General features: G+C 59.0%; 86 protein-coding genes, 1 tRNA gene and 1 other RNA gene (1 of these 88 only partly in view). 44 read left to right on the top strand and 44 right to left on the bottom strand.

The window, feature by feature from the left end; translation table 11 throughout:
* Positions 1-5: 5 nt before the first annotated feature.
* The 3 genes from LAP85_04080 to LAP85_04070 form a co-directional block, all read right to left on the bottom strand.
* Complete coding sequence (locus LAP85_04080) at positions 6-974, bottom strand: hypothetical protein (GenBank protein ID MBZ5495557.1); 969 nt, start codon at positions 972-974, stop codon at positions 6-8.
* 65 nt (positions 975-1,039) lie between these two features.
* Positions 1,040-1,273: a hypothetical protein gene (locus LAP85_04075; GenBank protein ID MBZ5495556.1), complete on the bottom strand. Its 234-nt coding sequence runs from the start codon at positions 1,271-1,273 to the stop codon at positions 1,040-1,042.
* A gap of 349 nt (positions 1,274-1,622) precedes the next feature.
* Positions 1,623-1,760 carry a hypothetical protein gene (locus tag LAP85_04070; protein ID MBZ5495555.1) on the bottom strand — a complete coding sequence of 46 codons (138 nt, stop codon included), beginning with the start codon at positions 1,758-1,760 and terminating at the stop codon, positions 1,623-1,625.
* Between the two features lie 107 nt (positions 1,761-1,867).
* On the opposite strand from LAP85_04070, the gene LAP85_04065 reads away from it, so the two are divergent.
* Positions 1,868-2,593 carry a serine protease gene (locus tag LAP85_04065; protein ID MBZ5495554.1) on the top strand — a complete coding sequence of 242 codons (726 nt, stop codon included), beginning with the start codon at positions 1,868-1,870 and terminating at the stop codon, positions 2,591-2,593.
* 185 nt (positions 2,594-2,778) lie between these two features.
* Here the strand turns inward: LAP85_04065 and LAP85_04060 are convergent, their stop codons facing one another.
* Entirely contained in the window at positions 2,779-5,688 is a 2,910-nt protein-coding gene (locus LAP85_04060) for a hypothetical protein (protein ID MBZ5495553.1), read from the bottom strand.
* 1,519 nt (positions 5,689-7,207) lie between these two features.
* Here LAP85_04060 and LAP85_04055 point away from each other — a divergent pair.
* Positions 7,208-8,647, top strand: coding sequence for an aldehyde dehydrogenase family protein (locus LAP85_04055; GenBank protein MBZ5495552.1), 1,440 nt, complete (start codon positions 7,208-7,210; stop codon positions 8,645-8,647).
* A gap of 223 nt (positions 8,648-8,870) precedes the next feature.
* Positions 8,871-9,839 (top strand): NAD-dependent epimerase/dehydratase family protein, encoded by a 969-nt coding sequence (locus tag LAP85_04050; GenBank protein MBZ5495551.1) that lies wholly within the window; start codon positions 8,871-8,873, stop codon positions 9,837-9,839.
* Positions 9,840-10,061: 222 nt separating this feature from the next.
* Here the strand turns inward: LAP85_04050 and LAP85_04045 are convergent, their stop codons facing one another.
* Both LAP85_04045 and LAP85_04040 read right to left on the bottom strand, forming a co-directional pair.
* The gene (locus LAP85_04045) at positions 10,062-10,976 is read right to left on the bottom strand and encodes an aldo/keto reductase (GenBank protein ID MBZ5495550.1); all 915 of its coding nucleotides are present in this window, start codon (positions 10,974-10,976) and stop codon (positions 10,062-10,064) included.
* 121 nt (positions 10,977-11,097) lie between these two features.
* The gene (locus LAP85_04040; GenBank protein MBZ5495549.1) at positions 11,098-11,301 is read right to left on the bottom strand and encodes a cold shock domain-containing protein; all 204 of its coding nucleotides are present in this window, start codon (positions 11,299-11,301) and stop codon (positions 11,098-11,100) included.
* 432 nt (positions 11,302-11,733) lie between these two features.
* Between LAP85_04040 and LAP85_04035 the strand changes: the two genes are divergently transcribed.
* A complete protein-coding gene (locus LAP85_04035) occupies positions 11,734-12,135 on the top strand; it encodes a response regulator transcription factor (GenBank protein MBZ5495548.1) in 402 nt (133 codons plus the stop codon).
* Between the two features lie 125 nt (positions 12,136-12,260).
* Complete coding sequence (locus LAP85_04030) at positions 12,261-12,452, top strand: hypothetical protein (GenBank protein ID MBZ5495547.1); 192 nt, start codon at positions 12,261-12,263, stop codon at positions 12,450-12,452.
* Between the two features lie 59 nt (positions 12,453-12,511).
* Here LAP85_04030 and LAP85_04025 read toward each other — a convergent pair whose 3' ends face one another.
* Entirely contained in the window at positions 12,512-13,204 is a 693-nt protein-coding gene (locus LAP85_04025; protein ID MBZ5495546.1) for a sensor domain-containing protein, read from the bottom strand.
* A 431-nt stretch (positions 13,205-13,635) separates the two neighbouring features.
* Between LAP85_04025 and truA the strand changes: the two genes are divergently transcribed.
* The 4 genes from truA to LAP85_04005 all read left to right on the top strand — a co-directional run bounded on the left by truA (position 13,636) and on the right by LAP85_04005 (position 19,278).
* Positions 13,636-14,418, top strand: a complete 783-nt coding sequence (gene truA, locus LAP85_04020) for a tRNA pseudouridine(38-40) synthase TruA (GenBank protein MBZ5495545.1) — start codon at positions 13,636-13,638, stop codon at positions 14,416-14,418.
* A gap of 184 nt (positions 14,419-14,602) precedes the next feature.
* Positions 14,603-16,582, top strand: coding sequence for an oligopeptide transporter, OPT family (locus LAP85_04015; protein MBZ5495544.1), 1,980 nt, complete (start codon positions 14,603-14,605; stop codon positions 16,580-16,582).
* A 137-nt stretch (positions 16,583-16,719) separates the two neighbouring features.
* The gene (locus tag LAP85_04010; protein MBZ5495543.1) at positions 16,720-18,177 is read left to right on the top strand and encodes an aminoacyl-histidine dipeptidase; all 1,458 of its coding nucleotides are present in this window, start codon (positions 16,720-16,722) and stop codon (positions 18,175-18,177) included.
* 177 nt (positions 18,178-18,354) lie between these two features.
* Complete coding sequence (locus LAP85_04005; protein MBZ5495542.1) at positions 18,355-19,278, top strand: hypothetical protein; 924 nt, start codon at positions 18,355-18,357, stop codon at positions 19,276-19,278.
* Here the strand turns inward: LAP85_04005 and LAP85_04000 are convergent.
* Both LAP85_04000 and LAP85_03995 read right to left on the bottom strand, forming a co-directional pair.
* Complete coding sequence (locus LAP85_04000; protein ID MBZ5495541.1) at positions 19,275-19,517, bottom strand: hypothetical protein; 243 nt, start codon at positions 19,515-19,517, stop codon at positions 19,275-19,277. The genes LAP85_04005 and LAP85_04000 overlap by 4 nt on opposite strands.
* A gap of 15 nt (positions 19,518-19,532) precedes the next feature.
* Positions 19,533-20,990, bottom strand: a complete 1,458-nt coding sequence (locus LAP85_03995; protein MBZ5495540.1) for a TonB family protein — start codon at positions 20,988-20,990, stop codon at positions 19,533-19,535.
* A 573-nt stretch (positions 20,991-21,563) separates the two neighbouring features.
* Between LAP85_03995 and LAP85_03990 the strand changes: the two genes are divergently transcribed.
* The gene (locus tag LAP85_03990) at positions 21,564-22,871 is read left to right on the top strand and encodes an Nramp family divalent metal transporter (protein ID MBZ5495539.1); all 1,308 of its coding nucleotides are present in this window, start codon (positions 21,564-21,566) and stop codon (positions 22,869-22,871) included.
* A 3-nt stretch (positions 22,872-22,874) separates the two neighbouring features.
* Positions 22,875-23,795, top strand: a complete 921-nt coding sequence (locus tag LAP85_03985; protein ID MBZ5495538.1) for a universal stress protein — start codon at positions 22,875-22,877, stop codon at positions 23,793-23,795.
* A gap of 65 nt (positions 23,796-23,860) precedes the next feature.
* On the opposite strand, the gene LAP85_03980 is transcribed toward LAP85_03985, so the two are convergent.
* Positions 23,861-24,046, bottom strand: coding sequence for a hypothetical protein (locus LAP85_03980; GenBank protein ID MBZ5495537.1), 186 nt, complete (start codon positions 24,044-24,046; stop codon positions 23,861-23,863).
* Positions 24,047-25,484: 1,438 nt separating this feature from the next.
* On the opposite strand from LAP85_03980, the gene LAP85_03975 reads away from it, so the two are divergent.
* Positions 25,485-28,868, top strand: coding sequence for a TonB-dependent receptor (locus LAP85_03975; protein MBZ5495536.1), 3,384 nt, complete (start codon positions 25,485-25,487; stop codon positions 28,866-28,868).
* A 235-nt stretch (positions 28,869-29,103) separates the two neighbouring features.
* Here LAP85_03975 and LAP85_03970 read toward each other — a convergent pair whose 3' ends face one another.
* The 8 genes from LAP85_03970 to LAP85_03935 form a co-directional block, all read right to left on the bottom strand.
* Positions 29,104-29,808, bottom strand: a complete 705-nt coding sequence (locus LAP85_03970; protein ID MBZ5495535.1) for an ABC transporter ATP-binding protein — start codon at positions 29,806-29,808, stop codon at positions 29,104-29,106.
* 125 nt (positions 29,809-29,933) lie between these two features.
* Positions 29,934-31,193, bottom strand: coding sequence for an HlyD family efflux transporter periplasmic adaptor subunit (locus tag LAP85_03965; protein MBZ5495534.1), 1,260 nt, complete (start codon positions 31,191-31,193; stop codon positions 29,934-29,936).
* 248 nt (positions 31,194-31,441) lie between these two features.
* Positions 31,442-31,526, bottom strand: a tRNA-Leu gene (locus tag LAP85_03960).
* 65 nt (positions 31,527-31,591) lie between these two features.
* Positions 31,592-32,050, bottom strand: coding sequence for a preprotein translocase subunit SecG (gene secG / locus LAP85_03955; protein MBZ5495533.1), 459 nt, complete (start codon positions 32,048-32,050; stop codon positions 31,592-31,594).
* Between the two features lie 37 nt (positions 32,051-32,087).
* Complete coding sequence (gene tpiA, locus LAP85_03950; protein ID MBZ5495532.1) at positions 32,088-32,837, bottom strand: triose-phosphate isomerase; 750 nt, start codon at positions 32,835-32,837, stop codon at positions 32,088-32,090.
* 64 nt (positions 32,838-32,901) lie between these two features.
* On the bottom strand, positions 32,902-34,092 hold the full coding sequence (locus LAP85_03945) for a phosphoglycerate kinase (protein MBZ5495531.1): 1,191 nt from the start codon (positions 34,090-34,092) through the stop codon (positions 32,902-32,904).
* A gap of 70 nt (positions 34,093-34,162) precedes the next feature.
* Positions 34,163-35,164, bottom strand: a complete 1,002-nt coding sequence (gene gap, locus LAP85_03940; protein ID MBZ5495530.1) for a type I glyceraldehyde-3-phosphate dehydrogenase — start codon at positions 35,162-35,164, stop codon at positions 34,163-34,165.
* Between the two features lie 128 nt (positions 35,165-35,292).
* Positions 35,293-36,288 carry a GHMP kinase gene (locus LAP85_03935; GenBank protein MBZ5495529.1) on the bottom strand — a complete coding sequence of 332 codons (996 nt, stop codon included), beginning with the start codon at positions 36,286-36,288 and terminating at the stop codon, positions 35,293-35,295.
* 560 nt (positions 36,289-36,848) lie between these two features.
* Here LAP85_03935 and lptD point away from each other — a divergent pair.
* From lptD to LAP85_03905, 6 genes are all read left to right on the top strand, one after another.
* Positions 36,849-39,083 (top strand): LPS assembly protein LptD, encoded by a 2,235-nt coding sequence (lptD, locus tag LAP85_03930; GenBank protein ID MBZ5495528.1) that lies wholly within the window; start codon positions 36,849-36,851, stop codon positions 39,081-39,083.
* A gap of 142 nt (positions 39,084-39,225) precedes the next feature.
* The gene (folK, locus tag LAP85_03925) at positions 39,226-39,729 is read left to right on the top strand and encodes a 2-amino-4-hydroxy-6-hydroxymethyldihydropteridine diphosphokinase (GenBank protein MBZ5495527.1); all 504 of its coding nucleotides are present in this window, start codon (positions 39,226-39,228) and stop codon (positions 39,727-39,729) included.
* Positions 39,730-39,903: 174 nt separating this feature from the next.
* A complete protein-coding gene (panC, locus tag LAP85_03920) occupies positions 39,904-40,758 on the top strand; it encodes a pantoate--beta-alanine ligase (protein ID MBZ5495526.1) in 855 nt (284 codons plus the stop codon).
* 214 nt (positions 40,759-40,972) lie between these two features.
* Positions 40,973-42,463, top strand: a complete 1,491-nt coding sequence (gene dacB / locus LAP85_03915; GenBank protein ID MBZ5495525.1) for a D-alanyl-D-alanine carboxypeptidase/D-alanyl-D-alanine-endopeptidase — start codon at positions 40,973-40,975, stop codon at positions 42,461-42,463.
* Positions 42,463-42,708: a molybdopterin converting factor subunit 1 gene (moaD, locus tag LAP85_03910; protein ID MBZ5495524.1), complete on the top strand. Its 246-nt coding sequence runs from the start codon at positions 42,463-42,465 to the stop codon at positions 42,706-42,708. The genes dacB and moaD overlap by 1 nt, the downstream gene beginning before the upstream one ends.
* Before the next feature lies 1 nt (position 42,709).
* Positions 42,710-43,120, top strand: coding sequence for a molybdenum cofactor biosynthesis protein MoaE (locus LAP85_03905; GenBank protein MBZ5495523.1), 411 nt, complete (start codon positions 42,710-42,712; stop codon positions 43,118-43,120).
* Between the two features lie 105 nt (positions 43,121-43,225).
* On the opposite strand, the gene recR is transcribed toward LAP85_03905, so the two are convergent.
* The 3 genes from recR to ffs all read right to left on the bottom strand — a co-directional run bounded on the left by recR (position 43,226) and on the right by ffs (position 45,669).
* On the bottom strand, positions 43,226-43,825 hold the full coding sequence (gene recR, locus LAP85_03900; protein MBZ5495522.1) for a recombination mediator RecR: 600 nt from the start codon (positions 43,823-43,825) through the stop codon (positions 43,226-43,228).
* Complete coding sequence (dnaX, locus tag LAP85_03895) at positions 43,822-45,558, bottom strand: DNA polymerase III subunit gamma/tau (GenBank protein ID MBZ5495521.1); 1,737 nt, start codon at positions 45,556-45,558, stop codon at positions 43,822-43,824. Before dnaX ends, recR begins: the two co-directional genes overlap by 4 nt.
* A 13-nt stretch (positions 45,559-45,571) precedes the next feature.
* Positions 45,572-45,669: signal recognition particle sRNA small type (gene ffs, locus LAP85_03890), an RNA gene on the bottom strand.
* A 575-nt stretch (positions 45,670-46,244) separates the two neighbouring features.
* On the opposite strand from ffs, the gene LAP85_03885 reads away from it, so the two are divergent.
* Positions 46,245-47,555, top strand: a complete 1,311-nt coding sequence (locus tag LAP85_03885) for an efflux RND transporter periplasmic adaptor subunit (GenBank protein MBZ5495520.1) — start codon at positions 46,245-46,247, stop codon at positions 47,553-47,555.
* Complete coding sequence (locus LAP85_03880; GenBank protein ID MBZ5495519.1) at positions 47,552-50,680, top strand: efflux RND transporter permease subunit; 3,129 nt, start codon at positions 47,552-47,554, stop codon at positions 50,678-50,680. Before LAP85_03885 ends, LAP85_03880 begins: the two co-directional genes overlap by 4 nt.
* A gap of 61 nt (positions 50,681-50,741) precedes the next feature.
* On the opposite strand, the gene LAP85_03875 is transcribed toward LAP85_03880, so the two are convergent.
* The gene (locus LAP85_03875) at positions 50,742-51,617 is read right to left on the bottom strand and encodes a hypothetical protein (GenBank protein ID MBZ5495518.1); all 876 of its coding nucleotides are present in this window, start codon (positions 51,615-51,617) and stop codon (positions 50,742-50,744) included.
* A gap of 156 nt (positions 51,618-51,773) precedes the next feature.
* Between LAP85_03875 and LAP85_03870 the strand changes: the two genes are divergently transcribed.
* A complete protein-coding gene (locus tag LAP85_03870; GenBank protein ID MBZ5495517.1) occupies positions 51,774-52,871 on the top strand; it encodes a D-alanine--D-alanine ligase in 1,098 nt (365 codons plus the stop codon).
* A 442-nt stretch (positions 52,872-53,313) separates the two neighbouring features.
* On the opposite strand, the gene LAP85_03865 is transcribed toward LAP85_03870, so the two are convergent.
* Both LAP85_03865 and LAP85_03860 read right to left on the bottom strand, forming a co-directional pair.
* Positions 53,314-54,810, bottom strand: a complete 1,497-nt coding sequence (locus LAP85_03865; protein MBZ5495516.1) for an NFACT family protein — start codon at positions 54,808-54,810, stop codon at positions 53,314-53,316.
* A 30-nt stretch (positions 54,811-54,840) separates the two neighbouring features.
* Positions 54,841-55,869 carry a zinc-binding dehydrogenase gene (locus LAP85_03860; protein ID MBZ5495515.1) on the bottom strand — a complete coding sequence of 343 codons (1,029 nt, stop codon included), beginning with the start codon at positions 55,867-55,869 and terminating at the stop codon, positions 54,841-54,843.
* 212 nt (positions 55,870-56,081) lie between these two features.
* Between LAP85_03860 and LAP85_03855 the strand changes: the two genes are divergently transcribed.
* On the top strand, positions 56,082-57,224 hold the full coding sequence (locus tag LAP85_03855) for an alpha/beta hydrolase (protein ID MBZ5495514.1): 1,143 nt from the start codon (positions 56,082-56,084) through the stop codon (positions 57,222-57,224).
* Between the two features lie 246 nt (positions 57,225-57,470).
* On the opposite strand, the gene LAP85_03850 is transcribed toward LAP85_03855, so the two are convergent.
* Entirely contained in the window at positions 57,471-59,105 is a 1,635-nt protein-coding gene (locus LAP85_03850; GenBank protein MBZ5495513.1) for an alpha-D-glucose phosphate-specific phosphoglucomutase, read from the bottom strand.
* Between the two features lie 11 nt (positions 59,106-59,116).
* Complete coding sequence (locus LAP85_03845) at positions 59,117-59,638, bottom strand: methylated-DNA--[protein]-cysteine S-methyltransferase (protein MBZ5495512.1); 522 nt, start codon at positions 59,636-59,638, stop codon at positions 59,117-59,119.
* Positions 59,639-59,814: 176 nt separating this feature from the next.
* Here LAP85_03845 and LAP85_03840 point away from each other — a divergent pair, with 176 nt between their 5' ends.
* The gene (locus LAP85_03840) at positions 59,815-62,721 is read left to right on the top strand and encodes a serine hydrolase (protein MBZ5495511.1); all 2,907 of its coding nucleotides are present in this window, start codon (positions 59,815-59,817) and stop codon (positions 62,719-62,721) included.
* Between the two features lie 77 nt (positions 62,722-62,798).
* On the opposite strand, the gene LAP85_03835 is transcribed toward LAP85_03840, so the two are convergent.
* The 4 genes from LAP85_03835 to LAP85_03820 all read right to left on the bottom strand — a co-directional run bounded on the left by LAP85_03835 (position 62,799) and on the right by LAP85_03820 (position 65,893).
* A complete protein-coding gene (locus LAP85_03835) occupies positions 62,799-63,362 on the bottom strand; it encodes a DUF3501 family protein (protein MBZ5495510.1) in 564 nt (187 codons plus the stop codon).
* A gap of 143 nt (positions 63,363-63,505) precedes the next feature.
* Positions 63,506-64,870, bottom strand: coding sequence for a hypothetical protein (locus LAP85_03830; protein MBZ5495509.1), 1,365 nt, complete (start codon positions 64,868-64,870; stop codon positions 63,506-63,508).
* Between the two features lie 86 nt (positions 64,871-64,956).
* Positions 64,957-65,376, bottom strand: coding sequence for a rubrerythrin family protein (locus LAP85_03825; GenBank protein ID MBZ5495508.1), 420 nt, complete (start codon positions 65,374-65,376; stop codon positions 64,957-64,959).
* 58 nt (positions 65,377-65,434) lie between these two features.
* Positions 65,435-65,893, bottom strand: a complete 459-nt coding sequence (locus tag LAP85_03820; GenBank protein MBZ5495507.1) for a transcriptional repressor — start codon at positions 65,891-65,893, stop codon at positions 65,435-65,437.
* Positions 65,894-66,099: 206 nt separating this feature from the next.
* On the opposite strand from LAP85_03820, the gene LAP85_03815 reads away from it, so the two are divergent.
* From LAP85_03815 to lon, 6 genes are all read left to right on the top strand, one after another.
* On the top strand, positions 66,100-66,927 hold the full coding sequence (locus LAP85_03815; GenBank protein ID MBZ5495506.1) for an N-acyl homoserine lactonase family protein: 828 nt from the start codon (positions 66,100-66,102) through the stop codon (positions 66,925-66,927).
* Positions 66,928-67,094: 167 nt separating this feature from the next.
* Positions 67,095-67,724, top strand: a complete 630-nt coding sequence (locus tag LAP85_03810; GenBank protein ID MBZ5495505.1) for an HAD family phosphatase — start codon at positions 67,095-67,097, stop codon at positions 67,722-67,724.
* Positions 67,725-68,062: 338 nt separating this feature from the next.
* A complete protein-coding gene (locus LAP85_03805; protein MBZ5495504.1) occupies positions 68,063-68,398 on the top strand; it encodes a cytochrome c in 336 nt (111 codons plus the stop codon).
* Between the two features lie 170 nt (positions 68,399-68,568).
* Positions 68,569-70,038, top strand: a complete 1,470-nt coding sequence (locus LAP85_03800; protein MBZ5495503.1) for a NapC/NirT family cytochrome c — start codon at positions 68,569-68,571, stop codon at positions 70,036-70,038.
* A 281-nt stretch (positions 70,039-70,319) separates the two neighbouring features.
* A complete protein-coding gene (locus LAP85_03795; GenBank protein ID MBZ5495502.1) occupies positions 70,320-70,667 on the top strand; it encodes an Hsp20/alpha crystallin family protein in 348 nt (115 codons plus the stop codon).
* Entirely contained in the window at positions 70,664-73,027 is a 2,364-nt protein-coding gene (gene lon, locus LAP85_03790; protein MBZ5495501.1) for an endopeptidase La, read from the top strand. Before LAP85_03795 ends, lon begins: the two co-directional genes overlap by 4 nt.
* Before the next feature lie 111 nt (positions 73,028-73,138).
* Here lon and LAP85_03785 read toward each other — a convergent pair whose 3' ends face one another.
* Positions 73,139-73,261: a lipocalin family protein gene (locus LAP85_03785; GenBank protein MBZ5495500.1), complete on the bottom strand. Its 123-nt coding sequence runs from the start codon at positions 73,259-73,261 to the stop codon at positions 73,139-73,141.
* Positions 73,262-73,304: 43 nt separating this feature from the next.
* Positions 73,305-73,925 carry a UpxY family transcription antiterminator gene (locus LAP85_03780; GenBank protein ID MBZ5495499.1) on the bottom strand — a complete coding sequence of 207 codons (621 nt, stop codon included), beginning with the start codon at positions 73,923-73,925 and terminating at the stop codon, positions 73,305-73,307.
* Positions 73,926-74,202: 277 nt separating this feature from the next.
* On the opposite strand from LAP85_03780, the gene LAP85_03775 reads away from it, so the two are divergent.
* The 4 genes from LAP85_03775 (at position 74,203) to LAP85_03760 (ending at position 77,279) form a co-directional block, all read left to right on the top strand.
* Positions 74,203-75,213 (top strand): threonylcarbamoyl-AMP synthase, encoded by a 1,011-nt coding sequence (locus LAP85_03775; GenBank protein MBZ5495498.1) that lies wholly within the window; start codon positions 74,203-74,205, stop codon positions 75,211-75,213.
* Between the two features lie 210 nt (positions 75,214-75,423).
* Positions 75,424-75,924: a dual specificity protein phosphatase family protein gene (locus tag LAP85_03770; protein ID MBZ5495497.1), complete on the top strand. Its 501-nt coding sequence runs from the start codon at positions 75,424-75,426 to the stop codon at positions 75,922-75,924.
* Positions 75,925-76,034: 110 nt separating this feature from the next.
* Positions 76,035-77,027, top strand: coding sequence for a TerC family protein (locus LAP85_03765; protein MBZ5495496.1), 993 nt, complete (start codon positions 76,035-76,037; stop codon positions 77,025-77,027).
* Between the two features lie 27 nt (positions 77,028-77,054).
* The gene (locus LAP85_03760; GenBank protein MBZ5495495.1) at positions 77,055-77,279 is read left to right on the top strand and encodes a zinc ribbon domain-containing protein; all 225 of its coding nucleotides are present in this window, start codon (positions 77,055-77,057) and stop codon (positions 77,277-77,279) included.
* A 32-nt stretch (positions 77,280-77,311) separates the two neighbouring features.
* Here LAP85_03760 and LAP85_03755 read toward each other — a convergent pair whose 3' ends face one another.
* Complete coding sequence (locus LAP85_03755; protein MBZ5495494.1) at positions 77,312-78,703, bottom strand: aspartate ammonia-lyase; 1,392 nt, start codon at positions 78,701-78,703, stop codon at positions 77,312-77,314.
* Positions 78,704-78,850: 147 nt separating this feature from the next.
* On the opposite strand from LAP85_03755, the gene LAP85_03750 reads away from it, so the two are divergent.
* Together LAP85_03750 and LAP85_03745 are read left to right on the top strand one after the other, a co-directional pair.
* The gene (locus tag LAP85_03750) at positions 78,851-79,711 is read left to right on the top strand and encodes an alpha/beta hydrolase (GenBank protein ID MBZ5495493.1); all 861 of its coding nucleotides are present in this window, start codon (positions 78,851-78,853) and stop codon (positions 79,709-79,711) included.
* A 281-nt stretch (positions 79,712-79,992) separates the two neighbouring features.
* Complete coding sequence (locus LAP85_03745) at positions 79,993-81,534, top strand: amino acid permease (GenBank protein ID MBZ5495492.1); 1,542 nt, start codon at positions 79,993-79,995, stop codon at positions 81,532-81,534.
* A gap of 79 nt (positions 81,535-81,613) precedes the next feature.
* Here the strand turns inward: LAP85_03745 and LAP85_03740 are convergent, their stop codons facing one another.
* The 3 genes from LAP85_03740 to LAP85_03730 form a co-directional block, all read right to left on the bottom strand.
* Positions 81,614-82,201 carry a gliding-motility protein MglA gene (locus LAP85_03740; GenBank protein ID MBZ5495491.1) on the bottom strand — a complete coding sequence of 196 codons (588 nt, stop codon included), beginning with the start codon at positions 82,199-82,201 and terminating at the stop codon, positions 81,614-81,616.
* Between the two features lie 24 nt (positions 82,202-82,225).
* Complete coding sequence (locus LAP85_03735; protein MBZ5495490.1) at positions 82,226-82,744, bottom strand: roadblock/LC7 domain-containing protein; 519 nt, start codon at positions 82,742-82,744, stop codon at positions 82,226-82,228.
* 141 nt (positions 82,745-82,885) lie between these two features.
* Positions 82,886-83,239: a hypothetical protein gene (locus tag LAP85_03730; GenBank protein MBZ5495489.1), complete on the bottom strand. Its 354-nt coding sequence runs from the start codon at positions 83,237-83,239 to the stop codon at positions 82,886-82,888.
* 49 nt (positions 83,240-83,288) lie between these two features.
* Between LAP85_03730 and LAP85_03725 the strand changes: the two genes are divergently transcribed.
* Genes LAP85_03725 through LAP85_03710 form a run of 4 tightly spaced genes read left to right on the top strand, consistent with a single transcriptional unit; the run spans position 83,289 to position 86,695 of the window.
* On the top strand, positions 83,289-83,777 hold the full coding sequence (locus LAP85_03725) for a tetratricopeptide repeat protein (GenBank protein ID MBZ5495488.1): 489 nt from the start codon (positions 83,289-83,291) through the stop codon (positions 83,775-83,777).
* Position 83,778: 1 nt separating this feature from the next.
* On the top strand, positions 83,779-84,828 hold the full coding sequence (locus tag LAP85_03720) for a YvcK family protein (protein MBZ5495487.1): 1,050 nt from the start codon (positions 83,779-83,781) through the stop codon (positions 84,826-84,828).
* A complete protein-coding gene (glmU, locus tag LAP85_03715; protein ID MBZ5495486.1) occupies positions 84,825-86,213 on the top strand; it encodes a bifunctional UDP-N-acetylglucosamine diphosphorylase/glucosamine-1-phosphate N-acetyltransferase GlmU in 1,389 nt (462 codons plus the stop codon). The genes LAP85_03720 and glmU overlap by 4 nt, the downstream gene beginning before the upstream one ends.
* Positions 86,210-86,695, top strand: a complete 486-nt coding sequence (locus LAP85_03710) for a hypothetical protein (GenBank protein MBZ5495485.1) — start codon at positions 86,210-86,212, stop codon at positions 86,693-86,695. Before glmU ends, LAP85_03710 begins: the two co-directional genes overlap by 4 nt.
* Positions 86,696-86,808: 113 nt before the next feature.
* Here LAP85_03710 and LAP85_03705 read toward each other — a convergent pair whose 3' ends face one another.
* From LAP85_03705 to lepB, 4 genes are all read right to left on the bottom strand, one after another.
* Positions 86,809-87,324, bottom strand: coding sequence for a hypothetical protein (locus tag LAP85_03705; protein MBZ5495484.1), 516 nt, complete (start codon positions 87,322-87,324; stop codon positions 86,809-86,811).
* Between the two features lie 167 nt (positions 87,325-87,491).
* Entirely contained in the window at positions 87,492-90,698 is a 3,207-nt protein-coding gene (gene carB, locus LAP85_03700) for a carbamoyl-phosphate synthase large subunit (protein MBZ5495483.1), read from the bottom strand.
* A 3-nt stretch (positions 90,699-90,701) separates the two neighbouring features.
* Positions 90,702-91,799, bottom strand: coding sequence for a glutamine-hydrolyzing carbamoyl-phosphate synthase small subunit (carA, locus tag LAP85_03695; GenBank protein MBZ5495482.1), 1,098 nt, complete (start codon positions 91,797-91,799; stop codon positions 90,702-90,704).
* Between the two features lie 61 nt (positions 91,800-91,860).
* Positions 91,861-92,451, bottom strand: coding sequence for a signal peptidase I (gene lepB, locus LAP85_03690; GenBank protein ID MBZ5495481.1), 591 nt, complete (start codon positions 92,449-92,451; stop codon positions 91,861-91,863).
* A 408-nt stretch (positions 92,452-92,859) separates the two neighbouring features.
* Here lepB and LAP85_03685 point away from each other — a divergent pair, with 408 nt between their 5' ends.
* The 5 genes from LAP85_03685 to LAP85_03665 all read left to right on the top strand — a co-directional run bounded on the left by LAP85_03685 (position 92,860) and on the right by LAP85_03665 (position 98,741).
* Positions 92,860-94,206: a radical SAM protein gene (locus LAP85_03685; GenBank protein MBZ5495480.1), complete on the top strand. Its 1,347-nt coding sequence runs from the start codon at positions 92,860-92,862 to the stop codon at positions 94,204-94,206.
* A 21-nt stretch (positions 94,207-94,227) separates the two neighbouring features.
* Complete coding sequence (locus LAP85_03680; GenBank protein ID MBZ5495479.1) at positions 94,228-95,136, top strand: hypothetical protein; 909 nt, start codon at positions 94,228-94,230, stop codon at positions 95,134-95,136.
* Positions 95,137-95,476: 340 nt separating this feature from the next.
* Positions 95,477-96,700, top strand: a complete 1,224-nt coding sequence (locus tag LAP85_03675) for a P-loop NTPase (protein MBZ5495478.1) — start codon at positions 95,477-95,479, stop codon at positions 96,698-96,700.
* 5 nt (positions 96,701-96,705) lie between these two features.
* The gene (locus LAP85_03670; protein MBZ5495477.1) at positions 96,706-97,812 is read left to right on the top strand and encodes a response regulator; all 1,107 of its coding nucleotides are present in this window, start codon (positions 96,706-96,708) and stop codon (positions 97,810-97,812) included.
* Positions 97,800-98,741 carry a GNAT family N-acetyltransferase gene (locus tag LAP85_03665; protein ID MBZ5495476.1) on the top strand — a complete coding sequence of 314 codons (942 nt, stop codon included), beginning with the start codon at positions 97,800-97,802 and terminating at the stop codon, positions 98,739-98,741. The genes LAP85_03670 and LAP85_03665 overlap by 13 nt, the downstream gene beginning before the upstream one ends.
* Before the next feature lie 100 nt (positions 98,742-98,841).
* On the opposite strand, the gene LAP85_03660 is transcribed toward LAP85_03665, so the two are convergent.
* From LAP85_03660 to LAP85_03645, 4 genes are all read right to left on the bottom strand, one after another.
* A complete protein-coding gene (locus LAP85_03660; GenBank protein ID MBZ5495475.1) occupies positions 98,842-99,675 on the bottom strand; it encodes an OmpA family protein in 834 nt (277 codons plus the stop codon).
* Positions 99,676-99,689: 14 nt separating this feature from the next.
* Positions 99,690-100,487, bottom strand: a complete 798-nt coding sequence (locus tag LAP85_03655) for a flagellar motor protein (protein MBZ5495474.1) — start codon at positions 100,485-100,487, stop codon at positions 99,690-99,692.
* Between the two features lie 25 nt (positions 100,488-100,512).
* Positions 100,513-100,734, bottom strand: coding sequence for a flagellar FlbD family protein (locus LAP85_03650; GenBank protein MBZ5495473.1), 222 nt, complete (start codon positions 100,732-100,734; stop codon positions 100,513-100,515).
* Between the two features lie 433 nt (positions 100,735-101,167).
* Positions 101,168-101,585, bottom strand: partial view of a spore coat protein gene (locus LAP85_03645; protein MBZ5495472.1) — the 3' portion only. Its footprint extends 275 nt past the window's final position; only the last 418 of its 693 coding nucleotides appear in the window; its start codon lies off the right edge, out of view; its stop codon occupies positions 101,168-101,170.

The raw sequence follows: 101,585 nt of genomic DNA, 5'->3' as shown, positions 1-101,585 counted from the left end.
GCCAATCACGCAGGCTCGGCGGCAGCAGCAGGAGCTGCTCCGGACAGTAGGAACGATATGTTTTTGCCATGGAACATAAGGTAAATTTCTCGAGCCCGCCGATCAATAGAAATCAGACAATTCTCGGACGGACTCCTAGTGTAATCTAAACTCGCATTGACAAATGCACCCGTTCCAGTGACTTTGACATCAGGCCACGCTCCAGTAATGGGAAGTCCACATGCAATCGTGATGCGACCTGCCCGACTTTTATCTGAACGCTGCGCAAACTGAAGAGAGCCGATTCTCTCAGTTAGACCAGTGCTGACAATCACCTGTACAGGTTCGACGCTGATCCCGAAACTACCGGGTGGAATGCCTACTGTGGTTCCCAGCAAGTTGGCATGTTCAAGCACGATTGACACGTCACTAAGGGAGGGTTCATATCCCAAATCTGGTAGTGACAGCCAAGTCATGAGGTTACTGAAAAGCTTTCCTTGCGCTTGCGTCAGAAAGCCACGGTTCAAGAGTTCTCGGACGACATCTTCATCATCCTCAAGTGATGACACTGGAGGCTGTGCGAGTGGTCCGAGCCCTGTCAGGGCTTTCTCGGCGAATCCTCTCAGTCCGTTGGTCAGTTCACTCTTGATTCTGAAAAAGGCAAGCTGAGGCTTACTCTTTGCCAGATTGAGAATCTCGTCTGGATGTGAGAGAAAGATTCCCACATGGGAAACATCCGGGCGGGGTAGCATACGAACAGTCACGGCTTCCTTCTCGATGACCTGCTCAACTTCTTGTGCCTTTCTCCTTAATCCAATCTCAGCTTTACCGAGCTTGATGTACTCAATCTGGTCCAGAAGGGGGGCCACCACTACTATGACGAGGAGCGCAATGGAAATGGTATCCATTGGCATTAGGCCAGGACGGTGAGCGTGAACGAGAAACAGGCCGAGTGCCACGATAAGCACTACCCATTTATAGACTCTGAGGAACATGTGGCTGTTCCTTTCTGATCCAGACCGGGGTCCGAATTTCCTTTGTCACCTCGGGAACGCCTATTTTAACAGACCCGTCGTCCCCGCTCAGGAGCAACCGAATCGAGCGCCTGCCGCATTAGGTCCGCAATGGAGTCCAGGCAGCTCACCTCCTGGAGCAGTGCATTCCTGAGCTTGCCCACTGGCTGTGAAAGGGTTACGTCAACCAGGCTGGCAATCGTCTCTTCGAGGTTGTGATGCTGGTTCCGAATCGCCAGTAGGGCGGCGGAGATTTGTGGGTCGTTGATTCTGTTTTCCATCCTTCCTCCATTCGCCACGGGCTGGGCTGTTTCATCAGAACCGGCGGATTGCACAACGATGAGGCGGATGCTCTTGCCGCGATCCCCCACGAAGGTGTCGCTTGACCCAGGGGCGGCAAGCAAGAAATGGAGGCTCCCAGGCAAATGCGGTGACCGCATGGGCTCCTTTCATTCGCATGGGGACCTCCAAGAGAATCTGCGAGGCGGGGGAGCGCCCGTGGGCGGCCTCTCAGAGGTTTTGAGCTGCGGTGGAAGGGTAGCCCAAATGGGTGGGCAGATGCAAGTCTAAAGTTGGCAAGGGGATCGAGGAGGTTGCACGTCCTGGGCGATCCTCCGAGTCATTCCCAGTTCATAGGCACCCATCCCCTGCCCGTGTTGATGCAAGAGGTGTGCGGAGAGGCATGGGTTGTCCCGGAAGAGGGGACCAGTGCCGGGGCAGACACCGGACCCGCATCATCTTGCCCGAACCGGGAGGGCCGATGAGCATAATGTTATGGTCGGTTAAAAAAAAGAACCTTTTGTACTTTTATTCTAATGAGCTAAAATGATATATTTGCAAATGATAAATCCAATAACAGTAGTAGGGAGTTCGCCATGAACTGGGATGCAATTGTAAATAAAGTGACCCCTTATATCGTCAGAATCGAAACGCCTCAAGGACATGGTACTGGGTTTCTATGTTTCTATAATAGGGATAAGTCCTTCTATGGAATTGCCACAGCCAGGCATGTTGTTTCTTATGCCGACGAATGGCAGCAACCGATCAAAATTCTAGCTTATCCTTCTTTTGCTCAGGTATTCCTTAAGGAGTCACCACAATATATCATTTTCTCGGACTATAACACCGACTCGGCCGTTATACTCCTTTCAGTGGCAACTCAACTTAAGCTTCCCGAAACCATAATACCGTTGCTTCCAACCGATGTGCCACTTACGATTGGTACGGAGGTTGGCTGGCTTGGATTCCCAAGTGTTGCTCCATATGATTTGTGTTTTTTTTCCGGGATGATTAGCGCCTGGCAGGAGGGGAAACATACATATTTGATTGATGGTGTGGCTATCGAAGGTGTCAGCGGCGGGCCGGTTATTTATGCCACTGAAACTGAAGGCGTACAGATAATTGGTATTGTGTCAGCTTACGTCAGCAACACGGCGCTTCCTGGCCTTGCAATTGCTAGAGATGTATCACATTTTCATGATACGATCAGCAAGATACAATCTATGGACGACGCTAGAGAACAAAAACAAAAACAAGAGCAAGAAAAAAAATCCCAAATGTCCGCAAGTCCTTCCACGGAACCTCCGCGCGATCCAGACTAACGTAAAGACTCCGATCAGGGCAGGACTGCGAGGGCTCAGTCCTGCACTTGGGCTCCATGTAGCAGCACCGGTCCGTGCAACCATGTAGTTTCACGACAAAGGGTTTTATTTCAGAAAATTATTGTTGCAGATTCGCCGATGGGTTCAGCGGACGCCTGCAATTCTTCCCAGTAGCCTGGAGGGGGTCAGAACAATGTTGATTGCCCATCATCTTCGTCATCTTCGGCGAGAATAGGCAACACGCCCTGTTCTGCATCTCGGGGCACGATACTTTTTGCATTCAATCCGGGTTCGCGGTCCAGTAGTTCACGGATAGGCGAAAGCTCGGGAATCGTGAGCGTTTCGCTGATTGCAAGGTCTATCTGGCAGCGCACAGGATCTAAACTTAATTGCGAAAGCGGCTCTAAACCTTGGTGTGAAAGTGCATCGTAAGAAGCTGCCAAGGATGCGAGCTGCGTCATGGATAGCGACTTTACATCAAGAACCGGCATAGATGCCCAAGCTGGCTTTTTCATTTGCATCCATGCACTACGTGTTACAACGCGGCGGCCAAAATACAAAAGAATTGCGGGCGAACTATTGAGCCACAACAAGAGGGCCTTCTCTTGATCCAGCGTCAGCGAGTCCGATTTCAAAGCCCACCACGTGTTACCAAGAACCTCTGTGCCGAATCCAACTGCAAGAACTCGGTGTGTTACGGGCCATAGACGTTCCACAAGAAGGACCCTGCCAGCCTTAGACCACACTTCGGTTGCACTCTTAAGCTTCCTTCCTGTTGCGGGCTTAGTCCGTGCAAGTAGGTTAGCCGTTGGCGTCTGGGCAATGGACGTAACTTTTTCCGAGGAATGACCCCAAAAGGCAGGATAGGCCGACCAGTCCTCGGTGGAGACGGTAAAAGCATCATGAATATCGCGCCGGTCATAACCGAGGCCACCCAAACTGTCCAGCCGACACACCGGAATTCTGGAGGGTTCCACGCCCGGTAGACGAACGTTTCCAGACTGGAGGCTCCAGCATGCTCGTATGAGTTCAGTCTGTGCAAAGAGAGCACCTGTCCAATTCTGCTCGCCCGTAGCGGCGGATACTGTGGTGATTTCACCCAGCTTGCCGCTAGACCCACTGATTGTGGTTAATCCACAACCTTCTATTGTCACAGGGTCACCTGCCCGAACGATTCGGTTTGCGAGGTCCATTGCTTCATGAATTGAACGTGGATTTCGCCATAGGTTGATGTACGTGGTGCGTCCAGGTTCTTCCTTTTTCTCGCGCTTTCGGGCGATGAAGAGGATTTCAGAAAGGTCGGTGTTTTCTGAAAAATTTGTGCGTTCCGGGTCATGGCTTGAAATGACCGTTTCCAGATGATAGCTCGTGGCGATCAACTGTCGTGTGCTGGCCCAAGCCTCCCCGGAAACCAGGGCTGCCGGGAGCACAAACGCTAGGCGGCCTCCTATCTTGAGCCAGCGGTCAGCTAAGGCCACAAACACACTCCCTAAGCCTGCTGTGGCACTGGCTCCGATTAGTTTTACCCGTCGCTTCAATTCGGCCTGAAGTTCTCCTCGTTCATCAGGTAACGAGCCAAACAACAGGTTCCCCCCTACACTGCGAACGAAAGGCGGATTCATCACACAGAGGTCCAATTCTGGCAGTTCCGCCATGGATGCCTTAGAGGATGATGCACCAGCACGAACAGATCCCAAATGTGAGTAATCAAGAGCCATTTGCGTCGGAATTTTGTTGTTGCTGAGAAAATCCAAACTGCCGAGTTTAGCTCTTCCGCGATCCATGCCGAGCGGCATAACAAATAGCCCCATCCCTACGAAAGCCACTTCGGGGGCCAGCATAGCTAAGGTTGATGCAGTTAGGTGCACGGCAGAAGGAAGAACGTCGTAGCCATGAAGCACGTGCTCCATTAGAACCCGATGCAGCGCGGACATATCCTTGACATCAAGAGGAAGACCCCGTTCGGCACGCTGACGGATGTAAACGTCGGTTATAGCCTGGGCTGTTGCCATCAACAGCGTTCCTGTGCCGCATGTGAGATCAGCCACCTTAAAGCGGGCTAGCTCGGTTGGAGAGCTAAAATCCTGTTTCCATTTTGCGGCCATAGTCAGCTTTAGGAGGAGCGTGCCTGCCGCGACTGACGTGTAATAGGTGCCGAGGTATTTTGCATAATGCAAAAGCCAATGATAGATACGGCCCATGAGGTCGTGGCGAAGGGCAGCCTGCTGAGCACAGATGCTGATTGCCTCAGCCAGCAGAGAACGGGTTGCCAATGCAGAGTTAGCATTGACTGGAAGCTCGTCCAAAACGCGTTCTCCGAGTTGGAATATAGGAACGTAATTGATTTTCTTCCAAATCCATTTCCAATGTTTCGCCGCAGCTCCAACGATGTCTTTCTCATTTTCAAGTTTGCGAAGGCCAGGGACACGGCTATCTGTTCCTGCAAGCTGTTCTTGAAAAATAAAGGCATTGGCGAGGACTAGTGCAGACACCTTAGCCGCCGTTTCTCGACGTTCCTCCGCCTTCTGACGGGTCTCCCCCTTCGGCGGTATAAGCCCAAGGATTTGGGATAAGCGATCACACGATCCCTGCTGGTCCCTCCATAGTTTTGCAACTACGTCCAGGTGTGCCGAAAGCGATTTAGCTGTCTGCTCTACAATATCATCTTTGGTAAGACCTTCCTGGGCATGTCGAAGGGCGTCCATCAGAGATGCAGGAGTGCCTTCAAACCAGTCCTCTGTTTCGCGTGTTTCGGCAACGATACGATACTTAAGCTGGGAGGCGCTCAGCGCATCAAGAACCTTGGTAGTTGTTGTACTACGGAGAGCAACGGGGTAAACCGTTGCCGCAGCTATATGGGCGATGCCGCTCTGGACACGTCTGCGAGCATCGTCTAGAACAGTTTGCTCAGCATTCGGATGGTCGGCGAATTTTCCCTCTATTACAACACGGAGACCCCGAAGCTGAAACAGGACATCGGGGCGATGACGGCCATGAACGTGAATGGTCTCCGCGTCAGCAGTGACACCAAGGCGAGAGATAAGAATGGCGAGCTGCGTGTTTACCACTTCCTCGCGGTTTCGTTGTTTGGGCATTTGTGCGCTTCCAGGCAATCGCTTTTTTGAAAGACTAAAAGACTGATTGTATGGCGCAATCGGTCAATCTGCAAAAGGCTTTATTTACCTTGATGCCTGACAACCCACACTGCAGCTAATGCCGTGTCCAATTTTTTTTGTTGCGCGGATACAGAGCGAGGTATGCCCCATCGTCGCAGAAGGGACCCGTATCCGGGGGGTAGGGGGTCATCCGGGCGCATGGGCGCAGGATTTGGCAATAGAGCCTTGACGGAAATGGCAATGCAGACTCGACGCCAGCCAGGGAACCAACGCTCCAGCATGGAGCGCGGGAGGAGAGCGAGGGAGCCAGCAGATCCACGCGCCTTCAGTGCAGGGAACGGGAGCGCAGAGAGTGCATAGCTGCCGCGCGACGGTACGTCGCGTGGGAGGCTTCCGCAGAGAATGCAGCCCGTCGTGTGGCCCGCGCTCCCTACGGGGCGCAGGAGCCCACGTTCATGTGTCCCCCTTGCCTAGATTACCTGCGACGCATTGTGCCCTTACTGTGGGGGGCTCAGAAGCCCCAAGACACGGCAGCAGACCCTATCCTGCCTGTTACCAGCACGGGATCGCAGCGGAGAAGCAGGACCACACCGCTCCTCTCGCATTGAAAACCCCCTCGCATCCAATGCAGGATTCGGTGTAGCCCCGCGAGCATTACGAACGGAGCTGTAGTTCATTTCACTTTCTTTTTTTCGGCGCTGTGGAGCCCGAGGACGCGGAGCACTGTAGCAGAATTTGTAGAGAGTACGCTGTAGTTTTGAGGAGTATGGGCTTACATCGCCCCTCACAGAAACCCTGATTTTACGCGGTCAGACTCACGTATCCCACTCGGTGCAAAGTGCCGTGGAATTATTAAGAGTCAGTTGCTCTGCCAGTTGAGCTAACGGCCCACCCTGTCGACTGAATGCGGTGTCACACCGGGCTCAGATGCTCAAAGATGTCCCGCTGCAACGCGCACTAGCGTAACACGACCTCGCGCCAATTCAAAGACCGATTAGAGATCGAAAACCTGCTTCAAAATAGAGACAACAAGTGGAAAGCGCCAGGATCGGTATCGCTATCGCCATCGCCATCGGAACTCTTAGCTGGCAAAAGCCGATAGCATTACCGATTGCGATCCCGATACCGATCCCGACAATTCGCCAACCAGACATGCATGCGTTTTCATGCTCGTGGGTGCGCCCCGGCCCATGAGCGGCTGCTTCGAAAATGAACCTGGCCGGGTGCGGTCGGGCCGCCCGCGCCTGCGACGTGGGTCGCGGGCGCCGACGCGACCCTCTTCTTGCCTCCCAACATCGCCCCGATTTCCATGCGCCGTAGGGTGCACCCCTGGCGCATGAGAGGCTGTTCTGAAAGCGGCGTCGTGCCGCCGCACTCCGAAGCCGATTCGCGGCATGTGCAGCGGATTGCGGAAGCCGGCCGGATAGCGGTATGTTTTGATGACTTGTGTGAGGTTTCACAGCCGCTGCTACGCGCGGTATCGGGAAGGAGCCGTTTCATGAACACACCCACACAGCTTTTGATCGGAGGCAAGTTTCAGGACGCGGCCTCGGGTAAGTCTTTCCCCACCTTCAATCCGGCCACCGAGGAACTGCTGGCAGATGTGGCCGAAGCGGCCGCACCTGACATCGACGCCGCCGTCGGCGCCGCGCGCGCCGCTTTCAACCGGAAGTCCTGGCGCACCATGCCGGCGCGTGACCGCGCCCGGCTGCTCTGGAAGGTCGGCGACCTCATCATGAAAAACGCCGACGAACTCGCGCGACTCGAAACCTTGAACAACGGCAAGCCGATCTTCGAATCGCGCAACGTCGACATCCCGGCAGCCGCGGAGACCTTTTACTACTACGCCGGCTGGTGCACGAAAATCGAGGGGGAGACCATCCCCGTACCCGGGAACTTCTTCAACTACACGCTGCGTGAACCGTACGGCGTGTGCGGCATCATCACCCCGTGGAACTTTCCGCTTCTCATGGTTGCATGGAAGCTGGCCCCGGCGCTCGCCTGCGGCAACACGGCCGTGGTAAAAGTGGCGGAGGAAACCCCGCTCACCGGCCTCCGGCTCGGGCAACTGTGCCAGGAGGCGGGCCTGCCCGACGGCGTGGTCAACATCGTCCCCGGCTTCGGCGAAAGCGCGGGGCGGGCACTGGTGGCCCATCCGGACGTCGACAAGATTTCCTTTACCGGCAGCACGGCAGTCGGCAAGGAGATCATGCGCAGCGCCGCCGACACCCTGAAGAGAGTCTCGCTCGAGCTCGGCGGCAAATCGCCGAACATCGTCTTCGCGGATGCGGATCTCGATGCCGCGGCCAAAGGAGCGATCAACGGCATTTTCTATGGGAAGGGCGAAGTCTGCACGGCCGGCTCTCGCCTGTTCATTGAAGAGGCAGCCCATGACAAGCTGATGGAAAGGCTGCTCGAACGCGCCCGAAAGCTGGAGCCCGGAGATCCGCTTCTTCCCACGACACGCCTGGGCGCACTGGTCTCCAGAGCGCAGATGGATCGCGTTCTCGGCTATGTGGAAACCGGCAGGCTGGAGGGTGCCACGCAGGTCCTGCCCGGAGGGCGTGCCGGCGACCGCGGGTTCTTCGTCAAGCCGACCATATTCGACGGCGTCGCGCAGGGAATGCGCATCGCCCAGGAAGAGATTTTCGGGCCGGTGCTGGCGACTCTGACGTTCAGCGACGCGGACGAGCTGATCGAGAAGGCAAATGCCACGATCTATGGGCTGGCCGCGGCGGTGTGGACTCGGGATATAGGAAAAGCCCACCGTATCGTCCGCGAAATTCACGCCGGAACCATCTGGATAAACAGCTACAACATGCTCTCCGAACAGTCACCTTTCGGGGGCTACAAGCAGTCGGGCTTCGGCCGGGAGCTGGGCAAGCAGGGCATAGACCTCTACACCCAGGTGAAGTCAGTCTGGGTCAGCCTCGATTGAAGCCAGGTGCAGAAAAGCCGGGCTCCTGGCGATCCGAGTCCGCTGCGGTCGGGAAGGCTGTTTGGCTTGACAGGGGTGTGTGCCGCACTATACTACTGCCTTGCCGCTGCGCGGCCATGCAGGGCCGGCGCAACACGGTAAGATCGCCTTCATAACATAAGCGTACGCTCGAGCCGACGGCCGCTCCGGGGATCGAGGAGGAGAATCATCCGTGAAGAAGGAAATCAAGAGGATCATGGTCACCGGGGCCCTGGGTCAGATCGGGTCGGAACTCACGTCTGCCTTGCGCGGCAGTTTCGGCGCGGACAATGTCGTTGCAACCGACTGCCGGCCGCAGCCGCCCGAGAGGCTCAAGGACATTGGCCTGTTTCACAGCGCAGATGTCACGGACATCGACGCTCTCGAGCGGATCATCCGGCAATACGATATCGATACCGTGTTCCACCTGGCGGCTATCCTCTCGGCCACGGGGGAGCGGAATCCTCAGCTCTGCTGGCAGGTCAACATGAACGGCACGCTCAACATCCTCGAGCTCGGCCTGCGCCACCGCATGGCGCGCATTATCATACCCAGTTCGATCGCGGTCTGGGGCAAGGGTGTCCCGCTCGAGAACACGCCCCAGGAGACGGTGCTGAAGCCGTCCACGATGTACGGCGTCACCAAAGTGTGCGGCGAACTGCTCGGCGATTACTACGTGCAGCACTTCGGGCTCGACGTGCGCGGCCTGCGATATCCGGGGATCATCTCGCACGAAACCCCGCCGGGCGGCGGCACCACCGACTATGCCGTGGCGATCTTCTATGACGCGGTGGCAAAGGGCCGGTACACGTGCTTCGTCAGGGAAGACACGGTCCTCCCCATGATGTACATGCCCGATGCAATTCAGGCGACCATTCGGCTGGCAGAGGCCGATTTCTCGAGACTGCGCCACCATTCCGATTTCAATCTCGCGGCCATGAGTTTCAGCGCCGGGGAACTGGCCGGCTGCATCCGGAAACACCTCCCTCACTTCGAGATCTCCTATGAACCCGACTACCACCAGGCAATTGCCGACTCCTGGCCACGCTCGATCGACGACTCCGCTGCTCGTAAGGAGTGGGGCTGGAAGCCCGAGTGGGACCTGGAGTCCATGACACGGGATATGCTCGCGCACCTGCAGGCGCGCATGGCAAAGCCGGGGACAATCAAGTAGATACTGCCTCTTAGCCGGATCTAGCCTGAATTATCTATGAAGCAGAGCCGCACGCCCGTGAAAAGCAACAAGACTGGACGCGGATGAACGCCGACCAAGACCGAACGGTCGGCGGCGGTCAGCGCTTTTCCGCGTCCAAAACTGCATGTCGGTCTCATATTCATAAATCATCCAGTCCAGAACATTACCGCCGCAACCCGCTCATGACTCATCACTCAATTCTCAGTACCTCTTCTTTGCCGTCATGATTGGTTTCAGGCCGCGCGCGCCGTCGAGCAATCGGCTGCGTTCCGCCGCAGTGAGTGGTGAATATCCTGCAGCCAGTTCGAGAGTCATGCGATACAGGCGCTCGTCTCCCGGTGGCAGAACTGCGCATACATCTTCGGAGAGAGAAAAACGAAGCGCCAGCAGAGCCAGGCCCGGGTCCTCGATCGGACGATACCAGCAATTCGGGAAGGTCCTGATTTCCCCCGTGCGCCAGGCGGTTTGGGCCAGAACCTTCAGGGCCACGCGCGCAACGCCGCGCGCTTGCGCCTTTTCCATCACCTGAGGCCCGAAATTGCCCCGGGCGTAGCAGATGTAGTTTACGGGAAAAAGGACCGCGTCGAGACTGAGGCGGTCAAGCATGGTGAGGGCCACCGGAACCGAGTGCGAAGAAAAACCGAGAAAGCGTACCAGCCCTTGCTCGCGAGCGAGCAGAAAGGCTTCCGCGGCGCCGCCGGGCGCGCAGATGCTTCCGGCATCTTCCGCCCTGTTGACGGCGTGGAACTGGTAAAGATCGATATGGTCGGTTCTCAGTCGCCGGAGCGATTGTTCCAGCTCCCGGCGGGCGCAGGTCGCAGAGCGCTCGGAAGTCTTGCAGGAGAGAAATATGCGGTTTCGGTAGGGCTCCAGTGCACGGCCGAGCATCTCCTCGGCTTCGCCGTCGCCATACGAAGGAGCGACATCAAATAAGTCAACACCGCACCCCACAGAGTCTGCAACCAGGCGATCTGCGCGCTCCTGGCTCATGCCCACGAGCGTCAGTCCGCCCAAACCCACAATCGACAAGCTCACGCCGGGCCGGAAATCTCTCCTCGAAATAGGGCCGGACCTTGAACACTTGTTTCCTACACGATCTTCAAGATACGGCCCCATTTCGTCTGGACAAGATCCTAGCCGGAGAACCTTTGCCGGCGGTTTCGATCATTTCTGGATATTTGGACTCGGCAGGGAGCAGTGTTGCGGCGGGGGAAACCTCGCCCCTGAACGTGTCCCTTTAGAGCTTCACCACGTCCTGGGCCTGGAGGCCTTTGGGGCCTTTCGCAACCGTGAATTCGACCGTGTCACCTTCACTAAGCGACTTAAAACCTGTAGCTTGTATTGCGGAATGGTGGACGAAGACGTCATCGCCAGATGCGCGTTTGATAAACCCATAGCCTTTTTCGTTGTTGAACCACTTCACTGTGCCTTGTTCTTTCATTTTTCCTCGTAAATTAATGCTATTCCTGCGCCGGCAGGGTGTTTTCGGATCTCCTACCATTCACAATTTGGCGCTTATTCGCGGGATCCTGACGTGAAAACGCCACGCCCTGTTCAAGAGTCTGCGGCTGGCGTCGGTAACGCGGGGCAAACACCTGATCGGGTTGGGTCGACTATACATAGATGATGGTGAAGATTCAATAATTTTCAATGAGCAGGTCGTCATGGTGCGCAAGCCTTGCCAGGAGAAATCTTGCCGAAGATGAAGGAATTTCGCGGGTCACCGGAAGCATGAGGGTTTTTTTATCTTGGTCGGGGTCTTTTCCTGATTGTGCCGGCGCCGAAGATTGGGTTATCAATGGTGAATGAGTGTATGTGGCTCTCTTGACCGAGAAGCCCGATCGGGGTAGTGAGTATGAAGGAAAATATTGGTATGCGGGCGGAACAAATACGGGTGCTCCTGGTTGACGACAGCGCCGGGTTTTTGGAGCTGTTGGCAGGCTATTTGTCCGCGCACAGGGAATTCAGCGTCGTGGGAAGTGCCACATCAGGCGAGGGCGCCGTGGATCAGGTAGTCAGGCTGCACCCGGACCTGGTTCTGATGGATCTGACAATGCCAGGCATGAATGGTCTGCAGGCAACAAGCTGGATCAAAAAGCAGCCGCATGCCCCGCGCATCATCATCGTCACCTTTCATGACCAGCCCGGCTACCGGGCGATGTCCTCAGCGGCGGGGGCCGATGGCTACATTACCAAGGACAATCTCACCAAGCCGTTGATTCACATGATCCACACGCTGTTTGACTCTTCAGGAAGGCCACAAGCCACGGCATGATCATCCCGGGTTGCCGGTGTGCGCCAGCCAATCGCTTGACCGCGTAGCCGCCATTCAAAAAACCTCAGCGCAGAGTTCGCCTTGATCGCGGGGACCGCAGAGCATTTGGGAGTATAATCCCGGGATTGATGAAGATAACCGTCCTGGAGAACAAGGAGAACAGGCGACTGGCCCTGGCGTTGGCCTGCTATGCCATCCTCGCGCTGATTGGAGCCCTCGCTCTGGACGGGATCCTGCGGGCAGGAGTTCTCTGCTTCCTCGCCATTCTGGCCGTTAAAACCGTGGCCCACGCCCAAAAAGACAAAGGGATGCCTTAGAGGCTTTGGCCGTGCCTGAGCGCGCCTCCTCACCCGCCTGTCACCCCGGGCTTCAAATTTCAGGGAATCACAATGGGCCCGGTCCGCAGCTGGCTTCGGCGCGCGGGCGTACCCGATAGCATCACTGTCGCAAACGCTCGACAAACTGCTGCCAGGCCATTCATGACATGGACGGATACCAGCCCCAGTATCAGGCCGACGGCCAGGCAGACCAGCGCCTCTTCGGCCCTGGTAACGCGCCAGTGGAAAAAATTGTAGGGCACATGCCGGTAAAGGAAAGGAGCCAGAAGAAGGGTCACCGTCGAACAAGTCAGGAAAACAGTGATAACGAACGCAGCGATGCCCAGCGGAAACTTGACCAGGAGGTAGATCAGGGCCTTCCAGGTGTAGGAATCGGTCACATATTTCTTGAGGGCGTTCAACGGATGCTGCCAGGGCTCCGGGCCGGGATTTGGCGGAGGTATGTGTGCGCCGAGCACCCAGATGGTGAGTTGGCGCTCGCAGGCCGCGAGGCCGCGCAACGCCACCAGCATCACCAGCAGGATAAGAAGGCCAATGCCGATGATGGACAGGCCAAAGCCCAGAGACAATCCGACCAGGAGGAAAACAAAATAGAAGATCCCGAGCGGAAAGGACAGGAGGTGATACGCGATGTTCAGATACGACTGCTTACGGGCAAGCGCGCCGAAAAAACCGCCGTCATCGAAGCGCTCCAGAGGTCTACCGGCACCCATCGAACGATCTTCGTCCATAGAGATTCCCCCCATTCACCCGCGTGCAAGGAAATAACACAGCTTCCTGCACTCTGCAATACGAGAAAGGAAAGCCGAAAGTTCAAGTCCGTTCGAGCGCGCATCCCAACAGCAATTGCGAAATGCACGGCGGAGAATATCCGCAACCTACAGCCTCAACGCAGAGGGCGCAGAGACCGCAGAGGATTGTCGCTTCTGCATGACTTTTCTCCGCGACCTCTGCGACCTCCGCGTTGATCTTTTGCTTTTCTTGCCTAAATGGCAAGGATTTGTATTTAAGCAGCACAAAACACACGAAACACCCGAGAACATGCTCGTGGGCGTGGTGGTTTCCGGAGGAGGCAAGGCCCCTCTGCCGCTAGATTTTACTTTGATTTAGGGCTAATCCAGGCCGAAAATGCGTTGCTCGGCATCCAAAGCGGGGGAGGCCCATGCCAAGGTTCAGGCTTTACATCGAATACCAGGGCACGCGCTACAGCGGCTGGCAGATACAGAAAAATGCGCGCAGCGTTCAAGGCGAAATCCAGGCGGCGGTGGCCAGGATTACCGGCAGTGCGGGATTTGAGTTTTGCGGTGCCGGGCGGACCGACGCCGGGGTGCATGCCTTGCGTCAGGCAGCTCACCTCGATGTGAACACTTCGCTTACCCCTGAGATCCTCCGGCTCCGGCTCAACGATGAACTCCCCTCCGACATTCACATCCTGGCGCTCGAGCGCGCGCATCCCCGCTTCCATGCGCGCCACCATGCCGTCGGGCGCAGCTATCTCTATCAGATTTCCCGCAGGCGGACTGCCTTCGGCAAGAAACTGATCTGGTGGGTCAAGGAAGATCTGGACGTGGATGGTATGCGCCGTGCGGCGGCGCTCTTTGTCGGCATGAAAAACTGCCAATCCTTCGCCGCGGACGATCCGGAGGAAAAATCGCTCAAGGTGTTGATCGACCGGGTGCAGCTGCGGGAAGCCGGCGACCTGATCCTGATCCGGGTCGAGGGTTCCCACTTTCTCTGGAAGATGGTGCGCCGCATCGTGGGTGTGCTGGTGGAAGCCGGGAAGGGGAAGCTCTCCATCGAGGCGGTCGCGCGTTTTCTCGCCGTCAAGTCGGACGAGCCCGCCCGATTGGCCGCGCCCGCGTCCGGGCTGTTTCTGGAGCGCGTCTATTACGCGGGGGACGCCAGGCTGGAGAGCCTGCAACCAGTGATGCACATTGATTCCTGAGGGGCGGCTCCTTGTTCGCTAGCGCTTTCATTCGCGCAATTCGTGTGCTAAGTTAGGCCGTTCCATAAGGAACTGGGCGTAGAATTCATCCTTTCGGGAGGACTCGCGCATGAGCACGCAGACCAGATTGTCCCAGCCTGGAGCGAAGCCGGAATACCGGCCCTACGTTCCGGCCAGCATGGAGATGAGGGAATTCAGCCTCAGGGCCATCATCCTCGGCCTTATCATGACCGGCATCCTGGGTGCTGCCAACGCGTACCTGGGGCTGAAAGCAGGCATGACGATCGCTGCGACCTACCCGGCAGCGGTCATCGGCATGTCGCTTTTGCGACTGATGAAGGGATCGCTGCTGGAAGAGAACATGGCACGCACCATCGGCTCAATCGGCGAGTCCGTCGCTGCCGGAGCCGCTTTCACCATACCGGGATTCGTGCTTGCAGGCCTTTGGCCCGGACTGGGCATGGACAAGTTCTGGCAATCGGTCGCGCTCATGATCATCGGCGGCCTGCTCGGCATACTTTTCGTCACCCTTCTCCGCCGCGTCATGGTGGAGGACCCGGAGCTTCCCTTCCCCGAGTCGGTTGCGGCTTCAGAAATCCATAAGGCAGGCCAGCAGGGTTCCAAGGCCGCGAAGATCCTGTTCGCCAACATGGGCTTTGGCGCCTTGATCAACGCGCTCGGGCAGTTCAACATTTTCGCGCCCGTAAGGACGTTCACCATCAACATCGGCGCGCTCGGCAAGAGCCTGCTGCTGCGCACCAGCCTCAACCCGAACGTCACCAGGGTCACAACCGGCGGGGTGAGCACGTTCAATTCGCCGGCCATCAGTCCCGCCTACATCGGGGTCGGCTACATCATCGGCCCGCGCCTGGCGGCGCTGAATTTTGCCGGCGGCCTGCTCGCCTGGGGTTTGCTGGTTCCCCTGCTGACCTACATGCTCGGTCCTTCTCTGCAGGCGTCTTTGCCCGCCGGCTCCGAGGTCGGGTGGGGCACGATTGCGGGTGCAGTCTACTTCTCCATCGTCCGCCCGATCGCCGTCGGCGGCATGCTCGTGGGCGCCTGCTTCACGCTTTTCCGCATGCGCAAGCAGCTCGGTGTGGGTATGGCGCGGGCGATAAGCGACCTGAAGAAATCGGCTGAAGTCCACAAATCGACGGAACGCCATGAGCGTGACCTGAACATGAAGGCCGTCTTCCTCGGTGTGGCCCTGGTGTTTGTCGCGATGATCGGCCTGTACTACTACTTCATCTCCGGCGCCGGCAACCTGACATCGACGAAGATCATCGGCGGCGCCGTCGGAGCCGCGGCGGTGATGGTGATCCTCGGCTTTTTCTTCGCAGCGGTTTCGGGCAACCTGGTCGGCATGATCGGCTCTTCCAATAACCCGGTCTCCGGCCTCACACTCTGCACGCTCGTTGTCGCGGCTCTGCTCATGGTAGCCCTCGGCGTTGCCGGGGCAGGAGGTGTAGCGGCCGTGCTCGGAGTTGCGGCGGTGGTCTGCGTCTCGTCGGCCGTCGCTGGAGAGATGCTGCAGGATCTGAAGGTGGGCCATATTCTGGGCGGCACGCCCGCCAAGATGCAGATCGGCGACATCTTCGGCGTCATCGTCTCGGCACCGATATTGTTCTACGTGCTGATGCTGCTCCATCGCGCCTATACTTTCGGGAGCCCACAATTGGCGGCGCCCCAGGCAGGACTTATGGCCATGCTTTCCAAGGGAATTGTCGGTGGCGACATGCCATGGCCGCTGGTAGTGGTTGGCATCCTGATGGGAATCGCTCTGATCATGGTCCAGGTCCGCAGTCCGATGCTGTTTTCAGTCGGCATGTATCTGCCCGTCGAGACGACGTTCGCGATCTTTGTGGGAGGCATCATCCGTTGGGCCACCGACCAGTTCCGCGACCGCCGGAATCTCAACGTTGCCCAGAAGGCGCGCGTGGAGAACGCCGGCATCCTCGTCGCATCCGGGCTCATCGCGGGCGAGGCGCTCTGCGGACTCGTGATTGCCGGCATCTACCGCGGCACCCCGGAACCTGTTTTTCAGTCGCCCCACTGGATCGGCATGATCATTGCGGCTGTCGCCCTGATCTACGTCATGATCAAGGTGCCGCTGGCCAACGCCGGCAGGCCGGAGGAACCGGCGCCGCCAACCGCGATCATGTAAAACGGAAGCGAAACCACCAGACACATAGAACTCCTTCGTGTGTTTTGTGGTTCCTTGGAGGTTTTTCATTGTTGCGCGCAACGATACAGTGAGGGTTGGGTGCTGTTGCGCGGTAAGATCGACTTGAGGAGGCAATAATGGCTAGAGCTACAGAGGGACTGAAGCCTGAACTGGTCTGGAAATATTTCGAGGAGGTTGCCCGCGTTCCCCGTTGCTCCGGCAATGAGGCGCAGATCAGCAAATACGTTGCCGCGACCGCGAAGCGGCTCGGACTTGCTGCCAAGGTAGATGAGGTGGGCAACGTGGTGGTACGGAAGCCCGCCTCTCCCGGCCGCGAGAGCGCCCGCAGCGTTGTCCTGCAGGGCCATCTCGACATGGTGGGCGAGAAGAACAAGGACAAAGTCCATAACTTTGAGAAAGATCCGATTGAACTCGTGCGGAAAGACAATTTGATCATGGCCAGCGGCACGACGCTCGGCGCCGACAATGGCATTGCCATAGCCGCCAACCTGGCCATCATGGAAGACAAGTCCCTGGAACACGGGCCGCTGGAGTTTCTCTTCACGGTAGATGAAGAGAGAGGGCTCACGGGAGCCAAGAACATCAGCAGCGACTTCCTGCAGAGCAAGATCCTGTTGAATCTGGATTCCGAGGAGGAAGGCGAGCTCTATGTCGGCTGCGCCGGAGGGCGAGACACGGTCGGCACCTGGAAGGTCGAGTTCGACTCTGCTCCGGCGCAGGCAACGGCAGCCCTGCTCAAAGTGACGGGGCTGCGCGGAGGCCATTCCGGGTTGGAGATCGACAAGGGCCGAGGCAACGCCCTCAAGATCATCAATCGCGTGTTGATCGGCCTTTCTGCTTACGGGGCCCGGCTTTCGAGCCTCGAGGGGGGCAACAAGCGGAATGCGATCCCGCGCGAGGCGGATGCAAGACTGTTCATCCCCAAGAAGGCGTGGGAACAGGCGGCCCATCTCGTGTCCCAGTGCAATGCCACCATCAAGGCCGAATATGCCACCGTGGAACCGGGCCTTGAGATCAGCCTCACCGGGCTGAAGGGCGCAAGCAAAGGCAAGGTCATCAGGAACGCCCTTCAGAAAAAACTCTGCAAGACCATCTCGGCACTGCCGCACGGAGTGATCAAGATGAGTCCGGACATCCCCGGCCTGGTTCAAACCTCGACCAATGTCGCCATAGTCTCCACCGGCAGGAAGGCCCTCGCCGTGGCCACGAGCCAGCGCAGCTCCGTGGCATCGGAGATCGATGAGATCTGCCAGATGGTCGCAAATGTGTTTGACCTTGGCGGAGCGGAGGTCGAGGCCTCGGACGGTTACCCAGGTTGGAAGCCCAATCTGGATTCTGAGATTTTGAAGATCGCCAAGGAAACCTACAGGTCCCTCTACGGCAAGGAGCCCGAGGTAAAGGCGGTCCATGCCGGATTGGAGTGCGGCATCATCGGCGAGAAATTCCCGGGTATGGATATGGTCTCGTTCGGGCCGACGCTGCAGGGCGTGCATTCCCCGGATGAGAAAATCTACATCGACACCGTGGAGAAATTCTGGAATTATCTGCTCGCGATCCTCAGGAACGTGAACTGATTGGAAGCACTGAGTTCCGGGCAGTGACTGCCTGGTCAACCGGCTCAACAATCAATGCCCGGAACTCAGTGCCGATTCCACAATTTCCTGTGGCGATCCGGAATACAATCCACTATCCTTGAGGCGCAGCTTTCCGGAAGTGACGGAAATCTAATAACCCCCCGGATTGATTGGCCCATGCAAGCCTCGCAGGAGGTCCGACAAAAACTGGTCATGGTGATCGGCAATCTCGTTTGCCGGTGCATTGAAGAGGCCCGCAAGATCCCCTATATCCTCGACCAGGAGCAGGTTGTCGATCTCCTGGTCGGAAATCCCGCATTTTTCGCAGAGTTGGTCCGCGATGAACAGCACGACCGGACGGAGTTTTCCAACGATCGCCTTACCGCGAAGCTGGACGCGGTAGCGGAACTGGGACAGTTCGAGGCGCTCGACGCTTTCGACCTGTCCTTCTCCAGCCCGATGGACTCCGATGCCGACCTCGAGCCGGTCATGGAGCAGATCAACAAGCTGACCCGGACTTTTGTGGTCTACTTCGGCAACATGGTCACTATTTTCGAGAAGGAGTTCCAGCTGTTCATGGAGAAATTTCGCCAGTCCCTGCAACAGGCAGGAATGGCCCTCCGGGCGACGGAGCTGGCGCCGGGCGATATGCAGGGACTGGAAAAGAGAGCGGTAGCATGCCTGCGCGCGGGCGAATTCCTGCAGGCATTTTCGTTCGACCGGTTGCTCAATTCCGAGGTGATAGCTAAGGAGCTTGTCAGTCTTCCGTGCTCGGGCTACTCGCTGAACCGGAAGCTGATAAAGACTGCCATGGAAGACGAGAGGCTGTGCGCAGGGGTGCTGACGTTCATTCTCCGGGCCTGTTACATAAGCCAGGGCAACTGGCAGGACCTGTTCGCCACGGTCATCGACCTTGTCGGTCGGGAACCGGAAGTGCACCGAAGAACATTGCTCTTGGAAAGGATCGAGCGGGATGGCGTTTTCTGTTGCAACTTGCTTTGCGAGTCTTTTACCAATCTTAAAAAATGGCCCCCTGCTGAGAGGACGGCGGCCATCGAAAGAAGCCTGGAAAGATGGAAGCCCAGACCTGCTGAAGCCTAAGCCTGTTTCACCAAATCCCTCAGGCTGAAATCTTTCATCTCGATCACGCTCTTGATGCCCATACGGGCGCAAGCGCCATCATAAATCTGTTTGACCGCTTTTTTGGCCTGCTGCAATTCCAGCAGTCGCTCCTTGACCCGGGCCAGCTCAGCATTGATTTCCCTATCGAGCTGATCCAGCTCATCCTTGGCCATCTGTCGTGCCATGTCATATTTTTGTTTTTGCTGGTCTGTCAACATCGTTGTTCCACCTTTCTACTTCGGCTCCTTAAAGACAATGGTAACTTGACTCGAGCTGGTTACATTCACACCGTCAAGGGTGGCCGGCTTGAATCGCCACCTTAAGACTGCATCCACGGCTTCAGGCCGCAGGACAGCAGGACCACTCGCCGCAGTAGCCTTGGTTACTTTCCCCTGAGCATCGATCAGCACGTCGACGACGACCGTGCCCGTAGTGCGCGTTTTCCTGGCTAAGTCAGGATATGTCGGCATTACCCGCGTGAGCACACTCGCGGGGGTCGCAGTTCGCGGCAACGATGCCGGCTGAAACGCCGGCCTGTTGGGAGGGGTCAAGCCATCGAGGCTGGGAGCGGCCTTGGAAATGAGCGGTGTCAAGGTCGCTGCCGGAGGCGCCAGTGTCTGCGCAGGCGGCGGTGATACCGTGTATTCAGCCGGGCGCTCCGGCGGAATAATGACGGGGCTCTCGGTGACGGGAGCAACAGCGGCGGTGGCGGGCTTTTCAGGGGCGACGACGGGCGTGGCTGCAGCCGGTGCTGGGCTCGCCTTGGCTGTCGGTGTCGCCGGCGCGGGATTCGCGTCTTTGCGGGGCGCGGCACTCGTGCCGTTATTCGCAGCGCTCGAAACTGCCGGGGTGTTGGAGCCGGTCGCGGGGCGGGGGGTACGAGCGGGTGTGGCTTTCGTTCCCGGATCCGGCGTTGCTGCGGGTGGCATGATCACTTCCACCTGAGCCGGGAGCGTTTGAGTCGCTGGGGCAGGAGCAGGAGGTGCGCTGGGCTGGGTCGATGCCGGGTGTCTAAAACCGACAAAATAAGTGATTCCAGTGCCAGCCAGCAGGCACAGGAATGCAGCACCTACAACGATCATCTGCACACTCCAGGCCGGCCTTCGCGAAGAGCGGAAAAAGAGGAGGTTTCGTCCCGTCGAGCCTTTCTTGGATTCCGCGACTGCACGATCGGAATTCAGTGGCACCTCGCCTGTTTCCGGAACAGACGGCGATGGCAGAGGATTTCGCACCGTCTCGGTCCAGACCGCCTGCTTCGGAATGGCTGCTTCCACCCGGGGCATTTCTGCGGCTGGTTGCCGGGGAACATGTACCTGCGGGTGGGCAGGTGCACCCGCTTTGTCCAATAACCCGCTCCCCTCGAGTTTTGGGCCAAATCTCGGATCCGCGTCCGGCCGGGCGCTACTGGACTCGAGTTGTGTACCCGCGTCGGAACCGCTGAACATGTCTGAGAAGAGCAGGTCCAGGTCCTGCGGGCCCACTCCTTTGCGGACTGCAGGTTCGTCCGACTCCGTCAGGGCCTGTTTTAAAAGGCTGCCCACCAGCTCTTCCACATCGTCCTGTTGGTCCTTCAGCCCGTCCGTGGACTCGGTCGAAGTGGCGATCTCCTGATCGAGGAACTCCAGAACCGTCTCCTCGTAGCTGTCGCTCTGCGTTTTGAGGTCCTCGGTTTTTCGCTCGTCGCTGCCCATACCCCTTACCTCCACTTCACCTCGGCGAGGTTGTCAAAAGTACCGCAGATCCGCACCTCTTCTTCTTGAGACCGCTGAGTCCGCCGCTCGTGTCTCGCGCCGCCGGCGCAGCCTTTCTGCAGACCAGATCGAAAACGCGCCGGTGAATGCAAAACCGACTGCCGGCTGCGGCGGCGAAGAACTCCAGCGTCACCAAGATTTGCTACTGCTATTTATTTATCGGCTGATAACTTAGAGACTTCACTATTGTTCGCGTCACCCGGGAACGATGAATCTGAAGGTCACAGTTCTTTGAGCCATCGAATCCTGGTATCTTTGTGATAAAGCGAGGCTTTGCCATCGCTGTAGAGGCGGAGTTGCAAGGGAGTGGCAGGGGCAGAATATGCTCAGGCCAGGCGAATCAATGTCTGTAGCCGAAATCACAAGTACAAGAGAGGGTCCGCCATCGGGTCCACCAAAGCTCGAAACAGTGGGCCACTCACAGACCCGGGCGGCGGGCAGCTCGGTCAGCCGGCAAAACGCCGCAGTGGAAGGCAGCGGGCTGTTGTGGCATTGCTTGCACGGCACTTTCATATGAAACCACCGGTGACCGAGACCTACGTAAAGGATGGCGACGTTTTCACCATTACGTCCGCCCGGCAGGTCCTGTCCGGGGTGAGCCGCAAACGGGGACCGGCTCGTCTCTGGCCCTTTCTCGGCCCCGCTTTCATCGCCAGCATCGCATACGTAGATCCGGGGAATTTCGCCACCAACATTGAAGGCGGCGCGAAGTTCGGATATACGCTTTTATGGGTGGTGGTGGCCAGCAACCTGATGGCCATCCTGGTTCAAACCCTTTCGGCCAAGCTCGGCATCGCCACCGGGTACAATCTGGGAGAGCTTTGCCGTCTTCACTTCCCTCGTCCCGTCGTTTGGGCGATGTGGATCATGATGGAACTGGTGGCGATGGCAACCGATCTCGCCGAGTTTCTCGGGGCGGCGTTGGGGTTCAGTCTCTTGTTCGGCATGCCGCTCTGGCTTGCAGGCATTCCGACGATCCTGGCCACACTCCTGGTGCTGGCGCTCCAGGCGCGCGGGTTCAGGCTCCTGGAGGCGGTGATCAGCGCCATGCTGGGCGTGATCGCCGGCTGCTATGTCCTGGAAACCTTCCTCTACAGACCCGACTGGCACGCGGTGGCCTTCCATGCCTTTGTGCCCCAATTCTCCGGGACGGAGAGCGTGCTGCTGGCGACCGGCATCCTGGGGGCGACCATCATGCCCCATGTGGTCTTTCTCCATTCCTCGCTCACCCAGGGCCGCATCCGGGTCCACGACCCGAGGCAGCGGCGGCGCCTTTTGGCGTTCGAGGTCGCCGACGTCACGATCGCGATGGGGGTTGCGGGATTCGTAAATGCCGCCATGCTGGTAATGGCGGCAGCGACATTCCATCGCTACGCTCTGGGCCAGGTTGCTTCGCTCGAAGATGCCTACCTCACGCTGCAACCCCTTCTGGGGCGCGCCGCCGGCTGGATCTTCGCAATCTCGCTTCTTGCTTCCGGGCTGGCATCCGCGACCGTCGGCACCATGGCGGGCCAAGTCATTATGCAGGGATTCATCGAGCGCCGCATCCCGATTTGGGTGCGTCGCCTGGTAACCATCCTGCCATCGATGATCGTGATCTCGCTCGGACTTGATCCGACCCGGACCCTGGTAATCAGCCAGGTGTTCCTGAGTTTCGGCCTGCCGTTCGCCCTTGTCCCGCTCATCCTCTTTTCGCAGCGGCGCGACCTCATGGGCGAACTGGTGAACCGCCGCCTGACTTCCGTGGCAGGCTGGGCGGTTGCGGGGCTGGTGGTGGCGCTGAATTTTCTGCTTCTATACTTAACCGCATTCCGGGGTTGACTTATGTTCAAGCATATCCTGGTTCCACTGGATGGATCCGAGCTCGCAGAGGCCGCTCTCCCCGCAGCCAGGTTTCTCGCCGGCGCGCTCGGAGCAAAAGTCACCTTAGTCCACGCAGTCGAAGAAAACCCGCCCCCTACAATCCATGGAGAGCGACATCTGCGAACCCGCACGGAGGCCGAAGTCTACTTGAAAGAGATCAGCTCTAGTGCCGGCCCGGCGGGATCGACGGTCGTTTGGCACGTGCATGCGGCCGCCACGGGCGATATCGTGAAGTCGATCGTGGAGCACCAGGGCGAGTTCGCCCCCGATCTGATCGTCATGTGCACGCACGGCCGCGGAGGCCTCAGGAGGATCATCATTGGCAGCATCGCCCAGCAGGTTGCAGCCGGCGGTCATACCCCCGTACTACTGATACGACCGGACGGGCATCGCCGGGATTCGTCCTTCACCGTCACGCGCCTCCTGGCACCCCTCGATGGCGAGCGGGCGCACGAGCAGGGACTCGATGTGGCGCTCGGACTGGCCCGGGCCACGGGCGCTCGGCTTCAGTTGCTGTCCGTCGTGCCGACGATGGGAACTCTGGCCGGCCGCGACGCCACCATGGGGCGATTCATGCCCGGCACCACGCAGGCAATTCTGGATATTGCGGAAACAGACCTCAAATCCTACCTCACCGGACAGGTATCCCGGCTCCAGAAGGCCGGGGTGCCGGCCTCTGCCGAACTCCGCCACGGCGATACGGCGCCGGCAATCGTGGAGGCTGCCGACTCTCTTGACGCCAGCATCATCGTGCTCGCCACCCACGGCAAAGCCGGAAACGAAGCCTTCTGGACCAACAGCGTGGCGGCAAGCGTCCAGGCGCAAACCAAACGCCCGCTCCTCCTTGTGCCGGTCAAGAGAGGCATGGGAGCAGGGGCTTGACATTCTTGGATTTTGGATTGCGGAATGCCGACCGCGATTAAATTCCGAAATCCGCAATCCAAAATCTAATTACGCCGATACCAGACGAGATTGTCGCCGTCCGCCGGACGGTCGGAGTAAACGGTGGTCAGATAGCCCACCGAATGGATTTTGGAGATCGGAAGCTCCAGCAGCGCGTTGTTGGAGAGCAGGAAGCCGCCCGGCCGCAGCATGAGCTCGACGTTCGCGAGGGCTAGACTCTGCTCGAACACATCTCGGTTCCAGAAGCTTTTGATCCCTCATCGCCTTGAGCGATTCCTCCACGGCGAAGTTGGGAGCCAGAGAGGTGTCCAGAGAAAGCCCCCGGTCTCGGAACAGTGTCGATCGCTCAGCAAATTCCGCACTCCCGTCGCCGAGCTTCCGCGCCGATTCCAGTACCGTTGCATAGCCGGCGGCCTCCTTGAGCACACGGACCAGGCTGCCCAGCAGGTATCCTTTCAACCGCCCGCTATCGGCGGCGTCACCCGGCTTGAAGCCCTTTTGCACCACGAGCGCTTGAAAAAACAAGAGGCGGTCGTTGTTGTCGGGGCGTGCCAGCGCGGGCGCCAAATCCTCCATGCGGCCCTGGACAAGTTTCTGCGTCCGCGCCGGAAAGGAAGTCAGCATTGGAGGGTGAAAAGATCCATCGCGATTTCCCGCCAATCGCTCGTTTGCGCTCCCGATAATCTCCGAATTCTGCCTCCCAGTGCTGACGCTTCCAATCAGCGACATTCAAATCTTTGAACGGATGTATCTAAATTCTTGCATCCAATCAAACACTTTCGGAGGGCGCCTTTCAGGGGGCAATTGTAGAACTCCTTTATTCCTCGCCAGATTTGGCTCCATTTCCCGTGCATGGATTAATGGATCACATTTTGCATTACAGCACAACGGTCTATCAATCAGGAGTATATCCATGAGGCACATGAATATATTAGTGTTCACCAATATTCGGCACGAATAGATACAGGATGGCAACAGAGTGAGCGGAATAAATAGATCGATATTTACAGACAAGCCTGCGCACGAGTCCATTTATATAGTCAATAGTGGTCACTCAAGCGCCAGATGGAGTACACCCATCAGGGATATCTTTAATCGAATAGGGATTTCCCCTAGCCAGATACCAGGGTTTATCCTAGTCAAACTGAGGCGCGCGGGCATGTCTGTTCAGGGTTTGTCCTTCTTGCACAGGGGGAGTGCTCTCGATATTGTGCACGCGAGTGATTGTTTCAAGGTGTACTGCGCCGGTATTGCCCTGATATCGGGCAGCTGCAAAAAGAGAATATTTGCGGCAAGATACTTGGAGGACTCTCTGCTCAGGCCTTCACGGCGCAAGGACAGGAATGTATTTGCGAACAAATGTATGACAGGCCGTCGGAAGACCTTTCTCATTCCTCGATATTTATGAATTCTGCGAGACGATCTTGGAGAACAGTTGCGGGAACAAAACTGTAACTGATGCCTCAAAGGCCATAACAATTTCGCCGGGAACCAGTTTGTGATTTCAGTTGATTGTCATGCATAACGAACCGTGTGTCATGCGGAGAGACCGGATTTTTGTATACCCGTTTTTGAATATCCAGATATAGAGGAGGAATTCAAATACGATTCAGCCCTCGGTCATATCTGGATTTATTCATCAACGTATCCTGGAAGGAGGAAAAGCACATGGATTTACCCAATAGAGAAGCTGCCGTAAACGTGCGGTCCTTTGTGGTCGCATTGTTTGTGGCGCTGCTGCTGGCCGGGAGTCTCATGGCACAGCAGGAAACCGGCCGGATTGTCGGAACCGTCAAGGACCAGAGCGGGGCGGTGGTTCCGGGTGCGGCCGTGACCATCAAAAACATCGCCACCAGTGCAGTGCGCACAACGGTCACCGCAGGTGACGGAACCTACGTCGCAACCAACCTGCTGCCGGGAACCTACTCGGTCACTGTGGCATTGACGGGATTTAACACCATTAGCAGACAGCTTACCTTGGCAGTCGGCAGTGTTGCCACCACTGATTTCACCCTGACGGTCGGCGCCACGCCGACGACCGTGGTGGTCAGCGAAGCAGCTGTGCAGGTAGACACCGAGACACAGACGCTGTCGAACGTGATCACCACGAAACAGATCCTTCAACTCCCCACTTTGACGCGCGACCCCTACGACCTCGTCGCCATCGCGGGCAATATCACTCCAATTGATCCGCGAGATGTCGCCAACGGCTCCTTCCGCGGGGTCGGATTTAACATCAATGGGCAGCGTGACGCGAGCACCAATATTCTGTTGGACGGCGCCGACAACAACGACACCTTTCTCGCAACGGTCGGACAGCGCGTGCCGCTCGACTCGGTACAGGAATTCAGCGTGGTATCGAGCGCGTTCACCGCGGAGTATGGACGCGCGAGCGGGGGCGTGGTAAACGTGGTCACTAAAACGGGGACGAACGAATTCCACGGCTCTGCCTACGAGTTCAACCGCGTCTCGAAGCTCTCTTCCAACGGCTTCGACAACAACGCCAAGGGCATTCCCAGACCCGTCTTTGACCGGAATCAGTTCGGATTTTCGGTCGGCGGACCCGTACTGAAGGATAAGCTGTTTTTCTTCAACAGCACGGAATGGATGCGGGTGCGCAGCGGGTCCACGTCAACCGCCCTGGTGCCGACGCCTGAGCTCCTTGCAGCCGCAGCGCCGCAAACGCAGCTGTTCTTCCAAACCTTGGGCGCCCTGAAAGTCCAGCCCAACGGAAGGATCTATACCAAGAACGACCTCCCCGGTCTCTGCGGTCCATCAGGTCCTTGTGCGGCTCTTGCCGGCACCACACCGGTTTGGGCCACCGTGAACTATCCGGTACCGACCGATGCCGGCGGCGGATTCCCGCAAAACCAATACCAGACAGTTTCGCGCGTCGACTACAACCTGAGCAGCAAAACTACGCTCTACGGCCGTTATGCGTTACAGAGTATCGACTTTTTCAACGGCTTCCAAAGCTTCAGTCCCTATCAGGGCTACGATACCGGTGAAACTGATTTCAATCAGAACGCGCTGTTCTCGGTCACGCACACCTTCACCCCGCAGTTGGTCTCGCAGTCCAAGGTAGTCTACAATCGGCTGACATCCTTGGATCCGTTGAGCACGGCCCCGGTCTCCCCTACCCTCTTCCTGGCGAGCGGGAGCGTGGCTTCCAAGATCAATGGCATCGATGTGGCCTTGCCGGGATACTTGCCCTTCACCCCCGGCAGCGGCATCCCCTTCGGAGGACCGCAAAACCTCGGCCAAGTGTATGAGGATGTGGGCTGGACCAAGGGCGTTCACACTTTCCGCTTCGGCGGACAGTACATTTATATCCGCGACAACCGGGCATTCGGCGCCTACCAGGAGCCGGTCGAGCAGCTGGGCACCAACTTGAGCCAAGGGATGGACAATCTCCTGACCGGCCAGCTGTTCAGATTCTCGGCGGCGATCGATCCGCAGGGGAAATTCCCCGGCCAGACCGTTTCGTTGCCCGTCGGCACTCCCGATTTCACCCGCAGCAACCGGTATCACGACTTCGCGCTTTATGCCCAGGACTCCTGGCGCGTCGTTCCCCGATTCACGGCGAACTTCGGCGTGCGTTGGGAGTACTTCGGCGTCCAGCATAACAAGGATCCTTTCAAGGATTCGAATTTCTACTTCGGTTCCGGGTCGAGCATCGATCAACAGGTCGCGAATGGGTCCGTGCAGTTGGCGCCCAACAGCCCGACCGGCGGACTGTGGAAGAAGGATCTGGATAACTTCGCCCCGCGCGTCGGCGCGGCTTGGGACGTGTTCGGCAACGGCAAGACCAGTCTTCGTGGCGGATATGGAATCAGCTACGAAAGGAACTTCGGCAATGTGACCTTCAACGTGATTCAGAATCCGCCGAACTATGCGGTGCTGCAGCTCAGCACTGTGGATGTCGGAGGGAGCCTCCCGGTCACCCTCAGCAATGCCGGCCCCCTCTCCGGGTCAACCGGATCGAAGGTCCTTCCGCTAGTATCGTTGCGGGCCGTCGATCCAAACATGGAGACTGCCTATGCTCACTTTTGGGATGTGTCATTGGAGCATGAGATCGTCCGCGGGACCGTTGTCAGCCTCGAGTACACCGGCTCGAAAGGACATGGACTCTACGCGGTCAATCCCCTGAACATGCAGGGATCGGGCGCGGTTTTCCTGGGCATGTCGGATCCTCTGGCCAGGGAAAATCCACAGTATGGGAACATCAACTTCCGCACCGACAATGGTTTTTCCAACTACGACGGGATGATTCTGGGGGTAAGAAGCGGCGACTTGTTCAAGCAGGGGCTCCAGATCAGCGGTTCCTGGACCTGGTCGCACTCGCTGGACAACCTCAGCTCGACTTTCAGCGAGCTCATCAACGACTTCAACCTTGGTTTGACCGATTCCAAGAATCCGGCCCTTGACTATGGCAATTCCGATTTCGACATCCGGCATCGGGTCAGCATCAGCGCCGTTTGGGACCTTCCGTACGGGAAGAGCCTGAAGGGCGTCTCGTCCCAGGTCCTTAGAGGATGGAGCTTCGCACCCATCTTCACCGCACATACCGGCGCGCCGTTCTCCATCTTTGACGGCTCCAACGTCAATAACATCTACAACCGGATGATTCTCGTGAACCCGATATCACTTACGGGCTCAAGCAATCCTGCGCCTGTCGCTGGAATTCCGAACAACTTCACGTTCCTTGACCTCAGCTCGGAAGCAGCCGGTGTGGGCAGCTATGCCAATCCCATCACCGGAAACTCGGATTTCGGCCCATACCCTGCCAACATGTCCGGACGCAACATATTCCGTCAACCGGGCGCCTGGGACTTCAACCTGGGAGCTTACAAGAACTTCAAGCTGCCCAAGGAGGGAACCAGCTTGCAGTTCCGCGCCGAAATGTACAATGTATTCAATCACTCCAATCTCTATGCGGATATCACGTCGGTGGATATATCCAGTAACAGTTATGTCCCCGCCCTCAAGGGGCTGACGGGCACCGCTGCCGAACGAAGAAACATCCAGTTCGCCCTGAAGTTCGTCTTCTGAGCTTCAAGGCGCCACTTCTTTCCAGGGCTCCGATTCTCATCGGAGCCCTTGTTATTTTGGATCAGCAGGTACCTGCAGGTACGGGCAAGGAAGACACGGCGCGACCTAGCCGCAGCCATAAAATCTCAATGCAGAGTTCGCCGGGATCGCAGAGAAATGAAGTGTTTTCAAAACACTCTTCTCTGCGTTCTAAGCCAGGTAGAGATGCAGGTTTGTGTTTTTCTGATGCCTTCTATCAGCTGGCCTCAGCGACGTCCTCTTCCACCACGCGGCCGTCGAAGAGATGGATGGTACGCTCCGCGTGCAGGGCATAGCGCGGGTCATGGGTCACCATGCAAATGGTTGCGCCCTCCTTGTGGAGGTTGCTCATCAGCTCCATGACCGCCTCGCCATTCTTGGAGTCGAGATTCCCTGTCGGCTCGTCGGCGAGCAGAATCAGGGGGCTGCCTACCAGAGCGCGGGCCACTGCGACGCGCTGCTGCTGGCCCCCGGACAACTGGCTCGGCAGGTGTTTGGCGCGGTGCGCCATTTCCACCTTCTCGAGCGCCTCGTTGACGCGGGTCTTGCGTTCCGAGGACTTCATGCCGCGATAGGTCAGCGGCAGTTCCACGTTCTCGAAGACCGTGAGATCGCCGATCAGGTTGAAGCTCTGGAAGACAAACCCGATCTGCCGGTTGCGTATGCGGGCGCGCTCGGAGGCGTTGAGCTTTTCCACCGGCTTGTCGTCGAGCTGATAGATCCCATCGGTGGGAGAATCCAGGAGGCCCAGGATCGAAAGCAGGGTCGATTTTCCACAGCCTGAAGGGCCGGAGATCGAGACGTACTCGCCTTTCTGGATATCCAGATGAATTCCGGCCAGAGCGTGAGTTTCGACTTCTTCGGTGAAAAAGATCTTTTTAACACCCTCGAGGTGAATGAGAGAATGATCCGCTTCAGTCATCGTTTCTCCTTCGCCAACAGCGGGCTTCCCGCCTTTCGCCGCCGGCACTTGCAGAGTGAAGTTGCCCGAAGCAGCGCCGGTCCGAACACTCGCCCCGAGGGGCCGGAAGACATGCTCCGGGAATTTCAATAGATAATTCGGATACGATCATAGGCATCCTGCGCAGACATGTCGGACAGAATCACCCGATCTCCTGGATTGAGACCTCCCAGGATCTCAACCGTGCTCACGGAAACCCGACCGATCTTGACCTGAACCCGAGAGGCTTCCTTGCCGTCGGGTGTCAGCTTGAAAAGCCCGATCGTGCTTCCCTCCTGGCCTTGCGTCGGACGTTCAACATATACTACGTCATTCAGGCGCTCAAGTTCGATTGTTCCATCGACACTGAGATCGGGAATGGCTCCTTTAGGGAGATCCCCGTCGAGGGCGACATCCACCGTTACGGTTCCGCTCAGCACCGTGGGATCCTTCCGGATGACACGCCCCGGGATCAAGGAGTTCCCGTGCATGTCGATGGAAGCAATCTGGCCGAGCTGGACGTCCTTGGCCTGCGTTTCCATGATCTTGAGTTCAGCCTTGAGCTTCCTGGGATTGGCAACTCGGGCCACATCCGTGCCGATCCCGATCTGCTTGCCTTCTTCCACCTTCATCTCCTGAAGCACACCGTCGACGCCGGCTCTCACTTTGAGCTGCATGAGTTCCCTGTTTTTCAGGTCATACACAGCGTGCAGTTTGTCGACCGCTCTCTGCCTGATGGCCAGTTGCGCAACGATCGACTCCTTGTTTTTTTCCTTGAGCTTCCTTTGAAGGTCGAGCTGCCTGGCCGTATTCGCTGCCGTCTCCCTTGCTTGACGTACGTCCAGATCCGTGGTTAGACCGTACAGGGCGAGATTATCCTGGGCTTCAGATCTCATCTTGGCTGTGCTGTAGTCCGACTCGAGCTGAGCAAGACGAGCGTCGGTGTTCAGCTCATCGACTTCCAGTTTCACCTTATAGTCGGTAAAGTCGCTCTCAGAGGACTTCCAGTCGCTTAGCGCGGTCAGCACTTCCTGCTCCAACTGAGGATTGCTCAGCTCGATCAAGACGGTATCCGGCTTCACAAAGGCTCCCGGCTGAACCAGCCTGCGCTCGACGCGGCCGCTGGCTTGCGCTGCAACCCAGCGTATTTCCTCGGGAACCAGAGTGCCCGGCCCCCTCACCTCACGCTTTATGTTGCCGCGTTTGACCGTGCTGACCCAGACGGTCGAGAACTCTACGCTGGGGGGAGCCGGCTTGAGTCTCCTCAAAGCCAGCGTAATCCCGGCGGCGAGGGCCAGGACGAGAATTGCATATAAAGTGCGAAGGATGCGGCGCTTGCGTGCCTGAGATTTCCGCGGAATGTCCATGAGTGCCTCCGCGTGCATTGCTGCAAATGCCGTGCCACTTAGAGCTACCGTCCTAAGATCCACCATTTACGAGGGATCCGGCTCCCGGAGCCGGGAGCCGGCGGCTGCGCGCTGGCCGAATATGGGACGGTACTGTCGCAAAATCGGACACTCGAAAAGTTCGGCAACAGGCACCTGATTCCAGAAAACTGGAGGGGGCCAAGGTGAGAAAAATCAGGGAGTTCGGTGCCTGTAACTGAGTTTTTCGTTGGTGCCGAAGGGGGGACTCGAACCCCCACGGGTTTCCCCACCACCCCCTCAAGATGGCGTGTCTGCCAGTTCCACCACTTCGGCATAGAAACTGAGCTGCAAAGAAGCGGCAACCGTCACCGCAGGGGTGAGACGCCGCCAAAGAGGAATTACTTTTTTACCGGTACCGGCGCCTGCTGGGAGGCTGGAGTCACCGGCTGCTCGGGAGTCTTCGCAGGAGCCTGTTTCTGCTTTGACTCGATCTCCTCCTGCCTCTTCTTGATCTCTTCCGGAGTCAGCACCTTTACGTCGCTCTTAGCGGCCGGGCGGGGAGGCGCTTTCGAAACCGGAGCTGCAGTCCCTTTGGTGGCATCCAGAATCGATTTGCTGGTGGCGCCACCACCCACGCCGGAGAGCATGATGCTGGTAAGCATGAAAACAACAGCGGCAACCGTTGTCGCTTTGGAGAGAAAGGATGCCGGCCCCCGGCTGCCAAAAGCGGTTTGCGTACCTCCGCCCCCAAAAGCTCCCGCCAAGTCGGCACCCTTGCCTGATTGCAGGAGCACGACGAGAATCAAAACAAAGCAAACCAGCACGTGCAGAGCAACAATTATGTAGTTGAGTAACATTAGGTGTAGTTACCTGCCTTCCGCCGGTAGGCAAATATCAATAGTGGACGATGCGCAAGAAACTCTTAGCCTCGAGGCACGCACCACCAACCAGCCCACCGTCAATATCCGGCTGGCGCATCAAGTCGGAGATGTTTTCAGGCTTGATGCTGCCGCCGTATAAAATGCGAACCTGTCGCGCCGTCTCGTCACCGAAGTTCTTAGCAAGCCAGGCACGGACGGCACGATGCACCTCCTGGGCAATTTCCGGTGAAGCTGTGCGCCCCGTTCCGATTGCCCAGACCGGTTCGTAGGCGAGAATAATACGCAAGAGGTCCTGGTGTGTCAAGCGATCGAGCCCACCCGCAAGTTGTTGATAGATAGCGTCGTGATAGCTTCCGGCTTCCCGTTGGGCCAGCGTCTCGCCGAAACAGAAGATTGGAACCAGAGAAGACTTCATCACGGCATGCAGGCGCCGGTTGACCGTCTGGTCGGTCTCGCTGAAATACTGCCGGCGTTCCGAGTGCCCGATGATCACCGCTTGGCAGCCCACATCTTCCAGCATAGGGATGCTGATTTCGCCCGTGTACGCCCCCGATGGCTCCCAGAACACGTCCTGGGCAGCCAGGATCAGTGAGGAGCCCCGCACCATCTCAGCCACAGTGGAAAGCGCCGTGTAGGGGGGAGCCAAAATAACCTGGCAGTGTGTCGCGGTCGCGGCCCCATCGCGGATAGCCCGGCTGAGCTCACGCGCTTCGGCGAGCGTCTTGTTCATCTTCCAGTTGCCCGCAATCACCGGAATTCTCATTGATGCCCCCGTTGCAGAGCGCCATGAAGGCGGCCCTCTTTCTGGCGTTCTGGCGGTCAGCCGGCTAACGTTTGCCGGTAAGAGCAGCCACTCCCGGCAGGACCTGGCCGGCTAGAAACTCGAGCGAGGCGCCTCCACCGGTAGAGATGTGAGTGACTCGATCTTCAACACCCGCCTTGGCGACAGCGGCCGCCGAATCGCCGCCGCCGATCACGGAAACCGCTTTGGATTCGGCCACGGCGCGGGCGATTGCCATGGTCCCCGCGGCAAAGGCATCCTTTTCAAACACCCCCATCGGCCCATTCCAGACAATCGTCTTGGCGGCATGGATGACAGCCACATACTGTTCCACCGTCTTCGGTCCGATGTCCAGGCCCATCTCGCCTTCGGGGATCCGGTCGGCAGGCACCTGATGAGCCGAAGCCTCGCCCTCGACGCCGATGGCGGCAATCGCATCCAACGGCAGCAATATTTTAGACGCGCCGCCTGCCGAGGCGCGTCTGAGCAGATCGCGCGCCAGATCCAGCTTGTCTTCCTCGAAGAGTGACTTGCCGATCTCCTTTCCCTGGCTCTTGAGGAAGGTGAACATCATGGCGCCGCCGATCAGCAGGCGATCTACCTTTCCCAGGAGATTCTCGATTACCTCTATCTTGTCGGAGATCTTGACGCCGCCCATGATGGCAATGAAGGGGCGTTGCGGATGCTCGAGCGCACCGCCCAGGTAGGTCAATTCCTTCTCCATCAGGAATCCGGCGGCCGCCTTTTCAACGAAATGAGTGATCCCTTCGGTCGAAGCGTGGGCGCGATGCGCAGTCCCGAAGGCATCGTTCACATAAAGCGGAGCCAGCAGTCCCAGCTTTTTCGAGAAGAGCGGATCGTTGGCTTCCTCTTCTTTGTGGAAACGAAGATTCTCGAGCAGGATCACATCGCCGGGATGAGCGCCGGCCACGGCATTCTCGACTGCGGGACCCACGCAATCCGGAACGAACTTCACCTCTCTGCCCAGCAAAACCGAGAGTCGCCTGGCCACCGGCGCGAGGCTATAGGCTGGGTCGGGTCCGCCTTTAGGCCGCCCCAGATGGGAAGCCAGGATCAAAATCGCGCCCTGATCAACCGCATAGCGGATCGAGGGAAGAGAGGCGCGGATGCGCAGGTCGTCGCCGACTTGCGCATCCCTGATGGGAACGTTGAAATCGACGCGCATGAAGACGCGCTTGCCCCTCATGTTCAGATCAGTGATCGCCAGCTTGTCCATGGTGCAATGCTCCCCCACGAAGTGATGAGTCATGAGTCACGGGTGATGAGTGATAGGACTCATCACTTTTTCAAAGGCGCGCTCCGACGTAACGGGTCAGATCGAACAGCCGCATTGAGTAGCCCCACTCGTTGTCATACCAGGAGAGGACCTTGATCAGGTTGCCGTTGACCTTGGTCTCCAGGCTATCGACAATCGAGGACAGCGGGTTGTGCATGTAGTCTGAAGAGACCAGCGGCTCTTCAGAGTAGCCGAGGATCCCTTTCAGGGCGCCTTCGGAGGCCGCTCTGAAGGCTAAATTCACATCCTCCTTCGTTGCCTTGGCACGCGCCAGGATGACCAGATCGACAAGCGAGACGTTCGGGGTCGGGACACGAATCGCGATTCCATCCAAACGGCCGGCGAGCTTGGGAAGAACGAGGCCAATCGCCTTAGCGGCGCCGGTCGAACTGGGCACGATGTTGAGCGCAGCTGCGCGGGCGCGCCGCAGGTCGCGGTGCTGCAGATCAAGCAAGTTTTGATCGTTCGTGTAGCTGTGCACCGTAGTCATGAAACCCGATTCGATGCCGAATTTTTCATCGAGGACCTTAGCCACCGGCGCCAGGCAGTTGGTGGTGCAGGAGGCGTTGGAGATGATGTGTTGTCTGGCCGGGTCGTAGCTGTCGATGTTGACTCCCATGCAGAAGGTGCCGTCGACGTTCTTGCCCGGAGCTGAAATGATGACTTTCTTCACCGTACCCTTCAGGTGGGCCTTGGCCTTGTCGGCATCCGTGAACAATCCCGTGGACTCGACGACGATCTGGGCTCCCAGATCGCTCCAGTTGAGCTTCCCGGGATCCTTTTCGCTGAACACCCTCATCGGTTTGCCGCCTACGACGATGTTGCCCTCTTTGACCTCGACCGTACCTTCAAACCGGCCCAGAACGGTGTCGTATTTGAGCAGGTGCGCAAGCACCTCGGGATTGGTGAGGTCGTTCACCCCCACATACTCGACCTCGGGATTTTTATACGAGCAACGGATCAGATTGCGGCCGATACGGCCAAAACCGTTGATGGCGACTTTGACAGACATGATGGCTCCTCCAAGGTAGTGAACTCGCATGGAAAATGCGAACGGACAATTTTAGCCTATCGGATCGAGAGCAACAATCCGCCATGAAACGGATGACTGCGATTCAGGCACTGCGCGCAAAATGCAGCTCAACAATTTCCCAGTGACACGCCCTGACGGGCGATCCGGTAATCGATAACCTGCACGCGGCGTTCTCTCAGCTTGTCTTGAATCTCCGCTCGCCGGCCCTCCGGCACACTCAACACTACGCAACCCCCGCCTCCCGCACCGCACACCTTTGCGGAGCGCGCACCGAAGGATGTCGCCAGGGCAACGATTTCATCGATTTCGGGGGTTGTGATGCCGGCACTCAACAGTCTGCGATTGGCCCATTCCGCGGCCAGCACCTCGTCGATTTCGTCGAAGGACCCGCGGCGCAACGCATCCACGGCCCGGTTGGCGGCGTCAACGATTCCTTCGAAAGCCCTATAGATCGTCGGGTCGCCGTCGATGTGGCGTTTCATGACGTCCCAGTTGTTGATGCCGGAATTCCGCAAACGTCCCGAGTAGACCAGGATCATGCGCTCGGACAGCCGCTCAAGATCCACATCGATCACCTCGCGCTGCACCCCGCTCGGTGAGAAGTGAATGGCCTGCAGTCCACCATAAGCGGCAGGGTAATAGTCCTGTTCGCCGGTGGGGACGTCGATCACCTGCGCTTCCACGTTTCGCGCAATCCGGATCAATTCCCCCTGGTTGAACTTCGCGCCTGTCAGGTGATTCAGCGCCGAACAGATCGCAATGTTGAGGGCCGACGAACCCGCCAGACCCGACCCCGGCGGTGCCGCGCAGTCGGTCACCATCTCCAGGCCGCAGGGGGGCTGGAAAAAATAGATCAGCCGCGCCAGAAGCTTGAGCGAGGGCGTCGTTCGCAAAGGTGCCGGCCCGTCGAATTCGGCCGATTCCTGAGTATCGAGCGAGCGCAGCAGGAATTTCCGGTCGCTGCGGGGTATGACTCTGCAGCGTGCCGGCACGTCCACGGCAAAGTTCACAGTCACGGCCCGCTCGTGGAAGAGATAGAGCGGCCAGATATCGACGGTTCCCCCCGCGAGATCAACCCGCGTCGGAGCAGAAGTTTCAATCATCGTCGGTGCCGGCTCTGGAGTGTTGTGTCCCATCTGAGTGCCCAGGGCAGACAGCATAGCACGGCCGTCTGTCTGCGCGCAGCTTCGATTGAGGGACCAGGCAAAATATCTACGCAGAGGGCGCCGGGCAAACAACAATGGAGTCACGAAATATCCGAAACAGTCGAAACCGGTCTTCGCGAGTTCCGTACTACTTACCCACAGACCCCTGCGATTTAGGCAGGAAAAGCAAAAGATCAACGCAGAGGTCGCAGAGGTCGCAGAGAAAAGTCATGCAGAAGCGAAAATCCTCTGCGGCCTCTGCGCCCTCCGCGTTGAGGCTTTAGGTTGCGGATATTCCGCGCCGCGTATTTTGTGGTTGCTGATCCGGCCACGGTCGCGCGAGCAGTGAATCAAAAAACAAATTGAAGGTCAGCCCTCTCGCCTGATAACTTAATGCTCTGAATGTGGTCGGGGCTCTGGATGGCGCACGCAGCCAGTGCCTCTGAGAGTCGGGTATGCTGCTTCCTCTCCGATGACCCTACCCTCAATGGGACTCTTGTTCGCCCGAAGGAATTTGCGTGTCGAACCACTGCCTGCTTCTACATATCGTTTCCCGGCTGGTCGCCGCCGCGATCGTGGCGTCCGGGCTCAGCTGGGCCCAGACCCAGCTCCCAGCCCAGGGGTTCGACCAGGTCAGCACTGCACTTCCCTACAAGGACGGCACCGTCGTGCTGACTTCCGGCAGGCAGGAAAGGATCAGCAAGACGACTTATCGCCTGAGCGAGAACGTCCGCATCACGTATCAGGAAATAGTGATCACCTGCGACAGCGCCGAGTTTGATGAGGTCACACGTAAAGGCACGACCTCGGGACTGACCCGTTTCACCCAGAACAAGCAGTGGCTCACCTGCTCGCGGGCCGAGTTTGATCTCACCCGGCAGACGGCCAAGTTCTATGACGCGATGGGCTATACGGACCAGGAATTCCTGATCCAGGGGCGGCTGGTTCTCAAGACCGGGCGTGATACCTACAAGGTGGAGCGAGGCTCTCTGACGGCCTGCCCGGAAAAGCGTCCCAAATGGGCGTTCAGCGTCGGGGACGCCAACATTCATCTCGATCAGACTGCGCACATCCGCCGCGTGCTTTTCGAGATCAAGGGCGTGCCGGTGCTCTATTTCCCCTACCTGGTTGTCCCCCTGGAAGCCAAGAAGCGGAGCAGCGGTTTCCTTCCTTTCCACACCGGGAACTCGACCACGAAGGGGAGACAATTCGACCTCGGTTGGTATCAGACCCTGGGTTCGAGCGCGGACATGACGCTGTACGGCGATTACTTTAGCCTGCGCGGATTTGGCCTGGGCGGCATTCTCCGCGCCCGGCCCAACGAGCAAACCCACCTCCACATAGATGCGTATGGGGTCAACGACAGGCAGGACCAAGGTGGAGCCCATCTGCTGGTGGATGCAGACACCCAATTCCAGAACGGCTTCCGGGCAGCGGCCAAGGTCAACATCACGACCAATTTCCGCTTCCGGCAGACTTTCTCGGAGGGTTTGCGGTCAGCTACGATTCCTGAGGAGCAGGCGCTCCTGTTCGCTACACGCAACCTCGACAGCTTTTCGACCAACTTCTCGTTCGAACGCAACGAGGTATTCTTCCCAGACCGATCCCTGGTAATCCGGAAATCGCCTTCAATGGAGTTTGTCTCGCTCGGAAGATCCCTGGGCAAGCTGCCCCTGATATTCTACCTGCGCGCTGCCGCGGAGGGGCTCTCGCGGGTCGACAGCGCCATCGAGACGCCGAGCATCGTTCAACGCCTTGATTTCCATCCGCGCCTGGCGCTGCGCCTCCCTTCCCTCGCCGGCTTCTCGCTTCTGCCGTCTGTCGGCATCCGGGAAACTTACTATAGTGCAAGGCTGTCCGACGGTGCCCAACCGGCGGTGATTACGTCCCCTCTGCGCCGGCAGTATACCGATTTCGAGGTTGAGCTGCGTACCCCCGGGCTGGAGAGGAGATTCCACTCAACGCGGTTCGGAGACTTCAGGCACCTCGTCGAACCTCTGATCACCTATCGGAGGATCCACGGCATCACCCATCTGGCGGAAACCATTCGCTTTGATGACCAGGATGCCATCGCCGATACCAACGAAGTGGAATACGGTATTGTGAACCGCATCATGCGCAGGAGGGAAACCAGACCAGGATACAGCGAAGACTACGAATTCCTGGCCTTCCAGTTGGCGCAGAAGTATTACTTCGATCCCACCTTCGGCGGAGCCTTTGTTCCCGACCAGCCCAACTTGTTCTACCCGTTGAATACGCTGAGCGGATTCTCATCGACGGGCATCCAACGTGCACTGTCTCCCGTGAACATAAGGCTGCGGCTAACCCCCAGGCCCAGCATCTCCTGGGATGTGCGCGCCGACTATGACACCAAGCTCAACCGGCTGCGCAATACCAGTCTCTGGGCGACCTGGCAGCATGCCAGGCTGTTGTTTGCGGGCACCTACGTCAAAACGAACGCGCTCGAGCCCAGCGCGGTCGCTGCCAACCACATACAGGGGCAAATCGGCTACGGTGACCCTCAGCGGTCGCTGGGATTCTCCGGCAGCTTTACGATGAGCTACAACATCCAAACCGGAACGCTTCTCAACAGCAACTCACGGCTGAACTATATGTGGAATTGTTGCGGGATCTCGTTGCAGTTTCAGCAGTTCGACCTTGGGTTGCGGACCGAGAGCCGGTTCAGTTTTTCCTTCAATCTGAAAGGCATCGGGAACTTCGGCAACATCAAGCGGCCGGAAAACCTCTTCTGATTTCGAGTTCTGGATCGGGCCATGTGGGTCAAGGTAGCCAGAAATGGCAGGGCGCGACGTCGCCGCAGGCAAATCAGCAACTACGAAACCCACGAAATCTGCGGTGTGTTTCGTGGTTCCCATCCTGGCTGAGGGGCGTTGAATGACTGAAGCCTGCACTGTCTATCTGTCTGCCGGTTCGAACCTCGGCGATAGAAAGGCCCATCTGAGAAGTGGTATCGACGGCCTGCGCAGCGTGGGGCTTGCCGCGCTCCGGGTATCGTCCGTTTTCGAAACCGAGCCTGTCGGTTTTCTGAATCAGCCGTGGTTCCTGAATATTGTCGTGGAGGCGGAAACACGCCTCACGCCGCGCCAGCTGCTCGCCTGCTGCCTGGAGGTCGAATCCCAGCACGGCCGGGTTCGTTCCTTCCCGGGAGCCCCGCGCACGCTCGACCTTGATATCCTTCTTTATGGTGACCTTGTCATCGATGAGCCGGGCCTTCAGATTCCCCACCCGAGAATGGCGCAACGGCGATTCGTCCTCGAACCGCTCGCTCAGATGGCTCCTGAGGTCCGGCATCCAACGCTGGGACAGTCAATCCACACTTTGTTGGCCTCATGCACCGACTCCTCGCGAGTGACGTTCCATTCCGAGCTCGCCGTTTGAATCCAGAGTTTTGGATGGGGGAATTGGGATTGAAACAAACGGAGCCTCAGACCAGGCATGAGCGAGAAATCAAAAATCAAAAATCCAAAATCCGAAATCGGAAAGATCCGAGAATCAGAGCCCTGTTCCGAAATGAGTTGAAAGAAGGGTGATTTCCATTATCATGTCGCTCCTATGGAGATCATCAACCGTGTCTCACGCATGTCCGCCATAAGTGCCAAGCTCATCTCGAGCGATGTTCAGATCGGGCTGGTTACCACCATGGGCGTCATCCACCCGGGGCACCTCAGCCTCATCGAAGCGGCGCGCGAGATGACGGATCTTGTGGTGGTTTCGATCTTCGTAAGCCGCCTCCAGTTCCTGAGCAACGAGGAATATCTGGAATACCCGCGGGACATCACCAAAGACGTGGATCTGCTCAGCCAGCAGAACGTGGATTATGTGTTTTCCCCGGCCGAGGAGGAGATGTTTCCGCGCGATTTTTCGACGTATGTCCAGGTGGAGAAATTCGGCGAGAAGCTGCCGGGGATACAGCAGCCAGCCTACTTCCGCGGCATGACCACCACCATCCTGAAGATGATCCACATCGTCCGGCCGTCGTTTCTTTTCTTGGGGCTCAAAGATGCCCTCCAGGGCGCAATTTTGCGCAAGATGGTCAAGGATCTTAACCTCGGCACCGAGGTGGTCATCACCCCGGTGGCACGCCACCCGTCCGGCCTGGCTTACGGGACAAGGAACTATTTCCTGACCGAGGCGGAGAAGGCCGCCGCACCCGTGATTTATCGAAGTCTCAGAGCGGCGGAGGAGGCGATTGCGCGCGGGGAGAGACAGGCGAAAAAGCTGATCAATGAGATCATGCGGGTGATAGGAAGCGAGCCGATGGCCAGGCTGGAATATGCCTTTGTCGCGGACCCGGTGAGCCTCGAGCCCATGAGTAAGCTGCAGGGCACGGTGCTGATCGGCGTGGGAGCGCGGATCGGAGCCACTTCGCTGAACGACTCCCTTCTGGCAGAAATCCCTGCAGTTTAAGCCGGTTTTAGCCGAAAATCCCCTTATGGTGACATTTTTGGCAACGACGTTGCGGCCCAAGCGTATGAATCATATCCGCCCCAAAAGGAGGGCGAACATCGTTCAACGATTGTGCTATGCTGAATTATGCTGAGGTATCCGGCTATCGGGATGCCGGAGATGCTGAATTCAGGCTGTAGGTAACTTGACCGATCTCCGGAGGCAAAAGAGCAGGATGAGTCGATTGGCTTTCCCTGGGCGTAAGGCACGTGCGGCTTTGCTTTTTGCTGCGGTTCTGGTTCCGGCTTTTTCCTTCCCTGCTTATGCGGGAACCACCCTCGAGACAATTCAGACTAAGATCGCACAGTTTCTGAAGCGTCCCGGCGTACGATCCGCCGCCTGGGGGATTGAGATCTTTGATCCGGCCACCAACAATGTGGTTCTTTCCGTCAATCCCGACAAGACCTTTCAACCCGCATCGGTTCTGAAGGTGGTAACTACCGCTGCAGCCCTGGAAAAACTTGGTCCCGATTTCCGTTTCCGGACCGGAGCCTACACCGACGGAACCGTTCTGCCCGATGGGACGCTTGCGGGCGACGTCATCCTCGTAGGCCGCGGCGATCCCAACCTGATGGATCCTGCCAGGGAACTCCTGGACAAACCGGCTCTGCAGGAACTGGCCGAGAAGTTACGAGATCTGGGAGTAAGAAAGATCCAGGGGAATGTGATCGGTGACGACAGTTACTTCGAGTTCACGACGCACGGCAAGGGATGGAGCGCGCACGATCTCAGGTCGGTATACGGCGCTCCCATCAATGCTCTCAGCATCAACAATAACGTCTTCTGGGTGCACGTCCGGCCGACAAAGGCCAACCAGTTGGTGCAGGTCAGCATCGACCCGCCGACATCCTACTTCCAGATTCGGAATCTCGGGGTGACGGGAAGTTCCCGCTCTCAGCGCACGATTTCCGCCCGCGTGATCCCGGGCACCACCCGCCTTGTGGTTTCCGGGGTGCTGCCGGCCGCGCACGGTTATAGCCAGGACATTCTTCTCGAGCGTCCCGCAGAAGCGGCCGCCACTCTGTTCAAGGAGGAGTTGCGCAAAAACGGCATCATCGTCAGCGGCTCCGTCCGCGTCAATCATCTCGGGGATCTGTCGCCGGAAGTGCGCCGCAACTGGAGTCTGCTTGCGGAACACCAATCGCCGCCGCTCATCCGGGCGCTGGAAATCATCAACAAGCGCAGCCTCAACCTGCACGCGGAGATGCTGCTCCGGGTGCTGGGCGCCGAATTCGACGGCGCGGGGACGGATGAGGCCGGCTTGAGGGTGGTGAAGAATTTCCTCGAGGGCGCGGGGATCCGCGACGACGACAAGATCAGTCTCAACGACGGCAGCGGGCTATCGCGCGACAATCTCGTGACTCCCAGGTTTCAGACGTCATTGCTGATGTTCCTCTCGACGAGACCCTATTTTGAACTGTTTCTCAACACGCTCGCCATCAGCGGTACCGACGGTACGCTCAAGAACCGCCTTGCCTCGACTCCTGGGGTTATTCACGCCAAGACGGGAACGCTCGGCGACGTGGCCGCGCTTTCAGGCTACATGACCACAAAGTCGGGGCGCAGTTTGATTTTCAGCATATTCGCCAACAACGTGCGCGCCTCTCTTTCGCGCGTCCGGAAGACCATTGATGAGATCTGCGCATTGTTCGTAAACCTCTACTGATGAGCATCCGGGTCCTCTTTTTCGCCACCCTTGCCGACGTAACGGGTCTACGCGAGGCAGAGGTGGACGCAACCGCCTGTACCGACGTCGCTTCGATCTACGCGCGGTTTGCGCGCGAATTCCCGCGGCTGGAAGCGCAGCGGCCTTCCGTCCTTTGCGCAGTGAATTCGGAATTCGCGCGGCCTGACTCGCCGGTGCATGATGGAGATGAGGTCGCCTTCTTCCCTCCCGTCAGCGGAGGTTGAGATGTTCCGTCTTGTCCGCGAACCGATCGACGCCGCTTCTCTGCGCAACGCGCTGCTGCGCCCGGAGGATGGCGCCGTGGTGGTTTTCGAAGGCGTGGTCCGCAACCATGCGCACGGCAAGAAGGTTCGCTACCTGGAGTACGACTCCTATGAGGCAATGGCTCTGAACAAGCTGGAGGAAATCGGGACGCGCGCCCGGAGGGAGTTCGACATCCGCGCTATCGCCATCTTCCACCGGCTGGGACGCATGAACCCGACCGAATGCTCCGTCGCCATCGTAGTCACCGCAGCGCATAGAGCCGCTGCCTTCGATGCCTGCCGCTTTGCCATTGACGCCATCAAGCAGACCGTGCCCATCTGGAAGAAGGAAGTTTACGAAGACGGCGAAGTTTGGATTGAGGGCTCCGACTAGGTCTCGGATCCTGGATTGTGGATTGAAGATCCTGGAACAAAAAACTCGAAGCTGGAGTCGCAGGATCGACTGGCACCCCCCACATCTTCTGCAGCCAGTCCGGATTCAGAGTTCGTGGCGGCCTTCGAGGGCTTTGCTCATGGTCACCTCATCGGCGAATTCGAGGTCGCTTCCCACGGGGAGCCCCAGCGCAATGCGGGTGACGCGAACCCCGATCGGCTTGAGCAGCCTGGCCAGGTAGATGGCTGTAGCTTCCCCTTCAACATTCGGGTTCGTGGCCAGGATGATCTCCCGCACATTCCCTTCCCGCAGCCTTTCGAGCAGGTTTTTCAGCTTGAGATCCTCCGGCCCGACGCCGTTCATCGGCGAGAGCACTCCGTGCAGAACATGGTATTGGCCGTGGTACTCACGGGTCTTCTCGATCGCGAGAATGTCGTTGGGCTCCTCGACGACACAGATGATCTCCTGCGTGCGGCTGGCGCTGGTGCAGTAGTTGCAGGGATCCTGGTCCGAAAAGTTGTTGCAGCGGGAGCAGTAGCGGATCTTCTCCTTCACATCGAGGATGGCGCGGCTGAGGCGCTCTGCGTCCTCGCGCGGGCGGCGCAGCAGACTGTAGGCCAGGCGCTGCGCCGTCTTGTGCCCGATGCCGGGCAGCTTGCGCAACTCATCGATCAGCCGGGCAATGGGCTCCGCGTAGTCGTTCATGGTTTTAACTTCTCGGCCTTGACGGGGCCCGGGAAGGTGTCAAGAAAGGCCTGCACGGCGGGCTCCCGTTTCGCCCTCTCCAGGAGGTCCTCCTCGGCCGGTTTCCCGGGACTGGAAAGGCTCGCCTCAGGTTTGGGCGCATCGGCCTGCACATCATCGAGGAGAACCTGAACCGTCCGGCCTACGGCGGTTGAAGCTGCCTGGGCGATCACCGGCAGATTGTCTTTCAGCTGCCGGCGCAGAAATTCGTTGGGCGGCTGCCCCAGGTCAAGGATGACCACATCCCCGCGGAGTTGCGCACCCGCGAGAGACTGCAGTATGGGTTCCAGCGATTCCTTTGGCACGGCCGTCGCGATCCGCTCGAGCAACCGGCGCGTCCCGGCGCCGCTCCCCGGGGCCGGGGGAGAAGGCGCAGCATTTCCCGGAGGTGGCGGAGGTGCTGGATCCGCAGGGCTTGCACCCCGGGCGGGAGGGGCGACAGCCCGGTTCCGATCTTGCTCGGGAGGCGGCGCTTCATTTCTGGGGCCTGCGGGGCGGTTTGAAGGGGCCGCCGGCAAGCCTGGGCGGGGACCTGATGTCCTCTGAGGTGCACCGCCCTCCACCAGCCGGGCGAAGTCGGCGATCAACTCTTCCAGAGAGCGCATTCTCGGAATCGAAGCCAGCTCGATGAGTCCCATCTCCAGTTGGAAGCGGGTCTGCGTAGCATGCCTCAGATCCGCTTCCACTTTGAGCAGGGCGTCAAACAGCCGCAGCAGGTCCTCCCGTGAAAAAAGCGCGGCCTGTCCGGTCAGTTCGGGCAGCATGCTTTCCGGAACTCCCAGAACAGCGGGATCAGAAACGCCCGCCTTCAACACCATCAGGTCGCGCAGTTGACCCAGGAGGCACCGGCAGAAGTTCTGCAGATCCTGGCCGGCGGCCGCAAGTTCGCCTATGATACTGAGGATCTTCTGCGCGTCGTTGGCGGAAATCGCCCGCACCGTGTTCCCCAGAATCGCAGGTTCGACGAGACCCAGCAGCATAGGGACGTCTTCATCACGCACGGTCTGCCCGCTGAAGGCGATCACCTGATCGAGAGCCGACATGGCATCGCGCATGCTGCCGCCGCTCGAAAATGTAATTTGTTCCAGGGCGGTGGTGCTGATCTGGATGTTCTCGGCGCGCGCAATCGTGCGCAGGCGTTCCAGTATCAACGGAAATTGGATCAGTTTGAAGCTGTACTGCTGGCACCGGGACAGGATGGTCGCCGGAATCTTATGGTATTCGGTAGTCGCCAGGATGAACGCCACGTGCGGCGGCGGCTCCTCGAGAGTCTTCAGCAGGGCATTGAAGGCCGCCGTGCTGAGCATGTGGACTTCGTCTATGATGTAGATCTTGTTCCGGTCGCGCGCCGGACGGTACTGGAGCTCCTCGATCAGGTCGCGAACATTGTCGACACCCGTGTTGGACGCGGCGTCGATTTCGAGGACATCCATGCAGTTGCCCGCCGTGATCTCGATGCAGGAGACGCACTTTCCGCAGGGCTCTCCGGTAGTTCCTTCATGACAATTCAGCGCCTTCGCCAGAATGCGCGCCGTGGTGGTCTTGCCGCTTCCGCGCGGACCGGAGAAGAGGAAGGCATGGGCGACACGGCCGCCCTGAAGCGCATTGAGCAGGGTACGCGACACGTGATCCTGCCCTACCAGTTCATGAAAGGTCTGCGGGCGCCACTTGCGGGCCAGGACTTGATATTGCATAGAGAAAAGGGCCGGGCCCCGGGGAACCTGCGGCACATATAACTGGCCTCTTAATGCTGCTTCCTTCCGGACCTGACATGGTTCGAGGGTTATATTGCACAGGGCCCGAGGCCCGCTAGTATTCCTATCGCGACATCATCTTACGGCATCGCCGGAGGCGAGACAAGACATAACTCCGAAATTCGATCTCCGACTTCCGACCTCCCGACCTTGGGGCTGCACCGGTGGGGCTCAACGATTCCGAGCACACGCGAAAGCGGGCGCTTAGGAGGCATGTTCTTCGGTTGCCAAGGGCTTATCCGGGATAGAAAAAGCATGATACTCCTGAGGGGCCGGCCCTGCCGGGACGTCGGCGTCTGCCCGCAGAAATCCCACCTATTTTATTGAAAGAAAGGCGGGATAAGAGTAGCGTGGCAGCCGGGTAAGAGAAAACTTGATCATGCAGGGCAACTTTTAGTAAATAGGTGCCTTGCTAAGTTGAGAGGTTATGCGCAAGGAGCCCCACTCCTGTCGCGGAACCGGGTTTGCCAGGCTGTGTTGAGCCGCATTTCCGGCCCAGAGGTGGGAAAGAGATATTCATTCATCTGTCCTGCATAACAAACCGCGCTTTTATGCGTACTATTTAATGTCGTCTTCTGCCCCGGCTTGCCGCCACACGCGTAGACGGCTTTCAATGGATTTTAGACATGACCGAACGACCAAGGACATTGGCGGGCCAGCGCCTGATCTGGTATGTGACGACGGTCCTGGTGCCGCTCGCGGTCGCGGCCACCGGCTGCAACCGGAGCGAGTCGCAGACGCCCCAGGCGCCTAAGGGTCCACCCCCCATTCGGGTAGAAGTCACTTCCATCCAGCGCATCTCCGTGCAGCGCCAGGTGGAACTTGCCGGCACCCTGATTTCGCCTGATCAGGCCAAGGTAAGCAGCGAAGTCGCCGGGAGAGTGCAGGAAATACTGGTGGAGATGGGGCAGGAAGTGCAGCCTGGACAGGTACTTGTCAAACTGGATCCACGGGAGCTCGATCTGGCGCTTCGTCAGGCCGAGGGCCTGTTGCGCCAGACCGAAGCGCAGTTGGGCATGGACGGCCTGCGCTTGAATGATCCGCCGCCGGACGAAGAGATATCAACAATTCGCACCGCCATCGCTAATCGCGACGACGCCCACGCCCAGGCAGCGCGTGCCGGCCAGCTGATCAAGAAAGGGCTGATCGCTAAGGCTGACTACGACACTGCTATGACGAGAGTCAAGGTCACCGAGGCCGCGTATCAAGCGGCCGTGGAGACCGTGGCGAGCCTGAAAGCCACCCTGCAGCAGCGACGCGCCGCATATGAGCTGGCGCAGAAGAAGTTGAGCGACGCGGTGATTCGAGCTCCGATCGGCGGGCTGATCAGCGAGCGGCTGGTGCAACCCGGCGAGTTCATTCCGCAGAATGTGCCGGTGGTTACCATAGTGCAAATGAATCCGCTCAAGCTGAAAACGGCGGTCCAGGAGAGGTATGCCGCGCTCATGCGACCCGGCCTCAATGCGCAGTTTAAGGTGGAGTCGTTGCCGGATGTGGTCTTCCCGGGCAGGGTGGCCTTCGTCAGCCCCTCGGTAGACCAGACAACCCGCACCTTCGCGGTTGAGATCCTCGTCGATAACAATGATCGCCGGTTGAAACCCGGTTTCTTCACCAAGGGCGTCATCCACACACAGAAAGACGAAAATGTGCTCGCGGTATCCGAAGCGGCGGTGTCTACTTTGGCCGGAGAATCCTCGGTATACGTGGTTGAAAAGAACGTGGTCAGAAAGCAGTCTGTGGTTCTGGGGGCTCACGTAGGCGACAGTATCGAGATCATTTCCGGCCTCAAAGGGGATGAGACTCTGGCAACTACCAGCCTGAGCGAAATGGCCACGGGAGTTCGAGTTGCGGTTGGTAAGGGCGGAGCCGGCCCTTCCGTTGAAGGTGAGGGCCGGGGAGGACCGGGACGCCCGGGTCGGGGAGGGCGGCAGAAATGAAGTTGGCAGATGTGAGCATCAGACGACCCGTCTTCGCTTTCATGATGACGACCGCCCTCGTGGTGCTGGGCCTGTTCTCCTACCGGAATCTTGGTCTGGATTTGATGCCCAAGACCGACTATCCCACGGTCACGGTCATGACCCGTCTCCCGGGGGCAAGCGCCGAGGAGATCGAGAGCCAGCTCACCAAGCCCATCGAAGAGGTCGTAAACACGATCAGCGGCATCGATGAATTGCGTGCCACCTCCGATCAGGGATCCTCGCGCGTGACCATCACGTTCGTCCTGGAAAGGGATATCGAGGCCGCAACCCAGGATGTGCGCGACAAGGTGGCGACGATTGTCAACCAGTTTCCCCGCGACACCCTGCCGCCGGTAATCCAGAAAATGGACCCGGATTCATCGCCGATCCTCACGCTCGTCATTTCGGGCCAGCGCTCCCAAAAGGAAATCACCGAGATCGTTGACAAGAAGATCAAGCAGGTGCTCGAAACGGTGCAGGATGTCGGCGAGGTTCTTTTCATGGGCGAGCGGCACCGGGAAATCCAGCTGCTGCTCAATGCCGACCGCCTGAACGCCTACGGCCTGACCGTGGACCAGGTGCGGTCAGCGGTGGAGAGACAGAACGTCGAGATACCTGGGGGAACCTTCATCGCCGGGCCCTCGGAGATCGCGCTGCGCACGATGGGGCGCATCAAGAACGTGGCGGATTTCAACCGTATTATCATGGCGTATAAGAACGGGTCCGTGATCACTTTCTCCGATATCGGGCGCGTGGTCGACACGGTCCAGGAGATCCGCAGTCTGGCGACCCTTGAAGGGAATCCGTGTGTTTCGCTCATGATCCGGAAGCAGTCGGGCACCAACACTGTTGAGGTGGTCGATCGTGTCCTGGACCGGATGGAGAAGCTCAAACCCTCCCTCCCGCCGGACATACGGGCGATCCCCATTCGCGACCAGTCGCGCTTTATCCGGCGCTCGTTCGAGGACATCCAGCTCCACCTCATTTTGGGGGGCCTGCTGGCCAGTGTGGTGGTGTTTGTCTTCATCCGCAACATCCGCAGCACGCTGATTGCCGCTGTCGCCATCCCCGCGTCGATCATCGGCTCCTTCACGGTCATGAAGGCACTCGGCTTCACCTTGAACAACATGACCATGCTGGCGCTGTCGCTCGCCACAGGAATCGTGATCGACGATGCCATCGTAGTGTTGGAGAACATCTTCCGTTATGTCGAGGAGCGCGGATCACCGCCACGGGAAGCAGCATCCAAGGCAACCGCGGAAATCGGCCTCGCGGTCATGGCGACGACTATGTCGCTCGTCGTGATCTTTATGCCGGTCGCGTATATGACCGGGCAGGTCGGACGCTATTTCTTCAGTTTCGGCATCGTCTCCGCCAGCGCAATCCTCATATCGATGTTCATCTCTTTCACTCTGACGCCCGCGCTTTGTGCGACCTGGCTGCGGCCGGCGGATGCCGGCGGACACGGGAAGAAATCGAAATCGCGCGGCCTTTATGCGTTTGTGGACCGCGTTTATGGGCACATGCTCGGATGGTCCCTGCGCCATCGCATCGTCATGGTTGCCATCGCCCTTGTCGTCACGGCTTCGGCCGCTTATCTGTTTCCCAGGGTCGGCAAGGAACTCGTGCCCGACGATGATCAGAGCGAGTTCAGCGTAAACGTGAGGTTGCCCAGAGGGACCAGTTTCGAGCGGACCAAGCAGTATGTGACCCCCATTGAAGCCGACCTCAGAAGGCTGGGACCCGAGGTCCAGATGATCCTGACCAACGTGAACGCCGCCAGCGCGAACTTTTACGTTGCCCTGACGCCGCTCGAGAGCCGCAAGGTCTCACAGCAGGATATGATGCGCCGGGCGCGCATAGTGCTCCGCAAATACCGGCAAGCTCGCATCAGTGTTTCGGGCGGCACTGACCTTTCAGGTGCGTCAAGCGCCGGCGGCCGCGGCGGCGGCGGGGGGGGCGCGAACCGTCTCAATGTGCTGATCCAGGGGCCCGACATCGAGCAACTCCAGGCCTACGTCACGGAATTGATGGCCAAGGTCAGAACCATTCCGGGAGTGGTCGACGTCGACACCAACTTCGAGCCGACGCAGCAGGAGTTGCGCGTGAATGTGGATCGTGCGCGCGCCGCGGACCTCGGCGTGAGGATAGACTCTCTCGCTTCCAGCCTCGGACTGCTGGTCGGGGGCAATGAAGTCTCCAAATACAAAGAGGGCGATGACCAGTTTTCGGTGAAGCTGCGGCTCGACGAGCAGTTCCGCAACAACCCGAAACTCATGGGTGAGTTGCTGATTCCGTCCAATCTGGGCACGGTCAAGGTGAGCGATGTGGCACAACTGGCGCTGGAGAACGGGCCCGCCTCCATCGATCGCTATAATCGCCAGCGCCAGATCTCAGTGAACGCCAATCTGGACAGAGTTCCGCTCATGCAGGTCATCGATGCCACCAAAACAAAAGTAGAGGAACTCAATCTCAAGCCCGGCTACATGGCGGTTTTCGGCGGCAGCGCCAAGACCCTCGCCGAGGCCTCCAATGACTTCATAATAGCGATACTACTGGCCATAGCCTTTATCTACATGGTGCTCGCCTCCCAATTCAACAGCTTCGTCTACCCGGTGAGCATCATGACGGCTTTGCCCCTCAGCCTGCCGGCAGGGCTGCTCGCACTCATGGCGTTCGGCATGACGATCAACGTCTACAGCGCCATCGGGCTGATGATGTTGTTCGGCATCGTGAAGAAGAACTCGATTCTTCAGGTGGACTACACCAACACGCTGCGCTCCCAGGGAATGGAACGTCATGATGCCATTATTGCCGCCAATCATGTCCGGCTGCGGCCGATTCTGATGACGACCGTCGCGATCATCGCGGGCATGCTCCCGATTGCGTTTGGAAAAGGCGCCGGAGCCGGATCGCGGGCTTCCATGGCGGTTACGATCATCGGGGGACAGATTCTCTGCCTGCTGCTGACCTTGCTGATCACCCCGGTGGTCTATTCCTACTTCGACGATCTGCGGGAGTGGCGTCCGGCCCACCTGTTCGCCTGGCTGCGGCGGCCAGGCAAGGCTCCGGCTGCGGCGCCGCCGCCGGAGCCGCTCGGCTGACGGGTTCCATACTGCGAAACCCGCGAGGGCGGTTTTCTTGGGTTTCGCAGTTGCCGCCTTTTCAGTTTTTCGCGCGGGACTTCCTCGGCGACTCCGGATAGACCGGGGTCACGCCGTATCTCCCTCCAGCCCAGAGCGTAAGGAGTGAGGTAATGCCCGCGAGCGCCCGCTTTTCATCTTCCTCGTGAATGACCAGTCCATAGGTGTCTGCGACAAAGTGCAGGTTCGCAAGCACCTTCGCCGCCCGACGGCGCTCGATCCATCCGTGCCAGAAGGCCACCTGGTCCAGCACCATCTCCCCATAGCGACGGAGAAACTCGCCGAGGGAAAGGATATTCGAGCTTAAGGGAGTACGGGCCCGGCAGATTGCCAGCAGGTCTTCGACGTACTTGTCCCACTGGCGGGCAAAATCCCTGTTTTCGGGTCGGCGCAAAAACCGGGCGCGCGCCAGCGACACACGAGCGCGCGTCTGGGTGCGGAACAAAGGGATGACGGGATGAAAGTCATACAGCGTCTTTGCCTCGCCCTTCTCCTCCTGGTGATAGACCCAGCGGCTCTCAAGCTGCTTCCAGGTGAGAATCACCAGCACCGCCACGTCACGGCTGTCGAGCACGATAAAGCGGCCCTTCTCCTCCTTCACAATCGTCACCCAATGACTCCACTCGTTGATGCATACCAGGCAGGGGAGGCCAAGGCGCAAGTGCTCGACCAGGTCCCGCCGCGCCTCGCCTGAGTCCTCGCTGCGCTCGAGCAGGAGATCGCAGTCGAACTTGCGCGCCGCCCGCGCCAGTTGGAATTCGTTCGTGCCTGAGAGCCTGTTCGCTCCCGACAGCTTCGAGATGGCGCTTTCGTCGGCAAGAATGCCCAGCATGATCAGAGCGTGCTTCAGTGCGAATGGCCCGCACTGCCAGCGATTGGTTTGCGGAGAAAATCCCATGAATCGGCTCCTAATTGGTTTCCAACCTTCCCAAAAATGCAGAATTCTGCTTTAATCGATGCGCGAGGCATAGCAGGTACGTCTACCCTGTCGTCGAAAAAACCTTCGGGGCATACAGCGATACGCCCCGCATCCGGAATCCGAGCTGATGTTCTCATGACCCGACGTTCCAAAAGCAAACAGGCGTCAGTAGCCGTCATTTACAACAACACCGGCGTTGACCATTACGAGCAGCTGCGCGATATCGATCCCTCCACTCTCGATTTCACGCCCGTATACCCGCTCCAGGTAGCGACGGTCCAGGAAGAATACCATGCCATAGTCAACGCCCTAAAAACAGAAGGTTATCATGTAACTCTGCTCAACATCGAAGACGATCTCACCCGACTCCAGCGGCTCTTTGCCCACACCTCGCCCGACGTGATTTTCAATCTCGTCGAGATGTTCCACAGCGATCCCCAGCTCGAGTCGGCCATCGCCGCGCTTTTCGACCTCTACCAGATCCCGTACACCGGCTCGGCGCCCTTTGCACTCGATCTCTGCCAACGCAAGTCGATTACAAAGCAAGTCCTCATGAAGCAGGGGATCGCAACACCAGGCTATCGGCTCCTGCGCACACCCAAGGTTCCGCGCGCGCATGGTCTCCTATACCCGTTGATCGTCAAACCGGCGCAAGAGGATGCCAGCCTGGGGGTCGAGGCTGGATCGGTGGTATATGATTACGGACAGCTCGTCAGCCGTGTCAACCTTGTTTTTGAGTCGTTCGATCCGCCCGTGCTGATCGAAGAGTTCATTCCGGGGAAAGAACTGCACGTGGCAATCCTCGGCAATGACCGGCCTCAGGTGCTGCCGATCATTGAGTTCGATTTTTCGGACCTGCCGGAGGACCATCCCGCCATTATCACCTACGATGTGAAATGGAATCCTCTGGATCAGGCCTACCACAAAGTGCATGCCATCTGTCCCGCTCAGCTTTCCAAGAAGGTCGAGCAGACAGTGAGGGAACAGGCGCTCCAGGCCTATCAGGCGACCTTCTGCCGCGATTACGCGCGGATCGACATGCGCTTGACCGAATCCGACACCCCCTGTGTGCTCGAAGTCAATCCCAACCCGGATCTCACCGAAAGCGTCTCCTTCATGGAATCCGCAGAACGGGCCGGCATGTCATTTTCCCAGACCCTGGGCAAGATCGTCGGCTTCGCACTCGCGCGCAGGAAGAAGCGCCGCGTGAAGCCCTCCCGCGGGGGCAACTGATTGACCCGCATCTGAACCGAAATCCAACCCCGGCCCGTGAGGACCGTCCTGTGCTGCCGCATACGCTAATCATGGGGGAGCGAATGCCCGATAAGTGTTTGAGGGGCTTTGAGCATCGATATGAATCGAGCCTGCGCACGAGTCATGCCGGTCGCATGTCACGATTGCCGCTACTATCTCGTTACCTGGGATGTCCAATTTCCTCACGGCTGCCGGGCGCACATCTTAAAATCTAAAAAGAGTCCTTCACTGCAGGTGTACGAGGCCTCCGGCTTGGAATGCCAGCTTTACGCCCCCAAGAAGCCGCGTGCCGCCGTAAGCGGCGAACCCCAGTCGCGGGACGTGAGTTAGACCTGAAAGCAGGAACAGCCGAGATGACAGGACGCTGGGACTGCACAGCGGCAGGGATTTCCCGGCAGACGTCCCCGCCTCTTTATCCGGATCATTCGTCAAGCCGGGCCGCCAGGATGTTCTCCAGGCGCTTCGCGTCGCGCCTGAGGTGGATCGTCTTTCCGCCTGTGACATACACCAATCCCGGCTTCGCCCCTTTAGGCTTCCTGACATTCTTGACCGGGGCGACGTGAACATCGGCCTGGCGTGCGTCCTTCAGCTTCGAGAAGTGAACCGCCAGTTCGCAGGCATCGAGCATTGATTCGGCAGGCGGATCGCCTTTCCCTCCGGTCCGCAGGATCACGTGACTGCCGGGATAGCCCTCCAGATGAAAAAAGAGATCGTTGCCGCGTGCCAGCCGCGTGGTCAGATAATCGTTCCCCTCTTCGCTGCGCCCGACCCATATCTCCAGCCCCTGCTCTGTCCGGTATCGCTTCGGGCGCAGTCGGCCAGGGATTTCTTTTCTGCCCGGCTCAATCGTCGCCGTCCGGGGTGCGCTCCGCTTCCGGTCGGGGTAGGCGCGGGATAGCAGCTTGCGTATGCGCGGCTCGGCAGCCAGAGCCTCAAGTGCCGCAGGATCGGGTGCCGGCAGCCCAGGTATCCTGCTTAGCCGGCGCCGGAAATCGGCAAGTTGCTCCTGTGCCCCCCTCAAGACTTGCAGCTGTTCCTGAAGCGCTTTGGCCCCACGGATCTCCTTTTGATAGCGCTTGAAGTAGACAGCCAGGTTCTCTGCCGGCGTCAATCTGGGGTCAAGGGAAATCGCCACCTGGCTTCCACTCTCGAAATCGGTGACCGTCACGGAGTCGGCACCAGGCCGGATCGAGTGCAGCGCCAGTTTCAGCAGTTCGCCCTTGTGCCGGTAGCCCTCTGCCTGAACTGCCTCCCCTAGGTCCTGGAGCAGGTTCACCGCCTTGCGCTCGAGAAACTCCGCCTCCTTGTTGAGGACGTATTCCAGCCGGCGTCCGAGCACCTCCGCATCTTCGATCCTCTCCAAGCCGGCATAGGTTTCTTCGATGGCCTCCAGATAGCTGTCGTCGGGAATGTGCTCCCACCGATCGGCGCCTTCGGATTTCGGACCCCCTTCCGGATCGATCCAGGGCCGCCCGATAACCAACGCGCGCCGGGTTTCAGCCAGCGGGCGCATTGCGTACAGAAGGACACCGTCCGCATCAAGCAGATAGATGTTGCTCCTGGCGCCAAGGATGGAAAGAACGATCTCGAATCCGCCGGTGTGAGAGCCCAGGCGGATTCCAACGCGCCTGTCGTGCGGAGAGGTTGTGGTGTGCTCAAAGGTAGCGCCGCTGAAATGAGCGCGCAGGAACTGGGCGAAAGCCGGCGGAACCGGCGGAGCCTTGGGTATCTCCCGGAGACCGCTGATGCGCGCGAACCGCGGCCGGCACGACAAGAGCACAAGATGCGTCGCCGCCTGACGGTAGAACTCCAGGATGAGCTGATGATTGTCAGCCTGCACAAGGCGCTGCAACCTGGCTCCCGAAAGTCGCGCTGCCGTCACCCTGGCGGCGCGCTGCACTTCCCTCAAACTCAACATGGGATCCCACCGCAATAGCCGCTACTAGAGTCAAGGCACGATCACCGTGCGGACGCGGTCACCGTACCGATCCAGTTCATCCAGGACCCCGTTGACCACATCGGCATCAAGAGGCACTGAGTGTGTGATCACATTGGTCAGGTTCAGCTTGCCCTGCTGCGCAAATTCGATGAGCAGCGGCATTTCCTGGGCCAAGTGGTCTGCCACACCGATCACTTCGGCCTCCGGGCTCAGGAGCTCGCCATAGGAAGCGATCTCGAATGTGCGGTCGCTCAATCCTGCTATGGCAGCGCGTCCCTGAACTGCCAACGATTGAACAGCCTGTCGCATGGTCAGTGGCAGTCCAATCACTTCGACGGACACATCCACACCCCTGCCCTCAGTCCGCCTCCGGATCTCCTTGACGGGATCGCCCTTGGAGGCGTCGATGGGGATCGCTCCAAAACTCTCCGCCAGCCTCAGCTTGACCGGGTTGATGTCCACGGCATACACCTGAAGCGCACCCAACGCCTTTGCCAGTTGCACCGCCGAGGCGCCCAAGCCTCCCACTCCAAAAACGGCGACGGTTTCACCCCCCTTGACTCGCGCCTTCTTCAGCGCATGGAGCGAGGTGGAGGATGAGCACATCATGACGGCGCCTTGCTCAATGGATATCTCAGGCGGCAGGTGGAATATGCTGCGTTCCGGCATGCTGATATAATCGGCCCAGCCGCCATCGCGATGTTTGCCGATCATTTTTCCTGAGCCGCAAAACTGCTCGCAACCCCGGCTGCAGTAATGACACTGCCCGCAAGAAACCAGATAATGAACGCAGACCCGGTCACCCGGCTTGAAAGCGGATACCTCCGAGCCAACCTCTTCGACCAATCCCGCGACCTCGTGGCCCAATGTTACGGGCATGGGCCCCACCTTCGTCACGCCGGACCGATAATGGGCATCTGAATGGCAGATACCTGCTGCCTTGACGCAGACAAGGACATCTTTCGTGCCCACGCGGGGGACATCGATCTTCTGCATTTTCAACGGCTGCTTTTGCTCAAACAGTCTGACTGCGCGCATGTGCTCTTAATCCCTCCTGTGGTAAAAGTGCCCCCGAAGGGCAAACACGAACGACCGATTATCGCTCAAAAACCGTTGTGAAGAGTACGAAGAAGACAGATTTTCAGATTTTTATCCTGCTCCATGCTGCGCCATGGCCGTCGCAGCCCGCATGGGAGCCATTGACGGCAGGTATCGTTGACATCCAATAACAGGGATTGTAGGGTAGGCGCGTGCGATATCCGTGGGGCAGTAAAAAGCGGCTCTGGCTGCTTCTGCTGACGCTGGGAGTATTGGGGCTGGCGGTGTGTGTTCCGCCCTCCAGGGTCATCACAACTGTGCGCCTGCTCGTGTTGGTCCGGCGTGTGGCATCTGGAGATATCGAGAAGAATCCGACAGTTCACGAAGAGAAGATCGTCCGTCTCATAGGGGGATTTGAGCAGGAGGGGATCGTCTATCGCCCTGCGGGCTCATCCCCCGCCAGCGGCGTTGTATTGGTGCCGGGGATAAGTGAACTGGGCTGCAACCACCCTCGGCTGGTCGCGCTGGCCCGCGCCCTCGCCGGCACGGGATTCCTGGTCTTGACCCCCGACATCAGAATGTTCCGCGAGTTTCGGATCTACCCTCCGCCGTTGGATGAGATCTCTTTCTGGCTGCGCGAAGCGCGCAGGGTTGAGGGCGGACAACGGCTCCGTCGCGTTGGGCTCGCCGGCATCTCGTTCTCAGGAACCCTCGCCTTGATCGCGGCCGCCCAGCCGCAGAATCGAGACCAGGCTGCCTACATCCTGGGTATCGGCTCCTTCGACGACCTTGTCCGCTGCAGCTCGTTTTGGTTCGACGCCGGGCCGGTGACGGTCGGCCCCGGCTACTATCCGACTCGCTTTTACGCCAAGTGGATCATCATGCTCGCGGCCGTTGATTTGCTCCCGGCTGAAAGGGATCGCCAGTTTCTTGAGAGTGTCCTACGCAGCCTCCTCCTGCAAAAGGACGTTCCATCGCCCCCGGTTGCGGTAACCGACGTGGGACGGCGCTGGCACAGGCTTGCGCTCATGCGCGAAGATCAGGCAGACCCTGAGCTCGCGCATCAGATCGAAAACCACGTGGTTGAGATACTGTACCCGGGCGTTTCCACCAGCCGGCCCGCTGCCGAGATTCGCTGCCCGGTATTCCTGGCCCATGGAGCCTATGACGATCTGATCCCGCCCGAGGAGAGCCGCAGGCTGCGTGAGAAAATCGTCCAGGCCAGATCCTATCTGTTGATCAGCCCCTTCCTCACTCATACCCACCCGTGGGAGAAACCGTTGAGCTGGTGGAAAAAAACGGCCGCCGCTTTCGATCTTTTTGTTTTTTTCTATCACCTCACTGGAGCCCTTTAATTTCCAGTTTGCCGTAGACATGAAAATCCTGGTGCGCTTACCTGCACGGCTTGCGCACAAGTGCTGCAGCGCGAAGAGCTACGCTGCTGCGTACGCGGCGAAGGCGCTTGCCCAGAGCCCATTCGTGTTCTTCGTGACATTTGCGGCTGCATTTTGCCCGCAGTGTCTGAGTCGCAGGGCCGGCAAGGCAGTCGTGGAGCGAGCAAGCGCGCGCCTGGGATCATAAAAAGATTCGGCCAGCCTGGTTCAAGTGATCACTGTGGCTTTGTCCAGGCCGGTGCGGTCACGCAGTTTGAGAAGGTCAAGCGCAGCACGACGGAGGGGATCCAGAATTTGGTCGATTGGCAGGCTGCCGTCCGGCCGATAGCCTTCCAGGTAAAGTCTGAGCGTCGCCCCTTCCGTACCTGTACCCGAGAGGCGCAAAACCATCCGCGATCCGTCTGCCAGCAGGATGCGGAGGCCCTGCTGTGTGCTGACACTTCCGTCGACGGGATCCATGTAACCGAAATCGTCCGCGAGTTCGACCGCGCTGCCGGCCAGAGGCATTGTCGTCAGGGAAGGCAACCTCCGGCTTAGATCCGCCATCATTCCGGTGGCGACATCCGGATCCAGTCCTTCAAAATCGTGACGCTGATAGTAGCTGCGACCGAACCGGCCCCAGTGGCCTTCGACCACGGCCGCCAGCGGCATGCGGTTCGATGCCAGGATGGAGAGCCAGCACAGAACCGCCCACAGGCCGTCCTTTTCGCGTATATGATCCGAGCCGGTGCCGAAGCTTTCCTCTCCGCAAAGGGTGCACATCCCGGCATCCATCAGGTTACCGAAAAACTTCCATCCGGTCGGGGTTTCAAAGCAGGGGATGCCCAGGCTCCGGGCCACACGGTCGACGGCTGTGCTGGTCGGCATCGAGCGCGCCACACCGGCAAGGCCGGCGCGGTACCGGGGAATGCACGCGCGCGCCTGTTCGGCGATCACGGCCAGAGAATCGCCGGGCCCGACATAAAAACTGCGGCCGAGGATCATGTTGCGGTCCCCGTCACCGTCACAGGCGGCGCCCAGGTCCGGGGCATCAGCCCGATTCATAAGCGCGACGAGGTCTGCAGCATGCACCTGATTGGGGTCCGGATGGAGGCCGCCAAAATCCTCCAGCGGCGCGCCGCGCCGGACCGTTCCCTCGGGAGCACCCAGGCAATGCTCCAGTATGTGGTGGGCGTAGGGGCCGGTGACTCCGTGCATGGCATCGAAGGCGACCCGAAAGCCGCTGCGGAACAGGGCACGCAGGGACTCGAAGTCGAAAATCTCCTCCATCAATGAGGTGTAATCCGACAGAGGGTCGAACACAGCCACCTCGCTGCCACCAACGGTTGCGATATCCACGCGATCGAGATCCACATCGGGCGCCGGCATCGTCAGGTAGCGGGTGACCTTCAGGGTGTGGGCATAGATTTCTTCCGTCACGGTCTCCGGCGCAGGGCCGCCATTGCGCACGTTGTACTTGATGCCGAAATCGGCGTCTATCCCTCCGGGATTGTGGCTCGCCGAGAGCACAAGCCCGCCAAGCGCGCCGCGCCGCCGGATGACGGCGGACATTGCAGGAGTGGAGAGGATGCCACCCCGTCCAACCAGAACACGGCCGAAGCCGTTGGCCGCAGCCATGCGCACGATGGTCTGAATCGCCGTCCGGTTGTAGTAGCGCCCATCGCCACCCACGACGAGAGTCTCGTTCTTGAAACCACCGGAGCCTTCGCGCACAGCATCGAAAACCGATTGGACGAAATTTTCAATGTAATGCGCCTGCATGAAGATCCGGGTCCTCTTGCGCAAGCCCGAAGTGCCGGGGCGCTGGCCGGGGAACGGGGTTGTCGGAATTGTCTGCACCATCCATGCCTCCGTCAGCTTTCAGTGCCGAGTGACGCCAAATAGAGGAATGTTTCCCCCTTGCCCTGTTCCAGGGCGAGGAGCGCCTCTTTGACTCGCAGGCCGCCGCCGTAACCCGTCAGGCGGCCATCGCTGCCGATGACACGATGGCAGGGGATCACGATAGGAAGCGGGTTGCGGCCGTTTGCCGCACCTACTGCCCGCACCGCTTGAGGTTTACCGATTCTGCGCGCAACCGAAGCATAACTGACCGTGGTGCCATACGGAATCTCGCACAACGCCGCCCAGACCGTTCGCTGAAAGGGCGTCCCCTCGGGCGCCAGCGCGAGGTCAAAACTGCGCAAGTTGCCGGCAAAGTACGCTTCGAGCTGCCGGATCACATCGCCGAACGGAGCCGCGTCGGCCTCCCATCCCGGCTCCGGTCTTCTGGCCCCCTTCCCTTCCGGAAAGCCGATGAACTTCAATTCGGTGGCATTGCCTGCCAGCAGCAGTTGCCCTACAGGACTCTGAATGTATGTGTAACAAGTCTTGTCCATAGAGCCTCCGAAACTTATAAGGTGCCACGAAACTCGCTAACAGGCTATGCATTTCCCGACTTCCGCAGAAAAGGCGGCCAAGCACGCACCGTAGCGGTCTACAGAAATATGGTAATATGCAATCGCATGCACCCCGATGCCAATGAACTCCCTATTGCCACTCTGTCTGGGCAGCCATGAAATCTGCGCGCATTCGCGGCGTCATCCTCATCCTTTTTCTGTGCCTGCCGGCGGCATTCTTGAGGCCGCACGGAAGGCAGAACGTTCCTCATCCGGAAGCAAACTACAAGCTCTCTGATCCCGACCCGGCGTGGGTGGCGGAGACGATGGCAGGACTGTCGTTGCGCGACAAGGTAGCACAGCTTGTCCAGGTGCGCGTCTCGGGCAGGTTCATCAACCGTGAAAGCCCCCAGTTTCAGGAACTCTCGGACGCAGTGCGGCGAAACCACATTGGAGGCGTCACCTTGTTCGCAGGGGATGTTTACGAATCGGCTCTGCTCCTGAATGATCTGCAGAGGATGTCGGATCTGCCGCTTTTCGTTGCGGCCGATTTCGAGCGGGGGGCTTCCTTCCGCATCAGCGATACCACGTCGTTCCCCTGGAATATGGCAATCGGGGCCACGGGCTCGGAGGACCTGTCCTACCAGGAAGGCGCGATCACGGCACGCGAGGCGCGCGCACTAGGAGTCCATTGGGTCTTCGCGCCCGTCTTGGACGTCAACAACAATCCCGACAATCCGGTCATCAACATCCGGTCCTATGGCGAGGACCCGCAGCTGGTAGCCCGGCTGGGAACGGCCTTCATTCGCGGCGCACGCGATAACGGCGTGTTGACCACAGCCAAGCATTTTCCCGGTCACGGTGACACAGCAACTGATTCACACATCGGCTTGGCGGTGGTCCCGTCGGACATGTCCCGCCTGGACGCCGTCGAGATGGTGCCTTTTCGGAGTGCTGTGGCCGCAGGCGTCGATGCCGTCATGACGGCGCATGTGGCCGTGCCGCAGGTAACGGGGGAATCCGACATCCCGGCCACACTGTCCTCGAAGATTCTGACCGATCTCTTGCGCGGCACACTGCACTTCCAGGGACTCGTGGTCACGGACGCGCTCGAGATGGGAGGCGTCACCAATCGCTACTGGACGGGCTTGGCCTGTATCCGTGCCCTGGAGGCCGGCGCCGATATGCTGTTGCTGCCTCAGGACGCGGACGTGGCAATCAACGAGGTGGTGCGGGCTATAGAGCGCGGCGAGATCACAACGGCCCGCATCGATCAATCGGTCGCGAGAATTCTGATGCTCAAAACCCGGCTAAGGCTGCATCAGGAGCGTACTGTGCCGATCGACCGCATCGAGGATGTGATCGCCGCTCCGGACAGCCAGAAGCTGGCCCAGGAAATGGCCGACCGCTCGATAACGCTGCTTAAGGATGAAGCGCACCTGCTGCCGATCAATCCGCTCAATCCGCCGAAGATCTTCAGCCTGGTGCTCAGCTCGGAACCGGACGCCAACCCGGCTTCCACCTTCCAGGCCGAGTTGCGTCGCCGATTCGCCGGCGTGCGCACCGAGGCCGTTGATCCCCGAATTCCCGATGACGTCGCGGAGAACATAGTACGCAGCGCCGCAGAGGCGGATGTGATAGTGTGCGCGACCCTGGTCCGGGTCATCTCGGGCAAAGGGACCATTACCCTGCCGGACAGCGAACGTGCTCTCCTCGATAAACTCATGACCGCACAAAAGCCCGTCATCTGGATCTCGTTCGGCAATCCCTACCTGTTGCGGCTCTATCCGCAGGCATCTGCGTACCTGTGCACCTTCGGCTACTCGGAGGGATCCTACATCGCGGCTGCCAAGGCACTGTCAGGCGAAATCGCCGTTACCGGCAAAACGCCGGTATCGATCCCGGGCTACTTCAAGGTGGGAGACGGCCTCCAAATGCCGAGGATCGAGATGACTCTGAAGCCGGCTGCGACAGGCGCGGATTTGGCGCCGGCTGCGTTTGACGAAACCAGGCAACTGCTCGTTTCCTGCATTGATGACCACGCTTTTCCCGGGGCGGCGCTGGCAGTAGGGTATCGGGGCACGCTGGTCCTGGACACCTCTGCAGGCAGGCTCGACTATACACCTTCGGGGGCAGAGGTCACAGGAGACACGATCTACGATCTTGCATCCGTGTCCAAGGTCGTCGGCACCACATCCGCAGCCATGATGCTGGTGGATTCGGGCAGGCTGCTTCTCGATGCGCCGGTGCAGGACTACCTGCCGGAGTTTCAAGGTACGGACAAGGAGAAGGTGCGGGTGATGCATCTCCTGCAACATTCCTCTGGGCTGCCCGCCTGGCTGCCGATCTACAAGGATGTTCAGGGATATCAGGAATTCTTGAAGAGGGTGTACGCCGTGCCCCTGGAGTTCATGCCCGGCACCAGGACCCGATACAGTGATCTCGGCATGATCCTGCTCGGCGAAATCATATCGCGAGCCTGTGGTCACCCCCTCGATCAATATCTCCAGGAGCGGTTATTCGGCCCACTGGGCATGAAGTCCACCCTCTACCGGCCGCCGAAGGAGCTGATGGAGCGCATCGCACCTACCGAGAACGATCCCTGGCGCCAGCGCATCGTGCGCGGCGAAGTCCATGACGAGAATGCTTACGCGATGGGGGGGGTTGCCGGCCACGCGGGGCTGTTCAGCACCGCTTACGACCTCGCCCGGTTCGCGCAGATGATGCTCTATCGCGGGATGTACGACTATCGCCGCTACTTCAAGTCCGAAACCCTGGATCGATTTACGAGCGCACTTGCATCTGGCGTCGAGTCTCTCGGCTGGCAAAAACCTTCAGCTTCGAGCTGGACCGGCAAAGCGTTTTCTGCCGCAGCGTTCGGCCATACGGGCTTTACTGGAACGTCAATCTGGATCGATCCCGAACGGCAACTCTTCATTGTCCTGCTGACCAATCGCGTTCACCCAAGCCGAGAGAACAACAAGATCACGGCAGCACGCCAGGCACTGACCGAGTCAATCCTGCGCGCCCTGCAATTGGAGGTGCCGGACCACAATATTCATGTGAAAATGAAGAGCTATTGAAAAGACTGCCGGTATAAACCACACCTCGAGCCTCCTCTGAGCCACGCAACCATACTAACCTGTTTGACATCAATGATTTATCGTGGTCCGGCACCAAGGTCTTCGGCCAGGGCGGTTCTTTGGACTTCGGTAAGGGTGATTTGGGTCTCGATTCCGGGGAGGTCGATGCCTAGGGCGACGGGCACGGCGCCGCGAACCGGGAATTTGAGGTATTGAACCGAAGACAGACGCTCTGCGCCGACTTGGGCAGGATCGAAGACAGGGCGGATTTCGGCACCGTCCGCAAGCAAAGCGTAAATGTGCCTGGGGAGCTCGAGCCAATCATGCAGCTTCGCGGCCCGCTCGTCCGGATCGTCAATTTCAATCAACAGGGTGCAACCAAGTTCGCCCGCGCCACCGAGCAGCGCGTTGTAGGTATCGAGTTCGTGCAGGATGTCTTTTTCCCTCACCATCTTTTCCACGCGCATCATTTCCTGCACCTGGTAGCGCATCGTAAGGGTGTTTTCAAAAAGGAAGGTAAAGCAATCACCCACGTGGATCCGACGCCGGGCCTTGACGGCGAAGACCACCTTCCGGAATTCTTCCCGAATCTCCTCGTAGGTCTGGTAATCAACGATTTCGCTGCGTTGTACGATCCTCATCCTTGAATCCATCTGCCGGCCGGCCCGACGCGTGACGACATCCCTGGGGTGCGCAAGCTTGTTTGCATCACGTCCTTTCTTGGCACGCACTGGTCTTTCTAAAAGCAGCAGCCAGTTGCCGCACCCCAAGACAAATTCGCGGCTCAGGTGTTGTTCGGCTCCGCCTTTTCAATCTTCTTTGCAAAGCCGTCGGGACGATAGGCACGCGCCAGAATCGACATGGGATGCAGCGGTTTCACGCCGGCATGCTGCTCGAACTGCAATGCCGCCAGGGGGCACTCGGAAGACCAGACGGATGCGCCCACCTCCTTCATTTCCTCGAATGCTTTCCTGCCGACGCGCCGCGAAGGCTCAAAGCCGGCGACCGTCATCGCATAGGTCCCGTCGTGCCCGCAGCATTCCTGAACGAGCACCGGCTGGACACCCGGGATCTTCCTCAGCAGGTCCCGCCCGCGGAAGCCGATTGCCTGCGCGCGCAGGTGGCAGGGCGCGTGGCAGGCCACCGGGCCTCCGGGAGTGCTCTTGAAGTCGAGGTTGAACCGTGCTTCGTCGCGGATCGACCAGAGGAACTCATTCGGATCCACGGTGGCAGCCGCGAGTCTGGCTGCGGCCGCTCTATCCTCCGAGGCCACCAGTTTCGGGTACTCACGACGGAACATCATCGCGCAGGTTGGATTGATCACCACCACCCTGGCACCCTTCTCAACAAACGGGAGAAGCGTTCGGAGATTCCTCCTTGCCTTCGCCTGTACCGCCTTGAGGTCCCCTTTTTCCCACGCCGGCATGCCGCAACAACACAGCCCTTTGGTACACTTGATGTCGACCTTGTTTCTCTCGAAAACCTCGATGGTGTCCTGCCCGAGCCCGGGAGCGTTGTGTTCCACAAAACATGTCTGAAACAGGATTGCCTCGCAGGACGGCTGCCGCGTGATTCGGCCCGTTTTTTCAGCCCAGGCCTCAAAGTTCTGCCGCGCGAAATCCGGGAGCAGCTTGTCGCGGTGCACTCCCATCGTCTTCTCGAGGAACCACCTGGGTATTCTCATCCGGTTCGCAAGATTGGCCAGCCCGAAGCTGGCCCGCGCCATTCGCCCGGCGCCGTCCGGATTGGCCAGAAGCCGATCCCGCAGAGGCAGCCCCTTGTCCCGCGCGCGCAATGCCCGGAAACGATGAACGAGCCTCGGGAAATCAAGCTGATATTCGTGCCCATCGCGCGGCGTGTAAGGGCAGTTCACCTCGCAGAGCTTGCATTGGAAACAGGTATCCAGGATCTCCCCGGCCTCCGCCCCCGTGATCTTCCGGACGTCGCCACCTTTCGCACCGTCGATCATGCGGAAGAGGCCGGGGAAGGTGTCGCAATACTTGAAGCAGAGCCTGCAGCCGTTGCAGACCTCGAACACGCGTACGACTTCCTGTGCCAGCCCCACCTTGTCCCAGTACTTCTCTTCGACCGGATCGTAAGACAAAGCCTCGGTCGGTTTGTAGGAGATGTTCTTCCCGCCTTCCCTCATCGCTCTCCTCTTCGCCCAGGGCCAGTCTGACGTCAGGGGCACGGCGTGCCGTGCCCCACTGTCCGAAAGGCAGGCAGGTTGACAAGCTAGCTGATCGACGTCAGCATCTGGGTGAAACGACCGGCGTGGGATTTCTCGGCCTTGGCGAGCGTCTCAAACCAGTCGGCTATTTCGGCGAATCCCTCATCACGGGCGGTTTTTGCCATCCCGGGATACATGTCGGTGTATTCATGCGTTTCCCCGGCAATCGCCGCCTTGAGATTGTCCACCGTCGGTCCCATGGGCAGATTGGTCGCCGGATCGCCTACCTTCTTCAGATAGTCGAGGTGCCCGTGGGCGTGACCGGTTTCCCCTTCGGCGGTCTCCCGGAAATTTCCTGCGACCTCAGGATAGCCCTCCACATCGGCGATCTTGGCGAAGTAGAGGTATCGTCGGTTCGCCTGAGATTCTCCGGCAAATGCATACTTGAGATTCTCATGAGTTTTCGAGCCTTTTAGCTGGGCCATCATCTCCTCCTTTTATCAGAAACCCGGGTGCGGGGTCCGCCCCGGACCGGATCAGATCCTATATCGATTTCGTCCGCCGTCCACCCGGCCGGCGGCACCGCCTGCAGGTGCCAACGATGCGAATGTCGAAAGTCTCGGGAACAAAGTCCACGGAACACTGAGGAAGCCTCAGTCGCGCAAACGCCGCCACTTCTGAATCCACGATACGCCCGCAGCGTCGGCAAACCAGGTGCTGGTGCGGAGTCAGGTTGGCATCAAATCTCCCGATGCCGTCGGTAGTGCTCACCCTGCGGACAAACCCTCCCCGTTCGAGCGACTCGAGGATCCGATAGACCGTCGCCAGCGAAAGACCGGTCATGCCGACGCGCAGCCTGGCATAGACGGAATCCGCGGTCAGGTGGGTCGGGTCCTCCGCCAGGGCCCGGTACACGGCCAGTCGCTGCGCCGTGACCCTTAGCCCGCGCCGGCGGCATTCTGCCTCGAACCGGGCACACCGGCGCTCCAGGTCAGCGGACATCCTTGATGCGCTTTCTTGTGCCCGATCTCGCTTCGTGACATTCATTATCATATGGGAAACACTATCATCTGGAACCGAATGGGTCAAGCGTGCCCCGAGAAGAAAAAACGCAAAACGGATGAAAACGTCTTTGAGTATTTCGTGCATTTCAGGGTCTGTTGAAACTACAATGGCGCCGGGAATCAGGTTTCCCCGGGAGGCAGGCGATGAGACATCTTTTTCTGCTGTTTTGCGTGCTGGCAGCGTGCGTCACCAGGCTCACGGCGGCCGACTACACCATCGAGGCGATCCGCTACGGTACGATCCCGCAGTTTTCGGTAGCTAATCTGGTCGTGGGAGCGCCGGCGTCGGAAAAGCTTGATATTGCCCTCATTTTTTGGCTCGTGCGTGGTGACGGTCGCAACATCTTGCTGGATACAGGTTTCCACCGGCAGCCATGGATGGATCAGTACCGGGTGACCGATTATGTCCGTCCCGACGAGGCGGTCCGCCTGGCAGGGGTCGATCCCGCCCAGATCACCGACATCATCCTGTCCCACGCCCACTGGGACCACATGGGTGGAATCGACCTGTTCCCCGGCGCCACTATCTGGATGCAGAAGGATGAGTTCGCTTACTACACCGGGCCGGCCTGGCAGAAGGGGGGACAGAGCGGCGGCATCGATCCCGAGGATCTGGTGAACTTGCTGCGCCGGAACACGCAACGGAAGCTGCGGCTGATCGACGGCGACGACCGTGAAATCATGCCCGGCATTCGGGTCTTCACGGGGGCTCGACACACTTATGCCTCCCAATATATCCGCGTCGAGGGCACGCCGAGCTACGTGCTCGCATCCGACAACTGCTACTTGTACCGCAACCTGGAAAGCCGGATGCCGATTCCCACCTTTGAGGTCGCTGACCGCGAAGCCAATCTCAAGGCGCTGGACCGGATGGTGTCACTGGCCGGGGCGCGCGAGCGCGTCATTCCCGGCCACGATCCGCTCTTGTTCACGCGCTTTCCCACCCAGGGACGCATCGCCAAGATCAAATAGATCTGCTCTAACCTGGATTTTTCATGAATGTGCGACCAAAATGCAGTTTTGGACGCGGAAAAACGCCGACCAACGCCGACCGTTCGGTCATGGTCGGCGTGCAAGAGCTTTTCATGGGCGTGCGGTTCTGCATCATGAGGAACTCAGGTTAAGGAGGAGCGTGGATTATGGAGAAAGCCGGCAGGATCAGCACGCTGTTCCTCGATATCGGCGGCGTACTGCTGACCAATGGCTGGGACAGTCACGCGCGCCGTCGGGCGGTTGAGAGATTCGGACTGGATGGCGATGAGCTGAACGAGCGCCACCATCTGACCTTCGACACCTACGAAGAGGGCAAACTGAGCCTCGACGAGTATCTGGATCGTGTGGTTTTTTGCAGGCCGCGGCAGTTCTCGAAGCAGGAATTCAAGAATTTCATGTTTGCCCAATCCCAGCCGTTTCCCAAGATGATCGGTATGGTTCGTGAGCTGAAGTCGCTCTATCGGCTCAAGCTGATCGTGGTAAGCAACGAGGGGAGAGAGCTGAACGAATACCGGATTCGTGAATTCGGATTGAATGAATTCGTCGACGCCTTCATATCGTCATGCTTCGTTCACTTCCGCAAGCCCGATCCGGACATCTATCGAATCGCGTTGGACATTTCCCAGGTGCGGCCTGAACAGGTTGCCTATATCGAGGACCGTCCCATGTTTGTCGAGGTGGCGTGCAGCCTGGGACTTGTCGGCATTCACCATACCGGAATTGAATCAACACGGGCGGAGCTGTCCCGGCTGGGCCTGTCGTTGCCGGACCGTTAGCGCCTGGGCAATAGCCGCGAGCCTGACGCCAGGCAACGCCTGCCGCCCGAGTCACGGAATTCTCATGGAAGACGTCAGATTTTCCCGCCTGCCGTACGGGTACCCCGATCTGCTCAGCACCGACGGTGGCAAACCCTGAGCTGCGGCCTCGACCAGCATCGATGCCCCTGGATCGAGGGACCGTATTCCGTGAATTCCGCGAGTTGGCCGCAGCTGCGAAAATCACTGAAACAAGAGCATCCCCGATGCATCATCAAAGCTGGAATCCCAACACGGCCGAGGTTGTGATAATCTATATCGGCAATGAACGAGCTTATTTCGTAAACTGAGGAGAAAGTATGAAATTGATGTTGAAACTTGCACTAGTGCTTGTACTGGCGCTCTCCCTCTCGCTGCTGTATGCTGCCGCATCTGGCGATGCCAAGAAAGGCAAGGAGCTGTTCACAAAGAGCTGTGTCCAGTGCCATGGCGAGAAGGGCGAGGGAAAGGCCGCGATCGAAAAGCTGTACAGTGTCAAAATGCAGCCGCTCAGCTCCAAGGAAGCGCAGAGCAAGAGCGACGAGCAGCTGATGAAGACCATCCTGGAAGGCAGCGGCAAAATGAAACCGGTTAAACTCTCCAAGGTCGAGGCAGCCGACGTCGTCGCCTTTGTCCGCACTTTCGCGGGAAAATAATAATCGCCAAAGCTGGTTCACGGCAAAGACCCTGAGGCACGAAGACGCGAGGATCCTGGAGTCTTCGAGTCCCAGAGGTTTGTGCTGCGCATCATAAATTATTGCGGGGGCAAGATCCCTGCATGTCTGCGGCGTGTTTGTCTGCCGCGGGGAGACCACCCCTAAACGTTATGGCACTTCGGGAAACACTGATCCATTGGATTCGGCCGCTTGTCTTCCTCGGGCGCAATATCGCTTCATTGATCGGCGCCGTCATCACGACCAGCATGGGTATCACGCTCGTGTCCTTCTGGGCCTTTCAGATCATTACCGACGCCCGGATCCCTCCCTACTTCGGGGTTATCTTTTATCTCATCCTGCCGGCCTTGTTCGTCTTCGGGTTAATCCTGATCCCCTTGGGCGCTCTGTGGCGCCGCCACAGTCTGCTCATCCGGAAAGCCCTGCCTGCCGTCTACCCGCAGATTGATTTCCATGATCCCATGCTCAGGCGGACAGGGTACTGGGTCGCGTGCTTGACGGTTCTCAACGTGGTCATCGTGGGCTCGGCATCCTATCGCGGCGTGGAGTACATGGGCTCAGTGTCGTTCTGCGGCCAGACGTGCCACACGGTAATGCAGCCCGAGCACACAGCCTACAGGAACTCTCCCCATTCCCGCGTCGAGTGCGTCAGCTGCCATATCGGTCCAGGGGCCTCCTGGTTCGTGAGGTCCAAGTTGAGCGGCGTACGCCAGGTATTCGCAGTCATGTTGCATACCTACGAAACTCCCATCCCGACACCGGTGGAAAACCTCAGGCCGGCACAGGAAACCTGCGAGCAGTGCCACTGGCCCCAGATGTTTCAGGGGGACAAGCTGCTGATTCGCACTTCCTTCGGCGATGATGAGAAGAACACACCTGCGACCACCGTGCTGCTGATGAAGATCGGCGGCAGAACCTGGGAACGATCCGTCGGGATTCATGGACGTCACCTCTCAGATCCGGCCACGGCCAACCGGGTCCGGTACTGGGCGACTGACCGCGCCCGGCAGGTGATCCCGAGGATCTCATATACTGAGGATGACGGGACAGTCGTGGAGTTCAATGCCGGCGACACGAAAGCGAGCCCGGAGGAACTGGCCAGGCCGCCCCGCATCATGGACTGCGTGGATTGCCACAACAGGCCGACGCACACATTCCTTCCCGCCGCGGACGCCGTGGATCGTGCGATGTCGGAGAGCCACATTGATCCGATCCTTCCCTTCATCAAGAAGAAGGCTGTAGAGGTGCTCCAGATGTCGTACCCGGATAGCCAGAGCGCGGAGCGGCAGATATCATCGGCCCTCGACGACTTCTACCGGGCCAAATACCCGGATATTTATCAGAAGGAAAAAAGGGCGCTGGCAACGTCCGTCGAAGAGGTAAAGAACATCTACCTGCGGAATGTCTTTCCTGAAATGAAAGTCACCTGGGGGACCTATGCAAACAACATCGGGCATATGAACTCACCCGGCTGTTTCCGTTGCCACGACGGCAACCATGCCGGCAAGGACGGGCGGCAGATTACCCAGGACTGCTCAGCTTGCCATGCGCTCCTCGCAGTCCAGGAGCAGAACCCACAGATCCTGAGCCAGTTGCAGATCCACAACGGCGGTTCGCGCTGATCTGCGATTCGGCCGCAATGGGGTGAAATCCGTCGGAGTGCGGGTGCGATCTGCGCACATAACATAGGGATCGAAAGCCGGAAGATCGTTGCCCGACCTCTATCGCCTTTGCCGGGATCTCCCGCATCTTGCCTTATCGCGCAGAAGCACTACAATTTGTCCATGGAACGGTATTTTCAAGTTCTTGCCGGAGGTCGGTGTGTGTACTCTGTGTGCCCCCTGCCGGGTCGCGGTACAAACCGCGGCGATGGTCCGGTTGGGTGCCGCAGCAATGGAAACTGATGGCGATCCTTCTATCGAAATCATTGAGAAGTCACCCTGGGACCCGTTGGGAACCGCCGGTCGACATCTACCGCACGCCTCAAGGGTGGACCGTCAAAGTGGAACTTGCCGGCGTCGATCCCAATGATGTTGCGATTGAGTCGAGCGGATCCCTGCTGAGGATTCGCGGAATTCGACGGGATTGGATCGTCCGGGAGGGTTGGCGCCACCACTCGATGGAGATTTCTTACTGTCACTTTGAAAGGGATATCCAGCTTCCGGCCGGCGTCAGCGGGTTTTTCATTTCGAGCGAGTACAATCAGGGAATGTTGCTGATCCACGTGGCGACGGAGGGAGGCAACGTATGAGCGAAGAGGAGAGCATCAAAAGCCTGCCGGTTCTGCCCATCAAAAACAATGTCCTGTTTCCTTATGTGCTCATGCCCCTCTCGGTCGGCCGGCCGGCATCCGTGGCTGCCGTAGAGGCGGCTCTGGCGACGGAGGAGAAGGAACTGATCGTTCTGACTCAGCGGGACGCTTCGGTCGAGATCCCCGGGCCGGATGATCTTTTCCCCGTCGGCACGCAGGCCATAATCAAGAAAATGGCGCGCCCGCGCGGGGACCTGATCGAGCTGATCGCCCAGGGCACCGAACGGGTCGTGCTGCTCAAGCTCGAGCAGACCGAGCCCTACCTGAAGGGCAGGATTCGCCCGCTGCCCTTGCCGCACGAGAAGGGAGCGGAGGTCGATGCTCTCTATCGGGCCGTGCTGGAGCTGGCAGCCAGGGCGATTGCCCTGGCTAATCCGCAGGCTTCCACCGAACTGGGGCAGCTGTTGGAGAACACGGGGGAACCGCTGCGGGTGGTTTACCTGATCGGCTCCATGCTCAGCCTGGAACTGGAGAAGGAACAGGCCCTGCTGCAGGCTGAAACCGTGCTTGATGCGCTGCGCCTGATGCACACATATCTCAGCTATGAAGTCCAGGTGCTCGAACTGCGCAGCAAGATCGCCAGCGAGGCGCAGAGCGAGATGGGAAAGCAGCAGCGCGAATACCTGCTGCGCCAGCAGCTGCGCGCCATCCAGCAGGAGCTGGGCGAGCAAAGCCCGGAGCAGGCCGAGATCGATCAGCTCCGTGAGCGCATGGAGAAGGCGCAGTTGCCTGAGGAGGTGCGCAAGGAGGTCGAGCGCGAGATCAACAAACTCGAAAAGATCCCGAGCGCATCTCCGGATCACAACGTGACCCGTGGCTATCTCGATCTGGTGCTCGATCTTCCCTGGCACACGAGTTCCGAGGACATTCTCGATGTCGTCCGCACCCGCACCGTCCTTGACGAAGACCATTACGACCTCAAAGAGGTGAAGGAGCGCATCCTCGAGCAACTCGGCGTGCTCAAGCTCAACCCCGCAGCCAAAGCGCCGATCCTCTGTTTCCTCGGCCCGCCGGGCGTGGGCAAAACATCACTCGGCCAGTCGATCGCGCGTGCCATGGGCCGGCGTTTCGAACGCATGAGCCTGGGCGGGCTGCACGACGAAGCCGAACTCCGCGGCCACCGCCGGACTTATGTTGGCGCCCTGCCGGGCCGCGTCATCCAGGCAGTCCGGCATACGGGTGTGAATAATCCGGTATTGATGCTCGATGAGGTCGACAAACTCGGGCGCGATTTCAGAGGCGATCCGGCTGCCGCGCTCCTGGAAATACTCGATCCCGAGCAGAACCGCGCCTTCCGCGACAATTACCTGGACCTGCCCTTTGACCTCTCCAAGATCTTCTTCATCACCACCGCGAACACGCTCGACACTATCCCGCGGGCGCTGTTGGATCGAATGGAGCTGCTCAGGCTGCCGGGTTACAGTGAAGAAGAGAAGATCCAGATTGCAGAGCGCTACCTGATCGGCCGGCAGCTGTCGCAGGCGGGGCTGAAACCCGAAGATTGTATGATCCCCGAAGATAGCCTCAAGCACATCATTTCCCGCTACACGCGTGAGGCCGGCGTGCGCCAACTCGAACGCGCCATCGGCCGAATCACGCGCAAGGTTGCCTTGCGCTTCGCCGAAGGGAAGACGGATCCGACGACCGTCACACCGGATCAGCTGGATGAGATGCTTGGGCCCGAGCAGGCATATCTGGAACAGGCACGCAAGGAGCTGCCGCCTGGAGTCGCCACGGGCCTCGCCTGGACCGAAACCGGTGGAGAAGTGCTTTACGTTGAGGCGGCGCTTCTGCCCAAGGGGCGAGAGCTGATCCTGACGGGACAATTGGGCGAGGTCATGCGGGAGTCGGCGCAAGCCGCGCGCAGCTACATCTGGGCGCACGCCGAGGAACTCGGCATCGATCCCGAGCAGATCCAGGGTTCAGGCCTCCATATCCATGTGCCCGCGGGAGCGGTACCGAAGGACGGGCCTTCTGCCGGCACGACGATCGTCGCAGCTCTGGCATCGCTGTATACCAAGTCCCCCGTGCGCAGCGACACCGCCATGACGGGCGAGATCACCCTGGCCGGACTGGTCCTGCCGGTCGGCGGCATCAAAGAGAAGATGCTCGCGGCCCGACGCGCCGGCATTCGTCGCATCATCCTGCCGCGCGAGAACGAGCGCAACCTGCGCGATCTGCCGGAGCACGTGCGCGCGGAAATGGAATTTGTGTTCGTCGACAGCATCTGTGTCCTGCTGAAAGCAGTCATCCCGTTGCTTACCGAGTGCCCGATGAGCTCCGTCGGCGTCAAGGCGTAAACCGCCCAGACTCGCAGATTCAAGGATCATCGGGCTTTCCCGGAGTCCTTGAGTCCTCGAGTCCTTGCGATTGAGCTCAGACGTCGATCTGTACTTTTCTCCAATCGGCTTTCACCGGAACAGGCTGCCCATGGCCGGGCCGGCGTAGCCGGTCATCTCAAGGTAGCCACGTCCATGGGCCGGACGGCCCATGCGGCTCCCGGTCGCCTCGATGGCCCCTTCCCAATAGATCACCCCCGTTGACTCAGTGGAATGCGTTGCGGTCCTTGGGGTGTGGTCAGATGGGGCGAACGTCGGAAGCGTCGATCTCCACCGAAACCGCCTGGCGGATCAGATCGACCCGGATTACGAATCGGAAGCGAGCCTTCTTCTGCACGAGCGTTCCCTGAATTCCTTTGAGCGGACCCGCGATCACCTCCACGCGCCGTCCGACCTTCATGTAGGGATAGGGATCCACCGCCAGCTTTGCTTCCAGAAACCTTCGGACACCATCGATCTGTTCTTGGGGAATCGGCACGGTCTGGCTGTTGAAGCCGACGAAGCGCACAGCCCCCGGCACGTTCAGGACCCGATAGCGATTGGCGGGCGTGTCGACCTGGTGGACAAAGATATAGCCGGGAAACAGCGGAATCCAGATGCGTTTCTTCCGGTCTTTCCACCGGCTGAGGATCTCGCGCATGGGAAGGAAGACCTCGATCGATCGGTCCGAAAGCTCGCTCATCAGTTTTTTCTCAAACCGGCTGCGCGTGTAGAGCGCGTACCATGCCGGCTGCCCCTCGGCGGAGGTCAGGATCAAAGGAGACACCGGCTCGATACTGGGAGTCGCGATGAGAGATTCGTCGCCGAATTCTTCGCCCGGAGGCTGGGATAGAGCGGCAGGGATCCCTTTTTCGTCCATTCCTTCGATTTCCATTCTCGTGTACCTGAATCACGTGCGCTGCAGGCATGCTGCTTGCTCTGCCCGCGCACGATAGGGAATTCATGGAATCTGGCATACTCGGAGATCGAGTGCCGGACCTGCGAGGGAATATAATAATCCCTACCGGCCGTGTCAAGCTCAAGAGCCGAATGACGATGGACGATTCAGCGGCAATCCGGTGGGGCCGGTGCGCCGCTTTATGCCGCCGTGCGGCTCCGGTCCCATTTGCAGTCCATTCGTCAATCGTCGCCCGGTCATGGCATACTGCATTAGAAGGCAGGGCCAGGAATTGAAATCGGCAAAGATTCTCGACGCTTCAGATCCGGCAGCAATTGAGGAGGCCGCCGCAGTCATACGCCAGGGCGGGCTGGTCGTATTCCCTACCGAGACGGTGTACGGGCTCGGAGCGGATGCCTGCGATCCGTTGGCGGTGGCGCGCGTTTTCGAGGTCAAGCAGCGCCCCCGCATGGACCCCATCATCGTCCACGTGTCCAGCCCCGTCTCCGCGCAGCTCTATGGCCGGTTCCCTGAAGAAGCCGGACTGCTGCTGCAACGGTTCTGGCCCGGGCCGCTGACGGTGGTGGTTCCGAAAACCGGTTTGGTTCCTCCCATCGTCACCGCCGGCCTCGACACCGTTGCCATCCGCATGCCGGCCCATCCGGCAGCTCTGGCTCTGATCCATGCGGCAGGCCGGGCCCTGGCGGCTCCCAGCGCCAACATCTTCGGTTGCATCAGCCCTACCGAAGCGCGTCATGTGGCCGCGCAGCTCTCCGATCACGTGGACCTGATCCTCGACGGCGGCCCGTGCGTCGTCGGCGTTGAATCCACGGTCCTATCGTTGGCTGGCGCCGTCCCGCGCATTCTCAGGGTGGGGGGCGTTTCTCTGGAGGCACTCAGGGAAATCCTCGGCAGGCTGGAATGGTCCACCAACCCGCAGGGCCGCCCCGAGGCCCCCGGCCAGCTCACCCGCCACTATGCGACGCGCACGCCCATGGAAATTTTGAAGGCGGACGATCGAAGGGCCGAGCCTCGGCCCGGAGAGCGCGTCGGGCTGCTGTCATTGATTGCACAGAAAGATGCAAAGAGATATGCCGCGGTGGAGGTGTTGTCGCAGTCGGGCGACCTGCGCGAAGCAGCAGCGAATCTCTTCGCAGCGCTTCACCGGCTCGACACTCTTCACCTCGATCGCCTGGTAGCACACCCCGTGCCGGAACATGGCCTCGGCATAGCTATCATGGATCGTCTTCGGCGCTGCGCCGCCCGATAAGGGCCTTGAGCGGACCGGCAATCCGAAAATCTCAGCGCGGAGTCCGCGGCGCCGCCCGGCGACCGCTCCCCATTCAGCAACCGCGAAAGGCACGAAACACACGAAAGAGGTCTTCGCGAGTTTTGTGTCTTGAGTGGTTTTAGCGGGTTGCGAACTCGTCCATTGCCGGGTCTCGTGCTAAAGTTAAGGGCTTAGATAGAGGCAGAACTGATGGGGCTCGACTTCAATGAAATCATACCAGGCCGGCTGTGGGTGGGCGGCTATGTCCGTGAGGAAGATGTGGCTGAGCTGAGGCGAATCGGAATCACAACCGTCGTCAGCCTGCAGACGGATGAGGATTTGTTGCTTTACGGCATCTTGCCGCACAGGCTTGCCCTCGCTTATCAAAGTTCCGGGATCGAGTTGCGCCGCGTGCCGACTTTGGATTTCGACCGGGAAGCACTGGCGCGCAACCTGCCGGAGGCGGTGGCGCAGGTGGAGGACGCGCTTGCACCTCCCTGGACGAAGCTCTACCTGCACTGCACAGCCGGCATCAACCGCTCTGCCACGACGGCCGCAGGCTTTCTCATCAAATCGCGGGGCACCCCAGCCCGCGAGGCGCGTGATTACCTGACCGCCCGGCGCGATTGCAATCCTACTCTGGACATCCTCGAAAACTTTGAGGAAGCGCTGCGGAGCGGATCACGCAGAGTGGCAAATCATGACCTGTAGGATGGATACGATGGGGTCGTACGGAATGCACAGTGTCGCGGGCCGCGGGCGGCAGGCCGCATATGATGCCTTCCCGCTACCCGCGCCCTGCCTTCCCCCAATGGGAAAAAATGACGCAAAGCATTGACAATCCCTGGTTTTTCGTCGCCTTCATCGCCGTCGTGCTCGTGCTGCTGGCGATGGATCTCGGCGTCTATCATCGTAGGGCGCACGCCGTCACCGTGAAGGAGGCACTCTGCTGGAGCATTGTCTGGGTGGTGCTCTCAGTTCTGTTCGGCACATGGATCTACATCCAATTCGGCTCAAAGAACGGGCTCGAATTCTTTGCCGGCTACCTCATCGAGTACGCGCTGAGCGTCGACAACATCTTTGTCTTTATCCTGATCTTTTCCTACTTCGCCGTACCGTCCAGACTGCACCATCGCGTTCTGTTCTGGGGCATCCTGGGTGCCCTCATTATGCGCGCCGGCTTCATTTTTGCCGGAACCGCTCTTCTGCATGCATTCCATTGGGTAATGTATATATTTGGAGCGTTTCTCGTTTTCACGGGTATCAAGCTTCTGTTGCAGAAAGGGGAAACCGAGGTCGAGCCCGGGCACAACCCGGTAGTCCGGCTTTTTCAGCGCCTCATGCCGATGTCTGCGAGCTACGGTGACGGCTCCTTTTTTCTGAAGCAGGCGGGCAAATATGTGGCGACTCCGCTTGCCCTGGTCCTGATTACAGTGGAGACCACTGATCTCGTTTTTGCATTGGACTCCATTCCGGCCATCTTCGGCATCACCACCGATCGATTCATCGTTTACACGTCCAACGTATGCGCCATTCTCGGGCTGCGCTCCATGTACTTCCTGCTTGCCGCCGTGGTCGATCGTTTTGTGTACCTGGGGACGGGATTGGGGATCGTGTTGTCTTTCATAGGGGTAAAGATGCTTCTCAGCGATCTCTACCCCATCGGCATCGAGGCATCCCTCCTCGTGGTCGCCGTCATTCTGGCAGGCTCCGTCATTCTCTCGCTGGTCAAGCCCCAGAAACACCAAAAACCGGCGACAGGCACTTCAATTCCTGCTCAGCCGCTGGTAAGATCCGATTCAGAGCAAGACTAGGCTTTGGAAGCAGGGAGGAATATCGTCGTGCCATTGTTTGAATATGAATGCCGCGGCTGCAAGACCCGGTTCGAGCGTTTAGTGTTTGACCGGGCGGCTGAGATTGTCTGCCGTGAGTGCGGGAGTACGGATGTCGCGCAACTTCTCTCCACGTTTGCCGTCGGCGCCGAATCAGCCAAGGCGGCCCCGCAGGCCGGCCCGTGCGAAGGGTGCCAGGGGATGCAGGGCGGCACTTGCCCTATGAACCAATAGGCAATGCGCGGCCGGCGTGAATGCGGCATGGGCTACTGCTGCGCCGGGCCTGTCATTGCCGCCATGTCGAAGAGGCGATGCAGTTCATCCTCGGAAAGCCCGGACTTCTCGCGTGCCACCTCCACCACCGTCCTGCCGCTTGCCAGCGCTTCCTTGACGATCTCCGCGGCGCGGTCGTACCCGATGCGCGGATTCAGCACCGTAGCCAGGGCTGTGCTGGATTCGGCAAAGCGGCGGCAGCGCCCCGCATCCGCCGTGATGCCCGCGATGCAGCGCGAGGTCAGGATCCGGAGCGAGTTCGTCAGAATCTGCAAAGACTGCAGAAGGTTGTGCGCCATCACGGGCATCATCACGTTGAGTTCCAGCTGGCCAGCGCCGTCAGCCCAAACCAAAGCGGTGTCATTCCCAATCACCTGGAAGCAGACCATGTTCACCATCTCGGGAATCGAGGGATTGACCTTTCCGGGCATGATCGATGAGCCGGGCTGGGCCGCAGGCAGGTTGATCTCCATCAGGCCTGTGGCCGGGCCGCTGCTCAGCAGGCGCAGGTCGTTGCAGATGCGGGAAACCTCCAGGGCGAGGACGCGCAAGGATGAAGAGAGGAGCACGATCGGGAGATTGCTTTGCATGCCGGCCCGCAGGTCGCCTGCCGGCCGAAAGTCGATGCCGGTATAACGGGAGATCTTATCCACAACCCGGAACCGAAAGCGCGGCGGAGTGTTCAGTCCCGTTCCCACCGCGCTGCCGCCGATCCCTAACTCCTCCAGAGCACGAGAGGCGGAAGCAATGGCCTCGCTTGCCTGCCGAACGGTTTCGGCGTAGGCGGCGAACTCCTGTCCCAGGGTAATGGGAACCGCATCCTGCAAATGAGTTCTGCCGGCCTTAACCACGCCCTTGAACTCCGCCGCCTTTTCGCCCATGGCGTCACTCAATCCGCTGAGAACATGGGTGAGGCTGGGAACCTGCCTGCGGGCAGCCATGCGCATGACCGTGGGGAACGTGTCGTTGGTCGACTGCGCCATGTTTACGTGGTCGTTGGGATGCACGGGAGAGTTCCCGCCGCGTTTCCCCGTGAGGATTTCATTGGCACAGCCGGCCAGGACTTCGTTCACATTCATGTGAAAGGAGGTGCCGGCGCCCGAATGAAAAACGTCCACCACGAATTGATCACGCAGGACGCCGCCCATGATTTTTTCCGCGGCCTGAACAATGGCCTTGCCCCGTTCGGCGTCCAGGAGCCCGAGTTCCTGGAGCACCTCGGCTGCAGCTTTCTTCAACAGGACATAGTTCTCGACCATGGCCGGATGGACGCGCATCCCGCTGATGGGATAATTCTCGAGAGCGCGCGCCGTCTGGGCACCATAATAAGAGGATGCCGGAACTTGGACTTCCCCGAGAGAATCCCGCTCCGTCCGATACTCCATACCAGTCACCTCCTATGAAAGCCTGGTCGAGGATTTCACAAGTTTTACAAAATTCTTTCCCGTGGCATCCCTGGTCGAGCTCTCAATACACTCTTTATTTTCCCCCTTTCTCGGACGGAATGGGACCTCTATAATGCAGAAACCCGTATGGAACCGATTTCGGAATATTACTACTCGCACCGGCTGAAGCTGCATTTCTGGGACTGGGGAGGGACCGGCAAACCCAATCTGGTTCTGGTGCACGGCAGCCGCGATCATGCGCGCAGCTGGGACCTCGTCGCCCGGGCGCTCGGCGAGCACTTCCGCATCGTGGCCCCTGACCTGCGGGGCCACGGCGACAGCAGTTGGGCTCCGGGTGCCATGTACAGCATCCCCGAGTATGTGCTGGACGTCTCAGCCCTCGTCGACATCATCGGGCAGCATCCCGTCTACCTGATCGGGCATTCCCTCGGCGGAGCGATCGTGATGCAGTATGCCGGAGTCTACCCAGCTCGGGTCCGGAAGCTGGTCTCGATCGAAGGCTACGGTCCGGCCCCGGGGAAACTAGTTCCGCGTCCAGCCCACGAACGGCTCAGGGAATGGATTGAAAACATGCGCGACTACGAGAGACGTACGCCCCACCGTTATCCGGGCCTGGATGCGGCTGCGGCGCGCATGAAGGAAGAGAATCCACACCTCTCCGATGCCATAGCCCGCAATCTAACCCTGCTGGGGGCGAACTGGAATCCCGACGGCACGCTGGTCTGGAAATTCGACAACTACGTCCGGGCTTTTTCACCTTATGGCTTCAACATGGAGGACGCGCAGGAGATCTGGCGCCAGATCACCTGCCCGGTGCTTCTATTCCGCGGCCTCGACAGCTGGGCGGTTGACCCGGAAAAGGACGGGCGCATCCACGCCATCCCCGACTATCGGCTGATCAACATCCCCAACGCAGGCCATTGGGTTCACCACGATCAGCCGGCCACCTTCATCGAAGAAACGAAAAAGTTCCTGATGGATTTGTGACGCCGGGAATAAGCCTGATCTGATCAATTCGGGAAGCCATGGAAACCGCCAAGACGCCAGGATGCCGAGTTTCCGGGCTTCCTTGGCGCCTTTGCCTCCCTGCTTCCTGGCGGTTACAAAACGCTGCTCTAAATTCCCATCGCAATTGCGCTTGCAGGATGGGTGCCTTCGGTGCTAGTTTCTGGCTTCACGCTTCCGACAATGGGTTAGGGACCGTCAGGCTCCTGTGGAAACCCTGGCTGGTGCAATCTGGCATAACTGATATTACTGGGGAGAGTCGCATGGGAAATTCATTGCTGATAACAAAACCGCTCAGCCTGCTTACGCAAGAGGCGCAGGAGTCGGGTGAGCACTCATTGAAGCGTGCTCTTGGCCCACTCAACCTGATTACGCTCGGTATCGGCGCCATCATCGGCGCCGGCATTTTTGTCCTCACGGGCGCTGCGGCCGCCCAATACGCGGGACCGGCCATTGTTCTTTCTTTCGTCCTGGCGGGGATCGCTTGCGCCTTCGCGGGGCTTTGCTACTCTGAGTTTGCCTCACTGATTCCCATCGCCGGCTCGGCTTACACTTACGGTTATGCAACCTTGGGTGAAATCTTCGCCTGGATCATCGGCTGGGACCTCATCCTGGAGTACGCTTTCGGCGCGGCAACGGTCGCCTCGGGCTGGAGCGGGTACATGGTTAGCTTTTTACAGGACTGGGGTATCCACATACCGCCCGGGTTGACAGCGTCACCCTGGACCGAGTTGGTGCTCTACGGTAACCGTTGGGAGCGACTCGCAACCGTATTACCGACCCTGACGGAGAAGGGGGTGGATCCCGCCACGTTACCGCACGCTGTTGGTATTTTCAACCTCGTGGCCTTCTGTGCCATCGCAATTGTGACCATCGTCCTGGTGATCGGCATCAAAGAATCGGCCAATGTCAATTCCACGATTGTAATCATCAAGATCGCGATCGTACTGCTCTTCATCGGAATTGCGGCGGTCTATGTCTTCAAGAACCCGAGCATCGCATCCCGTCACTGGAATCCGTTCATTCCGCCAAACCTCGGTTCGTTCGGCCAATACGGCTGGTCCGGGATTGCGCGTGGAGCCGCTGTGATCTTCTTTGCCTACATCGGATTTGACGCGGTATCCACGGCCGCCCAAGAGGCGAAAAACCCCCAAAAGGACATGCCCATCGGCATCCTGGGATCGCTCGTCATCTGCACTATCCTGTACATCCTGGTTGCCGGCTTGCTCACCGGCGTCGTTCCTTACACCGCTCTGAACGTTCCTGATCCGGTTGCGGTCGGCATTGATGCCACAGGGGTGCGTGCCGGAAGTTTTCTGGTAAAGCTGGGAGCCATCGCAGGCTTGGGCAGCGTGATGCTGGTGATGCTGCTGGGCCAGTCGCGTGTGTTTTACTCCATGTCGCGCGACGGACTGCTGCCCAAGTGGGCCGGCAGAGTTCATCCTCGTTTTCGCACACCCTACATTTCATCTATCACAGTCGGGATCTTCGTCGCTTGCTTTGCTGCGCTGGTTCCGATTGGCGTACTGGGAGAGCTGGTGAGCATCGGCACGCTCCTGGCGTTCGTAATCGTCTGTGCAGGAGTATGGATACTTCGAGTCCGCCGTCCGGAGCTTCAACGGCCGTTCAAGACGCCGATGGTGCCGTTAGTACCGATCCTCGGCATTGTCGTTTCGATGCTGATGATGCTCAGCCTTCCTTTCGATACCTGGCTGCGTCTGATAATCTGGCTGGTCATCGGCATGGCGGTTTACTTCGGCTATGGCCGGAAGCACAGTGTCGTGCAGAACCTGCCCTCCAAGTGATGTCCTGAAAGCAAAGAGGACGCAGAGAATGCCACTGTTTCTCTGCGTCCCCTTCATTCGCGACTATGGTAACTCCAGGTCAAGCGCTCTTGCGCAGTTCGACGAGCACTTGCCGGGCCACTCCCTTCAGCGTTTCCAGAATCCCCGAGCCGTTCTTGGCTACGGCTTCAAAGACCGGCTCGCCTTTGAGCAAGAGAAGCCGCTTGAGCTGCTCCGCAGGCATCGCGTTGGGCAGGTCTCGCTTGTTGAGCTGCAGCACATAGGGGATCTTGCCCAGATCGAATCCGTGCTCTTTCAGGTTCTGATCCAGGTTGGCGATGGATTCCAGGTTGGCATCCAGGCGCTCTTCCTGCGAGTCGGCCACGAAAACCACGCCGTCGACCCCGCGCAGGATCAGCTTCCGGCTGGCGTCGTAAAACACCTGGCCGGGAACGGTATAGAGGTGAAAGCGCGTGCGCAGACCGCGGATTTGACCGAGATCGATGGGGAGGAAATCAAAAAACAAGGTGCGTTCCGTCTCCGTGGCCAGTGACACCAGCTTGCCCTTGTTCTCCGCGCCGGTGATCTCATACAGGTACTGCAGATTGGTGGTCTTGCCGCCCAGGCCGGGTCCGTAGTAAACGATCTTGCAGTTGATCTCGCGTGCTACGTAGTTTATGAACGTCAACGTCGTCCCCTCTCGCTCAAAGAATCAGCTGCCGGGCTTAAGGAAGCTGAAAAGCTTGTCAATGTCCTCGTCCGTGAAGTAGAAGGGTGACACCGATCCCGGAGCCGCTTTGGAGGCGGAGCCGGCGCTCTCCCTCTTGCGCAGGAAACCGCGCAGGATCTCCTCCAGATAGGCCGTCGCCCGCTTTACTCTGAGTCGAACCATGCCGAGCGAGACGCTGTCGTCAAATACGACCACCAGAGAGAATCGCTTCGCCACGTCCGAGATTTGAATGCTGCGTCGTCTACCCTGGTGGAAGAGGATCGAAAACTCGGGTTCCCCTACCAGACGTGCTAAGCCGTCGGTGGCCGCAAGATTTGCGGCTGCAAGAGAGGACAGTGCCGTCATGTCAATGCCGTGGGCCGGCCCCTCCGAGGCGATCTGCTGGCCGCTGCGATCGATCAATAACACCAGGTCCGCCCGAAGATCCCTCTGTGTCATCGCCAGAATCGACTTGAGGCGCAAATACTCAGCCTCGTAGAGAACGATATTGCTCGGGTTCATCAACGGTTGGCATCCAGCAGGCATATGTCGGTGTAAGTTGTTAAATTATAAAACGATATACGTGCGATTGGCGCACCCTCACAACGAATGGCAAGACCGGGAAGAGGGGATGAGTCAAGCCTCGCCGACCTTACCCTTGACTTATCGACCGAATTCTCCTAATAATAACTCACAATTCTTGCATTCGCTTTCTGTCGCGTACAGATGGCTGATTCTAAAGCGCTTAGCGAATGTTCTGGCAGGGCGCTGTGGTGGGAGCCCTGGGGAAATGGAAGCGAGCGGTTCAGGCAAGGGGTCAATGGCAAGCAAACGCAGCAGCAAAAAGCCTAAAGGTAGTGCCAAAGCAGCATCGATGAAGCCGGCCCATGCGCATGCAAGATCCTCGGTGAAGCCGAAAAGCAAAAGGCCTGCAAAAATCGCGAAACCCGCTGCTCGGGCCAAGTCCAGGAAAACGAAGCCCTCGGAATCCAAGAAAACGAGCACCATCAGCAACATAGCGGAAACATCCCGGCTCCTGCGCGACACCAAAGCCACGACGGCTGCATTGGGTCTGCTCGAAAAGGCGATAAAGCTGATTTATCACAAAGACCTGAAAAGAGCTCGCGCCGAATTGAAATCCCTCATCGAGAGCTATCAAGCTGAGCCGGAAATCCTGGCGCGGGCACGCACGTACCTGCAGATTTGCGACCGCGAGGAAGGTGCGCACAAGAAGGCCGTGGTCGCCAACGACCAGCTTTACAACCTGGGAGTCATCGAACACAACCGGGGAGACTACGAGAAAGCCATCTCCTATTTCCGTCAGTCCCTGGAGCGAAATCCAAATATCGACCACATCTACTACTCCTTGGCGGCGTCCTTTGCGATGAAGGGCGATGTGACCGAGGCCGTCCGGAATCTTCAGAGAGCAGTCGAACTGAACGAGGAAAACCGGGTGTATGCCAAGAACGACTCGGACTTCACCCCGCTCCATGGCAAGAAGGAATTCAGCGACCTCGTCGGCTGGAGCCAGCCTGCCTCAGGCGGTCAGCCATAGCATGACATCTCAAGATCTGCATAGCGTCGTTTCCATCGGGGGTGGAACCGGGCTGTCCTGTCTCCTGAAGGGAATGAAGCACCGGGTTTCCGACCCCCCCATAATCGAACCACCCGCTCGCAAGCCTTGGATCACGCGCTTGACCGCGGTTGTCACCGTTACCGACGATGGTGGAAGTTCCGGGCGTCTCAGGGAGGAGTTGCAGGTGCTCCCTCCCGGTGACATCCGCAACTGCATGGTAGCGCTCAGCACGGACGAGTCGCTGCTGTCGCATCTGTTTCAATATCGATTCGCGGGCACCGGCCAACTGCACGGGCACAGTTTCGGCAACCTCTTCCTCTCGGCGCTGACCGGGGTAACCGGCGATTTTCTGGAAGCGATTCGAGTCAGCTCCGACGTTCTGGCGATCAAGGGAAAAATCTATCCGGCCACTCTCCAGGATGTGCGCCTCAAAGCGGTTCTCGAAGACGGCAGCCGGCTCTTCGGCGAGAGCCTCATATCCAGGAGCCGGGCACGCATCACCTCTCTGTCGCTTTCACCACCGGACTGCAAGCCCGTGCCGGCAGTGCTTCAGGCGATCCGGAAGGCGGACCTGATCACGTTAGGGCCAGGTTCACTCTTCACCAGCCTCCTTCCCAATCTATTGGTGCCCGGGATCGCGCGCGCGTTGAGGAGATCGCCGGCCATGAAGATCTTTATCTGCAACCTCATGAGCCAGCCCGGGGAAACAATCGGTTTCTCCGCAGCCGACCATGTGGCGGCGATCTACAATCATACCGGGGGCAAACTGTTCGACTGGATCATTCTGAATGATCAGCCGATATCTCCTACGGTGCTGGCTCGGTACCGCCGGCAGGGATCCGCGCCCGTCGCGACAGACCGCGAACGCATCACGGCATTGGGGCTCAGGATTTTCGAGAAACCCTTACTGGCACGCGGGAGGGCCGTCCGTCACGACCCCGACAGGCTGGCCGAGGCGGTCTATCAGGCATACTGCTGCTGGAAGAGAGCAAGGGCGAGTACACAGGAGGAGGTTTCAGCAAAAGCATGAAAGATCTGTGCGTTCTCATCATGGCCGCAGGCAAGGGAACCCGCATGGTCAGCAACCGCGCCAAAGTCCTGCATACGCTTTGTGGCACCCCGATGTTGCGCCTGATTTACCGCGCAGCGGCCGGCGTTGATCCCGAGGAGATTCTCGTGGTGATCGGCCAGGATGCCGAGCGGGTGCAGGCAGGCCTCGAAGGTCTGCCGGCGCGTTTCATCCTCCAGCCGGAACAGCTCGGCACCGGGCATGCGATCATGATGGCGCGCCCGGAAATCGGGAAAAAACGGGGGGATATCCTGATACTCTCCGGCGACACGCCCCGCCTGAAACCGGAAACGCTCCGTAGGCTTATCGAGCATCACCGGAGCAGCGGCGCAGCCACCACCCTGCTGACTGCTGCAAACGAGGATCCTCTTTCTTATGGCCGCATCCTGCACACCTCTGACGGACGAATCGAAGCCATCGTGGAAGAAAAGGACGCCACACCAGAGCAGAGAAAGATCACCGAGATCAATGCCGGCTTTTATTGTTTTCAGATCCCGCCCCTGCTCGAAGCGCTCGAGAAGATTTCCAATCGCAACGCCCAGAAGGAGTACTACCTCACGGATGTCGTCGCGATTCAGCAGCGCAGCGGGTTGCGGGTCGAGGCGCTCTTGCACTCCGACTTCGAGGAGTTGCGCGGGATCAACACGCGCAGGGAGCTGGCCGAGCTCGCGAAGGCGATGCAGGCGCAAAAAAATCAGAACCTGATGGCCGCAGGCGTTACTCTGATCGATCCGGACAATACCTACATCAATCTGGATGTGGTGATCGAAAAAGATGTCACGGTCCATCCGATGGTGACCCTGGAGGGGGCGACCCGCATCGGCGAGGGCAGCATCATCCATTCGGGCACGCGCATCACCAATTCCGTAATAGGGCAGGAGGTTGAAATCCTGGAGTCCTGCCTCATCACCGATTCCGAGGTCGGCAAGGGAACCACGGTGGGACCATGCGCCCATCTGAGGCAACACAGTGTTATCGGCGAAAAATGCCGGGTCGGCAATTTCGTTGAGATCAAGAAGAGCAGTCTGGGCAACGGCACCAAGGCGGCCCACCTGGCATATCTGGGAGATGCCACGATCGGTCGCAATGTCAACATAGGCGCCGGGGTCATCACCTGCAATTATGACGGCGTCCGCAAACATGCTACCATTATCGAAGACGAGGTCTTCGTCGGCACCGATTCGCAGCTGATCGCGCCCGTGCGGATCGGACGTGGGGCGTATATCGCAGCAGGAAGCTCCATCACCGAGGACGTCCCCCCGGGAGCCCTGGGAATTGCGCGGTCGAGGCAAACTATCAAAGAAGATTGGGCGCGGCGCCGGAAGGAATCCAAGCAGTCTGAATGATTAACTGCCGCAATTGCATTAACTGGGTGGATGAGAGTCTGGAACAGATCGAGGCCGACCCCGGCGCCACATCCCACATCTTCATGGGATGCCGCATCTACGGTTTCCGCGAGAACACGGTTCTGGAGAACTGTCCGTACTATACCGAGAGCGAGAACCTGTTCACCATCTGCAACACCTGCCATATCACGGTGCCCAAGGTCTGCGTTTCTCTCGGAGAATGCGTCAACTGCACCGACACCGACCTGTTCTGCGTCGACCATTGCATCGGCGGAGATCAAAGAAAATACTGCACTCACTTCGTCCGTCTCTACACCGAAGGCGCGCACCTGATCGACCAGGACCAGGCCTTCGATCTCTTCCCCATCCTGGGCATGCCCGGCGAGAAAAAAGACAAAGTCCGGACCCTCGATGCAGCCGAATCCGCTTCATGCGAAACGACTCCGGGCGCCGACGAAGGTCCGGAAGACCCGCACGTCTAGCAACGCAAGGAAAATGCCCGAGGGGGCTTTTGTCAGCCAAAACCAGGAACCACACGAAACAGACGAAAGCATCGGCTTTTGTATACCTCGTGTGTGTGGTGGTTTAGATCGAATCACAGACGGCCGCTCATTCCCATCAATCCCACGATGGCCGCGAGGACAACGAGCATCAGAGCCACAATCTGGATGATCAGGATAATCAGCACCAGAATGCCCATGAAAGTCCAGTAGCTCTTCTGGTGCTTGAGGGCCTCTTCCATCCCGCCTACCTGATCGCGTATCAGGGCTTTCTGGATCGCATCTGCAAAACGGAACAGGTATAAGGCCGGGAAAAAACAGACGCAACCTAAAGCTGCATACAAGCATCCGGCCAGCACCAGCGGAAGACCGCCTATGGCCGTGCTCGTGAACCTGGCCAGAATTCCAGCGCCGAAAATCAACAAAAGGCCGACCAGAAACAGGAGCCCGGTTCCAATAAATCCCATGATGGATAAAAAGCGCACCCAGGGTTTTGTCTGCTTGAGATACCCCATCATCGCCGGGGTAATCGCCGGCGGCGCCGGCGGTGCCGGTAGCGGTTGCTGTCCGACATGTTGATCAGTCGGAAATTGGTTGTCCAGTGAGTCCACGTCGACCTCCTCGGTTATCCGCGCCTTGAATTGAAGTGGGAGTCTATCATCAATCCTGCGATAAATTCACGCTTTCTGAATTAGGCGACAGGATACCAACTTCCATCCAGTCAAGTGCCCGTCGAATCGAATGTGAAACCGGGAAATGGGTATCCTGCCGCCCGATTTCAGCCGTGGTATTCCTGAAGGCTGCACACGGTGAGGCGTTCATGCTGGAGGGCGCGAATGGCGCTTGCGGCTGCGCGGGCGCCCGAGAGGGTGGTGATGCAGGGGACGAGATACTGGGTGGATGTCCGACGGATGGCTTTTTCATCGAAACGCGATTGACAGCCGAGCGGTGTGTTGATCACCAGGTCGACTTCACGCTTGCTGATGGCATCCACCACGCTGGGCGTGCCTTCGCCGGCCTTATAGACGAAGCCGGCTTCGAGCCCACGGGACACCAGGAATTTCTGGGTCCCCGAAGTCGCGATCAGGCGGAAACCCAGGGCTGCGAACTCCCGGGCGATCGGGAGCAACATTTCCTTGTCGTTATCGTTTACGCTCAGGAAGACCGTGCCCAGGCGCGGCAGAGGCGAGCCTGCGGAAATCTGGGCTTTGGCGAATGCAACGCCGAAGCTTGCCCCCACGCCCATCACTTCGCCCGTCGACTTCATCTCGGGCCCCAGGATAGTATCTACGCCGAGAAACTTGTTGAATGGAAAAACCGGCGATTTCACAAAGCAGCGACGGACCTGCAGTTCCTCTGCCAGCCCGAGGTCCTTCAGTTTTTCACCGACCATCAGGCGCGCGGCAATCTTGGCGAGCGGTACGCCGGTCGATTTGCTGACGTAGGGAACGGTTCGCGACGCACGCGGATTGACCTCGAGCACATAGACGACGCTGTTCTTAACGGCGAACTGGATGTTCATGAGTCCGACTACACCGAGCGCCGGCCCCAGCCGGCGCGTGAAGTCCTTCATGCGTGCGAGCAGACCCGGTTCGATCATTATGGGGGGCAGGACGCAGGTGCTGTCGCCGCTGTGAATCCCGGCCTCTTCGACGTGCTCCATCACGCCGGCGATGACCACACGTTCGCCGTCGCACAGGGCATCGACATCGTACTCAAACGCGTCTTCCAGGAACTCATCGATCAGGACCGGGCGCTCCGGCGAAGCCTGAACGGCGGTCGTCATATAGCGCGCGAGCGACTCTTCGTCATAGACGATGGACATTGCGCGGCCGCCCAGAACATAGGAAGGCCGGACCAATACAGGATAGCCTATGCCGGCAGCAACCACGGAGGCTTCCTGCGGCGATCGGGCCGTCCCGTTGCGTGGCTGCGGTATGCCGAGTTCGCTCAGGAATCGGCCGAACCGTTCCCGGTCCTCCGCGAGGTCGATGTTTTCGGGCGATGTCCCCAGTATGGGCACTCCAGCCGCATGGAGCTTCAGGGCGAGATTGAGAGGGGTCTGGCCACCGTACTGAACGATGACCCCATCGGGCTTCTCGACAGCCATAATCTCCATGACATCCTCGAAAGTGAGCGGCTCGAAGTACAGCCGGTCGGAGGTGTCATAGTCGGTCGAGACAGTCTCGGGGTTGCAGTTGACCATGATGGTCTCGTAGCCGATTTCCCTGAGGGCAAACGAGGCGTGACAGCAGCAATAGTCGAATTCGATGCCCTGCCCGATCCGGTTGGGCCCGCTGCCCAGGACTACGACCTTCCTGTTATGAGTCGGCGCCGCCTCGCATTCGTCTTCATAGGTCGAATAGAGGTACGGAGTGAAGGATTCGAACTCGGCCGCGCAGGTGTCTACTCGCTTAAAGACCGGCCGGAGGCCCAGTTCATGTCTCCGCTGCCTGACCTGTTCGGGCAAAACAGGCGAGCCGTTTTCCGGCTGCAGCAGGCCTGCCACCATCTGATCCGATAAGCCCGCCCGCTTGGATTCACGGAGCATTTCCCTGGGAAGCGTAACCAGCGAATATCCCTGCAAGCGCCTTTCTATCTCCACGATCTCTTTCAGTTGGTTCAGGAACCAGGGGTCGACGCGCGTGAGCTCGTGCAGCTCTTCGACCGTATGGCCTCTCATCAGGGCAAGAAGCACATAGTCAAGGCGTTCGGGTACCGGCGTCAACAGGTTGCGGGGCAGCTTCTCAGGATCCAGCGCCTGCGGGAGCATTCCTCTTTCCAGCGAGCGCACGCCCTTCAGCAGGGCCTCCTTGAAGGTGCGGCCGATCGCCATCACCTCTCCCACCGACTTCATCTGCGTCCCCAATGTCGGGTCGGCCCCTGCGAACTTCTCGAAGTTCCATTTGGGAATCTTGACTACCACATAATCGATGCTGGGCTCGAAGCAGGCGGGAGTTTTCTTCGTGATGTCGTTCGGAATTTCATCGAGAGTATAGCCGACGGCGAGTTTGGCCGCGATCTTGGCGATGGGAAACCCCGTGGCTTTGGAAGCCAGCGCGGAGCTGCGTGAGACCCGGGGGTTCATCTCGATGACAATCAGCGCGCCGGTTTGAGGGTTCACAGCAAACTGGATGTTGGATCCGCCGGTCTCCACGCCCACCTTCCGGATGATGCGGATCGCGGCGTCGCGCATGCGCTGATATTCTTTGTCGGTCAGGGTCTGGGCCGGAGCCACGGTGATCGAGTCCCCCGTGTGAATGCCCATCGGATCGAAGTTTTCGATCGAACAGATGATGACCACGTTGTCGTTGAGGTCCCGCATCACCTCCAGTTCGTACTCTTTCCACCCTATGAGCGACTGTTCCACCAGCACCTCATGGACGGGCGAGACGTCCAGCCCGCGACGGACGATGCTCTCGAACTCCTCCTGTTCGTAAGCAATGCCGCCGCCAAATCCGCCCAGGGTGTAGCTCGGGCGTGTGATCACAGGCAAGCCGGCCAGCTCGAGAAAACTGCGCGCCTCATCCGGAGTGCGCACGACCCGCGACAGTGCCGACCGCAGCCCGATTTCGGTCATGGCATTCTTGAAGAGCTGGCGATCCTCTGCGATTTCGACCGCGCGCTGCTTCGCGCCGATCATCTCCACACCGTACTGTGCCAGCACGCCGGCCTTTGCCAGCGCCACGGACAGGTTCAGCGCGGTCTGCCCGCCGACCGTAGGCAGGAGAGCATCCGGACGTTCCCGCGCGATAATGGCGCTGACCGATTCGCAGGTGAGCGGCTCGATATAGGTCCGGTCGGCCAGGTCCGGATCGGTCATGATGGTGGCGGGATTGGAGTTGACCAGAACCACTTCGAATCCTTCCGCGCGCAGAGCCTTGCAGGCCTGGGTGCCGGAGTAGTCAAACTCACAGGCCTGGCCGATGACGATCGGGCCTGAGCCGATGATGAGTATTCGCCTGATGTCGGCGCGCTTGGGCATGGGCTACCTGCGAAACTCCGCCATGAGCCGCTTGAACTCGGTAAAAAGATAGTGTGAGTCGTGCGGTCCGGGCGAAGCCTCGGGATGGTACTGTACCGAGAAGGCGGGCACTTGAAGATGCCGGATCCCCTCGAGCGTCTGATCGTTGAGGTTGAAATGTGTCGGCTCGACGCGTCTCAAGTTGAGCGAGTCCACGTCGACGGCAAATCCATGATTTTGAGCCGTGATCTCCACGCGCCCCGTCCTGGCATTCTTCACCGGCTGATTGGCGCCGCGATGACCGAATTTGAGCTTGTAGGTCTTCCCGCCTAAAGCCAGACCCATAATCTGGTGGCCCAGACAGATTCCGAAGAGCGGCACCTTGCCCAGCAGCCCGCGCACGGTGTCGGCAGCGTAACTGAGCGGGGCCGGGTCACCAGGACCGTTGGAGAGAAAAATCCCGTCCGGTCGCAATGATAGGGTTTCATCCACCCCCGTCTGCGCGGGCACGACCACGACACTGCAGCCGGAACGTGCCAGATTGGCCAGAATCGTCCTCTTGATGCCGAAGTCGTAGGCTACGACGCGGAAGCGATCGGGCGGGGCTCCGGGAGGATCCGGCCACGCGTACGGCGCCTGGCAGCTGACTGCGGAAGCCAGGTCCTGGCCGAGCATTCCCGGTTCCCGCCGGGCGCGCTCTGCGAGCCGCTGACCGTCCAGGTCGACCGAACTGACAATGCCGCGCATGGCTCCCCGGCTGCGAATGTGCCGGACGATCGCCCGGGTGTCCACTTCCGACATCGACACGATCCCATGCTGCTTGAGGTACTCCTCGAGCGATTCCAGGGCGCGCCAGTTCGAGGTAAAAGCACTGAATTCGCGCGCGACAAATCCCTGGACGAAGGGCTTGCCCGACTCCTCGTCTTCGCGATTCATGCCATAGTTGCCGATATGGGGATAGGTCATGACGACGATCTGCCCGGCATAGGACGGATCGGTGAGGATCTCCTGATAGCCGGAAAGAGAGGTATTGAAAACCACCTCTCCGCAGACCTCCCCCTCGGCACCAAAGGCACAGCCCGTGAAGGTGCGGCCGTCTTCAAGCGCCAGTATTGCTTTCATTGGGGCCATTCAGAACTTGAAGTAGAGGCATCCCGGGCGCCGTCAGGCCGGCGCTGCCGGATTATTCTACCAGGCCCAGGCGCGACACGGGCCAGTAACGGAAAATCGCCTTGCCGTATATCAGGTTTCTGGGAACAAATCCCCAGTTGCGGCTGTCGTTGCTGGAATTCCGGTGGTCACCGAGTACAAAGTACTGCTCCGGCGGGATGACGGTCTTGGAATAGGACTCATGATCCCGGAATTCAGGTTTGAGGTACGGCTCCTTGTCCTCATGTCCATTTACAAACACCACGCCATTGAGGATCTCAACCATGTCGCCGGGAACGGCCACCACCCTCTTGATGAACGACTTGTTCGTGTCTCTGGGATACCAGAAGACCACGATGTCGCCCCGGTGGATGTCCTCAAAACGGTAGATGAAGCGGTTGACGAAGATCCTTTCCTGATCCACCAGGCGCGGCTGCATGCTGGTGCCTTCGACTTTGACGGGCTGGATTACAAAAATGACGATGAAGATTGCGGTTGCAATTGCGAAGAGGACATCCCGAAACCACGATCTCAATTCGGAAAAGAGATTCGTGCCTGAAACCGGCGCGTTTGTCCCTTCAGGCGGATTCGGAACTTCCGGCGGAGAGGCGAGTTTTGGTTCCATCTGTATAATCGGCGTCCGTGCTTCCTTTGGGAGGCTCGGCTCATGACATCAACAAAGCAAAGTAACAGAGACGCCCGAAAAACACAATTGATTTATGCCGCGCGGAAACTCCGTGACAGAATATCGAATGCGGACACGGACGGTGCAGCGTCGCCCGGCTCATGTGTCGAACGTCTAGTTGCCCCGGCGTTGCCACAGGGTTGTAATAGGCCGGTTAGCTGATATAATCGCATTTCCCGGATGGAGGTGGGCATTCGGCCGGGATTGAGCCCTCGCCGGCAGTCGTTTCAGGGTGGAGGGCGTGTCCGCCAGGCATTTTGCCATGCGCGCGGCCTTTTGCAGCATGGATTTGAAGCCTGGTTCCGAATCCCGCTCGTTCAGGGTCCGCCTCGAGATTCGAAGGCTCTTATGAAAATCGTCGTGCTGAGCGCAAGCCGGCAGAAGAACTGCACGCTCAAGGATGTGGCCGGGGGCTTTGGCACGGTTTTTACCGTGGGCAGCTCGCCGTTTGCCCGGCTGCTGGAGACAGCCAAGCGCAGGGTAGCTTCCATTCCCAACATCAAGCTTGCCTATCTCGACTCCATCCTCGAAAGGAGTGGCGCGGAGGTCCGCATCCTCGAGGTCCGGCATCTGAACCAGCTCGAGCCTGCCGACCTGTATCTGATCGCTTCGTCGATCGTCGACTGCACCTTTGAGCGCGAGATCGGCCTGGAGGCCAGGCACCGCTATGGCAGCAAAGTCGGCTACTTCGGCGCATTCGCAGCGACCGTCCCGGAATTCTTCGAGGAAGCCGCCGACTTTATCGTGAAGGAAGAAATAGAGAACATCGCCCCGGCGCTGGGGTGCGGAGAAATCCCCAGTGGAGTGATCTCGGCAGGATTCGTCGAGGATCTGGATTCACTTCCCTACCCCAACTGGGATCAGTTCGACATCCGGCGTTTCCGCTACCAGATCATCACCAACCGCGGCATCACGTTGCCCATGCTGGGAAGCCGCGGCTGCCCTTATACCTGCAACTACTGTCCTTACCTGGTCAATTCGAAGTTCCGCGTCCGGACCCCGGAAAATATCGTGGACGAAATCGAGAACCTGGTGGGCAAATACGGCATACACGGCATCTCCTTTCGCGATCCCAATCTGACCTACGGCAGGGAGCGCGCCACGGAACTGGCCGAGCTGATATTGCGCCGCGGGCTCAAGGTGCGTTGGAGCATGGAAGCACGCACCGACCGCCTCGATCCGGAATTGATCACGCTGTTGCACCGGGCCGGACTGCGCAGCGTGGAAGTGGGCATCGAATCTGCGAATGAAAGGACGCTGCGCGCGAACCTGCGCAAGGCGATCCCCAAAACCCACCAGGAGAGCGTGATCGATCACTGTCACAAGCTGGGCATCCGGGTCATCGCCAATTACACCTTCGGCCTTCCCAGCGACACGGCCGGCGGCGTGCGCGACACAATTCGCTACGCCAAGAAACTGAACACCTTCGCGATTCAGTTCACGGTGACGACCCCCTACCCGGGAACGCAGTTTTTCCGCAACGTCGAGGGTCGGATCTTCGACCGGGACTGGGAGCACTTCAACGGCTGGACCAGCGTGTACCGGCACCCGGCCATTTCGCCGGAGGAGCTCCATCGCCTGCGCGAGTTTGCCTACGTCTCCTACCACCTGCGCCCGCGCTACGTATGGAGGTTTCTGCAATCGACGCTGCTGCATCCGCTGCTTTTCCGCGATCCGCGTCTTTCCGGGGCCTGAGACCCATTGGGAGGAGATCGCATGCCCGCGCTGGTTTTGTTGCTGGCTTCGCTGCTTTGTTGGACCGTACCCGACCTCCCCGTGCAAAAGAGGCCGGTCTTCGCAACCGCGAGTTTCCTTGGCAAGAACCGCATGTTCCTCGAGGACTTGAACCGGGATGAGGTCCGGATCTTCGAAAACGGCCGGCCCCGTGAAGTGGAGTTCTTTTCCGGACCTGAAGTCCCGACGGCCTACGGTCTCCTTTTTGATCGCGCGATTCTGCCCCTGCCCTTCGATGATGCACGGCGAGACCAGGTCGGAATTCCGAGCTCTATGGCAGCGACCAATGTGGCCTATCAGTTAATCGATCAGGGGCTGGCAAACCAGATCGGATGGGTGGGCACCTACGACAAGGAGATGCGGGTCGCGCTCGATTTCAGTCCGGATACGGGCCGGATCAAAGATGTCATCCAGCAACTGCGCGCTCAGCGCTCCACTGAGGAGTCCTTCCTGTATGGCACCCTCCTTGAGGCCGTCAAGAAGATGGTTCAGCGCAATGAAAAGCGCCGTGTGCTGATTGTTTTCCTCGATTTTCTCGATACGGGGACGGGCGCCAGACTTAAGCCGCTGAAGAACCTGTTGACGGCCTCGAATGTGGAACTCTTCATCGCCAGCTTCGCATCCAGGACCAACGCCGGCTTGGGGCTGCCGCCGCCGCAGAGTGAGGCGTCATTGCGTGAGCTCGCCGCGGTCACCGCCGGTGGCGCCTATTTCTCAACCATGGAAGGGATCGAGGGTCTCGGCCGCAGGATTTCCAATCAGATCCGGACCTTCTACACGATCGGCTTCCAATCGGAATCTGCTTCCGATCAGCCGGCGCCGCTGAGGATCGAATGTACCCGTCCCGGCGTGAAGGTCATGGCTCATCCCGTCGTCCCCAATCTACAGTGAACCGCCGTTTTCTTCCCGTGCAAGACGCCCGGCGGGGATGCGCGGAAAACCGATCGTAGTCGAGCTGCTCTGCGACCGGCAGAAGGTCGCATGAGTATGTGACCCCCGTAGCCTGCCAGCAGGCAGCCGACGCTTCGGCAGGACGGTAGCGTGGCGACACCCCTCCGCGTCGTCGGCACGCAAGAGTTCCTATTTTGGCGCCTGTCGGCGAACGGCATCGCCAAGAAGAGCGACTCCGGCACACCTCACGTCCTTCTTCGGCGGGCACGTTCGGCCGGGAGGCGAATAAAGTTCGGTTTGCGTCCTGTCGATAAGGGACATGGTCCCGGCGAGAATCGATATGCGTGTGTGCAGAAACAGGTTGTGGACTATCGGCAGCGGGAAAGGCGGTGTGGGCACGAGCTTCCTGGCTGCAGCTATGGGCGCTGCGCTGGCTCGGGCGGGCAAGTCGGTCATCCTCGTCGATGCCAACCTGGCGGCACCCGACTTGCATGCCTCTCTCGGCATCAAGGCCCCCAGCTTGACCCTGCGGGACGTTTTGACGCGGCGCGCCACTCTTCCCGAAGCACTGATCCCGACTCCCGAGCCACGGATGCGCTTCCTGAATTGCGTCGGTGACGAACTCGGCATGGCTGACCTGGCCCCCGGTGAGCAGCGCAAGATGGCCGAACTTCTCTCGCACCTGGACGCGGACTACGTCCTGATCGACGTGGGGAGCGGCGCATCCCTCAACGTACTGGATTTCTTCAATCTGGCGCACGAGCCGATTGTGGTGACTTCGCCGGACCCGGCTTCGATGCGATGCACCTACCGATTCATCAGGAATTCGACATATCGCAGAATACAGGAGAGGTTCGGCTCCCACGCGGAAGTGGACACCGCACTGCGGCAGATGCATCAAGGCATAGGGGCCGCGAAACCGCGAACCATGACGGACTTCCTCGACCTGCTGCGGCCGGCGGCGCCGGAAGTAGCCGCAAGCATCGCAGCCATGGTGGATGCCTGGCGGCCCCTTCTGCTCGTCAACATGGCTGTTTCAGAACAGGACCAGCGCATCGCGGAGATCATTCTGTCATCGGCCAGAAAGTTCCTGAGCATTGACATGCGATTCTGCGGCCTGGTCCAGTTTGACGACGCCGCGCGCAGAGCCGCCCAGCGCATGAGCCCGCGGGATTCCGGCGAGCCCGACTGCAAGTTGGCGCATCAGGTCCGGCAAGTCGCGATGCACCTGGCCGACGGGGACACACCTGGCGATGGCGCCGAGCGCGAAGAGCCGCACGACAGTGTCGCCCTCGTGCCGGCCATGGGGCTGAATGACAGTCTGGTACTCATGGGCCGGGACCTGCACGTCCAGACAGAAGATATGGGCGCTGCCGGAAACTGCATCACCACCCAGGTGTTCTGTGACGGCCGTGTTATACTGTCGACGAAATCGGAATACCCGTCGACAATGCGGGATCCCCACCACAATGGCCAGGTGGTTGAGTTGATGCGCGCTCAGCATTTCAATGTCATCCGCCAGATCGAGAGCCGGAAGACGAGGCTTGAGCCAACAGTGGCTTGATATTCATGATGGAAAACGGCACCCCTCCCAGCAAGGTACTCATTGTCGACGATGAGGCCGAGATCCGCTCGCTGCTTGTGCGCAGCCTCTCGAACGATTCCTGCGAGTGCATCCCCGCATCCAACGCCTTCGATGCCCTGAACAAGATCAGGAATGACACCTTTTCCCTGGTCATGAGTGATGTGTGCATGCCGGGGATGTCCGGAATCGAGCTGCTGCGCTCCATCAAGAAGCACCATCCCGATACGTCCGTTATCATGATCACGGGGGTGATGGATCTGAAAATGGCCGTGGACTCGCTCAAACTGGGAGCATGCGACTATATCACCAAGCCCTTCGACCTGCTCGCAGTCCGGCGCGCGGTGGGCAAAGCCCTGGAACGGCACCGCCTGATGTTAGAGAATCGCTATTACCAGCACGAACTGGAACGACTCGTGCAGGAGCGCACCTTCGAGCTGAACGGAGCGCTCCGAGAGGTCGAGGAAAGCTACCGTTTCACACTGGAAGCGCTGGCGGCAGCCCTGGATGCGCGGGAGCACGAAACCCAGGCCCACTCCCAGCGGGTACGTGAGTACGCCATTACTCTCGCCCAGGGCCTGAGCCTGAAAACCGAGGACCTCATCGACATCGGGCGCGGCGCACTGTTGCATGACGTCGGCAAGATCGGGGTTCCGGATTCCATCTTGCTGAAACCGGGGAAGCTCACGCCCGACGAATGGATCCAGATGAAGCGCCACCCGCTGGTGGGCTATGAAATTCTGCGCGGCGTGAGGTTCCTGGCGCCGGCGGCCGAGATCGTCCTGGCCCACCAGGAGCGGTGGGATGGCACCGGTTATCCGAACGGGCTCGCCTGCACTGAAATCCCGCTCGGTGCCAGGATATTCGGCGTGGTGGACACGTTGGATGCCATGACCAGCAACCGCCCGTACCGCAGGGCCCTGTCTTTCCTAGCCGCGCGGGAAGAGGTGCGACGCTGCAGCGGCACTCAGTTTGACCCTAAAGTGACCGAGGCGTTCCTCAGCATCGCACCCGAAACGTGGAAGAGCATTCACGACCTGGTGAATCGCCGGCACCGGGCCCAGGAGCCCAGCGAAGTCTTATGTCTGAAATAGAGCTGGCGCCTCTCAGCCAGGCGGAAATCGACCTCGTGGCAGCGCTCATGAACAAGGAAGAGCAAGCCTGGCTGCGCGAGCTCGACTGGGACTACGCGCCCATCCGCCGGATCCTCTTCGGTTTCCTCGAGCAGCGGCTGCTGCCGGGCTTTGTCGCGATCAGCGGCACGGAACTGCTGGCGTATACTTACTTCCTGATCTCCCGTTCTAAAGGCATGATCGGAACCGTCTTCGTTGCCTCACCGCACGCTCAGCACACCGCCGACCTGGTCCTCTCGCGCGCGATTGAAAGCCTGAAAGAAACGCGCAACCTGCGCCGGATCGAGGCCCAGATCATCCCGCTTAACGGCCTGGACTTGACCACGATTTTTTCGCGGCACGGCTTCCAGTGCTTTCTCCGCCATTACCTGGAGCTGGACTTGGCCGCCTGCGCATGGCCCGACCCGAAATATCGCGGGACGATTGTGCCCTGGCATCCCCGACATCTGCTATCCGCGGCCGAAGCAGCCTACCGGAGCTATCGGAACGGAATCGATGCTGTCATCTGCGAAGATTATGGTTCCGAGGCGAACTGTGAGGCCTATCTGCGCAGCCTGGTGGAAAATCCCGGCTGCGGCATATTCCAGCCCGATTCATCCTTCGTGGGCCTGGACAGCCGCGGCACCCCTTGCGGATTCATCCTGACATCCCGTCTCTCGGCCGCCTCGGCCATGATTCCGCAGATATCAATTCATCCGGCGCATCAGGGAAGAAATCTGGGATCCGCTCTGATCCACCAGGCAGTGAACCAGCTCAAATCCGCGGGGTATCGAACCGTCAGGCTTACGGTCACCCGGCAGAACCGGCGTGCATACGAATGGTACCTTCGGCTCGGGTTCAAAAACCGGCGCGACTTCGGCGCCTACCTCTGGCAGCGCGACAAGACTTGAACCACGAAATACACGGCGCGGCATAGCCTTTCCAAAATATTCCAAAGACCTCTCTTGGGAATTCTCGGGGGGGGTTTGCGCTTTGCGATTTAACGTCGATCTATCGGGAGCCGGTGTGAGAGTATGTGGAATTCAGCACGACGATGTCCACCCGTCGATTGCGCGCGCGCCCTTCCGGTGTGTTGTTGGTTTCGACAGGGCAAAACTCCCCGTAGCCCGCTCCGGAGAGTTTGTCAGGGGTGAAACCGAACTGCCGGATCAGATAGGCGACCAGCGAGGTCGCGCGTGCGCATGAGAGTTCCCAATTGGAGGGAAATCGTGCGGTCTGTATGGGGACGTTGTCGGTGTGCCCTTCGATGCGCACCAGGTTGTTCATGACCAGCAGGTCTTGGGCCATGGCATCCATCAGCTCGCGTCCCTCAGGTCGCATCTGATCCGAACCCGAGTCGAAAAAGGTTCCGTCCAGACTGATCACCAGGCCGCGCGTTTCAAGGCGCGTCCGCACCTTCCCTGCGATGCCCCGCTTTTTCACCAAAGACTCGATGGTCTCCTGGAGCCGCCCCATCGCGACGACTTCACCTTTGGGAAGGGAATTCGGCACGTAGTTGGTCTTGAGCTCCTTCATGTTGGCAACCGTGTTCTCCTTGAGCACCTTCTCCTTCGGGGTTTCAACATGCTCCACGAGGTCGCGGCCCAGAGCCGAGCTGGCTCCATCTCCCTTGCTCAGACTCAGGCTGTCACTTCCGGGGGTGAAAACCGGACTGTCGAAGGACGCCCTCATGGACATGACCATCCGGCCCATCTTTTGTGCGTCCACTGTGGAAATAGCATACATCGTAGTGAAGAATGCGAACAGCAGCGTGATAAAGTCGGCGTAGGAGACCAGCCAACGTTCGTGATTTGCGTGCTCAGGGGCTTTCTTCTTGCGCAAGATGTCGAATCTCCCGATCAGGCAACCTTGGTTTGCGCGGCCGCCCCGTCCTGTGTTATGGGTTTTTTGTCATTCTGATTCAGGAAGCTCTTGAGCTTGTCCTCAATCAGGCGCGGGTTTTCACCCTCGAGGATCGAGATAACACCTGCAAGGATGATTTCCTTGGCCACCATGTGGTTCCGGTGCAGCAGCTTGAGCTTTCCGGCAATCGGGAAATAAACCACATTGGCCAGCGAGACTCCATAGACCGTGGCCACGAATGCCACGGCGATCCCCCCTCCCAGCTTGCTCGGATCGGTCAGATTTTCCATGACGTGGATCAGGCCGAGCACCGCGCCGATGATCCCAATGGTGGGCGAATAGCCTCCGGCCGCCTCCCAGAACTTGATCGGGAGTTCGCCTTCCTCTTCCATGTTGGCCATCTCCACTTCCATGGTTTCGCGCAGTGTCTTGGGTTCGATGCCGTCAACTGCCATGTTGAGCGCCTTCTTCAGGAAAGGATCCTTGATGCTCTCGACGTCCGACTCCAGGGAGATGATTCCTTGACGTCGTGCCTTGTTGGCGTAGCGGATGATCTCCGCAATCACATCCTTGTTGTTGGCCTTCGGCGCAAAAAAGACCTTGGCGACTGACTTCATGCTGGCAATAAACACGCTCAGCGGGAACTGGACCAGGCAGGCGCCAAAGGTTCCGCCGAGGACGATGATGGCAGCAGTTTCCTGAAGGATGGACCGGACGCTCCCGCCTTCGAGAGCCTGTCCCCCGAGGATCGCACCAAAAGCCAGCAACAGCCCTATGATTGTGCCTAGATCCATCTTTGTCCTTTAGCCTGCCGCGCCTTCAGACCCTTGACAATCTGCGCGCATATTCCGCATCCACCAGTCCCGCCAGAGTCCGGCGATAGCGGACCACCTTGTCGATGATCTCCGACATATGGTCTTTCACGATCACCTTGTCGTTGTTGGTCAGAGTGATGACCGTGTCCGGAGTCTCTTCGATGTACTCAATCAGATCGGCGTTTAAAACAATCTGGTGCCCGTTGATTTTGGTCAACTGAATCATGACTTTCCCTTTGGCCGGTGAACCAGTGGGATATATCGGCGCAGGATGCGAGATTCCTTAACATCTCTGACGGGAAATTGACATCTGCCGATGGATTTCACACACCGATCAGACTTTTGGGACGCCAGGTCTCCAAGTACTCTTGTTCACAATCAGGCGCACAGGTTTTTCCGGCCGCCTTGGATTGCGGCAGCTTGCTGTCGCCTTTGGAAAGGCCAGGCGCAGGCAAGCTGCCGCATTCCAAGGGCTTCGTCGGCACATTTGTGAATCGTGTACTGGAACTCCAAGCAAAACAGTTTTTTATAGCTATCTTGGAGCCTTGGTCCGGACTATTCGTGAATGAATGGGGAAAATGCATCTCTGGACGCTGAAAAACGGATGTAGACGGTTTTGCGCTTGTCGATGTGGAGGAGCTTTTGCCGCCCCGCAGGGGTCAGCGCGCAGTAATCCCGGCGGTAAGCTCTATTATGTACGTTTCCAGAGGAATCGGGGAGCCGCCTTCGGGAATGGCGCGGATGAGCCTTTCCACGAAAACGAAGTCGGCCGGCGTGTCGACAGTAATGCGCAGATCCGGTAGCCTCAACGCCTCCGGTGGGTCCGGGAATGCCGTCCGAAAGAGATCGAGATGCTCTTTGACATAGGTCGTGACATGCTCGCGGTGATGGGGCATGCAACCGAGCCGGTCCACTTCTTCGAGAGCGGGACGCGTGATGGCTTCGGTCGCGGCACCAACCGGCAAGGTCCTCTCCATGCAATAGTCGAGACCTTCCTCAACAAGCATCCGGACGATGCGGTTCACCGAGCCGATGTCGATCAGCGGGTTGTCTGACGTCGCGCGCACGATGACATCC

Source organism: Terriglobia bacterium (assembly GCA_020072565.1).
Taxonomy (GTDB): domain Bacteria; phylum Acidobacteriota; class UBA6911; order UBA6911; family UBA6911; genus JAFNAG01.
Note: the sequence above shows the minus strand (reverse complement) of the source record. Positions and strands in the feature narration are given on the sequence as shown.

Bases quoted from the DNA above. Each gene is read 5' to 3' on its own strand.
- LAP85_04035 (MBZ5495548.1), top strand. From the start codon at position 11,734: ATGCGGGCGGAACAAATACGGGTGCTCCTGGTTGACGACAGCGCCGGG.
- LAP85_03990 (MBZ5495539.1), top strand. From the start codon at position 21,564: ATGAAACCACCGGTGACCGAGACCTACGTAAAGGATGGCGACGTTTTC.
- truA (MBZ5495545.1), top strand. From the start codon at position 13,636: ATGCCAAGGTTCAGGCTTTACATCGAATACCAGGGCACGCGCTACAGC.
- LAP85_04045 (MBZ5495550.1), bottom strand. From the start codon at position 10,976: ATGGGGCCGTATCTTGAAGATCGTGTAGGAAACAAGTGTTCAAGGTCC.
- glmU (MBZ5495486.1), top strand. From the start codon at position 84,825: ATGAAAGATCTGTGCGTTCTCATCATGGCCGCAGGCAAGGGAACCCGC.
- LAP85_03885 (MBZ5495520.1), top strand. From the start codon at position 46,245: ATGACCGAACGACCAAGGACATTGGCGGGCCAGCGCCTGATCTGGTAT.
- LAP85_04080 (MBZ5495557.1), bottom strand. From the start codon at position 974: ATGTTCCTCAGAGTCTATAAATGGGTAGTGCTTATCGTGGCACTCGGC.
- LAP85_03970 (MBZ5495535.1), bottom strand. From the start codon at position 29,808: ATGACTGAAGCGGATCATTCTCTCATTCACCTCGAGGGTGTTAAAAAG.
- LAP85_03710 (MBZ5495485.1), top strand. From the start codon at position 86,210: ATGATTAACTGCCGCAATTGCATTAACTGGGTGGATGAGAGTCTGGAA.
- LAP85_03850 (MBZ5495513.1), bottom strand. From the start codon at position 59,105: ATGGTGCAGACAATTCCGACAACCCCGTTCCCCGGCCAGCGCCCCGGC.
- LAP85_03685 (MBZ5495480.1), top strand. From the start codon at position 92,860: ATGAAAATCGTCGTGCTGAGCGCAAGCCGGCAGAAGAACTGCACGCTC.
- folK (MBZ5495527.1), top strand. From the start codon at position 39,226: ATGACTGAAGCCTGCACTGTCTATCTGTCTGCCGGTTCGAACCTCGGC.
- LAP85_03840 (MBZ5495511.1), top strand. From the start codon at position 59,815: ATGAAATCTGCGCGCATTCGCGGCGTCATCCTCATCCTTTTTCTGTGC.
- LAP85_03770 (MBZ5495497.1), top strand. From the start codon at position 75,424: ATGGGGCTCGACTTCAATGAAATCATACCAGGCCGGCTGTGGGTGGGC.
- dnaX (MBZ5495521.1), bottom strand. From the start codon at position 45,558: ATGCAATATCAAGTCCTGGCCCGCAAGTGGCGCCCGCAGACCTTTCAT.
- LAP85_03800 (MBZ5495503.1), top strand. From the start codon at position 68,569: ATGGCACTTCGGGAAACACTGATCCATTGGATTCGGCCGCTTGTCTTC.
- LAP85_03720 (MBZ5495487.1), top strand. From the start codon at position 83,779: ATGACATCTCAAGATCTGCATAGCGTCGTTTCCATCGGGGGTGGAACC.
- LAP85_03680 (MBZ5495479.1), top strand. From the start codon at position 94,228: ATGCCCGCGCTGGTTTTGTTGCTGGCTTCGCTGCTTTGTTGGACCGTA.
- tpiA (MBZ5495532.1), bottom strand. From the start codon at position 32,837: ATGAGAATTCCGGTGATTGCGGGCAACTGGAAGATGAACAAGACGCTC.
- LAP85_04000 (MBZ5495541.1), bottom strand. From the start codon at position 19,517: ATGTTGACAGACCAGCAAAAACAAAAATATGACATGGCACGACAGATG.
- LAP85_03845 (MBZ5495512.1), bottom strand. From the start codon at position 59,638: ATGGACAAGACTTGTTACACATACATTCAGAGTCCTGTAGGGCAACTG.
- LAP85_03765 (MBZ5495496.1), top strand. From the start codon at position 76,035: ATGACGCAAAGCATTGACAATCCCTGGTTTTTCGTCGCCTTCATCGCC.
- LAP85_03935 (MBZ5495529.1), bottom strand. From the start codon at position 36,288: ATGATTGAAACTTCTGCTCCGACGCGGGTTGATCTCGCGGGGGGAACC.
- LAP85_03830 (MBZ5495509.1), bottom strand. From the start codon at position 64,870: ATGAGGGAAGGCGGGAAGAACATCTCCTACAAACCGACCGAGGCTTTG.
- LAP85_04070 (MBZ5495555.1), bottom strand. From the start codon at position 1,760: ATGCTCATCGGCCCTCCCGGTTCGGGCAAGATGATGCGGGTCCGGTGT.
- LAP85_04060 (MBZ5495553.1), bottom strand. From the start codon at position 5,688: ATGCCCAAACAACGAAACCGCGAGGAAGTGGTAAACACGCAGCTCGCC.
- LAP85_04065 (MBZ5495554.1), top strand. From the start codon at position 1,868: ATGAACTGGGATGCAATTGTAAATAAAGTGACCCCTTATATCGTCAGA.
- LAP85_03775 (MBZ5495498.1), top strand. From the start codon at position 74,203: ATGGCATACTGCATTAGAAGGCAGGGCCAGGAATTGAAATCGGCAAAG.
- LAP85_04025 (MBZ5495546.1), bottom strand. From the start codon at position 13,204: ATGGACGAAGATCGTTCGATGGGTGCCGGTAGACCTCTGGAGCGCTTC.
- LAP85_03810 (MBZ5495505.1), top strand. From the start codon at position 67,095: ATGGAGAAAGCCGGCAGGATCAGCACGCTGTTCCTCGATATCGGCGGC.
- carB (MBZ5495483.1), bottom strand. From the start codon at position 90,698: ATGCCCAAGCGCGCCGACATCAGGCGAATACTCATCATCGGCTCAGGC.
- LAP85_03825 (MBZ5495508.1), bottom strand. From the start codon at position 65,376: ATGGCCCAGCTAAAAGGCTCGAAAACTCATGAGAATCTCAAGTATGCA.
- recR (MBZ5495522.1), bottom strand. From the start codon at position 43,825: ATGAACGACTACGCGGAGCCCATTGCCCGGCTGATCGATGAGTTGCGC.
- LAP85_03995 (MBZ5495540.1), bottom strand. From the start codon at position 20,990: ATGGGCAGCGACGAGCGAAAAACCGAGGACCTCAAAACGCAGAGCGAC.
- lepB (MBZ5495481.1), bottom strand. From the start codon at position 92,451: ATGGAACCAAAACTCGCCTCTCCGCCGGAAGTTCCGAATCCGCCTGAA.
- LAP85_03870 (MBZ5495517.1), top strand. From the start codon at position 51,774: ATGACCCGACGTTCCAAAAGCAAACAGGCGTCAGTAGCCGTCATTTAC.
- LAP85_03985 (MBZ5495538.1), top strand. From the start codon at position 22,875: ATGTTCAAGCATATCCTGGTTCCACTGGATGGATCCGAGCTCGCAGAG.
- LAP85_03965 (MBZ5495534.1), bottom strand. From the start codon at position 31,193: ATGGACATTCCGCGGAAATCTCAGGCACGCAAGCGCCGCATCCTTCGC.
- LAP85_03860 (MBZ5495515.1), bottom strand. From the start codon at position 55,869: ATGCGCGCAGTCAGACTGTTTGAGCAAAAGCAGCCGTTGAAAATGCAG.
- LAP85_03755 (MBZ5495494.1), bottom strand. From the start codon at position 78,703: ATGGAGTATCGGACGGAGCGGGATTCTCTCGGGGAAGTCCAAGTTCCG.
- LAP85_03805 (MBZ5495504.1), top strand. From the start codon at position 68,063: ATGAAATTGATGTTGAAACTTGCACTAGTGCTTGTACTGGCGCTCTCC.
- secG (MBZ5495533.1), bottom strand. From the start codon at position 32,050: ATGTTACTCAACTACATAATTGTTGCTCTGCACGTGCTGGTTTGCTTT.
- LAP85_03975 (MBZ5495536.1), top strand. From the start codon at position 25,485: ATGGATTTACCCAATAGAGAAGCTGCCGTAAACGTGCGGTCCTTTGTG.
- LAP85_03795 (MBZ5495502.1), top strand. From the start codon at position 70,320: ATGGCGATCCTTCTATCGAAATCATTGAGAAGTCACCCTGGGACCCGT.
- LAP85_04055 (MBZ5495552.1), top strand. From the start codon at position 7,208: ATGAACACACCCACACAGCTTTTGATCGGAGGCAAGTTTCAGGACGCG.
- LAP85_03905 (MBZ5495523.1), top strand. From the start codon at position 42,710: ATGTTCCGTCTTGTCCGCGAACCGATCGACGCCGCTTCTCTGCGCAAC.
- LAP85_04010 (MBZ5495543.1), top strand. From the start codon at position 16,720: ATGGCTAGAGCTACAGAGGGACTGAAGCCTGAACTGGTCTGGAAATAT.
- LAP85_03655 (MBZ5495474.1), bottom strand. From the start codon at position 100,487: ATGGATCTAGGCACAATCATAGGGCTGTTGCTGGCTTTTGGTGCGATC.
- LAP85_03820 (MBZ5495507.1), bottom strand. From the start codon at position 65,893: ATGTCCGCTGACCTGGAGCGCCGGTGTGCCCGGTTCGAGGCAGAATGC.
- gap (MBZ5495530.1), bottom strand. From the start codon at position 35,164: ATGTCTGTCAAAGTCGCCATCAACGGTTTTGGCCGTATCGGCCGCAAT.
- LAP85_03650 (MBZ5495473.1), bottom strand. From the start codon at position 100,734: ATGATTCAGTTGACCAAAATCAACGGGCACCAGATTGTTTTAAACGCC.
- panC (MBZ5495526.1), top strand. From the start codon at position 39,904: ATGGAGATCATCAACCGTGTCTCACGCATGTCCGCCATAAGTGCCAAG.
- LAP85_04015 (MBZ5495544.1), top strand. From the start codon at position 14,603: ATGAGGGAATTCAGCCTCAGGGCCATCATCCTCGGCCTTATCATGACC.
- LAP85_04040 (MBZ5495549.1), bottom strand. From the start codon at position 11,301: ATGAAAGAACAAGGCACAGTGAAGTGGTTCAACAACGAAAAAGGCTAT.
- LAP85_03780 (MBZ5495499.1), bottom strand. From the start codon at position 73,925: ATGGACGAAAAAGGGATCCCTGCCGCTCTATCCCAGCCTCCGGGCGAA.
- LAP85_03665 (MBZ5495476.1), top strand. From the start codon at position 97,800: ATGTCTGAAATAGAGCTGGCGCCTCTCAGCCAGGCGGAAATCGACCTC.
- moaD (MBZ5495524.1), top strand. From the start codon at position 42,463: ATGAGCATCCGGGTCCTCTTTTTCGCCACCCTTGCCGACGTAACGGGT.
- LAP85_03880 (MBZ5495519.1), top strand. From the start codon at position 47,552: ATGAAGTTGGCAGATGTGAGCATCAGACGACCCGTCTTCGCTTTCATG.
- lon (MBZ5495501.1), top strand. From the start codon at position 70,664: ATGAGCGAAGAGGAGAGCATCAAAAGCCTGCCGGTTCTGCCCATCAAA.
- LAP85_03670 (MBZ5495477.1), top strand. From the start codon at position 96,706: ATGATGGAAAACGGCACCCCTCCCAGCAAGGTACTCATTGTCGACGAT.
- LAP85_03745 (MBZ5495492.1), top strand. From the start codon at position 79,993: ATGGGAAATTCATTGCTGATAACAAAACCGCTCAGCCTGCTTACGCAA.
- LAP85_03735 (MBZ5495490.1), bottom strand. From the start codon at position 82,744: ATGAACCCGAGCAATATCGTTCTCTACGAGGCTGAGTATTTGCGCCTC.
- LAP85_03815 (MBZ5495506.1), top strand. From the start codon at position 66,100: ATGAGACATCTTTTTCTGCTGTTTTGCGTGCTGGCAGCGTGCGTCACC.
- LAP85_03945 (MBZ5495531.1), bottom strand. From the start codon at position 34,092: ATGGACAAGCTGGCGATCACTGATCTGAACATGAGGGGCAAGCGCGTC.
- LAP85_03875 (MBZ5495518.1), bottom strand. From the start codon at position 51,617: ATGGGATTTTCTCCGCAAACCAATCGCTGGCAGTGCGGGCCATTCGCA.
- LAP85_03865 (MBZ5495516.1), bottom strand. From the start codon at position 54,810: ATGTTGAGTTTGAGGGAAGTGCAGCGCGCCGCCAGGGTGACGGCAGCG.
- LAP85_04075 (MBZ5495556.1), bottom strand. From the start codon at position 1,273: ATGGAAAACAGAATCAACGACCCACAAATCTCCGCCGCCCTACTGGCG.
- LAP85_04005 (MBZ5495542.1), top strand. From the start codon at position 18,355: ATGCAAGCCTCGCAGGAGGTCCGACAAAAACTGGTCATGGTGATCGGC.
- LAP85_03750 (MBZ5495493.1), top strand. From the start codon at position 78,851: ATGGAACCGATTTCGGAATATTACTACTCGCACCGGCTGAAGCTGCAT.
- LAP85_03835 (MBZ5495510.1), bottom strand. From the start codon at position 63,362: ATGAGGATCGTACAACGCAGCGAAATCGTTGATTACCAGACCTACGAG.
- carA (MBZ5495482.1), bottom strand. From the start codon at position 91,799: ATGAAAGCAATACTGGCGCTTGAAGACGGCCGCACCTTCACGGGCTGT.
- LAP85_03730 (MBZ5495489.1), bottom strand. From the start codon at position 83,239: ATGTTGCTGATGGTGCTCGTTTTCTTGGATTCCGAGGGCTTCGTTTTC.
- LAP85_03675 (MBZ5495478.1), top strand. From the start codon at position 95,477: ATGCGTGTGTGCAGAAACAGGTTGTGGACTATCGGCAGCGGGAAAGGC.
- dacB (MBZ5495525.1), top strand. From the start codon at position 40,973: ATGAGTCGATTGGCTTTCCCTGGGCGTAAGGCACGTGCGGCTTTGCTT.